Annotated in this window: 99 protein-coding genes, 1 riboswitch and 1 other annotated feature (2 of these 101 only partly in view); of the genes, 38 read left to right on the top strand and 61 right to left on the bottom strand. The window is 44.0% G+C overall.

Going from position 1 to position 115,343, the window contains the following annotated elements; translation table 11 throughout:
* From hisH to ACRQQK_RS07565, 6 genes are all read right to left on the bottom strand, one after another.
* On the bottom strand, window positions 1–206 hold the beginning of the coding sequence (gene hisH, locus ACRQQK_RS07590; RefSeq protein ID WP_457511105.1) for an imidazole glycerol phosphate synthase subunit HisH. The gene continues 406 nt to the left of window position 1, outside the view; only the first 206 of its 612 coding nucleotides appear in the window; the start codon lies at window positions 204–206; the stop codon falls past the left edge of the window.
* 17 nt (window positions 207–223) lie between these two features.
* The gene (gene hisB, locus ACRQQK_RS07585) at window positions 224–1,297 is read right to left on the bottom strand and encodes a bifunctional histidinol-phosphatase/imidazoleglycerol-phosphate dehydratase HisB (protein WP_457510687.1); all 1,074 of its coding nucleotides are present in this window, start codon (window positions 1,295–1,297) and stop codon (window positions 224–226) included.
* Window positions 1,298–1,310: 13 nt separating this feature from the next.
* A complete protein-coding gene (hisC, locus tag ACRQQK_RS07580; RefSeq protein ID WP_457510686.1) occupies window positions 1,311–2,351 on the bottom strand; it encodes a histidinol-phosphate transaminase in 1,041 nt (346 codons plus the stop codon).
* Window positions 2,352–2,356: 5 nt separating this feature from the next.
* Window positions 2,357–3,664, bottom strand: a complete 1,308-nt coding sequence (gene hisD / locus ACRQQK_RS07575; protein ID WP_457510685.1) for a histidinol dehydrogenase — start codon at window positions 3,662–3,664, stop codon at window positions 2,357–2,359.
* Window positions 3,665–3,669: 5 nt separating this feature from the next.
* Window positions 3,670–4,566 carry an ATP phosphoribosyltransferase gene (hisG, locus tag ACRQQK_RS07570; RefSeq protein ID WP_457510684.1) on the bottom strand — a complete coding sequence of 299 codons (897 nt, stop codon included), beginning with the start codon at window positions 4,564–4,566 and terminating at the stop codon, window positions 3,670–3,672.
* A gap of 55 nt (window positions 4,567–4,621) precedes the next feature.
* Window positions 4,622–4,757: a sequence feature (His leader region), on the bottom strand.
* 188 nt (window positions 4,758–4,945) lie between these two features.
* Window positions 4,946–6,547 (bottom strand): Na+/H+ antiporter NhaC family protein, encoded by a 1,602-nt coding sequence (locus ACRQQK_RS07565; RefSeq protein WP_457510683.1) that lies wholly within the window; start codon window positions 6,545–6,547, stop codon window positions 4,946–4,948.
* Between the two features lie 116 nt (window positions 6,548–6,663).
* Window positions 6,664–6,846: riboswitch (Lysine riboswitch) on the bottom strand.
* Window positions 6,847–7,247: 401 nt separating this feature from the next.
* Here ACRQQK_RS07565 and ACRQQK_RS07560 point away from each other — a divergent pair.
* Window positions 7,248–7,658, top strand: coding sequence for an H-NS family histone-like protein (locus ACRQQK_RS07560; protein ID WP_457510682.1), 411 nt, complete (start codon window positions 7,248–7,250; stop codon window positions 7,656–7,658).
* A gap of 99 nt (window positions 7,659–7,757) precedes the next feature.
* Here the strand turns inward: ACRQQK_RS07560 and ACRQQK_RS07555 are convergent, their stop codons facing one another.
* On the bottom strand, window positions 7,758–9,062 hold the full coding sequence (locus ACRQQK_RS07555) for an inosine/guanosine kinase (protein WP_457510681.1): 1,305 nt from the start codon (window positions 9,060–9,062) through the stop codon (window positions 7,758–7,760).
* Window positions 9,063–9,324: 262 nt separating this feature from the next.
* On the opposite strand from ACRQQK_RS07555, the gene mnmA reads away from it, so the two are divergent.
* The 3 genes from mnmA to purB all read left to right on the top strand — a co-directional run bounded on the left by mnmA (window position 9,325) and on the right by purB (window position 12,596).
* On the top strand, window positions 9,325–10,446 hold the full coding sequence (gene mnmA, locus ACRQQK_RS07550; RefSeq protein ID WP_457510680.1) for a tRNA 2-thiouridine(34) synthase MnmA: 1,122 nt from the start codon (window positions 9,325–9,327) through the stop codon (window positions 10,444–10,446).
* An 11-nt stretch (window positions 10,447–10,457) separates the two neighbouring features.
* Window positions 10,458–11,075: a high frequency lysogenization protein HflD gene (gene hflD / locus ACRQQK_RS07545; RefSeq protein ID WP_457510679.1), complete on the top strand. Its 618-nt coding sequence runs from the start codon at window positions 10,458–10,460 to the stop codon at window positions 11,073–11,075.
* A 150-nt stretch (window positions 11,076–11,225) separates the two neighbouring features.
* On the top strand, window positions 11,226–12,596 hold the full coding sequence (gene purB, locus ACRQQK_RS07540; RefSeq protein WP_457510678.1) for an adenylosuccinate lyase: 1,371 nt from the start codon (window positions 11,226–11,228) through the stop codon (window positions 12,594–12,596).
* A 59-nt stretch (window positions 12,597–12,655) separates the two neighbouring features.
* Here the strand turns inward: purB and ACRQQK_RS07535 are convergent, their stop codons facing one another.
* The 9 genes from ACRQQK_RS07535 to htpX all read right to left on the bottom strand — a co-directional run bounded on the left by ACRQQK_RS07535 (window position 12,656) and on the right by htpX (window position 19,720).
* On the bottom strand, window positions 12,656–13,186 hold the full coding sequence (locus tag ACRQQK_RS07535; protein ID WP_457511104.1) for a DUF3833 domain-containing protein: 531 nt from the start codon (window positions 13,184–13,186) through the stop codon (window positions 12,656–12,658).
* On the bottom strand, window positions 13,186–13,743 hold the full coding sequence (locus ACRQQK_RS07530) for a chalcone isomerase family protein (RefSeq protein ID WP_457510677.1): 558 nt from the start codon (window positions 13,741–13,743) through the stop codon (window positions 13,186–13,188). Before ACRQQK_RS07530 ends, ACRQQK_RS07535 begins: the two co-directional genes overlap by 1 nt.
* Window positions 13,688–14,218, bottom strand: a complete 531-nt coding sequence (locus ACRQQK_RS07525; protein ID WP_457510676.1) for a DUF2878 domain-containing protein — start codon at window positions 14,216–14,218, stop codon at window positions 13,688–13,690. Before ACRQQK_RS07525 ends, ACRQQK_RS07530 begins: the two co-directional genes overlap by 56 nt.
* A gap of 2 nt (window positions 14,219–14,220) precedes the next feature.
* Window positions 14,221–15,462 carry a class I SAM-dependent methyltransferase gene (locus ACRQQK_RS07520; RefSeq protein WP_457510675.1) on the bottom strand — a complete coding sequence of 414 codons (1,242 nt, stop codon included), beginning with the start codon at window positions 15,460–15,462 and terminating at the stop codon, window positions 14,221–14,223.
* Window positions 15,459–16,235 carry a DUF1365 domain-containing protein gene (locus tag ACRQQK_RS07515; RefSeq protein ID WP_457510674.1) on the bottom strand — a complete coding sequence of 259 codons (777 nt, stop codon included), beginning with the start codon at window positions 16,233–16,235 and terminating at the stop codon, window positions 15,459–15,461. The genes ACRQQK_RS07520 and ACRQQK_RS07515 overlap by 4 nt, the downstream gene beginning before the upstream one ends.
* Window positions 16,235–17,512, bottom strand: a complete 1,278-nt coding sequence (locus ACRQQK_RS07510) for an NAD(P)/FAD-dependent oxidoreductase (RefSeq protein WP_457510673.1) — start codon at window positions 17,510–17,512, stop codon at window positions 16,235–16,237. The genes ACRQQK_RS07515 and ACRQQK_RS07510 overlap by 1 nt, the downstream gene beginning before the upstream one ends.
* 12 nt (window positions 17,513–17,524) lie before the next feature.
* Entirely contained in the window at window positions 17,525–18,250 is a 726-nt protein-coding gene (locus ACRQQK_RS07505; protein WP_457510672.1) for an SDR family NAD(P)-dependent oxidoreductase, read from the bottom strand.
* Entirely contained in the window at window positions 18,247–18,666 is a 420-nt protein-coding gene (locus tag ACRQQK_RS07500) for a nuclear transport factor 2 family protein (RefSeq protein ID WP_457510671.1), read from the bottom strand. Before ACRQQK_RS07500 ends, ACRQQK_RS07505 begins: the two co-directional genes overlap by 4 nt.
* 187 nt (window positions 18,667–18,853) lie before the next feature.
* Window positions 18,854–19,720 carry a protease HtpX gene (htpX, locus tag ACRQQK_RS07495; RefSeq protein ID WP_457510670.1) on the bottom strand — a complete coding sequence of 289 codons (867 nt, stop codon included), beginning with the start codon at window positions 19,718–19,720 and terminating at the stop codon, window positions 18,854–18,856.
* Window positions 19,721–19,986: 266 nt separating this feature from the next.
* Between htpX and ACRQQK_RS07490 the strand changes: the two genes are divergently transcribed.
* Window positions 19,987–20,160 carry a hypothetical protein gene (locus ACRQQK_RS07490; RefSeq protein WP_457510669.1) on the top strand — a complete coding sequence of 58 codons (174 nt, stop codon included), beginning with the start codon at window positions 19,987–19,989 and terminating at the stop codon, window positions 20,158–20,160.
* Between the two features lie 92 nt (window positions 20,161–20,252).
* Here ACRQQK_RS07490 and bioD read toward each other — a convergent pair whose 3' ends face one another.
* From bioD to bioB, 4 genes are read right to left on the bottom strand one after another with little or no spacing between them, the layout of a single operon-like run.
* Window positions 20,253–20,945 carry a dethiobiotin synthase gene (bioD, locus tag ACRQQK_RS07485; RefSeq protein WP_457510668.1) on the bottom strand — a complete coding sequence of 231 codons (693 nt, stop codon included), beginning with the start codon at window positions 20,943–20,945 and terminating at the stop codon, window positions 20,253–20,255.
* Complete coding sequence (gene bioC, locus ACRQQK_RS07480; RefSeq protein WP_457510667.1) at window positions 20,942–21,745, bottom strand: malonyl-ACP O-methyltransferase BioC; 804 nt, start codon at window positions 21,743–21,745, stop codon at window positions 20,942–20,944. The genes bioD and bioC overlap by 4 nt, the downstream gene beginning before the upstream one ends.
* Window positions 21,742–22,896: an 8-amino-7-oxononanoate synthase gene (gene bioF, locus ACRQQK_RS07475; RefSeq protein ID WP_457510666.1), complete on the bottom strand. Its 1,155-nt coding sequence runs from the start codon at window positions 22,894–22,896 to the stop codon at window positions 21,742–21,744. The genes bioC and bioF overlap by 4 nt, the downstream gene beginning before the upstream one ends.
* Window positions 22,880–23,932 carry a biotin synthase BioB gene (bioB, locus tag ACRQQK_RS07470; RefSeq protein WP_457510665.1) on the bottom strand — a complete coding sequence of 351 codons (1,053 nt, stop codon included), beginning with the start codon at window positions 23,930–23,932 and terminating at the stop codon, window positions 22,880–22,882. The genes bioF and bioB overlap by 17 nt, the downstream gene beginning before the upstream one ends.
* Window positions 23,933–24,132: 200 nt before the next feature.
* Here bioB and bioA point away from each other — a divergent pair, with 200 nt between their 5' ends.
* From bioA to ACRQQK_RS07455, 3 genes are all read left to right on the top strand, one after another.
* Window positions 24,133–25,422 (top strand): adenosylmethionine--8-amino-7-oxononanoate transaminase, encoded by a 1,290-nt coding sequence (gene bioA / locus ACRQQK_RS07465; RefSeq protein ID WP_457510664.1) that lies wholly within the window; start codon window positions 24,133–24,135, stop codon window positions 25,420–25,422.
* Between the two features lie 285 nt (window positions 25,423–25,707).
* Window positions 25,708–26,856, top strand: a complete 1,149-nt coding sequence (locus ACRQQK_RS07460; protein ID WP_457510663.1) for an efflux RND transporter periplasmic adaptor subunit — start codon at window positions 25,708–25,710, stop codon at window positions 26,854–26,856.
* An 8-nt stretch (window positions 26,857–26,864) separates the two neighbouring features.
* Complete coding sequence (locus ACRQQK_RS07455) at window positions 26,865–30,002, top strand: efflux RND transporter permease subunit (protein WP_457510662.1); 3,138 nt, start codon at window positions 26,865–26,867, stop codon at window positions 30,000–30,002.
* Window positions 30,003–30,116: 114 nt separating this feature from the next.
* Here ACRQQK_RS07455 and nirD read toward each other — a convergent pair whose 3' ends face one another.
* The 14 genes from nirD to ACRQQK_RS07385 all read right to left on the bottom strand — a co-directional run bounded on the left by nirD (window position 30,117) and on the right by ACRQQK_RS07385 (window position 50,443).
* Window positions 30,117–30,458, bottom strand: a complete 342-nt coding sequence (gene nirD / locus ACRQQK_RS07450) for a nitrite reductase small subunit NirD (protein ID WP_457510661.1) — start codon at window positions 30,456–30,458, stop codon at window positions 30,117–30,119.
* 2 nt (window positions 30,459–30,460) lie between these two features.
* A complete protein-coding gene (nirB, locus tag ACRQQK_RS07445; RefSeq protein ID WP_457511103.1) occupies window positions 30,461–32,941 on the bottom strand; it encodes a nitrite reductase large subunit NirB in 2,481 nt (826 codons plus the stop codon).
* Between the two features lie 14 nt (window positions 32,942–32,955).
* Window positions 32,956–33,783: an ABC transporter ATP-binding protein gene (locus ACRQQK_RS07440; protein ID WP_457510660.1), complete on the bottom strand. Its 828-nt coding sequence runs from the start codon at window positions 33,781–33,783 to the stop codon at window positions 32,956–32,958.
* Between the two features lie 12 nt (window positions 33,784–33,795).
* Complete coding sequence (locus ACRQQK_RS07435) at window positions 33,796–34,764, bottom strand: ABC transporter permease (RefSeq protein ID WP_457510659.1); 969 nt, start codon at window positions 34,762–34,764, stop codon at window positions 33,796–33,798.
* Between the two features lie 99 nt (window positions 34,765–34,863).
* The gene (locus tag ACRQQK_RS07430) at window positions 34,864–36,246 is read right to left on the bottom strand and encodes a CmpA/NrtA family ABC transporter substrate-binding protein (RefSeq protein WP_457510658.1); all 1,383 of its coding nucleotides are present in this window, start codon (window positions 36,244–36,246) and stop codon (window positions 34,864–34,866) included.
* Between the two features lie 277 nt (window positions 36,247–36,523).
* Window positions 36,524–37,111, bottom strand: coding sequence for an ANTAR domain-containing response regulator (locus tag ACRQQK_RS07425; protein ID WP_457510657.1), 588 nt, complete (start codon window positions 37,109–37,111; stop codon window positions 36,524–36,526).
* 155 nt (window positions 37,112–37,266) lie between these two features.
* Window positions 37,267–38,220 (bottom strand): glycosyl transferase family protein, encoded by a 954-nt coding sequence (locus ACRQQK_RS07420; protein WP_457510656.1) that lies wholly within the window; start codon window positions 38,218–38,220, stop codon window positions 37,267–37,269.
* A gap of 27 nt (window positions 38,221–38,247) precedes the next feature.
* Window positions 38,248–39,120: a uroporphyrinogen-III C-methyltransferase gene (cobA, locus tag ACRQQK_RS07415; protein ID WP_457511102.1), complete on the bottom strand. Its 873-nt coding sequence runs from the start codon at window positions 39,118–39,120 to the stop codon at window positions 38,248–38,250.
* Between the two features lie 16 nt (window positions 39,121–39,136).
* Window positions 39,137–41,758 (bottom strand): molybdopterin-dependent oxidoreductase, encoded by a 2,622-nt coding sequence (locus tag ACRQQK_RS07410; RefSeq protein ID WP_457510655.1) that lies wholly within the window; start codon window positions 41,756–41,758, stop codon window positions 39,137–39,139.
* 276 nt (window positions 41,759–42,034) lie between these two features.
* Entirely contained in the window at window positions 42,035–46,054 is a 4,020-nt protein-coding gene (locus ACRQQK_RS07405) for a polysaccharide lyase family 8 super-sandwich domain-containing protein (RefSeq protein WP_457510654.1), read from the bottom strand.
* 260 nt (window positions 46,055–46,314) lie between these two features.
* Window positions 46,315–47,622, bottom strand: coding sequence for a serine--tRNA ligase (gene serS / locus ACRQQK_RS07400; RefSeq protein WP_457510653.1), 1,308 nt, complete (start codon window positions 47,620–47,622; stop codon window positions 46,315–46,317).
* A 102-nt stretch (window positions 47,623–47,724) separates the two neighbouring features.
* Entirely contained in the window at window positions 47,725–49,074 is a 1,350-nt protein-coding gene (locus ACRQQK_RS07395) for a replication-associated recombination protein A (protein ID WP_457510652.1), read from the bottom strand.
* Between the two features lie 24 nt (window positions 49,075–49,098).
* Window positions 49,099–49,695 carry an outer membrane lipoprotein chaperone LolA gene (gene lolA / locus ACRQQK_RS07390; RefSeq protein ID WP_102942701.1) on the bottom strand — a complete coding sequence of 199 codons (597 nt, stop codon included), beginning with the start codon at window positions 49,693–49,695 and terminating at the stop codon, window positions 49,099–49,101.
* Between the two features lie 127 nt (window positions 49,696–49,822).
* The gene (locus tag ACRQQK_RS07385; RefSeq protein ID WP_457510651.1) at window positions 49,823–50,443 is read right to left on the bottom strand and encodes an SEC-C metal-binding domain-containing protein; all 621 of its coding nucleotides are present in this window, start codon (window positions 50,441–50,443) and stop codon (window positions 49,823–49,825) included.
* Window positions 50,444–50,684: 241 nt separating this feature from the next.
* Between ACRQQK_RS07385 and dusC the strand changes: the two genes are divergently transcribed.
* Window positions 50,685–51,635: a tRNA dihydrouridine(16) synthase DusC gene (dusC, locus tag ACRQQK_RS07380; protein WP_102952940.1), complete on the top strand. Its 951-nt coding sequence runs from the start codon at window positions 50,685–50,687 to the stop codon at window positions 51,633–51,635.
* 9 nt (window positions 51,636–51,644) lie between these two features.
* On the opposite strand, the gene ACRQQK_RS07375 is transcribed toward dusC, so the two are convergent.
* The 6 genes from ACRQQK_RS07375 to yfbV all read right to left on the bottom strand — a co-directional run bounded on the left by ACRQQK_RS07375 (window position 51,645) and on the right by yfbV (window position 58,805).
* The gene (locus ACRQQK_RS07375; RefSeq protein WP_457510650.1) at window positions 51,645–53,108 is read right to left on the bottom strand and encodes a GGDEF domain-containing protein; all 1,464 of its coding nucleotides are present in this window, start codon (window positions 53,106–53,108) and stop codon (window positions 51,645–51,647) included.
* Between the two features lie 175 nt (window positions 53,109–53,283).
* Complete coding sequence (malZ, locus tag ACRQQK_RS07370) at window positions 53,284–55,149, bottom strand: maltodextrin glucosidase (protein ID WP_457510649.1); 1,866 nt, start codon at window positions 55,147–55,149, stop codon at window positions 53,284–53,286.
* A 134-nt stretch (window positions 55,150–55,283) separates the two neighbouring features.
* Window positions 55,284–56,078, bottom strand: a complete 795-nt coding sequence (locus tag ACRQQK_RS07365) for an ABC transporter ATP-binding protein (RefSeq protein WP_167410513.1) — start codon at window positions 56,076–56,078, stop codon at window positions 55,284–55,286.
* Window positions 56,075–57,019 carry an ABC transporter permease gene (locus ACRQQK_RS07360; protein WP_457510648.1) on the bottom strand — a complete coding sequence of 315 codons (945 nt, stop codon included), beginning with the start codon at window positions 57,017–57,019 and terminating at the stop codon, window positions 56,075–56,077. The genes ACRQQK_RS07365 and ACRQQK_RS07360 overlap by 4 nt, the downstream gene beginning before the upstream one ends.
* A 64-nt stretch (window positions 57,020–57,083) precedes the next feature.
* Window positions 57,084–58,049, bottom strand: coding sequence for an ABC transporter substrate-binding protein (locus tag ACRQQK_RS07355; RefSeq protein ID WP_457510647.1), 966 nt, complete (start codon window positions 58,047–58,049; stop codon window positions 57,084–57,086).
* Between the two features lie 303 nt (window positions 58,050–58,352).
* Entirely contained in the window at window positions 58,353–58,805 is a 453-nt protein-coding gene (gene yfbV, locus ACRQQK_RS07350; protein WP_102942693.1) for a terminus macrodomain insulation protein YfbV, read from the bottom strand.
* Between the two features lie 357 nt (window positions 58,806–59,162).
* Between yfbV and ACRQQK_RS07345 the strand changes: the two genes are divergently transcribed.
* The 3 genes from ACRQQK_RS07345 (at window position 59,163) to ACRQQK_RS07335 (ending at window position 63,917) form a co-directional block, all read left to right on the top strand.
* Window positions 59,163–60,359 carry an acetate kinase gene (locus ACRQQK_RS07345; protein ID WP_457510646.1) on the top strand — a complete coding sequence of 399 codons (1,197 nt, stop codon included), beginning with the start codon at window positions 59,163–59,165 and terminating at the stop codon, window positions 60,357–60,359.
* A 139-nt stretch (window positions 60,360–60,498) separates the two neighbouring features.
* Window positions 60,499–62,643: a phosphate acetyltransferase gene (gene pta / locus ACRQQK_RS07340; RefSeq protein WP_457510645.1), complete on the top strand. Its 2,145-nt coding sequence runs from the start codon at window positions 60,499–60,501 to the stop codon at window positions 62,641–62,643.
* Window positions 62,644–62,822: 179 nt separating this feature from the next.
* Window positions 62,823–63,917, top strand: coding sequence for an OmpP1/FadL family transporter (locus tag ACRQQK_RS07335; protein WP_457510644.1), 1,095 nt, complete (start codon window positions 62,823–62,825; stop codon window positions 63,915–63,917).
* 58 nt (window positions 63,918–63,975) lie between these two features.
* On the opposite strand, the gene ACRQQK_RS07330 is transcribed toward ACRQQK_RS07335, so the two are convergent.
* The 10 genes from ACRQQK_RS07330 to ACRQQK_RS07285 form a co-directional block, all read right to left on the bottom strand.
* Window positions 63,976–64,920 (bottom strand): glutathione S-transferase family protein, encoded by a 945-nt coding sequence (locus ACRQQK_RS07330; protein ID WP_457510643.1) that lies wholly within the window; start codon window positions 64,918–64,920, stop codon window positions 63,976–63,978.
* Window positions 64,921–65,003: 83 nt separating this feature from the next.
* Window positions 65,004–66,437, bottom strand: a complete 1,434-nt coding sequence (locus tag ACRQQK_RS07325) for an O-antigen ligase family protein (RefSeq protein ID WP_457510642.1) — start codon at window positions 66,435–66,437, stop codon at window positions 65,004–65,006.
* 122 nt (window positions 66,438–66,559) lie between these two features.
* Window positions 66,560–67,552 carry a murein tripeptide/oligopeptide ABC transporter ATP binding protein OppF gene (gene oppF, locus ACRQQK_RS07320; protein ID WP_042481828.1) on the bottom strand — a complete coding sequence of 331 codons (993 nt, stop codon included), beginning with the start codon at window positions 67,550–67,552 and terminating at the stop codon, window positions 66,560–66,562.
* The gene (oppD, locus tag ACRQQK_RS07315; RefSeq protein ID WP_042481824.1) at window positions 67,549–68,520 is read right to left on the bottom strand and encodes an ABC transporter ATP-binding protein; all 972 of its coding nucleotides are present in this window, start codon (window positions 68,518–68,520) and stop codon (window positions 67,549–67,551) included. Before oppD ends, oppF begins: the two co-directional genes overlap by 4 nt.
* A 17-nt stretch (window positions 68,521–68,537) precedes the next feature.
* Window positions 68,538–69,440 (bottom strand): oligopeptide ABC transporter permease OppC, encoded by a 903-nt coding sequence (gene oppC / locus ACRQQK_RS07310; protein ID WP_457510641.1) that lies wholly within the window; start codon window positions 69,438–69,440, stop codon window positions 68,538–68,540.
* A 12-nt stretch (window positions 69,441–69,452) separates the two neighbouring features.
* A complete protein-coding gene (gene oppB, locus ACRQQK_RS07305; RefSeq protein ID WP_457510640.1) occupies window positions 69,453–70,373 on the bottom strand; it encodes an oligopeptide ABC transporter permease OppB in 921 nt (306 codons plus the stop codon).
* Between the two features lie 115 nt (window positions 70,374–70,488).
* Window positions 70,489–72,120 carry an ABC transporter substrate-binding protein gene (locus ACRQQK_RS07300; protein WP_457510639.1) on the bottom strand — a complete coding sequence of 544 codons (1,632 nt, stop codon included), beginning with the start codon at window positions 72,118–72,120 and terminating at the stop codon, window positions 70,489–70,491.
* 528 nt (window positions 72,121–72,648) lie between these two features.
* Window positions 72,649–73,887 carry an NAD(P)/FAD-dependent oxidoreductase gene (locus ACRQQK_RS07295; protein WP_457510638.1) on the bottom strand — a complete coding sequence of 413 codons (1,239 nt, stop codon included), beginning with the start codon at window positions 73,885–73,887 and terminating at the stop codon, window positions 72,649–72,651.
* Window positions 73,888–73,912: 25 nt separating this feature from the next.
* Window positions 73,913–74,980 carry a methyltransferase gene (locus ACRQQK_RS07290; protein ID WP_457510637.1) on the bottom strand — a complete coding sequence of 356 codons (1,068 nt, stop codon included), beginning with the start codon at window positions 74,978–74,980 and terminating at the stop codon, window positions 73,913–73,915.
* Window positions 74,981–75,007: 27 nt separating this feature from the next.
* Window positions 75,008–75,397 carry a hypothetical protein gene (locus ACRQQK_RS07285; protein ID WP_457510636.1) on the bottom strand — a complete coding sequence of 130 codons (390 nt, stop codon included), beginning with the start codon at window positions 75,395–75,397 and terminating at the stop codon, window positions 75,008–75,010.
* A 78-nt stretch (window positions 75,398–75,475) separates the two neighbouring features.
* Between ACRQQK_RS07285 and ACRQQK_RS07280 the strand changes: the two genes are divergently transcribed.
* From ACRQQK_RS07280 to ACRQQK_RS07195, 18 genes are all read left to right on the top strand, one after another.
* Window positions 75,476–76,201, top strand: coding sequence for a beta-ketoacyl synthase chain length factor (locus tag ACRQQK_RS07280; protein ID WP_457510635.1), 726 nt, complete (start codon window positions 75,476–75,478; stop codon window positions 76,199–76,201).
* A complete protein-coding gene (locus ACRQQK_RS07275) occupies window positions 76,198–76,968 on the top strand; it encodes a lysophospholipid acyltransferase family protein (protein ID WP_457511101.1) in 771 nt (256 codons plus the stop codon). The genes ACRQQK_RS07280 and ACRQQK_RS07275 overlap by 4 nt, the downstream gene beginning before the upstream one ends.
* A gap of 10 nt (window positions 76,969–76,978) precedes the next feature.
* Window positions 76,979–77,239, top strand: a complete 261-nt coding sequence (locus tag ACRQQK_RS07270) for a phosphopantetheine-binding protein (RefSeq protein WP_457510634.1) — start codon at window positions 76,979–76,981, stop codon at window positions 77,237–77,239.
* A 16-nt stretch (window positions 77,240–77,255) separates the two neighbouring features.
* Window positions 77,256–77,513, top strand: coding sequence for an acyl carrier protein (locus ACRQQK_RS07265; RefSeq protein ID WP_042481800.1), 258 nt, complete (start codon window positions 77,256–77,258; stop codon window positions 77,511–77,513).
* Window positions 77,513–78,070, top strand: coding sequence for a hypothetical protein (locus tag ACRQQK_RS07260; RefSeq protein WP_457510633.1), 558 nt, complete (start codon window positions 77,513–77,515; stop codon window positions 78,068–78,070). Before ACRQQK_RS07265 ends, ACRQQK_RS07260 begins: the two co-directional genes overlap by 1 nt.
* Before the next feature lie 7 nt (window positions 78,071–78,077).
* Entirely contained in the window at window positions 78,078–79,442 is a 1,365-nt protein-coding gene (locus ACRQQK_RS07255; protein WP_457510632.1) for an AMP-binding protein, read from the top strand.
* 25 nt (window positions 79,443–79,467) lie between these two features.
* Window positions 79,468–79,836, top strand: a complete 369-nt coding sequence (locus ACRQQK_RS07250) for an ApeI family dehydratase (RefSeq protein ID WP_457510631.1) — start codon at window positions 79,468–79,470, stop codon at window positions 79,834–79,836.
* Entirely contained in the window at window positions 79,829–81,538 is a 1,710-nt protein-coding gene (locus ACRQQK_RS07245) for a glycosyltransferase family 2 protein (protein ID WP_457510630.1), read from the top strand. Before ACRQQK_RS07250 ends, ACRQQK_RS07245 begins: the two co-directional genes overlap by 8 nt.
* On the top strand, window positions 81,516–83,060 hold the full coding sequence (locus ACRQQK_RS07240; RefSeq protein ID WP_457510629.1) for an HAL/PAL/TAL family ammonia-lyase: 1,545 nt from the start codon (window positions 81,516–81,518) through the stop codon (window positions 83,058–83,060). Before ACRQQK_RS07245 ends, ACRQQK_RS07240 begins: the two co-directional genes overlap by 23 nt.
* 8 nt (window positions 83,061–83,068) lie before the next feature.
* Window positions 83,069–83,515, top strand: coding sequence for an acyl-CoA thioesterase (locus ACRQQK_RS07235; protein WP_102942675.1), 447 nt, complete (start codon window positions 83,069–83,071; stop codon window positions 83,513–83,515).
* A gap of 23 nt (window positions 83,516–83,538) precedes the next feature.
* Complete coding sequence (locus ACRQQK_RS07230; RefSeq protein WP_457510628.1) at window positions 83,539–84,138, top strand: outer membrane lipoprotein carrier protein LolA; 600 nt, start codon at window positions 83,539–83,541, stop codon at window positions 84,136–84,138.
* A complete protein-coding gene (locus ACRQQK_RS07225) occupies window positions 84,110–86,434 on the top strand; it encodes an MMPL family transporter (protein ID WP_457510627.1) in 2,325 nt (774 codons plus the stop codon). Before ACRQQK_RS07230 ends, ACRQQK_RS07225 begins: the two co-directional genes overlap by 29 nt.
* Window positions 86,431–87,045, top strand: a complete 615-nt coding sequence (locus tag ACRQQK_RS07220; protein ID WP_457510626.1) for a DUF3261 domain-containing protein — start codon at window positions 86,431–86,433, stop codon at window positions 87,043–87,045. The genes ACRQQK_RS07225 and ACRQQK_RS07220 overlap by 4 nt, the downstream gene beginning before the upstream one ends.
* A 10-nt stretch (window positions 87,046–87,055) precedes the next feature.
* Window positions 87,056–88,243 carry a beta-ketoacyl-[acyl-carrier-protein] synthase family protein gene (locus ACRQQK_RS07215; RefSeq protein WP_457510625.1) on the top strand — a complete coding sequence of 396 codons (1,188 nt, stop codon included), beginning with the start codon at window positions 87,056–87,058 and terminating at the stop codon, window positions 88,241–88,243.
* The gene (locus ACRQQK_RS07210) at window positions 88,236–88,700 is read left to right on the top strand and encodes a hotdog family protein (protein WP_457510624.1); all 465 of its coding nucleotides are present in this window, start codon (window positions 88,236–88,238) and stop codon (window positions 88,698–88,700) included. The genes ACRQQK_RS07215 and ACRQQK_RS07210 overlap by 8 nt, the downstream gene beginning before the upstream one ends.
* Complete coding sequence (locus tag ACRQQK_RS07205; RefSeq protein ID WP_102952921.1) at window positions 88,697–89,422, top strand: 3-ketoacyl-ACP reductase FabG2; 726 nt, start codon at window positions 88,697–88,699, stop codon at window positions 89,420–89,422. The genes ACRQQK_RS07210 and ACRQQK_RS07205 overlap by 4 nt, the downstream gene beginning before the upstream one ends.
* The gene (locus tag ACRQQK_RS07200) at window positions 89,419–90,648 is read left to right on the top strand and encodes a beta-ketoacyl-ACP synthase (RefSeq protein WP_457510623.1); all 1,230 of its coding nucleotides are present in this window, start codon (window positions 89,419–89,421) and stop codon (window positions 90,646–90,648) included. Before ACRQQK_RS07205 ends, ACRQQK_RS07200 begins: the two co-directional genes overlap by 4 nt.
* Before the next feature lie 201 nt (window positions 90,649–90,849).
* Window positions 90,850–91,770 carry an aminoimidazole riboside kinase gene (locus ACRQQK_RS07195; RefSeq protein ID WP_457510622.1) on the top strand — a complete coding sequence of 307 codons (921 nt, stop codon included), beginning with the start codon at window positions 90,850–90,852 and terminating at the stop codon, window positions 91,768–91,770.
* 95 nt (window positions 91,771–91,865) lie between these two features.
* Here ACRQQK_RS07195 and ACRQQK_RS07190 read toward each other — a convergent pair whose 3' ends face one another.
* A complete protein-coding gene (locus ACRQQK_RS07190; RefSeq protein WP_457510621.1) occupies window positions 91,866–93,506 on the bottom strand; it encodes a glycoside hydrolase family 32 protein in 1,641 nt (546 codons plus the stop codon).
* A gap of 180 nt (window positions 93,507–93,686) precedes the next feature.
* Window positions 93,687–94,673, bottom strand: a complete 987-nt coding sequence (locus ACRQQK_RS07185) for a LacI family DNA-binding transcriptional regulator (RefSeq protein WP_457510620.1) — start codon at window positions 94,671–94,673, stop codon at window positions 93,687–93,689.
* A gap of 332 nt (window positions 94,674–95,005) precedes the next feature.
* On the opposite strand from ACRQQK_RS07185, the gene ACRQQK_RS07180 reads away from it, so the two are divergent.
* Window positions 95,006–96,445, top strand: coding sequence for a sucrose-specific PTS transporter subunit IIBC (locus ACRQQK_RS07180; protein ID WP_457510619.1), 1,440 nt, complete (start codon window positions 95,006–95,008; stop codon window positions 96,443–96,445).
* A 78-nt stretch (window positions 96,446–96,523) separates the two neighbouring features.
* On the opposite strand, the gene ACRQQK_RS07175 is transcribed toward ACRQQK_RS07180, so the two are convergent.
* The 3 genes from ACRQQK_RS07175 to ACRQQK_RS07165 all read right to left on the bottom strand — a co-directional run bounded on the left by ACRQQK_RS07175 (window position 96,524) and on the right by ACRQQK_RS07165 (window position 98,920).
* Window positions 96,524–96,886 carry a DMT family protein gene (locus ACRQQK_RS07175; RefSeq protein ID WP_042482174.1) on the bottom strand — a complete coding sequence of 121 codons (363 nt, stop codon included), beginning with the start codon at window positions 96,884–96,886 and terminating at the stop codon, window positions 96,524–96,526.
* 94 nt (window positions 96,887–96,980) lie between these two features.
* Window positions 96,981–98,246 carry a sensor histidine kinase gene (locus ACRQQK_RS07170; protein ID WP_457510618.1) on the bottom strand — a complete coding sequence of 422 codons (1,266 nt, stop codon included), beginning with the start codon at window positions 98,244–98,246 and terminating at the stop codon, window positions 96,981–96,983.
* Entirely contained in the window at window positions 98,243–98,920 is a 678-nt protein-coding gene (locus tag ACRQQK_RS07165; protein ID WP_457510617.1) for a response regulator transcription factor, read from the bottom strand. Before ACRQQK_RS07165 ends, ACRQQK_RS07170 begins: the two co-directional genes overlap by 4 nt.
* Window positions 98,921–99,422: 502 nt before the next feature.
* Between ACRQQK_RS07165 and ACRQQK_RS07160 the strand changes: the two genes are divergently transcribed.
* The 3 genes from ACRQQK_RS07160 (at window position 99,423) to ACRQQK_RS07150 (ending at window position 102,927) form a co-directional block, all read left to right on the top strand.
* Window positions 99,423–100,118, top strand: a complete 696-nt coding sequence (locus ACRQQK_RS07160) for a pirin family protein (protein WP_457510616.1) — start codon at window positions 99,423–99,425, stop codon at window positions 100,116–100,118.
* Window positions 100,119–100,350: 232 nt separating this feature from the next.
* Window positions 100,351–101,787, top strand: a complete 1,437-nt coding sequence (locus tag ACRQQK_RS07155) for a 6-phospho-beta-glucosidase (protein ID WP_457510615.1) — start codon at window positions 100,351–100,353, stop codon at window positions 101,785–101,787.
* Between the two features lie 117 nt (window positions 101,788–101,904).
* The gene (locus tag ACRQQK_RS07150; RefSeq protein ID WP_457510614.1) at window positions 101,905–102,927 is read left to right on the top strand and encodes a LacI family DNA-binding transcriptional regulator; all 1,023 of its coding nucleotides are present in this window, start codon (window positions 101,905–101,907) and stop codon (window positions 102,925–102,927) included.
* Window positions 102,928–102,973: 46 nt separating this feature from the next.
* Here ACRQQK_RS07150 and ACRQQK_RS07145 read toward each other — a convergent pair whose 3' ends face one another.
* From ACRQQK_RS07145 to ACRQQK_RS07120, 6 genes are all read right to left on the bottom strand, one after another.
* The gene (locus ACRQQK_RS07145) at window positions 102,974–103,432 is read right to left on the bottom strand and encodes a CatB-related O-acetyltransferase (RefSeq protein WP_457510613.1); all 459 of its coding nucleotides are present in this window, start codon (window positions 103,430–103,432) and stop codon (window positions 102,974–102,976) included.
* Window positions 103,433–103,904: 472 nt separating this feature from the next.
* Window positions 103,905–105,083: a sugar transporter gene (locus ACRQQK_RS07140; RefSeq protein ID WP_457510612.1), complete on the bottom strand. Its 1,179-nt coding sequence runs from the start codon at window positions 105,081–105,083 to the stop codon at window positions 103,905–103,907.
* 202 nt (window positions 105,084–105,285) lie between these two features.
* Window positions 105,286–106,497: an anaerobic glycerol-3-phosphate dehydrogenase subunit GlpC gene (gene glpC / locus ACRQQK_RS07135; RefSeq protein ID WP_457510611.1), complete on the bottom strand. Its 1,212-nt coding sequence runs from the start codon at window positions 106,495–106,497 to the stop codon at window positions 105,286–105,288.
* Window positions 106,494–107,834: a glycerol-3-phosphate dehydrogenase subunit GlpB gene (gene glpB, locus ACRQQK_RS07130; protein WP_457510610.1), complete on the bottom strand. Its 1,341-nt coding sequence runs from the start codon at window positions 107,832–107,834 to the stop codon at window positions 106,494–106,496. The genes glpC and glpB overlap by 4 nt, the downstream gene beginning before the upstream one ends.
* Window positions 107,831–109,501 carry an anaerobic glycerol-3-phosphate dehydrogenase subunit A gene (glpA, locus tag ACRQQK_RS07125; RefSeq protein WP_457510609.1) on the bottom strand — a complete coding sequence of 557 codons (1,671 nt, stop codon included), beginning with the start codon at window positions 109,499–109,501 and terminating at the stop codon, window positions 107,831–107,833. Before glpA ends, glpB begins: the two co-directional genes overlap by 4 nt.
* Before the next feature lie 218 nt (window positions 109,502–109,719).
* Window positions 109,720–110,481 (bottom strand): DeoR/GlpR family transcriptional regulator, encoded by a 762-nt coding sequence (locus ACRQQK_RS07120; RefSeq protein WP_042481714.1) that lies wholly within the window; start codon window positions 110,479–110,481, stop codon window positions 109,720–109,722.
* 327 nt (window positions 110,482–110,808) lie between these two features.
* Between ACRQQK_RS07120 and ACRQQK_RS07115 the strand changes: the two genes are divergently transcribed.
* From ACRQQK_RS07115 to ahpF, 4 genes are all read left to right on the top strand, one after another.
* A complete protein-coding gene (locus ACRQQK_RS07115; RefSeq protein ID WP_457510608.1) occupies window positions 110,809–111,669 on the top strand; it encodes an MIP/aquaporin family protein in 861 nt (286 codons plus the stop codon).
* Between the two features lie 45 nt (window positions 111,670–111,714).
* Window positions 111,715–113,226: a glycerol kinase GlpK gene (gene glpK / locus ACRQQK_RS07110; RefSeq protein WP_457510607.1), complete on the top strand. Its 1,512-nt coding sequence runs from the start codon at window positions 111,715–111,717 to the stop codon at window positions 113,224–113,226.
* 257 nt (window positions 113,227–113,483) lie between these two features.
* A complete protein-coding gene (gene ahpC / locus ACRQQK_RS07105; protein WP_457510606.1) occupies window positions 113,484–114,041 on the top strand; it encodes an alkyl hydroperoxide reductase subunit C in 558 nt (185 codons plus the stop codon).
* A 201-nt stretch (window positions 114,042–114,242) separates the two neighbouring features.
* Window positions 114,243–115,343, top strand: the 5' portion of a protein-coding gene (ahpF, locus tag ACRQQK_RS07100; protein WP_457510605.1) for an alkyl hydroperoxide reductase subunit F. It continues 468 nt past the right edge of the window; only the first 1,101 of its 1,569 coding nucleotides appear in the window; it begins with the start codon at window positions 114,243–114,245; the stop codon falls past the right edge of the window.

Raw genomic sequence — 115,343 nt, 5'->3', positions numbered from 1 at the left:
GCAACTAGCTCGATAAGATTGCGTTCTTCTAGGTTCTTCATCGCTTCGCTGGCAGTTCCTACCCCCGGTAGGAACAGTTTATCGGCAGCAAGAACCACTGCTGGATCTTTTGAAATCGTGACTGGATAACCAAGACGTTCAATGGCGAATTTCACTGATGAAACGTTGGCACAACCAGTATCAATAATGACGACTTTTTGTTCCATTTCGGTTTCATTTCCCATTAGAGAACCCCTTTGCTGCTTGGCAATTCGTTTCCTTGTACTTGAATAGCTTGGCGTAGAGTACGACCAAACGCCTTAAACAAGCTTTCAATAATGTGGTGGTCATTCTCACCAGACGAAGACAAGTGCAGAGTGCACGCTAACGTGTCTGTCAGTGAGCGGAAGAAGTGATAGACCATCTCGGTTGATAAATCGCCCACTTCCGGACGGCTGAACTCAGCGTCAAATTTCAAATAAGGGCGACCTGACAGGTCTAATGCACATTGCGCCAAACATTCGTCCATTGGTAGAGTAAAACCAAAACGACCGATACCACGCTTATCACCTAAGGCTTCTTTAATCGCCTGACCAAGAGCCAAAGCGGTATCTTCAACCGTGTGGTGGTCGTCGATGTGCAGGTCTCCATTCACTTTAAGCTTTAATTGGAAACCACCGTGAGTGGCGATTTGATCCAGCATATGGTCAAAGAAACCTAGACCTGTTTCGATTTCATTACCACCCGTCTCGTCCAAATTCACCGCTACCTTAATATCGGTTTCTTTCGTCTTACGAACAACACTTGCAGTACGAGCTTTAACCGTCAGATCTTTAACGATTTGTAGCCAGTTCATAGTTTCAGGATTGTACTGAATACCACGAATAGCCATGTTCTCTGCCAGTTGCAGATCCGTGACTCGGTCACCGATCACAACCGATGATTTGAAATCGACTTTGCCGCCTTGAAGATACTCTTTCACCATCCCTAACTTAGGCTTACGACAAGAGCAGTTATCTTTTTCGAAGTGAGGACAAATCAACACATCATCAAACTTCACACCTTGAGAAGAGAAGATATCCATCATCATGTTGTGTGGGGCATCGAAGTCTTCTTGTGGGTAGCTGCTTGTGCCTAGACCATCTTGGTTGGTGACCATCACTAAACGATAACCAGCGTCTTGCAACGTGAGCAAGCTTGGAATAACAAATGGTTCCAGTTTAAGTTTGTCTAAACGGTCAACCTGAAAATCCACCGGAGGCTCAACAATTAAGGTGCCGTCACGGTCGATAAAGAGAATTTTCTGTTGGGTGCTCATTGTAGAATCCTTTCTATTGGTAGTAGTTACGAATAAACGCGACGGTCTTTTCGCACTCTTCTCTATTGCCTACGCTAATACGCACACAATCTTCAATTGGCGAGTTACGTAAGATAATGCCTGAATCCCATGCGGCTTTGAACAAAGCGTCACCATCTGGGAATTTAACCAGCAAATAGTTGCCCCAACCTTCAAACACTTGCACACCATTGATCATCGAAAGACCAACTTGCATGTAAGCTCGGTTGGCATTCAGATCCAGCACTTGGTATTTAGCACGAGCAAGACCAGCTTCTGATAGCGCTTGAGTCGCAATTTCAGCTACAGGGACTGGTACTGGATAAGGTGCGATGACTTTTAGCAGCACGTTAATCAACTCTTCATTGGCAAGAGTAAATCCACAACGAAGGCCAGCAAGAGCAAATGCTTTTGATAAGGTTCGTAGAATCGCCAAGTTTGGATACTGTGCTAGCAAATCGACCGTTGACGCTTCTGGACAGAAATCGATATAGGCTTCGTCCATTACAACAATAGCGCGGTCTTTGGTCATTTCTAGCAGAGCAACAATGTCCTCACGCTTAACCAAATTCCCCGTTGGGTTGTTAGGACTACAAACAAACACCAGCTTTACATTTTCCAGATTGGCTTCGATGTTGGCTAAATCTAACTGCCATTCTGCGGTTAGTGGTACCTTCTTGCGTTCAACGCCAATAGTTTCAGCACTGATTGCGTACATGCCATATGTCGGCGGGCAGAACAAAATCGCATCTTGGTTTGGCTCACAGAAAGCACGTACCAATAGTTCAATACCCTCATCAGCGCCACGAGAAGTTAGTACTTGCTCTGGTTTCACCCCTGCATATGCTGCATAAGCGTTGATTAGTTCAGGTGGCTGGCATTCGCTATAACGGTTTAAACGAGCGAAATTGGTTTTGTATTCATTGTTGAATGGCGATTCATTAGCGTTTAACCACACATCACCACTTCCGCCAATACGGCGAGCAGAGAGATAAGGTGTTAATTCCTGAACCTGTTTACGAGCGAGTTTTTCCATGATGATTACGCCTTCTGTCCCTTCTCAACAAGGAGTTTTTCTATACGAATCGTAACGGCACGTTTGTGCGCGTCTAAACCTTCAGCTTCGGCCATTTTTACGACAGTTGGTGCCAATGCTTTGAGACCATCGGCGCTTAGCTCTTGTACTGTCATACGTTTGCTAAAATCCGCTAAACCTAAGCTTGAATACGTTCGAGTATAACCGTAGGTTGGCAGCACGTGGTTAGTGCCTGAAGCATAATCACCCACTGATTCTGGCGACCAATCACCCAAGAAAATTGAACCTGCATTGTCCAGCAGTGGCACAAGCTCACGAGGATTCTTGGTTTGAACAATCAGATGCTCAGGACCGTAATAGTTAGAAATTGAAACCGCCTGAGTTAAAGACTCTGCAATTATGATTAAGCTTGATGCAAGGGCTTTCTCCGCAGTTGCGGCGCGAGATAGCGACTTAAGCTGTTTTTGAACCGCATCAGCCACTTGATCCGCAACGACTGGAGAAGGTGTTACCAATACAACTTGAGAATCAGGACCGTGTTCAGCTTGGCTTAACAGATCCGCGGCAATAAAATCAGCATCAGCCGTTTCATCAGCAATCACCAACACTTCCGAAGGACCAGCTGGCATATCTATCGCAGCACCACGGAAATCATTACTCACTTGACGTTTTGCTTCTGTTACATACGCATTGCCTGGGCCAAAAATCTTATCAACTTTTGCTACGCTTTCCGTACCATAAGCCATTGCTGCAATTGCTTGACCGCCGCCGACGTTATAAACCTCATCGATCTTACAAAGCTTAGCGACATAAAGAATTTCATCGGCAATCGGTGGAGGAGAACACAACACCACTTTACGGCAACCAGCAATTTGCGCAGGGACACCGAGCATTAATACTGTTGATGGTAGTGGCGCACTACCGCCTGGAATGTACAAGCCCACTTTGTTGATTGCACGAGTTACCTGTTCGCACACAACACCCGGCATAGTTTCTACTTTAATCGGTGCTGCTTTTTGTGCTTTGTGAAATTTAGAAATGTTGTTGTAAGCCAATTCCAACGCTTGCTTCATTTCATCATCAAGACGCTCACATGCCGCGTCAATTTCTTCAGCCGAAACACGAATTGAATCAGGCTTACACTTGTCGAATTTCTCAGTCAGTTCCAATAGAGCAGAGTCGCCTTCCGCTCGAACTTTGGCAATAACTTCCGCAACCGCAGCAGTGATATTCGCACCTTTAGCGATAGCTGGACGTTCCAATACTGAGTCTTGCTGAGTTTCACTCAGCGATTGCCAAACAATTGTTCTCATCGGGATTACTCCATCATCTTCTCAATTGGTAATACAAGAATAGAACTTGCACCAAGGGCTTTTAACTTTTCCATTGTTTCCCAGAACAAGTTCTCAGCACTGACGAGATGTACGGCTACGCGAGTTTTATCAGCAGAAAGTGGCAATACCGTTGGGTCTTCTGCACCAGGAAGTAGTGCCGTGATTTGAGGTAGTTTTTCGACTGGTGCGTGCAGCATGATGTATTTAGATTCTTTCGCTTGTTGGACACCGTTCATACGAGTCAGAAGGCGGTCAATCAACGCTGCTTTATCTGGAGCAAATTCACCAGTACGTTGAATCAGCTTCGCTTTTGATTGGAAAATCACTTCAACTTCTTTTAAGCCATTGGCTTCAAGGGTAGCGCCTGTTGAAACCAAATCAGCAATCGCATCAGCTAGCCCTGCACGTGGAGCTACTTCAACTGAGCCAGTTAACATGCAGGTACTAAAATCGATGTCTTGTTCTGCCATGTACGCTTTTAGAAGTTGAGGATAGGTAGTTGCAATACGTTTGCCTTTAAGATCTTGTGGGCCGTTGTATTCCACATCTTTGTCGATTGCGATTGAAAGGCGGCAACCACCGAAGTCCATACGACGTAGGTCAACGAATTCACTTGGCTGATTTAGAGCAATACGGTCATAACGGGTTTCTTCCAACACGTTCTCACCAACAAAGCCCAAGTCAACTACGCCATCCATAATCAAACCAGGGATATCGTCATCACGTACAAGAAGCAGGTCAATTGGCATATTTAACGAGTGAACTACTAAACGTTCACCCATAACATTAAATTTAACCCCACACTTCTTTAGTAGGCTCTGGCATTCGTTGCTTAAACGACCTTTCTTTTGAACTGCGATTCTTAGGCGTTGTGTTTGCATTACATTCTTCCTTCGTAATATATTGAAATCTTTAAAAATTTTATTAAACCAGATAGTAAAAAACCCTTGGAAGAGTTGTCTCCCAAGGGTCATAAATCTGATAATACTTTGATTTTAACCACCGGGAGAATCCTGTCTCCCGGGTATGCGTACATCTCCCGAAAGACTCTTAGGGATGATGGTGATGATGAATGTTCATTACAAAATTACGCATACTTAATTACACCGAATGTGTTCACTGGATTGCTTTCAACACTATCTAAGCTCGTCTCATTTTTCAACAAAAACTTTCACTTTTTGTCATCTTTTTCTGACTGCTACTTTTCGAGCACAAAAAAAGGAGGCTAAAGCCTCCTCTAATATGCAGAAATATAAAATATTAAGCTTCTTTGAGGGTAACCAACTTAGATTTTGCCAATGCGTTAAATACAAAGCACACTGCGATAAATGCCACTGTGGATGCCGCTAACGAAGCCAGTACCGATAGGGTCATACCAAGAACAATGAAACCAACGCATGATACACCTGCGACCGCTAGAGCATATGGAAGCTGAGTAGCCACGTGGTCAATATGATTACAGCGCGCGCCTGTAGAAGACAAAATAGTGGTGTCTGAAATTGGAGAGCAGTGGTCACCAAATACAGAACCCGCTAGTACCGCGCTCAGCATAGGTAGCATCAGAGCAATTTCAGTTGCACCTGCCATATCACCTGCGATTGGTAGCATGATACCGAACGTGCCCCAAGAAGTACCAGTAGAGAAAGCCATAATGCCTGATAGCAAGAATAATATTACTGGCAACCAATGTGGGTCGATATTACCTTGGGCTAAAGAAGAGAGGTACGCCCCCGTTTTCATGTCACCGATGACTGAACCAATTGTCCAAGCAAACACAAGGATTAAAATCGCACCAAACATAGATTTAGCACCAATCCAGAGCGTACGTGCAATTTCAGTGATCGAAATACCTTGTTTAACTACGGTGAACAGAGCAACCACTAAACCGACTAAACCACCGTAAATAAGTGATGTACCAACATCGGTATTTTCAAACGCACCAAGGACATTGAACGCTTTACCATCGGCTGCCAGTGCTTGTCCACCGGTATACAACATTGAACCAACGGTTGCGATAATCAGTAGTACGATTGGGAAAATAAGGTCTGAAACTTTACCCTTCTCACTTTCACGGATATCAAGTTCGTCATTTAGATCACGGGCTTGTTCGTCGTTTTCAGACGTATCTTCGTCAAAACCTTGGCCTTGAGAAGCATTAATTTCGTGTTGGCGCATCTGACCGATATCCATTTGGAACCAAACAACTGCGAACACCATTAATAGTGCGAATACCGCATAGAAGTTCATAGGAACCAAACGCAGATAAGCACCAAGCGCAGAATATTCAGTAATACCGTGTGACACTAAAATGCCGCCGATGATCGTCATGATGTATGCGCCCCAGCTTGAAGCAGGCATAACAACACACATTGGTGCAGCAGTAGAGTCTAGGATGTAAGCGAGTTTAGCGCGTGAAACATAAAAGCGGTCAGTAACGGGACGAGAAATTGAGCCAACCGCTAAACTATTGAAGTAGTCATCAACGAAAATGAAAACCCCTAAAAACGCAGCAAGCAATTTTGAACCACGTTTGCTTTTTACGCGAACTTGGGCCCACTCGGCGAATGCACGAGTGCCGCCAGAAAGCGTTAATAGTGCCGTCATCATACCCAACAGCAGCAAGAAGCCAACAATACTCATGTTCCAAGTATTCAGACCGCCGTCTTCAATAAATACGTTGGTTACTTTTGTGCCGACATAGCTAATCGCATTGCCGATAGAGTAATCAGCAAGTAATAACGCACCAAGGGCAATACCCATTCCTAAAGAAACAAGTACACGACGAGTAATAATAGCAAGACTCAACGCCACTAACGCAGGGACTAGTGACAAAGGAGACGAAGCAAAATCTAATAAATTCATGATCTTCAAAAACCAATAATATTTCGGTTAGAGATCTACTGCAGATAAACCACATCGAATAATTTCAATGCGATTAATGTTGAACTAAGCGAAAGGGAAGTGAACACTCCACCCAACCCTACAGTAGCGCTCCATAGTTTAACAACAATATAGACTATGGCAGTGTTGCCCCTATTCGATGACAACCCCAGCTAGCAGATTGATGACCTGACTAACTTCGGCGATATGGCCTTTCTCCGGTATTCATTGGCATCACCCCAATACTGGATACTTATCAATATCGCTCCTCTACGTCGAAGATAGAACAATTACCTGCGCAAACTTAATATTGCGTGATTATTGAGCATACTCCGCTTTAGGTGTGACGTATTGTACTTAACAAAACTGTCAATGCAACATACAATTTCATTTTTCATCACCTCTATTTATTCACAGCGTGAATGAATTATATTTCACAATCGAGCTCAAAGTGTTTTAGACCTAATTACATTAATTGCATAAAATTAGTCCGTACCTGACACTCTGAAATCCTAATATTTCCTTTCTTTTTTTAAGGCTAAGTTTTAACAGGCTAACTTTAATTACTGCTATTGTGGAAATTTCAGAATATTTACATTAATGTTGGCTTAATTATATTGTAAGAACTAATAAGTCGGTTTATTATTACCCCGTTAATTATTTAATTAAACAGGATTAAGAAATGTCGGAAATCACTAAAACTCTATTAAATATTCGTAGTCTTCGTGCATTTTCACGCGATCTAACTTTAGAGCAACTTGAAGAAGCGCTTGATAAATTAACGATCGTAGTTGAAGAGCGCAGAGAGTCTGAAGAAAAAGAACAAGCTGCTCTAGCTGAACAAGAAGCGAAATTAGCAGCAATTGCTGAGCAAATTGCTAATGACGGTATTGACGTTGAAGCATTAATTTCTGCTCTTGCTGGCGAAACAAAAACTAAATCAAAAGCAAAAGGCAAACGCGCACCTCGTCCAGCGAAATATAAATACATGGACAATGGCGTAGAGAAAACTTGGACAGGCCAAGGCCGTACACCTTCAGCAATTCAAAAAGCTTTAGATGAAGGCAAATCTCTAGAACAATTCGAAATTTAATTTTCTAGTTATCAAAAAAGGCTCCGAATTCGGAGCCTTTTTTATACGTATTATTTAGTGATATTGATAAATAATACGTTATTCAGGTAAAGGTTACCTTTATCTTTCCCAATACGCTTCTTCTAAGCTATCTTCACGCTCAGGAAGACCTCGAGATAAACGTGGAGAATGCTGGGCTAACACTTCATAACTTACACGGTTTGCATATTTACAAACTTGTGAGAAAGAAGAATAGGTTAAGAAGTTATGTTGGTGCTTACTTGAATTTGGCACATTACCTTTATGGTATTTATTCGCTGCCATGTCATGAAGTAATGCTGACAACGCTGCATCACCTGCCCCATTCGTATTCTTAATTTTCTCCGGGCCGCCCATATAAGGTGAAATATGAGAATAAATTCGAGTCGGATTTTCGCAGCTCAGTCTTGTTGCTGGGCGACTAAATTCGAAGCGATTAAACTCTGGAATAGCTCCCGGCAATAATGGTAAAGAAGTCTCTCTTTTACTTTCTTCTTCGGTATAACCCGCCATATATAAACCAACAGGCCCTGCGGTACATAAAACTAAATCAACCCAATCTAATGCTTTATCCGATGCCATTAATGGATCACTTTCACCGGTTAATGCTTCCGCTTCATCTTCATTCATTGCAACAACAGAAACATGATCACGCAAAAATTCCTGCCAATATTGAGGGTCATCCTGAATAACGAATTTTGTTCCTAGCGTTAATACAACTGGCACATCATATTTCTTAGCATATTCAATTGCGCGCATTGTCGCTTGTGGCATTGGGTCGCCTTCTTTACAACGAACTAAATATGCAGTGATCACTAACGCTGATGCATTTTTAAATATTTTTTCAGGAATACTGTCTGGGTGAAGCTTATTCATTTGGCCTTCGCTAATTGCAAAAGTACGCTCACCGTCTTCTGTAATTAAAGCGAAACAACGCCCGATAGCTCCATCAACACCTTGCAAATAATTGAGATCCATCCGGCTAGAGGTATTACATAAATAACGATAACCGTAGCTGCCAATTTTAATATCTTGGCTCATCACACCCAATAACGTTGAACGGTCATCGGCTAGCACAGAATAATTGTGCAAGGTATTGCCGATAGTTCCGCCCGCAAATTCATTTTTGATTAAACCATTTTGCTTTAATTCAGTGTATAAAGCTTCAGCGGTCTCATCATCAATGACTAAAGAGTGTCCTTTGCTCAGACCATAACGCTCAATGAGTTCGGAATCCACTTTCGCTTCAATATCAACCAACGTCTGATCAATACCGATAATATGTGTGCGAGATAATCTCTTATTATCTTGCGCTTGGATGACTAATGGATCACGAGCATCGACTGGAAAGTAATGCTTTGACTTACGTTGGCCAGGAAATTTCATAACGATAATTTAGGTGCGTGAGAAGAAAAGAGCCGGAATTTTACCCTGCGTCCAGTAAGGCAGCAACTCAACAAAGGATAGCAAACGTTTACGTGGATAAAGTTTTTTACACAAAAAATTTAGAGAACGATTACATGTCTCTTTAGGACATAAATGAAGATGAAATACACCAAATCAGAAGTGTGAACTCTGTCTCTGATCTGTCCTCAAAAAAGTCTTTCTGTTAGAATCTGCGTCCAAGTCAATCAAGTGGTATTAAGTCATGTCAGATAACCGCAACGCAAACAGCCAAAAGAAAGTCATTGTAGGCATGTCAGGTGGCGTTGATTCTTCCGTTTCAGCATATCTTCTTCAACAACAAGGCTATCAGGTAGAAGGCTTGTTTATGAAGAACTGGGAAGAAGACGATAACGAAGAATATTGTACGGCAGCGGAAGACCTTGCCGATGCACAGGCTGTCTGCGACAAACTTGGTATCTATTTACACACGATTAATTTCGCAGCGGAATACTGGGACAACGTGTTCGAATATTTCTTAGCGGAATACAAAGCGGGTCGCACACCAAACCCGGACATTCTTTGTAACAAAGAAATCAAGTTCAAAGCATTTTTAGAGTTTGCAGACGAAGTGTTAGATGCAGACTATATAGCTATGGGTCACTATGTTCGTCGTACCTTCGTAGGAGAGGGTGAAAAACCGCAAATGCTACGTGGTAAAGACAATAATAAAGACCAAAGCTACTTCTTATATACGCTGAGCCACGAACAGGTTGCACGCAGTTTGTTCCCGGTCGGTGAATTAGAAAAACCAGAGGTTCGCCGTATTGCTGAAGAGCAAGGTTTAATCACTGCGAAGAAAAAAGATTCAACCGGTATCTGTTTTATCGGTGAGCGCAAATTTACAGACTTCTTGTCTCGCTATTTGCCTGCTCAACCGGGTAAAATTGAAACTCCTGAAGGTAAAGTTATTGGCGAACATCAAGGCCTTATGTACCACACATTAGGGCAACGCAAAGGCCTGCACATTGGTGGTCAAAAAGGTGGTGGCGGTAACGAAGACCCATGGTACGTAGCAGAGAAAGATCTTAAACGTAACGTGCTTATCGCAGTACAAGGCGCAGACCATCCGTTACTGAAATCATACGGATTAATGGCTTCACAACTACATTGGGTTGATCGTACGCCAGTGAAAGAAGCGTTCCGCTGCTCAGTGAAGACACGTTACCGTCAAACTGACATTCCTTGTACCGTTATCCCTGTGGATGACAACAACATCAAGGTTATGTTTGATGACCCACAAGTCGCAGTAACCCCAGGACAGTCAGCTGTTTTCTACCAAGGCGATGTGTGCCTAGGTGGCGGCATTATTGAACAACGTATTTAAGGAGTATTTACGTGGCTAACACAATTTATGACCGAACTATCGCATTTGCTGGAATTTGCCAAGCTGTCGCTTTAGTGCAAAAAGTAGCGAAAGACGGTTACTGTGATTCAGACGCGTTTGAAACTTCATTGCGTGCAATTTTGGCAACGAATCCAAGTAATACTATTGGTGTTTTCGGTAGCGAAGCCGATTTGAAAGTTGGTCTTGAGTGTCTGGTCAATGGCATTGATAGCACCCCTACGGGCAGTGCCATTACTCGCTATATTATTAGCTTACTGGCTTTAGAGCGTAAACTAACCAGCCGCAGAGATGCGATGTCTCAACTGGGTGATCGCATTCAAATGATCGAACGTCAAGTTGAACATTTTGATTTGCTTGATGAACAGATGATCAGCAACTTAGCGAGTGTTTACCTCGATGTGATCAGCCCTATCGGCCCTCGTATTCAAGTCGCAGGTACTCCAGAGGTATTACAGCAAACCGCTAACCAACAAAAAGTGCGCGCACTACTATTATCCGGTATTCGTTGTGCAGTGCTTTGGCGTCAAGTGGGCGGCCGACGTCTTCACCTAGTCTTCGGACGTAAGAAGATGGTTGATCAAGCCAAGATATTACTGGCCAGAATGTAATCTTTAGCTCGCACCATGCGAGCTAATTTTTTTACTCATCGTTTTTGAGTAGCAGAAATCTCGCGCAATCGTTTGCGCAATATTCGTGACAATTGCCATTGATACTGGTATAAAGCACACGAAATTTAGAAACCAATTCAGGAGAAGATCATGGAACTGTCAGCATTGACTGCTGTTTCACCAGTAGACGGCCGTTACGGCAGTAAAACTATTGCACTACGCAGTATTTTTAGTGAATTTGGCTTACTTAAATACCGTACTATCGTTGAAATTCGCTGGTTACAGAAGCTTGCAGCAACAGCTGAGATTGCAGAAGTTCCTGCATTCAGTGAAGAAGCAAACAATTTCCTTGATAGCGTTGCAGCAAACTTCAGCGAAGCTGATGCACAACGTATCAAAGATATCGAACGCACAACTAACCACGACGTAAAAGCGGTGGAATATTTCTTAAAAGAAAAAGTTGCTGGCGTTCCTGAACTTCACGCAGTTAATGAATTCATTCACTTTGCCTGTACTTCTGAAGACATCAACAACACTTCTCACGCTCTGATGCTTAAAGAAGCTCGTGATACGGTTATTCTTCCTGAAATCCGTAACATCATTGATGCTATCCGTGGCTTAGCGGTTGAATACCGTGATATCCCTCTTCTATCTCGTACTCACGGTCAGCCTGCTTCTCCATCGACGATGGGTAAAGAGATGGCGAACGTTGCGTACCGTATGGAACGTCAATACAAGCAAATCGCGAACGTTGAAATCCTAGCGAAAATCAACGGTGCTGTAGGTAACTACAACGCACACCTTTCTGCTTATCCAACGCTTGATTGGCACAAATTCAGCGAAGAGTTCGTTACAGAATCTCTTGGCGTAACTTGGAACCCGTACACAACTCAAATCGAACCTCACGATTACATCGCAGAGCTATTTGATGCAGTGGCACGTTTCAACACGATTCTTATCGACTTCGACCGTGACGTTTGGGGCTACATCGCTCTGGGTCACTTCAAGCAAAGAACAATTGCTGGCGAAATCGGTTCTTCAACCATGCCGCACAAAGTTAACCCAATCGACTTCGAAAACTCAGAAGGTAACTTAGGTCTGGCAAACGCTGTGTTTACTCACCTTGCACAAAAGCTGCCTATCTCTCGTTGGCAACGTGACCTTACAGACTCAACTGTATTGCGCAACCTAGGCGTTGGCGTGGGTTACGCAATCATTGCCTACACGTCGACTCTGAAAGGTATCAGTAAGCTAGAAGTGAACCGCGAAGCTCTACTGGCGGAACTGGATAAGAACTGGGAAGTTTTAGCAGAGCCAGTACAAACAGTGATGCGCCGTTACGGCATTGAAAAGCCATACGAAAAGCTAAAAGAGCTCACTCGTGGTAAGCGTGTTGACGGTGAAGCAATGCGTAACTTCATTGATGGCCTAGAACTGCCAGAAGAAGAAAAAGCGCGTTTGAAAGAAATGACACCTGCAAGCTATATCGGTCAAGCGATTGAGCTAACTGACAAGCTATAAGCTGTAATTAGATTAAGAAAGGGAGGCTTTGCCTCCCTTTTTATTTGCCATTCGTTTATTTATTGACTCTTTTCGAAGAACAGCGTTACCTGCCCCACTTCAATACCAAACTTTTTAATTTTGGTGATGTTAAATACCCGAGTTTCATCTTGGCGGTAAAGCCAATCATCAAAAGTCACCTCAATTTCACCATCTTCCATTTTTAACAAGAAATCATACTTCCATTGAAGTGCATTGCCGACTTCCTGCCCGATAGCGTCACCAATAACATCGTCAGCTCGCCCAAGATAGAAGCCATTCGACGAACGCTGAATAGCCCAGACCCGTTGACTCTTCTCTCCATCGTCAAAAACAAAATCTTCGGTCAGTGTCAGAGTGTTACCGATAATATGCCCTTCAATATCCACTTCAAAGCGTCGAGTCTGCTTGTCGGTATAATCTTGCACCATTCCCCAAGCTTTCGTGTTGCCCTCGAAATAACCGAACAGGTCGAATTTCGGTTCGCTTTGATGATAATCCGATAACTCGGCGCTGCATGCTGTCAATAACAGCAATACTGACGCCACAAAACTCTTTTTAACCCAACTCATCATCGATTCATCCCTAATAGTTGTTGGCGCAAGGTTTGATATTCCGTTTTAGGTGATAACCAAATGGCTAAAAACGCATCATTCAGTGACTCATCGTCTATCGTTCCCACCACTTTCTGTTCACCAGCGTTGGAGATATAGACAAACTCACCCTCAGTGCCATCCGTAACATAAATCAGCTTTTCACCAGTTTTCACACTGGGGAAAATAGCGGTTAAAGTTGGCATCCAAGAGGCTATCTTCTCATCGCTGAAACCTTGTTTTTGCCATTGCTCCTCTGTTGCTTCGAGCAACTGAGTGCTACTGATATCCCTGAGATAGCGAATTTCCAACGCTACAGGATGCGGTGAAATATCACCCTCTAGTTTGTATTTGCCATCAGGCGAACGTAACTGAGATGAGTAAATATCCAGCCACAGCCAAGAAAGGGTCGCCTGACCGACAATCGGCCACTGTTGCCATTGGCGAACAACATCATTTGCATTTCCCGTTGCACTGACGTTAACGCTGACGAGAGCTAGCAGTGTCAGGATTCTTGTTCGAAACTGAGTAATCATTTACAAACACCCTCATGATTAACCACGCTACACCACCCCATTGCAGAGTTAAAACAGCAAGTGACCCAACAACGGAATATGAAAATTCAACCGCTGAAAATTTATATCCAGCCCAGTAACTCAAAGCACCACAGACGCCGACAAATAACATTACCAATCCTTTGGGGTATTTGCTTAAATGCGGTACCCATTGCCTTGCGTACCAGACAAACACCAGCCAGAGAACGGCTAGCCATACTGGTACGTGCGCACTTTTAAATACCAATAGGCCAAAAGCGCTATTGAAGGAATCTAAAACGATTCCTCCGACACCAAGCGCTAATATCCTGCCAATATCATCACGGTTTGAATACCAAGCGTAACCTAACGTCACCAGCCCAAGAGCCAGAGTCAGCCACTGAAAGCGCTCCTGTCCCAGAACAGCGAGAAACCAGATTATCTGGAACCAGAGTGATACGACAAATAAGCGTCCCACCGTTAGCCTCGTTGCAGCGTCATATGGATGGTGCTGATAGTTCGCGCATTAAAGCCACCTTCGCAATAACAGAAGTAGTAACGCCACATACGAATAAAGCGTTCGTCATAACCGAGCAGTGAAACTTGCTCCAGTGACTGTTCAAAACGTAGTCTCCAGTCTTTCAGCGTCTGCGCATAATCGAGCCCTAAATCAAAAATATCTCTGGTGATCAAATCACTGTGCTGAGTAGCCGTTTGAGTCAGTACCGTGACCGACGGTAAAAATCCGCCCGGAAAAATATATTTCTGAATAAAATCAACATTATTGCTGTAATAGTCGTAACGCTGATCGGCGATGGTGATCGCTTGTATTGCCATTAAACCTTTTGGCTTTAGTAACGACTGGCACTTCTTGATGTAAGACTTAAGATACTGCTTACCCACTGCTTCAATCATTTCGATAGAAACCAGCTTATCGTACTGACCTTCTAACAATCGGTAGTCTTGCTTGAGTAAGGTGACACGGTCACCCAAACCAGCTCGCTCAATTTGCTCTTTCGCATAACTGTATTGTTCTTCCGAGATGGTGGTGGTGGTGACATGGCAACCGTAAGTTTGAGCCATGTAAATCGCCATAGCGCCCCAACCTGTACCGATTTCAATCACATGATCACTCGGTTTCAGTTGTAACTGCTGGCAGAGGCGTTCCATCTTGTTAATTTGCGCTTGCTCTAATGTGTCATTTGGTGACGAGTACAACGCACTTGAGTAGAGCATTCGTTTATCGAGGAAGGTCTTGTAAAGTTCATTACCCAGATCATAATGCGCTTCGATGTTTTCTTTTGCCTGATCAACTGAGTTTCGTTTAAACCAATGACCAACCTTATACGCCCACTGCGTCAACCAACTGCTTCGTTGCTCGATTCTGTCTAACGCACTCATGTTTTTCGCCATGAGCTCCATTAAAGCCGTTAGATTTGGGCTATCCCACCAGTCATCCATATACGCTTCTGCGGCTGCAATGCTGCCACCTTTCAATAGTCGCGAATAAAAATCAGGATGCTTAACCCAGATCACTGCATTAGGTTCATCTTGATTTTTATGACCAAACTGCTGCTGATTAGACGCCTGATCAGAAAAAGACTCCACAATCGTTAAGCTGCCGACATCCAAGTACTGCAAACATTTAAATGCAACGTTGCGAGCGCTTTTCTGCCACGCAGATAAGCTGGTTGGCATATCCATAGAAGTCACATTTATCATTGCGTATTCTCCTTACTACGATTGTTTTCTTTTTTTTGTGTGTTCGGATGATCATGAATCGGCACACCTTTCATCCATAGTTTCAGCGCATGCCAGTAAATACCTAATGTCACTTTTATCGCCATAACCGGCGTTTTTACTAACAAAGCAAGCAAACCTTTGGTGGTAAATTCTTGGCCTTTCATAGCCAGAGTTGCGTCGAATGCTTTACCTTCGCGATGACATTCCAAATGCACCATTAAAGACTCAGTCAACGGCTTTAACTTCCACTGGTACTGCTGATCTATCGGATTAAACGGAGAAACGTGAAACGCTTTGTCATGTTGCCAGTTCTCTCCGTCAGCGCCCATGTCAGCTGGTATTGCGTAGTAGTGGCGTTCATTCCAAGGAGTGTTGCTGACTTCTGCCAGCAAATAACACCACTCACCATTTTCGTCATAGAGGTAATAGAAATTTACAGGACTGAAGTAGATACCTAAGTAGCGTAAGTGAATCACGGCAAGCACCTTGCCTTCTATTCGGTTGCCCGTGAGTTCAAATACTTTATCTTGTACCGCCTGTTTTAGTTCTCCCTCTCCAAGGTAGTCTTCACGGCGCAATCTTGCCCAGTGCCACCATTTTTCGCCAAGTCCCCAAACTTTTTTCGACAACGAAGTCCATTCATCCAAGTCAATGCAGGGCATAAACAAGGAATAGGTCAGCGCATGATTCTTAGGAGTGAAGCGTCTGTGCCTTACACTCCCAACAAGCAGTTGGCTGTTGAGGGCTGACATTACGCAGCCCCTTTCATCTTGGCTTCATTAACGCGCGCAATATTGGTCACCACATCCAACGCACTTCGCACGCCATCTTCATGGAAACCGTTGTGCCAGTATGCACCACAGAACCAAGTATGATTTTCTCCGCTGATTTCTGCTTTACGTTGCTGCGCGTTAATCGACTCTTCGGTAAACACTGGATGGTGATAAACAAAGCTGCGAAGAATCTTGTTCGGGTCGATGTGTTCACTGCTATTTAGCGACACACAGAAAGTCTCTGGAGCATCAATATGCTGCAAAATATTCATGTTATAGGTGAGTGAAGGTAAGTGAGAATCCTGCCCTTCATCCCCTCTCAACCAATAGTTCCATGACGCCCAAGCCGCTTTACGCTTAGGCAGTAAATTGGTGTCGGTATGCAAAATGACTTCATTTGCCTGATAACCGAGCTGAGACAGGATTTGCTGCTCGCTTTCTGTCGCGTCTTCCAGCATCGAAAGCGCCTGATCGCTGTGACAAGCAAAAACCACTTCATCGAACCACTCAGTTTTGCCAAGACTTGTCACTTCAACACCACCAGCAACACGTTTTACTTTGTCGACTGGTGAACTGGTTCGAATACTCTGCTTAAACCCTTGGGTAAGTGGCTCGATGTAAGAACGAGACCCGCCTTGAATAACGTTCCATTTAGGACGATTGCTGATATCAAGCAGCCCGTGATTTAAGAAAAAACGTAGGAAAAACGTGAGAGGAAACGCACGCATATCAGCCAGAGACGATGACCAAATAGCAGCGCCCATTGGAAGAATGTAGTTTTCACAGAAATAATGCGAAAAGCCGTGATGATTGAGAAACTGCCCAAGAGTTTGCAGATTGACTTCAGACTCCTTAGCTTCTTGTTTGGCTAACTTGTTAAAACGCAGAATTTCGGAAATAAACTGATAGAAACGAGGGTTCAGCCAATTACGTTTCTGAGCAAACAGAGTCATGATTGTATGACCATTGTATTCGAGACCATTCGCATCATTACGAACACTGAAACTCATTTCAGTCGGCGTTGTTTTCACACCTAATTCGGCCATTAAACTAATGAAGTTAGGATATGTCCGATCGTTATAAACAATAAAACCGGTATCTACCGCGTAAGTTTTTCCGCCAACTTCAACGTCAACCGTGGCTGTATGACCACCAATATAATCATTGGCTTCAAATACCGTAATGTCGTGCTGTTTATGCAGATAGTAACCGCAAGACAAACCAGAAATACCTGTACCAATAATTGCAATCTTCATCTTGTTTTCCTTTTAAGACCGAAACAGCAGACCAGTCACTGCGTGCTGCCATGAGTAAGGTAATGACCCCAGTATTCTTAGAATCCATGTAAAACGTTTAGGGAAATAAATGTTAGCTAACCCTTTATCTAAACCTTTCTGAATCGCTTCTGATGCTTGTTCAACACTGATGAGCATAGGCATAGAAAAAGTGTTTTTCGCGGTTAGCGGCGTATCCACGAATCCTGGGAAAATGGTAGACACTTCCACGCCTCGGTCGCGCCAATCCAAGCGCAATGAGCGTGCGATGTAGCCGACAGCAGCTTTGGATGCACCATAGGCTTCCGCTCTCGGCAACGCTAACTCACTGGCAATTGAACTCACCACCGCCACTCTGTGCCCTGAAACTAAATGAGGTTCTATCGCTTCAATAATATTAGTCAAACCGAACACATTGGTTTGAAACACTCGCTCAACCAGTTTCGAGTCCATTTCTCCATTATCGATATATTCACAATTACCCGCGTTAAGAAGCCAAAGGTCTGGAGTCAACGGTAAACTGCGCAGTGCATTGAATGTCTGCACTCGGTCCGTAATATCAAACTCGCAAGTCTCAATGTTTGGATATGCTTCATCAAGCTTAGCCAAAGATTCTTTATTTCTCCCACAAGCTATGACTTTCCAGCCTCGTTTGGCATAATCCAACGCCAATTGCTGTCCAATGCCAGATGTCGCCCCAGTAATCAGTACTGCACTCATTGGCCCAGCCTCCGCTTAATGCTTCTAATGACTCCACCAAGTAAAGGGATGTGCTCGTAAAGCATTTCGCCCAGATCAAAGTAATCTCGGTGGGATATAACCTTGCCATCGGCAAACTTAAGATGGCTCATACCATTAACATCAATTGGATTGCCGCCAGATAACTTGGGGTGCTGCAAATGCATGGTCCAAGTGATAAATCCGTCATTGTTAGACTGATGTTGTTCGGCAATTGAAAACTCACATCGCTCAACATTCTGATAAAGGTTAGCAAAATAGTTTTGCAGTGCTTCCAGCCCTTCTATCCGATGCGCCGCATCTTCAAATACCACCTGCTGGTGATAAACCTCTGGCAGCAAATGCAAATTGTCTTTACTGAGTTGCTGATAAAACTGGGCAATAACTTGGATATCCATATTCGCCAAACCTGTACAAATTTATTTTCCGTATAAGTTAAGTGTTAGGATAGCGCACAAAGAAAAGTTGTACAAAAATATATTTGTACAACTTTTTGTAAGAATTCTTTAGCAAGGATTTTTGAGAAGATCGTAAGGTACCAAAGTGAAGGCACAAAAAAGCCAGCTCGAAGGCTGGCTCTTAGGATTAAGAATTGCGCAATGCAGCAATACGTTTATCAAGCGGTGGATGGCTCATCAGTAGCTCAGTCATCGTACGCTTACCGTTGATACCGAACGCCATCATAGAACCTTCCAATTGAGGTTCGTAGCTCATCTTCAAACGCTCTAGTGCCGCAATCATCTTGTGCTTACCCACCAATTGAGCAGCGCCCGCATCAGCATGGAACTCACGATGACGGCTGTACCACATGGTAATGAAGCTTGCTAGGAAGCCTAAAACCAATTCAAGCACCATAGAGACACCGAAGTACACCATCATGTTGCTACCCTGACCCTCTTCATCACTGTTGCGAGAAGCAACAATGTTTGCAATGAAGCGCGACAAGAAGATCACGAATGTGTTCACAACACCTTGCATCAAAGTCATGGTAACCATATCGCCGTTTGCAATGTGGCTAACTTCATGAGCAAGCACAGCTTCGGCTTCATCACGCGTCATGTTATGTAGTAGACCTGTAGAAACCGCTACTAACGAATCATCACGTTTTGCGCCCGTTGCGAATGCGTTCATGTCTGGAGAGTCGTAAATAGCAACAGTAGGCATACCAATACCTGCTTGCTGCGACTGACGCTTCACCGTTTCCACTAGCCAGTGCTCCATTTCGTTACGTGGGTTTTCAATTACAACACCACCCACCGAGCTCAGAGCCATCCTCTTTGACATCAAAAGTGAAATAAATGAACCGCCGAAACCAAACACGGCTGCCATTACGAGCAAGCCAGACAAACTACCCGGTTGCATCCCTGTAGTGGCATAAACAATATTCAAAACCACACTTAGCACCATTACGACGGCTAGGTTGGTTGCCAGGAATAACAATACTCGCTTCATTAATTATCTCCGTTGAGGAAAGCTGACTATTAACCCAAAACCAGTAAGGTATCCCACTCAAAGGCTTCAGGAGTTTTCTAATACATAGTGTCTGCGATTTAAAAAACAAGGTTAAGTGTTAAATTGAAACATTTAATGTCAATTATGTGGCTACAATGTAAACAGATCCGATCTGTAGGAAGTTAGACTTTTGTCGTATTGAGGCACAGGTCGAAAGAGATTAAATTCCGAGCAGTGAGAGAGACATCATAACGAAGGATATCATCATGGCTGAAGCTCAAAGTTATAAAATGGCAATCGACCTACTCCGCTGCCATTTAGGCTTAACTGAAGAAGAAGCGAAGTTGCAACTGGGTATTGGTCAGGAACAATCTGTGCAGCAACATATCGCTGAAACTCAACAAGCATTCGCTATGCTTGGTTTGAACAAAGAAATGTAATTAAACAGATTCTAAAAAGGGCTGCATAATCTGCAGCCCTTTTTGTTTTGTCTGTCCCCAAGCTATCTCAGGATACTTGGTTTAGAACCCAGCTACGCGAGCTCTTTTTCCATCAAAGGTTCAAGATTGATGTATTTACCAAGTTCAGTACGTTTAGCGCTTGGAATATATGGGATTTCGCCAAGTTTTGGCGCACGAATACGAGATTCCAACACCTCAATAATTTCAGCGTAGTGCTCGGTGCCCGGGTTAATCCGGTTTGCTACCCACCCAACAATCGTCAAACCATCCGCTTCAATACTTTCAGCCGTAAGCAGAGCGTGACTTAAACAGCCAAGTTTCACACCCACCACTAGTACAACGGGTAGTTTCTCTTGTTTGACCCAAGACGATAAACAATCTGTGTCAGAGACTGGCACTCGCCAGCCACCTGCACCTTCAATCAATACGGTATCCGCTTTCGTTTTCAGGTAAGCGAGCTTGTCACTCAACACCTTGTAATCGATAGTCAGATTCTCGTGCCTAGCTGCAATGTGTGGCGATGCAGGCAATTCTAGCGCGTATGGATTGACGTCGTCATACGGCATTTCTTGTGTTGCTACTTTCATGAGATGAAGAGCGTCAGAGTTTCGTAAACCTTGCTCTGTTCTCTCACAACCCGCGGCTACTGGTTTATAGCCAATTGTTGTAAAGCCCTTACTGGCAATCGCTTGCAATATCGCTTTTGAAGCCACTGTTTTACCAACATCGGTGTCCGTACCCGCAATAAAAAATGCATTTATCATCGATAAATTACCCCTAAACAAACCTGATATGTTGCAGGTAAAGAACCTTGCTGACTTCGAAATCGCTCGTAGGCCTGCTCTACTTGAATCAGTGCCCGCCTTCCCGTCAACCCCTGAGATCTTGAATGGATATGATTCGCCCCGATGCCCTTTAGATCGCGCATCAGTTCAAAAGCGGTGTCATACCAAACAATCATCTCGGCCAAGTTTAAGTGATGCTTAGGAAGCTCGGCTTGCGCTAACGCAATTTTTACCTGATTGAAAGAAATGAACTCATTAACATGTTGATGAGAATCAATTTTCCGCCATGACTGCTTAAGCTCAGCCAAAGAGCCATCAAGCAAAGTAGAAAAGTAACCACGACCTAATGGTTTGAGTACACGTCGTATTTCCGCCAGAGGCGTAGATAAATCATCGCACCACTGAAGAGCCAGACTTGAAAAAACAATATCAAACTCGCCAGAAGGAAAAGGCAGTTCTTCCGCATCGGCATGAACATACGTGACCGAATCCTCACCACAACGCTCTCTCGCCTGCTCAAGCATGACCGGAGAGAGATCGGCGCACACTACATTCGCCCCTAGCTGTTTAAGTAGTTTTGAAAAGTAGCCAGTCCCACAGCCCAAATCGAGAACCCGAAGCCCTGATAAATCTGCGGGTAGTTGATTCAATAGACGATGACCAACATCGCGCTGAAATGCCGCGTGCTTATCATAGGTCGAGGCGGCTTTGCTAAAGGCGCTTGAAATAGCAGATTTATCTTTGCTTTCAATCTCTGAGCGTAAGGCAAGTTCACTCATTTGTTTGACTCCATACACTGAGATAAAGCGTTGGCTAACGCCGTGATATCTTCGATACTGTGATTGGCCGTCAGCGTGATACGCAATCGAGCTGAGCCTTCAGGAACCGTTGGCGGTCGAATAGCCGTCATCCAAAATCCCTTATCTTTCAGTTGTCGCGTAACGTTTAGTGCCTGTTGAGATTTACCCAAAATAAAAGGTTTGATTGGTGTAGATGTCGCGACATAGCCCCCAACTGACTGCAATAGTTCATCATAAACCTGAGACAGCTCATGAAGCTTTTCGCGTCGCCATTGCTGAGTTTGAATCATGCCAACGGCGTGAGTAATGGCATAAGCCTGTGCTGGAGGAATGGCCGTCGAATAGACATGATGTCGTGCGAACTGAGTTAGATAGTTCCCTACTTCTTCACTGCACAGAATAGCCGCACCAGAGAGTCCGAATGCTTTGCCGAACGTCACTACCAGTATCTCGGGTTGGATGCCCGCAGCATTACAACTGCCGGCGCCATCTTCGCCTAAAACGCCCACACCATGGGCATCATCGACCATCAACCAAGCATTGTTTCGTGTTAGTTGATGAAATTCCTTCAGTGGAGAGATGTCGCCATCCATACTAAAGACGCCTTCTGTCACCACCAACGCATTCTGATCACCAGAGAGCAGTTGAGATAAGTGCAGGACATCGTTGTGCTTAAAGCGCTTCATTGTTGCTTGGCAAAGCATCCCAGCTTCCATTAATGAAGCATGATTTAGCTTATCTTGTAGTAGCAGATCTTCTTTGTGCATCAGAGTAAAAAGCAACGCCTGATTAGCACTGAAGCCAGAACCAAACAATATTGCTCGATCAAAGCCAAGCCACTCACATAGCGAGCGTTCCAAACTGGCATGCGCCACAGAGAATCCAGTCACCAGAGGAGAAGCGCCGCTTCCTGCGCCATAAATATCCAGTCCAGTTTGCCACGCACTCGTCAACGCTTTATCACTGGCAAGACCCAGATAGTCGTTGCTGGAGAAGTTGATAAACTCAGTGTCACCACACTGAGTTGAGACCTGATTTCCGCCATCTAGTACCTGAAGCGAGCGAGTTAAACCTAGAGTTTCCCGTTCGAGCAACGCCTCTTGAACGCGAGCTCTAAACTGTTGCGTCATAGAACAAATCGTCGGCAGTTGGACGAGAGGCAACGCGTTCTACTACGCGATCAAGCAGCTCATTTTCAGCGATTTCATCCGGTTTCTGCGCTACTTGCTGGCTGTTAATTCCAAGCTTTTTAAACAACAACATATCGCTATCTTCTGCAGGGTTTGGTGTGGTTAATAACTTGCAACCGTAGAATATTGAGTTTGCGCCCGCCATAAAACAAAGAGCCTGCATCTGCTCGTTCATTTTTTCGCGCCCTGCCGATAAACGCACCGCAGACTTAGGCATCATGATACGAGCCACCGCGATCAAACGAATGAAGTCAAACGGTTCAACATCTTCAACATCTTCCAGCGGTGTACCTTGTACTTTCACCAGCATGTTAATAGGTACACTTTCTGGATGAACCGATAAGTTAGCCAGTTCAACCAGTAAACCCGCGCGGTCGTTTGTGCTTTCGCCCATACCAATAATGCCACCGGAGCAGATTTTCATGCCTGCTTCGCGTACGTGAGAGAGCGTGTCTAATCGGTCCTGATAGGTACGGGTTGTGATGATGTTTCCGTAATATTCCGGTGAGGTATCAAGGTTGTGGTTGTAATAATCCAAACCAGCTTCAGCCAGTTCACTCGCTTGTTCTGCATTGAGCATTCCCAGCGTCATACAGGTTTCTAAACCCATATTTTTCACACCTGAAATCATCTCTTTAAGGTATGGCATATCTCTGCTTTTCGGGTTTTTCCACGCGGCACCCATACAGAAACGTGTTGAACCTGAATTTTTCGCTTTCTGCGCGGCATCAAGCACTCGCTCAACTTCCATTAAGCGTTCTTTCTCCACATCGGTACGATAATGCGCGCTTTGAGGACAATATTTGCAGTCTTCAGGACAAGCGCCGGTTTTGATCGACAACAAGGTACTCACTTGAACATGGTTGTGAGGCTGGTACTGACGATGAACCAACTGAGCTTCGAAAAGCAGATCCATAAAAGGTTTTTCAAGCAGTGTTTTTACTTCAGACACTGTCCAGTTGTGACGAATATCCACGTGTAATCCTTTTTGATAATTTTTGTTGTGTGCCTTTCTCACTGAGGGCTCTTATCTCGCTTAACTCGCCGATCAAAAACCGAACGCTTCTAGGCATTTATGCTTGGTTAGTCTAACGACACGCGATAAACTGTCAACACAATAGATCCCACAAGGTTTACGTTAGATTATTTTTTAATCACATTAATTGCGAGTTTAGAATGGACTTAACCTTTGATCGCCAGCATATATGGCATCCTTACACTTCAACGCTGACACCTCTGACCTGCTACCCCGTGACACATGCAGAAGGTGTTCATCTCTATTTAGAGCAAGGAGATCAGCTGGTTGATGGCATGTCTTCCTGGTGGTCAGCGATACACGGTTACAACCACCCTCTGCTCAATCAGGCGGCGCATCTGCAGATCGATAAGATGTCTCATGTGATGTTTGGCGGGATAACCCACCAGCCAGCCATTGATGTGTGTAAGAAACTCCTTTCACTTGCTCCAAGTAATTTGCAGCAAGTATTTCTGGCAGATTCTGGATCTGTTGCTGTGGAAGTTAGCCTGAAAATGGCGCTACAGTATTGGCACGCCAAGGGCGAAAGCCGCTCAAAATTCCTCACACTACGTCACGGATATCATGGTGATACCTTTGCTGCGATGTCCGTAACTGACCCCGACAACTCTATGCACAGCCTTTATAAAGGCTTTCTTCCTGAGCACATCTTTGCAAACTCACCACAAGGCAACTTTTGGCAAGAGTGGGATGAGTCTGATATTGATGATTTTCGTCATAAGCTGACCCAACATCACCAGCAGATAGCCGCTGTGATTCTTGAACCAATCGTGCAAGGTGCAGGAGGGATGCGTATCTATCACCCAGAATTTTTGCGCCAAGTTCGACAGCTCTGCGATGAATTCAACCTGCTGTTGATATTGGATGAAATCGCGACAGGATTTGGTAGAACAGGGAAACTGTTTGCCTGTGAACACGCCGATGTAGAGCCAGACATTCTCTGTGTAGGCAAAGCATTGACCGGCGGCTATATGACTCTTTCTGCCACTCTGACCACGCAGAAAGTTGCCGATACGGTTTGTAGCGGTGAAGCCGGTTGCTTTATGCATGGCCCAACGTTTATGGGTAACCCACTCGCTTGCGCTGTAGCTTCAGCCAGTTTAGACATCATTGCCACTCAACAGTGGCAAAAACAGGTTAAACAGATTGAGGCTTATTTTGCCGAGGAACTGGTGCAGTTTGAGTCGTACTCAGAAGTGAAACAGGTTCGTTATCTAGGCGCTATTGGAGTTATTGAAACCCATCATCCTGTCCACATGGAAAATATTCAGGCTCTGTTTGTTGAGATGGGGGTGTGGATTCGTCCATTCGGCCGTTTGATTTACATTATGCCGCCATACATTAGCCAGCCTGAACACCTGAACAAGCTGCTTAATGCCATTAGAGCTGCGTTATTGGATCCAACCTGTTTTGCCCAAAATCAGAGTTAAACTTTCCAAATTGGCAAGTGCGGTTTTCCTGATGAATTTACAAAACTGAACATTATCGGACATTTTTAACCCCTCCTTTTATTTAATATTGCCCCAACGCGAATTGTAACTTTCTATTACAAACAAGATTCGCAAAAACAATAAAAACCAAAAGCTTCTGACTTAGCGTTGAACAACTCACCGCTAAGACGGAAGTTAACCACGTCGTCTATTCAAAACAGGCTCATCCAATGACAGCAAAATGCTGCGTTAAGAGATTAACCATCAAACCTACAGGTCCTAATAATGAGATTCGACAACAAGTATGTCCTAACTTCTACAGCTATTGTTTCCCTACTTCTTTTGGGCTGTAAGGACGTCACACAAAAACAGCAAGTTACCGCGCCAATCGTCGAAACCGTAACAATGCAGGCTTCGGAAATTACGCCTTACCACTCATTTATTGGCAGAACAGTCGCCGAGAACGACATAGATATTATGCCAAGAGTGAATGGAGAACTGACTGAAGTTCACTTTAAAGATGGCGATATGGTGGAGAAAGATCAGGTATTGTTTCAAATCGACCCTCGCCCCTATAAGGCTGCACTGGCATACGCAAAAGCATCAATACAAAAAGCACAGGCAGAACTCTCTCTTGCTAACCGCGAAGCAGACCGAGCGAAGAAGCTGATTAAAGATAAAAGCATCAGTGAACAACAGTACGATGATGCCATCGCTAAGCAGGCGACTGCCACAGCGTCAATGAAAGGTGCGGAAGCTTCGTTGCTTTCAGCGCAGCTAGACCTTGAATTTTCAACCATTCGAGCTCCTTTTTCTGGTCGTGTCGGATTTAGCAACTATCGTGTGGGTGACCGCATCACGACATTGCAGCTAAAACCTTTAGTTTCTCTAACACAAATTGATCCCATCCACTTTCGATTCAATATTGATGAAAAACTTTATCGACGCATACGCAACGTTGTCGATGCAGTAAGAGCTGAAGACGGAAAGCTCGATGTGGACTTGGCCCTAAATTTATCAGACGGCAGTGAATACCCAGCGGACGGTAAAATTTACGCCGTAGGCAACAAAATCGATCTTGATACTGGTTCAATTCAAGCCGAAGCCACCTTTGCCAATACCAAATACTCACTGATGCCGGGTGAGTACGGCAACTTAACCATTAGCCTCAAAGGCAAAACCATAGAAGGGTTACTCGTCCCTGCCGCATCAGTGCAGCAAGACCAGTCTGGTGACTACGTAATGGTGGTGAACAAAGACAGCGTCGTTGCTCGACGTGAGATCGACTTGGGGCAAACATACGGTACCAACAAAGCAGTGACAGCCGGATTGGCAGAAAACGACAAAGTGATTGTGAAAGGATTACAAAAAGTTCGTGTCGGCATGAAAGTGCAAGCCAACGATATCAGCGAACCAGCGAATAAGGCGAGTTAGGCACAATTATGTTAAGTAAATTTTTTATCTATCGACCTAAATTTGCATTGGTTATTTCGTTAGCGATGACGCTGATGGGGCTTATCGCACTAAAAGTATTGCCCATTTCGGAATATCCACAAATTTCACCTACTGTTATTACCGTCAGCACCATGTATCCCGGAGCAAGTGCTGATGTGGTAAAAAAAACCGTTGCTCAGCCGATTGAAGCGAAAGTCAACGGGGTTGAAGACATGATATATATGTCATCCGTTATCGGTAACGATGGATCGTATACCTTGCGGGTTTATTTCCGTGTTGGTGCTGATGGCGATATGGCACAAGTTCGTGTCAACAACCTTGTCTCTCAAGCGTCTTCCTCTCTACCGCAAGAAGTTAACCAAATAGGTGTCACTGTTCGTAAAAAGTCTTCCGATATGCTCGGTGTTATCACTTTACGATCACCAAAACAGACGCACGATAGTATCTACCTTTCAAACTATGCAGACCTGAATATCGTTGAACGCTTAAAACGCATTGAAGGGATGAGTGATATTGCCTTGTTGGGCAAAAAAGACTATTCCATGCGTGTTTGGCTACAACCGAATAAACTGGCGTCTCTAAAGCTCTCTGCATCGGATGTAATTAGTGCGATAAAAACGCAAAACGTACAAGTCGCAGCCGGTAAAATTGGTGGTATGCCGGCTCCAGACGAACAACAACATCAGTATGTTTTACAAGTTAAAGGGCGATTACAAACCACGGAAGAATTTGAAAACATCATCGTTAAAGCCAATGCGAATGGCTCACTAATTCGTCTAAAAGATGTGGCACGTATTGAAGTCGGCGCTCAGGGCTATGAAGCCGATGGCCGAATGAATAACCAACCAGCTGCGGTTCTTGCACTTTATCAACTACCTACCGCTAACGCATTGGCAGTAATGGAACGCATTAAAGAAGCGATGAAACAATATGAGAAATCATTTCCTGACGATCTCGTTTATGACATCGCCTACGACTCAACAGAGTACGTAGAAACATCAATTGACGAAGTTTATGAGACACTGATTATTGCCGTGTTGCTGGTGACATTGGTCGTATATGTGTTCCTGCAAAACTGGCGTGCAACCATTATCCCAACACTTGCGATTCCGGTTTCAATTATTGCGACCTTTGCCGTAATGGGCGTTATGGGTATGACCATCAATACCATTTCGTTATTTGGTCTGATTCTCGCCATCGGTATCGTGGTGGATGACGCCATCATCGTGGTCGAAAACGTCGAAAGGGTCATACATGAAGAACATTTAGACCCCATACCCGCCACCATCCAAGCGATGAAAGAAGTCACTGGGCCAGTACTGGCCACAACCTTGATCCTTCTTGCTGTATTTGTTCCGGTTGCCTTGCTCCCGGGAATTTCAGGAAAAATGTTCAACCAGTTCGCCGTAACCATTTGTGTATCCGTACTGATTTCGGCTGTAAACGCGCTAACATTAACACCAGCATTGTGCGCTTTGATGTTGAAGTCAGAGCATTCTACCCCTATCGCTCCGTTGCGTGCGTTTAACCGTGGTTTTGAAGCGATTACGTCCAAATATCGAGGGCTTGTAGGCTTTCTTGGTCAACGTATGTTTCTGAGCATAGCGATTTATAGTGCTTTAATTGCCACACTGGCCTTCAGCTTTATGCAAATCCCTTCTGCTTTCGTTCCTAACGAAGACAAGGGCGTATTTATGGTGGAAATGCGCTTACCTGACGCAGCCGCTTTGCAACGTACAGCACCATTGATGGAAAAATACGTGAATGAGTTACGCCAACTCGACGGTGTAGAAAACGTGGTTTCCGTAGCGGGCTTCTCGGTGATTAACATGGCTGCGATTCCCAACTCAGGTATGTTAATCATCAAATTGGATAACTGGAGCAAACGTAAAGACCCAGCGTTGCAACAACAAGCCCTGATGCAAAAAGTTAATCAGATGCTCAATTCCAACCCAGATGCAGCTTCGTTTGTATTCGCAACACCCGCAATTAAAGGCATGGGCGCCGTTGATGGTTTTAACTTGGTATTGCAAGACAACTTAGGTCGTTCTCCACAAGAATTGGCGAGCACAACAGCGGATTTCGTAGCAAAAATAAACCAGCTGCCAGAAGTAGCGAGAGCATTCTCAATCTTCCGTGCCAATATTCCGCAGCGTTTTATTGATGTCGACCGAGATAAAGCCATCTCATTGGGCGTGCCATTGAACGAAATATTCTCCACCTTACAGTCGCAACTGGGTGGTGCCTATATTTCCGATTTCAATAAATTTGGTCGTTCATATCAGGTAAAAGTTCAAGCAGAACAACAATATCGCGACAATATTGATGATATCGGAAATCTCTATGTGCGAAGTGCGACAGGAAATATGGTGCCATTGGGTACACTGATAAAAATCAAACCTATTTTCGGCCCAGATACACTCTCAAACTACAACATGTTCAGCGCAGCTACTGTCAATGGTGCGCCAGCCCCAGGCTTCAGTTCCGGCGATGTGGTGAAAGCGATTGAGAAGCTGGCTGCTGAAGAACTGCCAAGTGGCTATTCGTACGAATGGTCGGGTATGACCTATCAAGAAATGAAAGCTGGCAACATGGCACCAATTGCGTTTGCGCTCTCTTTGATCTTCACCTACCTATTCTTAGTTGCTCAGTATGAGAGTTGGACCATTCCGGCTGCGGTAATGATGGCGGTACCTGTGGCGGTATTGGGCGCGGTTGCAGCATTGATAATGGCAGGCCAAGCCTTCGACCTGTATGTACAAATTGGTGTGGTGATATTGATAGGTATGTCCGCCAAGGTAGCAATTTTGATCGTTGAATTCGCCAAAGTTCTGCGCGAAAACAAAGGGCTCTCAATTCTTGAGGCGGCGATGGAAGCAGCTCGAATCCGTTTCCGAGCAGTACAGATGACTGCGTTTGCTTTTATCTGGGGTGTATTCCCACTGGTGATCGCATCTGGTGCGGGTGCCGCATCACGCCATTCCCTCGGTTTCGCTGTGTTTGGGGGCATGATCTTGTCAACCTTTGTTGGCACACTACTCACCCCCGTGTTCTTCGTGATGATGCAGACACTGCGTGAGAAGTTTAAGAAAAAACCTGCCGTTATTGTTGACGACAAACATTAAATAATAAGGGCGTCTTACCTAAGTAAGACGCCCTTATCTTTTCTATATGCCACCTAAATTCGCGATTAAACGCTCTTAATTCAAGACTTTTAACCGTTCGCTAGTCACTGGTATTTAGGCCGCAGCAACGTTTGAATTTGCTAGATACACTTCCCCATCGTCTATGTAAACAGACCATGTTTTTAGCTGGAATTCTGGCTTCTCAACACATTCGCCCGTTTCGAGTTTAAAGTGTTGTTTATACAGCGGTGAGGCAACACAAATCTCACCTTTCACATCACCGACGATACCGCGACTGATCACATTCGCCTGACCAATCGGATCCCAGTTCTGAACTGCAAACACTTTCTGCTGGGTATGAGGAATCAAGAACAGTGCGACCTGCTCCCCCCAAATTAACGCTCCGCAACCTTGCAAAGGCATCAGTTCATCCAGTCTACAAATACGTTCCATCATAATTAAAGCTCCTGAACTACTGGGATACGCTGTTCGCGTATACGTTGATAAGGTAGCGCCATGCTTCCCTCTTGGTGGTTAATAAACGGGCGGAACTTACGCAGTTTCTCTTCCGATTCAACCGTGCTCTTCCATTCACACTGATAAGAATTAATGACATGTGACATTTGCTGCTCTAACTGTTCACACAACTCTAGAGAGTCTTCAATCACGACTTGTTTCAGATAGTCTAATCCGCCTTCTAAACTCTCCAGCCATACTGACGTACGTTGCAGTTTATCTGCGGTGCGTACATAGAACATGAGCACACGATCAATCAGTGCAATCAGCTGCTCTTTTGATAGATCGGATGCCAGTAAATCGGCGTGACGAGGGCGCATACCACCATTACCACAAACGTAAAGGTTCCAGCCGTTTTCAGTGGCAATCACACCAATGTCTTTGCTTTGTGCTTCAGCACATTCACGAGTACAACCCGATACGGCGAATTTGAGTTTGTGTGGTGAACGTAGACCCTTGTAACGGTTTTCTAGCTCAATCGCCAAGCCGACGGAATCGTCCACACCGTAGCGACACCATGTTGAACCGACGCAAGATTTCACCGTACGCAGAGACTTACCATAAGCATGCCCTGTTTCAAATCCAGCATTGATCAGCTCACGCCAGATTTCAGGTAACTGCTCCATTTGCGCGCCAAACAGATCAACCCTTTGACCACCGGTTATCTTGGTGTAAAGGTCATATTTCTTAGCGACTTCACCCAGTACAATCAGTTTATCCGGTGTAATTTCTCCACCCGGAACACGCGGCACAATGGAGTAAGAACCGTCTTTCTGCATGTTTGCCATGAAAGCATCATTGGTATCCTGCAAACGACTGAGTTGCGGTTCCATAATGTGCTCGTTCCATAGCGAAGCGAAAATTGATGCCGCTGTTGGTTTACATAAATCACACCCTAAACCGTGCCCGTGTTTATCCAGTAAGGTATCGAAATCTTTAATCTCTTCAACCTGACAGATATGGAACAGCTCTTGGCGTGAATATTCAAAGTGTTCGCAAACGTGGTTATTCACTTCCATACCCATAGCGACCAGCTCTGCATCGAGAACCGATTTCACCATGCTTGAACAACCACCACAGCCAGTACCCGCTTTGGTTGCTGCTTTGAGATCATTCAACTCTACCGCACCTGCATGAATGGCTTTAACCAGCGCACCTTTCGTCACGTTATGGCAAGAACAGATCATGGTGTCATCAGAGACTTCGCCACTGAGCGAAGAGGTATCAAACAGCAGATAAGCAGGATGTTCCGGCAATACCGTTTTGTTTAAATAAGCTTGCAGCAACGCATCGTAATCAGAGTTATCACCGACAAGAATGGCACCTAAAAGCTGAGTGCCACTTTGGTCAACCACCAGCTTTTTATAACTGCCGGTACAGGTGTCCTGCAAAACCAGCTCTTGAGCGCCTTCCGTTTGCATTTGCGCGTCACCGATAGATGCCACATCCACACCCAACAGTTTCAACTTGGTACTCATATCTGCACCAGTGAAATCGCCGCCCAGTCCCATAATTTGACCAGCAACCGCACGAGCCATTGCATACCCCGGTGCAACCAAGCCAAAGATGCGTTGTTGCCATAATGCACATTCACCAATGGCGTAGATGTTTGCATCGCTGGTCTGGCAACTATCATTAATCACAATACCGCCACGTTCACCGATTTCTAATCCACATTGGCGAGCCAATGCATCTTGCGGGCGGATACCTGCCGAAAAGACAATCACGTCCACTTCCAAAGGTTCTGCATCTTTAAACACCATACGGTGTTTTGCTGTTTCACCATCAATAATTTTTTCTGTCGCAGTGGATGTAAGAACGGTTAAGCCGAGCTTTTCGATTTTCTCTTTAAGAATCGTACCCGCACCATCATCCAACTGCACTGGCATTAAGCGGGGCGCGAATTCGATGACATGCGTTTCCACACCCAAAAGACGCAACGCGTTTGCGGCTTCTAAACCCAGCAAACCACCGCCAATGACCGCGCCCGTTTTTGCTTTATCACAAGCGTTACGAATCGAAGACAGATCATCCAAAGTTCGATAGACAAAAATGCCGTCACGCTCATGGCCCGGCACTGGCGGAACAAACGGGTACGAACCTGTTGCTAGCACAAGCGAGTCGTAACCCAGAACATCATCCCCGTCTAAAATAATGCTCTTTTGAACACGGTTAATCGCCGTCACTTCACTGCCTAATATCAGATTGATGCCGTGTTTTTGATACCACTCTTCACTGCTTAGCATTAAGTCTTCATGAGATTTACCTGAAAACAGAGAAGAGAGTTGTACACGGTCATAGGCGATAAATCGCTCTTCACCAATCACAGTAATACGTTTTTCTAAATGAGCTTGCTGCTCAACCAATTTCGCAACAAGGTGATGTCCAACCATTCCGTTGCCGACAATAACGATATGTTCCATCATGAGACTCTTCCTTAAGCCGTTTTTGCTATAGGAGCAGCAACCTTCTGAGCTGCTTCTGTTTTGGTTTGCTTTTCATACAAAAAGCGCAGTACCGATTGACGATATTTTTGATACGTCGGGTTGTCTGCCAACGCGACTCGGTCACGTGGTCTTGGTAGATCAATATCAAGCACTTCGCCCACAGTGGCAGCAGGGCCATTGGTCATCATGACGATTTTGTCTGATAACAATACGGCTTCATCCACATCGTGAGTAATCATGATGACGGTGTTATTCAGCTCTGCCTGAATCTTCATCGTTGCGTCTTGCAAACGTGCACGTGTCAACGCATCCAGTGCGCCAAACGGCTCATCCATCAACAACACTTTCGGTTGCAACGCCAGTGCACGAGCAATACCAACGCGCTGCTTCATACCACCTGAAATTTCATCCGGCTTTTTATCTGCTGCATGATCCATTTGAATCAAATTCAGGTAGTGTTCCACCTGCTCTTTAATCCAGCTTTTCGACTTACCTTTGGCGATCTGTTTCACCGCCAGTTCAACGTTTTGATACACGGTTAACCAAGGCAATAGAGAATGGTTCTGGAATACAACGGCACGCTCAGGTCCCGGTCCATCGACCTCTCGACCATCCAGAATCACACCGCCATCAGTTGGGTTATGCAGCCCTGCGACAAGGTTTAACACGGTTGACTTACCACAGCCTGAGTGACCGATAAGTGAAATGAACTCGCCTTTTTGAATTTGCAGATCGACGTTTTTCAGAGCCACAAATTCACCTTGTGGCGTCGGGAAACGCATGCCGAGTTGTGATAAATCTAAAAATGCTTTTGACATGAAATTTCTCCCCTAGCGAAGTTCTTGTTGTTTGTTCCAAGACAAGCGTTTTTGCAGTTTGAGCATGCCGCGATCCAGCAGCAGACCAATAAAGCCGATAACAAACACCGCAACCATAATTCTGCCCAGTGATGCTGAGCTACCGTTTTGGAATTCGTCCCAAACGAATTTCCCTAGCCCTGGGTTTTGCGCCAGCATTTCAGCCGCAATCAGAACCATCCACGCAATACCCAGTGATAAACGTAATCCGGTAAAAATCATTGGAATCGCAGAAGGCAAAACAATGGTACGAATGTGTGCCCACCAAGAGAGGCGCAATACTTTGCTTACGTTGAGCAGGTCTTTGTCTACGCTGGTCACACCCACCGCTGTATTGATAAGCGTTGGCCATAAGCTACAAAGCGCAACGGTAAAGAGTGAGTTGACGAACGATTTAGCAAACATTGGGTCATCACTGACATAAGTCGCACTTACCACCATGGTGACAATAGGTAACCAAGCCAGCGGTGATACGGGTTTGAGCAACTGAATAATCGGGTTAAACGCCTGATACATGCCTTGATTTAGCCCCAACACAATGCCAAGCGGAATGGCGATAACAGAAGCCAGCAAAAAGCCTGCGGAAACCGTGACTAAACTGGTACCAATTTGGTCAAAAAAGGTGGGTTTGCCTGTGTATGGACGAATCTTCACTTCTGCGTCTGGATTCTTAGCCAATTTGGCTTGATTGCGTTTTTCTTGTCTCTCAATAAATGCCACTTCTTTCTCTCGTTCCTTAAAGTGCTCATCAACCAAATTGCTGAACTGTGTAAAGGTTTGAACTGGGCCCGGCAAGGTACCGAGTGAGGTCTCAACCTGCTTAGCAGCCAAGTGCCAGAACATAAGAAAAAAGCAGATTCCAAGCATTGGCCACAAGACCATCTTGCTTTGGCTCACAACTTGAGTGCGGCTAGGAATCAGTGAAATAACATTGGTCGACATAGCAAACTCCTTGGCTATTTGTCTTTTAGGGTCTGTCGCCCTAGAACTTCCGTGTAAATCTGTTTGCTTGGAGACTCTCAGAGCCTCCAAGCGTGAGGCTTAAACTTTATCTTTGCCTTTTAAACCAATAGAGAACTTCTCCAGATAAGCATTCGGCTGACGGCCGTCATACACGATGTTGTCGATGAAGTGTTTCTGCGGAGCACGGAATCCATCCATCAGCTTGAAATCTGGGAAATCCTTCGCCGATAACGTGCCATCTTCAATCAAAGACTGAGCCGCTTGTTGATAGATGTCTGGGCGATACACTTCTTTGGCTATGTTCATGTACCAATCATCAGACTGCTGTTTTGGAATTTGTCCCCAACGACGCATCTGAGTGAGGTACCAAATCGCATCGCTGTAGTACGGATAAGTAGCGTTATGACGGAAGAAAACGTTGAAATCAGGTACATCGCGCTTATCTCCTTTTTCGTACTCAAATGTACCTGTCATAGAGTTGGCAATGACTTCTGCATCCGCACCCACGTACTGACTTTTCGCCAGCAATTTAACTGCTTCTTGTCGGTTAGCATTGTTGCCTTCATCTAACCAATACGCTGCACGAATCAGAGCACGCACCACTCGCAGATGGGTGTTTGGGTATTTATCTGCCCATGCTTTAGACACACCGAAAACTTTCTCTGGGTTGTTTTTCCAGATCTCGTAATCCGTTACGACAGGAACACCGATACCTTTGAACACTGCCTGCTGGTTCCATGGTTCACCAACGCAATAGCCCTGAATTGTGCCCGCTTCCATGGTAGAAGGCATTTGTGGAGGAGGAGTGACACTTAACAGCACATCGGCTTTTAGCTGACCGCTGTTATCACCTGTAATAGGCGCGTAGTAACCTGGGTTAATACCACCGGCAGCTAACCAATAACGCAGTTCGTAGTTATGAGTGGAGACAGGGAATACCATCCCCATGTTGAACGACTTACCTTCGTCACGATACTTAGAGATAACAGGCTTCAAAGCGTCCGCTTTAATCGGGTGAGCAATTTTCCCGTCACTTTCTTTAGCAAGGAATGGCTTCATTTGTTCCCAAGTGTTATTGGAGACAGTAATCGCATTACCGTTCAAATCCATGCTAAACGCGGTGACGACTTCTGCTTTTGTACCTATGCCAATAGTGGCACCAAGAGGCTGGCCAGCCAGCATATGTGCACCATCCAGTTCACCATCTATCACTCGGTCTAACAGAACTTTCCAGTTCGCTTGCGCTTCTAACGTGACGTATAAACCTTCGTCTTCAAAATAACCTTGCTCGTAGGCAACCGCGAGGGGTGCCATATCAGTCAGCTTAATAAATCCAAATTTAAGATCTTCAATTTCCGGCTCACCAATCTCTGCAGAAGCAGTGGCACTGAGCAGTGAAGCTGAAGTTGCAAGTGAAGCGCCGAGCACTAAAGTGCGCATCCATGGCTTGATATATTGCATCGCAATACTCCCTTTCCTTATAACGAACCCAAAAACAAAAAGGCGCTACTGCCCGAATGAGCAGTAGCGCCTTTGCTATTTCTTTCATCACCGCCGTTGATGATGTCCGAAGTTATACTTTAAATTTATCTACAAATAGTAATCCAATTTGTATGCCATCTTTTATATTTATTACTTTTCAACTACTTAACTAAAAAAATGTGGATTTATACTAATTACACTGCATTTCTAAGTGCAACCTGCACCAAATCAACAATTTTCTCCTACCCCCAAAGTATTAATTACCATTGATACTATCGAAGGTACGAATCACGTTCTTAGCAACTTGCGCCATAGATAAACTGGATTGCATCGCAGAACTTCTTAATACGCGATAAGCGTTTTCTTCATCGATAGCATGCATCCTCATCAGCAATCCTTTGGCTTTTTCAATCCACTTTCTCTCTTCCAATTTTGCCGTCAACAGCTGTATTTCTTGTTGTAACGCAACGCTTTGATCACGAACCTGAATTGAATAATCAATCCAAGGTTTGAGATCAAATGAAGAATCAAAAGGAAGAATAACGAAATCATTAGACTGAGGTAGTCTATTGATATCATTCGAATTTAGCTGTTTAAGAATAATAAGAAGCGGGATTTTTTTGCTCTTGCAAAACTCAACAATCAGACGTAACTCCGCCGTTGGCTGACGCCAGGAGACCACCACAATTGAGCTGCTTTCACGCCCAACCATCTTCTCTAACTGTACAAGCTGACAAGCTAATATATGATCGTAATGCAGCGCCAACTTGGCGCTGATATCTGCTTGATCACTAATACTGTCACTACATACAATGACTGGCTGAGATGCTGTTGAAGGTGACATAACCATTCCCTGTTTGATCGAACTCTTTAATCAATTGAGCAAGGAATGTACCAATCTATTTAATTGAAATTTAATACAGTAAAAACAAATAATTAGAATGGATTATTTAAAATAATTACCACTTTATAGGTATATCGAAATAAGCAAAACACAGATTAATGATTGAGTACGTGCGCTTTCCAGAACATATACGCGGTTTCATACGCCTTTTCTCTATCATGGGACTGCGCAAACAGCACAGCTGCCATGGTCGAAACCACGGTATTTGCCATCATCTGCAGGTCTTCTTGTGGCGTATTCATAGGGCAGTTCGCCACCGTTTCAATTTCTGAAACGTACTGTTCTGGCCAATAAAAAGACTCTACGCCTGAAGGCTGGCTCAGCCAAACCGTCTGGCTGACTTTAGGGTTGTATTCCGATTCCCCAGACACCCCTTTAAACGAGATAACCGCGTGTGACGTTTTACCAATGACATGTTCGACTTCTGCATGCAACTGTTGGAAACCGGGATGAAAACTACCGCGAATCCCGATTTTGCCTCCACCGGGATTGAGTGCTCGAACCACGGTATTAATGGGGGTTCTTAACCCATAGCGGTTTTTCCAACTGATCATTAACTCTGCTTGTGGCGCGAAAGCATTCAGAGGCAAATAAGCAATGCTCCCTGTCTGCAATAGCAGTTGTGCGTGTTCCGTGTTTGACGCCATAGGAATGCCGAGTGCAGTCAGATAGTCTTCAGCATGCTCACGTGAAGCGGGCTTATCGTTATAACCATGAAGCAGCACTTTAAAACCGTTATCGGCGAGGATTTTTGCCGCCAACAGATGCCAGGGTTTACCAGCGGTTGCACGTTTTCCCGCGTAGCATGGCCAGTCGATATCAGCGCCAAGATTAGGAACACGCGATTGGAATGCTTTTACAAAACCAGCGATTTCGTCATTGGTTTCATTTTGGACTCGAATCAGCATTAAAAGCATCGCCATTTGATCATCATCGCACTCGCCATTCAGGTACTCATCCATCACCTGAAATGCTTGATCAAATGTGAGCGGTTTTCGTCCTCGCTCCCCTCGTCCTACTGTTCGAATACACTCTTTTATTATGCTCATGACAACCTCATCGCTTACAAATAAAGCTTATAGATGCGCAGACTCCGCTTGAAAACGTGTCGCTTGTGCGGTTTGAATTAACTGTTCTCTAAGCTTGACCACATCGCCCATAATAATCAATGCTGGACTTAGTCCTTTTAGGTCATTTGCTGTTTGTGTGAGCTGATGAAGCTCAAAGGTAACAACCGTTTGATTGACTGAGCAGCCTTGTCCAACCACAGCAACAGGAGTGTCCGCCGATAGACCATGCTGAATTAATCCTTCTTGTATCGAACTCGCATTCTCCAGTCCCATATAAAAAACCAGCGTTTGACCGCTAGCGACCAGCCCCGCCCATGCAGGAAGAGCGCCAGTGACCACTTGACCTGTAATCAGTGTAACACTGCGAGAGACTTGTCTATGAGTCAAAGGGATCAGAGCGCTTGAAGAGCAACCGATAGCAGCAGTAATCCCCGGAATCACTTGATAAGCGATATTGTGCTTAACCAATTCCAGCGCTTCTTCCCCTCCACGGCCGAAAATGAACGGATCACCGCCCTTTAAACGTACAACTTGCAGCCCTTTCTGTGCAAATTCCACCAGCAAGCGGTTGGTTTCCTCCTGTTTAAGGCTTGGCAATCCACACCGTTTACCCACGTAGACCATTTCTGCATCAGGATTAACAAGGTCGAGTATCTCGCGTCCAACTAAGCGGTCATAAACTACAACATCGGCTGTTTGAATCACTTTTAGCGCTTTCACCGTTAATAAATCAGGGTCGTTTGGTCCTGCACCAACCAGATAGACAAAACCTTGTTTTCCATTCGAAGGACTGTGGCGCGACAAATTAGGTGTATCACAATAATGGCGCTCATGAACCGTGAAGCTTTCTCGTGTTTGAGCAGTCGTATTTGATCTCATTTTCATAGCAAATTCCTTATGCCTTGCTCACAGCAATCGTCTGATAGCTTTTAAGAATTTTGTTGACTTCCGGCAGGCATGAACCGCAATTCGAGCCACATTTCAGTTTGGATTGGAGCTGATTTAAAGATACACACCCGTCCTCTTCTATGGCAGTTTGAATCTGCTTATCAGTCACTCTAAAGCAGCTGCATACCAGCTGACTTTGCGCCTTTTCTCCCGCAATCGAGATAATAGAGTTCAAGCTTAGTGGCTTGCCGATTAAGGCTGTGATTGCCGTGTAATCTTGCTCCAGTGGATGCGGAGAAATGAGCAACACACCCGTAACCGTCATCTGCTGTTGATTGCCAGTTTGACGGCCTATCACCATCATCCAGCCTTGTGGCAGATCCCAACGGAAAACCTTTTCTCCTTGACCGACAGAAAACATCGATTTATCCAATTTAGTGAGGTTGGCAAAACGTGTAACAGCAGCATTGTCATCCAGTTGATAGCTACTGTAATCGCAGCTAGGTAAATCTCTCTCCTGCCCAACATAGATGCCATAGCTTTGCATCTGCACGGCAGCAATATGCACGTTTGAAGATTTGAATGCAGGCTGACCTGAAATTGGATCGACCACACTTGAAACCGTTCGGTTAACTTGAGACTGTCCACCATAACGTCCCGCCCAATGCATCGACATAAATAGCTGTTTACCGCTGAGCCCATCATCAAATTTCACCTTGGCAAAAATACACGAATCGGATTCATCCGAGATACCCCGTATCGCAGCGCTGTAACCTTCTTGTAGCCCTATCGTTTCTGCGCTGAGTTTGTTGACATAAATCGTTGGCTCAACTTCTCCCGCAGCGAGTTTTGCGATATGACCTGTCCGCGTCATGGTATGCCACTGATCACGCAATCTACCGGTGTTTAGCCACCAGCTATTCATCACCGTCGAAGGTGCAGTTACCGCAACAAATTGAGCTTTACCCGAAGGGGTCGAAAACACGCCATCACGGTAAGGCGCTTCTGTTTCTAACGGCCACTGCGTCGGTTGCCAGTTCGCATACTCTTCATCGCTTATAGAAGCGAATTTAGAGAGATCGAACAGATAATTTGAATTAGTGTTGATTGCGCTGAGACCCGCAAACTCACGAAAAACAACCGCTTCACTGTCAAACTCAAATCCAGATTCACAGTTCAACTTTGAGCACAGCTTTTTCCCTACTTGAGTCATCGCCCACCAATCAGGTTTTGCTTCTCCCGGTGCGGGTAGAAACGCGCGCTGACGAGACATACGACGCTCAGAGTTCGTCACCATCCCCTGTTTTTCGCCCCAACCTGCGGCTGGTAACACAAGGTCAGCGTACTCTGCCACATCGCTTTGTTCGGTAATGTCAGACACCACCACAAATTCACAACTTTTTAATGCTCGGCGAACTTGGTCGCTATTCGGTAACGAAACAACGGGGTTGGTTGCCATAATCCACAGCACCTTAATTTTCCCTGCTTCGACAGCTTCAAACAGCTCAACAGCCTTAAGGCCGGGTTTGGCGGCAATTGATGGTGATTGCCAATACTCTTTGACTAAACGTACCGATTCAGCATCAAAACCACGATGCACCGCGAGCTGGTTTGCTAGCCCACCGACTTCTCTACCACCCATCGCATTCGGTTGTCCGGTGAGAGAAAATGGGCCACAGCCTTCTTTACCAATTTTGCCACTGGCGAGATGAGCGTTAATGATGGCATTACCCTTATCAACACCAGATTCAGACTGGTTAATCCCCTGACAAAACAGAGTCAATGCTTTAGGTTTCTGGCTAAACCAGTGATAAAAAGTCATCACTTCATTGAGGGTTAAATTTAAAGCGCGAGCCACGTTTTCTAACCGGTATTGCTCACACTTCACTTCTTTTTCCAACTCAGAAAAGCCTTCTGTTGAAGCATCAATGAAACCTTCATCCAGCGCATTCTGGTCTATCAGGAAACGGAGCAAACCGTTGTACAGCAAGACGTCACCATCATTTTCGATTGCAAGGTGCAAGTCTGCCTGTTCAGCGGTGACGGTTCTTCTTGGGTCAATGACCACCAGTTTCAAATCAGGATTGTTTTCACGTGCTTGTTGAATACGCCTAAACAGTACTGGGTGAGTCCATGCGGTATTGGCACCAAGCAAAACAAGTAAATCAGCATGAGCAATGTCGTCATAATTCACCGGAACCACATCTTCTCCAAAAGCGCGCACATGTGCCGCCACAGCAGAGGACATACAAAGTCGTGAATTGGTATCTATATTTGCGCTACCGACATAGCCTTTCATTAGCTTATTCGCAACGTAGTAATCTTCAGTCAGTATTTGCCCTGAAACATACATAGCCACAGAGTCTGGACCGTGCTTTTGTATTGCTTGATAAATTCTTTGTGCTATCTCATCACTCGCATGATCCCAAGAAATCTCTTTTCCTTGCATCTTGGGATAAAGCAGACGGGATGGCATTGCTAAGCTCTCTTTTAACGCTGAACCTTTCACGCACAATGCTCCCTGATTGGCAGGATGCTGACTATCACCTACGACCGAATCTCGATTCGCAACAACACCACATCCGACACCACAATAGGGGCATGTCGTTTGAATTTTTTTTACTGCCATCATCACTTCCCTGCTCTTATGACAAATAAAAAGACGCCTTACTTCTCAGGGAAGTAAGGCGTCTTTGCCTATAACGGTTAACTTGGGCAAGTTAACTATAATCAGATTTGGTTTAATGTGTCATAGCAATACGGGTGCCAACAATAATATCAATAAAAATCAATGCTTTAACCAATTCAGACTCGCTAGTTACGCACTAACAGTGTGCAAGTCTGCGCCAAACCGTAACGAACATACTAACCCCAAAGAAGTATCCGCCGTATTGCTGCTTACAACTTATTCCAAAATTAATTGCGGGCCGTTATAGCCAAACTCTTTGGTCGCAAAACTGACATAGTCACCCATGTAATCTGGCGTTAAATCAGCGAGTTCAAACACTAGTTTATCCTTCTGATCTGGCTGAACAACGCGCATCAAGTCTGTCACATCTATATCAATCCATTTCCCTTCTACTTCCCTACCTAAATAAGTCGGTGGAGACTCTTTGACCATCGTCACTTGAGGGAATGTGCTATAGGTTGTCTCGAGCTCATTCCAATTGGTCGTATGAACTAATCGTGCGACTATTGAGCGCTTGACTGTTGCATCATTTCTAATGCCTCGAACAAATAACCGCAGAGTGGCCTTGCTTATATTCTGTAGTTCAACCAAAGAAAGATCATATCGAACTAAACTCCTGCGATGGTTCACATCAGTACCATTTTTAACCTGCATATACCCCAAATTTCCGTATTGGGTAGATAAGTGCCCACCGCCTTGGACAAATACATCTTCGACAGGCAGATGAGTCATATAGCCATTGAATGCTTGGGGATCATCAAGCGTATAAATACCCTGATTTGGTTCAAGTTCGAAAGAAACGCTGCTGCCCGTCTTATCTCCTCCCGGAGTCACAATACGGTAAGTTTTCACCACACCGTTATCTGAGATTGTAATGTTAATACCTCTATAAGCTTTAGCAGGAGTAGAAACGGTGACTTTCGTAGAAGAACCATTTCTATCCAGCACAATCACGGAAGGAGAATCTACTTTGATTTTATAAGCTGGAGATACTTCTAACTCACTAGCGACGAAGAACACGGCACTAATGATGTTATTACCCGTATCTTCAACAGCATGTATTCCCCTTGTGTTAGAGAGTACTTTGACTGGTATATTCTGTTGGTACTCAGACATTTTCTGCACATCAATGTTCGGCAACATAATATATTGAAACGACTTATCCTTAGGTTCCGAGCCATGCGGAATAGTTAAAGTAAAGACATCTTTGCTTATTGGAGTACCATCAGCAGCAGACGCTTGACGTCTTTCAACCGAAGCTAAACGATCTGAGTAATCCCAGAAAACATAACCTACACCATCATGATGTATCCAAGGGTAACTAGAGATATTGTGATTACCCATGACTAAGTTGTCTCTGTTGCTTAACGTTACCGGTCCTTTCAATGCTGTTTGGTTAATTGTTGTATATACAGGTTCTAAATGCGTTGAACTAATGCCAGACCCAAGTACAACAATCTGCTCACCAAAACTGAACCAAGATTTATTGGCATAAAGATAATCCCGAACGGTCGTTGAAGGGGTCCAAATATACTGTTGAGCTGGACCACTTCCAACGATACGGTACGCACTCATATTTATAGATGCAGTTGTCACACCAACTTTGCCGTTTGTAGCTCCGCCATAAAATTCCATATAACGCAAAGTATCTGAATCATATGTGGGTGCCAGAGGATATTGCGGCATAGTAACGCCTGGGATTTTCGTAAAATCAAGCACAGAATTAAGACTGTCCTGTTCCTTGCCAGATTGAATTAACGAAGTACTGCCAAGTCCTAACCAAAATTTTAAGTACGCTTCATCTTTGGTATCAGCTTCTGGTAAAGCGCGTATTGAGTCCATTTTAATGCCAAACATGAAGTTATCAGTCGCAGTCACCGTTGAATCAGCGAGCAAGAACTGTTTGAAACCATTCAATCCGGTAATTTGGTTGTCATACACCTGACCCTTGTAGGCTATCGCTTCGTCGTAACGAGTGGGGAAAAGAGATGCGACCATATCCATGCTAGAGGGTAATGTGTTGATGCTCGCCACAGGCTGATTCGTTTCAGTTTTCTGACTAATTTCGCCACTGGCTATATCTGAGCCCAACTGTTCAAAGCTCTGCATCCAACGTATACCGTCAAGCAGAATGCTCGCTAAAATTTGAGCGCTGTACTCGCTAAACTTCCAAGGAAGATCGCTTACGTTGTAAGCCCAACGCAAAATGGAATAAAAAGTCTCCTCACCTGTTTTTCCACTATTTAGCTGTTGGTTTAAAAACGAAGACCAATCCGGTGACTCACCACTCACGGCTGTATCTAGTATCATCTGAGCCAACTCTTCAAAACCAGCACTCACGAGAGATTCTTGCTGACTCAACAGCCCGTAATATATGCTGGTAACCGCTTCATCAACGCGATTTAAGCCTAGTTGTTGCTTGCTAGGTACATTAGCTAAGAGACTGACAACTTCCAGCTTTAAGTCTTCACGTAAACCATCACCCAATAAGAATGCAACCTGCGCCAATGAATGGAATTCTCCATACTCGCTCCACCATCCTGTCATAACTGGTTTCGTGATTAACCAGAAATTTAAAGCCTTGTTTGCAAGCAGCTTATATTCTTGGCTATTAGTTTTACGAAACGTAGCGGCAATGGTTTCCAGCCTTTTTAAATGCTGACTTGCTGGCCATCGATCGTTATTTGTTTGCTCATAGTCTATATCCAACCAACGACCATCCGCTTGCAAACCGTAAATAAGCTCCGATGTTAAAACGTCTAAACTCTTAGACTGGCCTTGAGCAACTCCTTCCTCCACTGCGACAAGATCTTCCAAGACTCTAGTGAGCAGTGTGTTTAAATCTGCAGAGGCATGAGTTTGAAGTGGTTGCTCTTGAGTATTATGGGGAGGAGGATTTTGTGTCGTCGCTTCAATGTCCGTACCAGTTGTTAATAACTCTGATGCTATCGGCGTCTCGTTTGGCAGGCTACTCCCTGTAGTTTCTGTCTCAGTAACAACGTCAGATGAAGTACCTTCACCCGTTCCTTGTTCGGATTTCAAAGGTTGGTCTACCGCTGGAGAATTGCTCTCTGGAAGCTGAACCGTGCCTTGAGTATCTGTGCCCGTTGTCACTACCGCTGAAGTTGATGTAGCCTCGCTTGCCAGGTTACTCCCTGTAGTTTCTGTTTCTGTCTCTGTCACAACACCAGATGAAGTACGTTCCAGAGTTTCCTGTTCGGAACCTAAGGGTTGGTCTGGCGATGGAGAATTACTCTCGGGAAGCTGAACCGCACCTTGAGTATCTGTGCCCGTTGTCACTACCTCTAATGTCTGCAGAGATTCGTTTGAAACCTGACTTTCTGTCGTTGATGTCTCACTCGCTACTTCCACAGTTGGAATTACCGCTTTTACTGGTATAGCCCCTTCAGACTGTTTTGAATCGCTAGTATCCGTTGGCGTCGGACTTTGAATGTTAGGCACTGATAATCCGGCCTCAACTGTTTGTGAGTTGTCACTTGGCTCACTGACATCAGGAGTTTCTTGTTCATCAACAACTACCGGTAGGAGGTTTTCAGAACTGACTAAGCCAATATCTGTTTCTAAATTATTAGTAGAACGCTCGTTAAAAGCAGCAACCGCCATTTCCAAATCTGGATGAGATTGAACAAGTTGTTGATGTGTTAATAGGGTTTCAGCTTCGGGCATTACGCTAACCAAGCTATGAGACAGGGCTTGAAGCTTTTGATTATCTTGCTTGTTGAGGAACTGTAGCAGCTCTTGCTCGCTCACCTCATCAATAATTGCAGCCACCGTCATTGTCGCTTGTGCAAAATCGAAACCTTCTGTTTTTTGCTTGGAGTAGACAAGATGTGAAACGGGCGAGATTCTTTGAACCCCAACAGGCGCTACCATCATGTAAGATTTGCTGACTTTCTCACCTGTCATTTTATTGATAGTGCGATCTTTTATTGCTGATGCAATTAAAGAATACGCTTGAGGTACTTTGTCTATCGTTGCTACATCTAACAACACGTTACCAGCCGAATCTGTGTATGAGTTAGGTTCTCCAGCATCTAATTGGTAGTTGTTATTTAAATCTAACCAAACAAGTGCATCTTGAAGAAGCTCATCGGCCACTTCGGCCTGATAAACAGTGGCTTCAGTTTTTGTATCCGCTCCAGAAGAATCTTCACCACCGCAGCCAACAATGGCTCCAATAGACATGGCGAGAATAGATAATCTAAGTGATTTCACAATAGCTCCTTATCAAAACACAACCAGTGCATTTTTTTGCACTAAGATCACATTCCAAGAAGGGTATTGAGTCGCCTAGTAAGCGTAAACTTATGAACTAATTTGCATCGGCGCAGTTCTAGTTATTTAAGTTTAATTTTTAAAAAACAGGAACCTATTCGCAAATATCCTAAAACCAGTCTCGATTTATAGGAATAAAAAAACACCGAACTGTTTCGAGATCGGTGTTTAGTAATAATTGCTTGATCAGCTAATCTGCATTAGCCGATATGAGTCGCGCCACCCATGTACTTCTGAAGCACTGTAGGAATTTCGATACGACCATCTGCAAGTTGGTTGTTCTCAAGAATGGCAACCATTGTACGGCCAACCGCTAGACCAGAACCGTTTAGTGTGTGTACAAGTTCTGGTTTCTTCTCGCCTTTACGACGGAAGCGCGCTTGCATACGACGAGCTTGGAAATCCCACATGTTTGAACATGAAGAAATCTCACGGTAAGTCTGTTGTGCTGGAACCCAAACTTCTAAATCGTAAGTTTTGCGAGAACCGAAGCCCATGTCCCCAGTACATAGCACGACTTTACGGTATGGAAGCTCAAGAAGCTGCAATACTTTCTCAGCGTGACCAGTCAATTCTTCTAGCGCTGCCATAGAATCTTCAGGCTTAGTGATTTGTACTAATTCAACTTTGTCGAACTGGTGCATACGAATCAAACCACGAGTATCACGACCATATGAACCGGCTTCAGAACGGAAACATGGTGTGTGAGCCGTCATCTTCAACGGAAGATCTGCTTCATCAGTGATGGTGTCACGCACTAGGTTTGTTACAGGTACTTCCGCTGTAGGAATCAATGAAAGCTTACGCGGCTCTTCATCGTTTACTTTTTCAGTTAGCGGCTCAGTGTGGAACAAGTCTTGACCGAACTTAGGAAGCTGACCAGTACCAAACAGGCTGTCCGCATTCACTAGGTAAGGAACGTACATTTCAGTGTAACCGTGCTGTTCTGTGTGCAGATCCAACATGAACTGCGCAATTGCACGATGTAAGCGCGCAAATTGGCCTTTCATTACGATGAAACGTGCGCCAGTGATTTTAGTTGCGCTCGCAAAATCTAAACCATCACCCATTTCGCCAAGGTCTACGTGATCTTTTAATTCAAAGTCGTAAGTCTTTGGCTCGCCCCAACGTGCAACTTCTACGTTGTCGTTTTCATCTTTACCATCTGGCACAGCATCATCTGGGATATTTGGTAGCGTTTGTGTAATCGCATCTAGCTGAGCTTGAACTTGGTCCAATTCAACTTTTTTAGCATCAAGGTCGTCACCCAATGTACCGATCTGCTTTTTGATCTCTTCAGCGCCTTCTTTGTCGCCTTTAGACATCAATTGACCGATTTGCTTAGAGATCGAGTTACGCGAGGATTGTAAATTTTCAACTTCTACTTGAATGGACTTACGTTGTTCTTCAAGTGTACGAATTGTATCGACGTCGAGTTTAAAACCGCGACGTGCCAGTTTTGCAGCTGTTTCATCCAGCTCTGTACGAAGTAATTTAGAATCCAGCATTGTTAATCCTATGCTTTTGAGTATCGAAAAGACGTAAGTGCTTGCTTTTTAAGCAAGCCATACGTATTGAATTTTTAACTTGTCAAAGATAACGAAAAGACACTATTTTTCATAGCGCTTTTGTGGGCTTTTTGCGTCTAAATCCGCCAGATAATCTAACTTTTCACCAATCTTCGTCTCTAAGCCTCGATTTGTTGGCTGATAATAGCGGGTTCCTGTCATTTCAGGCGGCAAATATTGTTCTCCGGCAGCGTACGCACCGGGTTCATCGTGAGCATAGCGATATTCAGCACCATAACCTAAATCTTTCATCAAACTGGTTGGTGCATTTCGCAGATGATGAGGCACTTCATATTCAGGCAAGTTATGAGCATCAGACAATGCTTGTTTCCATGCCGAATACACCGCATTGCTTTTTGGTGCGCAGGCTAAATAGACAATTGCTTGAGCTATGGCTCGCTCGCCCTCGGCAGGGCCTACGCGGGTGAAACAATCCCAAGCAGACAAAGCCACTTGCATTGCTCTAGGATCTGCATTACCGATATCTTCAGACGCAATCGCTAATAAACGTCGAGCAATATATAACGGGTCACAACCTGCAGAAATCATACGTGCAGCCCAATACAAGGCTCCATCGGGGTTTGAACCTCGGATAGACTTGTGAACCGCCGAGATCAAGTCGTACCAAATGTCACCTTTGTTATCAAAGCGAGAGACTTTCTCTCCTGCGACTTCAGCCAGAAGACTTAAAGTAATGAGCTTGTTCCCATCACTATCTTCTTCCGCCATATCATAAAGTAGCTCAAGGTAGTTGAGCGACATTCGCGCATCACCGTTCACCAACTCAGATAATCGCTCTAAAACGTTATCTTTAAATACGGCTTTGGTTTTACCTAAGCCCCGCTCAGTATCATTCACCGCTTGCTCTAGAGCCTGATGAATTTCTTCTTTACTTAAAGACGTCAGCTTATAAACACGCGCTCGCGATAACAGAGCGTTGTTAAGCTCAAACGAAGGGTTTTCGGTAGTCGCACCAATAAAGGTTACTGTGCCGTCTTCAATATGTGGCAGAAAAGCGTCCTGCTGCGATTTATTAAATCGGTGCACTTCGTCGACAAACAAGATGGTACGGCGGCCAGTCAGCTTATTCTCACGAGCTTTTTCAATCGCAAGACGTATCTCTTTAACACCAGAGGTTACCGCCGAAACTCTCTCCACTTCCGCATTAGCATAATTTGCCGCCACTTCAGCCAGCGTTGTTTTACCGGTACCAGGAGGCCCCCACAAAATCATTGAGTGAATTTGTCCTGCTTCCAGAGCCTTACGCAATGGCTTACCGACACCCAATATGTGTTGCTGACCAATATATTGGTCAACGGTTTGCGGACGCATACGTGCGGCAAGGGGACGAAAATCTTCGTCCCCTGAAAAATCTAAAGAGTAGTTACTCACTGTACCAATTACCTAGATCCATCGTTAGTTACGTTGGTCATCAACTTCAACGCCGTCAGGCACATCAAATGTGAATCGATTCATTGCCGGCTTTTGCTGTTTTACATCATTAAAACTGAACAGGCTTTTCTGACCATCTTGTTCTAAAACATTAAAACCTTTTACCACACCTTTTTCATCAATCGTGATTTGAAATTGCCCCTGATTTGATTCAGCAGCGGTTGGAGTCAAGGTAAACACATCATTGTCTTGTTCAACTTTGTAAGCATCCCAATCGCTGGTGCGGTTGCGAGTAAGCAATACAAATGGTGTCTGCTCCATCGCTTGTTCTTGGTTATAGATAGTGACCTGTTCGATAAATGGGCTGTAATACCAGAGCGACTCGCCATCAGAAACCAGCAAATTTTCATCAGGATCAAGCGTTTCCCAACGGAAAAGACTTGGACGTGCGATGTCCACTAAACCACTTCCATCCATAACGATTTCGCCATCTGGACTGATAACTTGTTGTTCAAACTTGGCGCTGAACCCATCCGTCAGCGCAAGACGCTCACTTAAATTCTCTTTAGGTGTCGCCAATACAGAGAAACTACAGAATAAAAGAGCTAACCATTTTTTCATTGCTATTCGGCTCCTAGCCAATTGAAGTAAGGAAGTTATATCTAAGATTCTTCCTTGTTATGTCAACCTTGTGTCGAAAAAGTTCGAAGCTCGCTACTTTTAGCGCAAGTACCACAATAAAAGAGGTTTAGTTTCCGCAACAGTGCTTAAACTTTTTACCACTTCCACATGGGCAAATTTCGTTACGGCCGATGTCTTTATATGGATTTACGTTCTGAGTTTTTGCGCCAATCATGGCTTCATCAGCGGCCAAAGCGACTTCGTGAATCATCAGATCCAATTGCTTCACCATATTTTCGAGTTTTGGTAGATCACTGAAACCTGCTTGTTTCATTTGCTCATGAGTCTGTTCTTCGTCAATCGCAAGCATCAGAGTGGTCAGCAGTGCTTGTAGCATGCGAATAGAACCATCTGACGTTGCCACTTCTTGCCATAACGGTTCAATAGCGGGCCATAAGGTCATAAAGCCTTCAGCAAAATCCGCCAACGCTTCGTCAAAACCCGAGTCTTGCTGCTCAAGCATCGAGAGCAAGCCATATTCGTTGAGCTTAAGCTCGTGATATTGAGCATTGATTTGATCGGTAATCAGAGTCTTTAAAGTTTCAGCTTGGTCGCCAAATACTGAACTTAACCATGTTTCAGGATCTAAAGGCTTCGTTGCTAAGTTTGCAGCCAGAATAACACCTTCGATAAAAGCAGGCGATTCACTGCGCTCCACTGAACTTAAATTCACAAATTGATAACTCATTTAAACTCTTCTAGCTTTTGATAATTTTGATTGTTTCCGCATTATAACCTGAACTTTCCAATAAGTTCTCGTGCGTATCACCCGAACTTTCTAAGGATTATCTTCATCAACTCACATTTAATTGCCTTACGCGCATCTCGCAGACTTAGCTAACAACGGTCTTACGCGGATTTCGTGACATTTCACCGTCATACCTCTACAATCTCGCCTCCATTTTAGACGGTAGTAATAAGATCTTAATATGCGAGTTGTTTTAGGCCCGATGGAGGGCGTATTAGATAGCCTGATGCGTGAAATGCTGACAGAAATCAATGACTATGATTTCTGCGTCACTGAGTTTGTGCGTGTTATCGACCAAACACTTCCAGATCATATGTTCTATCGTCTCTGTCCGGAACTAAAGCAAGGCTCAGCGACCAAATCTGGTGTGCCTGTTAAAGTTCAGTTACTTGGACAAGAACCGGTTTGGATGGCAGAAAACGCCGTCCGCGCAGCGAGTCTAGGCGCATACGGTATCGACCTTAACTTCGGATGCCCAGCGAAAACTGTCAATAAGAGCAAAGGTGGCGCTGCTCTGTTACAACAGCCAGAACTTATCTATCAAGTTGTCAAAGCATGTAGAGAGGCGGTTCCAGCGCACATCCCAGTTTCTGCCAAAATCCGTCTTGGATGGGAAAACCCTGATGACTGTTACGAGATCGTTGATGCAGTGTCCCAAGCCAAAGCCGATGAACTAACCATTCATGCTCGAACCAAAATGGGCGGCTATAAGGCAAGTGAAATCAAATGGGAATACATTGATAAAATCCGTCAGAAAACCTCTGTGCCACTTATAGCGAATGGCGAAGTATGGAGCTATCAAGATGGTCAGGATTGTATCAAAACAACAGGTGTGGATTCCCTGATGGTATGCCGCGGTGCGCTAAACATTCCCAACTTAGGCAATATGGTGAAACATAATCACGAGCCTATGTCTTGGAATGAGGTGGTGGAACTGTTGATTAAATACTCTGAATACGAAGTAAATGGTGATAAGGCCAAATACTATCCAAACCGAGTGAAACAGTGGTTTTCCTATCTGCGTCAGGCTTATCCTGACGCAGCAGATCTGTTCAGAGAAATTCGTGTCAAAAATGACGTTGATGCGATGGTTGATCACTTAAAGCGCTACAGAGACGCGCTTTACGCCTAACTCCACCAGTTAAAATACCAGTTTATCTTTACCCGTTGTTTTGGCTTGATATAGCTTCTCGTCTGCGATTTTGAACAGCTTGTCGAAATCGCAGCCTTTGTCACTTTGTATAATCTCTACACCACCCGAAACAGTAAACCCATTCTCAACCACTTGAGAAGACTGGCTAGTAATGGCCTCTTTGACACGCAGCATAATCTTTTTCAGAACATCGCTATCATCGCCCGTTAAATAAACCACGAACTCTTCCCCACCGAAGCGGGCTACCGCATCGGTATTACGGATACTTTTTTCTATTTGCTCACCGAGGTAGCAAATAACATCATCACCCACATCATGGCCATAGGTGTCATTGACCGATTTAAAATTGTCGATATCTAGAACGGCTATGGACAAATACTGTTGGTGATATTTTCCGCGCAGAAACTCTTCCATCCCCCTTCTGTTGAGAACGCCTGTCATAGGATCGTGCGATGCTAAATCAGCGTAATAGCTTTTTTCAACTCGGGTGCCGAGATGTAAAACGCCAATAACGGTCACTAAGTAGGAAAGCAAAACTACTGCCAAACTCATACTCATCTCATCCACAAACTGCGTGATTTCGGCACGCCAATCCCAGTGGTAGTAGAGATAATGATCCATGTTGGTGTAGCTGACTTCCAGCTTGTGCGGCAAATAGGCTGAACCATCTGTCGGCAGAGATTCTGTGCGAACTAACCTGATCTTCCCTGCCACAGGAGATAAATCACCGATAAGCTTATCGACACTGACATCAAGTACAACTACACCTTTAAATACCGCATTCTCAAATACTGGCATCGCCAATGTCATGTTATTTCTTTGCATCAGAACTTCGCTAAACGCACTCGGTCCTATGACAGAAATAACGTCCGGATTCTGTGATGCTTCTTGCCAGAAATTGCGTAGTCTGACGGTTTTTAGTTGTTCCTGCGTGATACCCTGAATGGCTTCTTTAGGTGAAGAGATAATAAAGCCATGTTCATCGAGGTAATGAACGCCAATAACATAATCATCGAGATCATGAAGAAATGAAATGATGGGAGCCAGAGTCACTTTCCTTAAGGCTAACTCAGTCACATCACTAGAAGCGTTACAATACTTTTCATCGCCTATCATCATGTAACTGATGTTAATTGGCGGAGACTTATGGGCTAGATTCTGAGTAATCATCAACGACTCTTTAGGTGAGAGTTGGCAAACACCATTGACCACTTCAATATTAAAATCTGTTGCCTCTGTTAATGTCGATTCATAGTAACTGCTAAAACCGTAATCCAGTGCGACTAGAATTTTCCCCGCTCTTTGCAGCATGGCATTCACATTTCGATATTCACTGGTAATCTGCTGATTCAAAACCATTAAATACGAGTAAGCCATCATCGACAAAATAGCGAAAACTAAAATCAGTGGTCCAAAAATAACGATTTTTTTGTAGTTTTTCTTCGGTTGCATATGCTTTCTTCGCACCAATACCAAGTAGGGAAATCTTTTCAATCGACAGATTAGTACACTTAACACTTTTTTTATATGCATATTGTGTCGTTATTCTAAGCCGCAGCAACTCTTTTAGGTGTATCTCAATAGTGCAGCAGCGGCTAAGCGACTGGATAAACGAAATTAAAGTAACCTACTCATTTTTATCATCAAACAATCCGGCGTTCGTGATTGAGCCCAAAAGATAGTCCTTGCTGCCAACTTCCACCAACAGGTTGCCTGAAACGACTTCCATTTCATTGCCGGATTTAGAACAAACGGCCTTGCCGCACTCAACTCCTAATTTCCAGATAGGAACTGAAATAGACTGAGGTATATCAGAGGCGTTTATCACAACCAAGATAGCCTCTTCGCCATGGACTCGGGCATAAGCAATACAACCATCTTGAACATACAAAATCTGCAAAGCACCTTGTTGTAATGCCAGATGATTTCTTCTCATTGCTACTAGCTCTTTGAATCGCTTTATTTGCATAGAGTTCTCAGTCTCTTCCCAAGGAAAACAACGACGATTATCAGGGTCTAAACCACCTTGCAGATTCACCTCAGTACCATAGTAAATACATGGTGTCCCAACCATGGTCATCAACAAAACTAAACCTATTTCAATCAATGCATCCTCACCATTGACCAAGGTTGCCCAACGCATAGTGTCGTGGCTGTCCAGCTGATTAAGCTGTGCCAATTGATTGAGCCAAGGTACTTTCGCCTGAGCTTCAACAATCCACTCAACAAATTCCTCTGCGCTAATAGAAATAGGATCATAAGCGATATCTTGCCCCGTTAGCCAAGCTCGAACTGGATGCGCAAAACCGTAATAGTTCATCGCTCCGTCTTCTTGGTCTCCCTGTAGCCATTGTGTCGCTTCAAAGAAGTGTTCGCCTAAAACATAAGCTTGCTCATTCTCTTGTTTCACCGAATCGCGAAACTGTTTTACATAGTAGGTATTGTTGATGGCTCCTGAACCCTCACCTAGCATATGAATCACATCAAAACGCCATCCATCAATCGAGTAAGGCGGGCGCAGCCAGTGTTTGATCACTGAATCCTTGCCCTGATAAATATAATTACGCACTTCTTCGTTTAAGAAGTTCAGCACGGGTAGATTCTCAACACCTTTCCAGCAAGCGTAGTGATTATTTTGGTCGAACAGGTAATAGTCGCGATAAGGTGATTGTTCAGAACAATACGCGCCATTCTCATATTGGTTGAAACGGTCAAACCAAGGATGTTCAGCAGAGGTATGATTGAATACGGCATCAAGCACAACCTTCATTCCACGCTGATGAATCTCAGCGCATAGCTGAGCAAACTCTTCATTGGTTCCCAGATGAGGATCAACATTAAAGTAATCCGTCGTGTCATATTTATGATTACTCAATGAGGTAAAAATAGGATTCAGATAGACAGTAGTGATACCAAGTTGCTCTAGGTAGTCTAACTTGCTTCTGACTCCCGCTAAATCGCCGCCGTAGAATTCCAAAGAACCATGTGAGTCATGGGAGCTGACGGGCTCGCCCCACTGTTTAGCAATCACTTTGCGTTTACCGCCGCGAACAGGGTATTCATTTGTCTTAACGCTGATATCAGGATTACCGTTGCAGAAACGATCAGGAAATATCTGATAGAAAATTTGCTCGTTCACCCACTCTGGAGGCTGATACAAAGCGTCATACTTAAAATGATACTCTCGTGGTGGGATACGGTTATGCACGCCTCTGGCATCAAGCCAATGTTGCGCACTGCCACTCAACATCTTAAACACATAGTGAGTAAGTGATTTATCCGGATTAACAGGGATGGTTGTGCTCCATTGGTTTAAGCGCCCTAACTTTCCACAAGGCTTCATTTCCACCAATGATTCTTCGTTGTCCGGCTCATGTCTGACATACACTTTCTGATACAACTCAGACTCTGTGTTTAGAATAAGTGTCAGTTGACCATCTTGATAAGATAAACCGTCGGATGTTTGGGCATGAAAAACGAAAGGTAAAGACATGCTGCTCCCCTAATATATGATTCCTGTTGCTTGTTAACTTACCTCTTTGTTTAAAAAGAAAAATCCTCCTTACACAGTTAGCGATTTGCGCATAGTGTAAGGAGGATCACGTTTAGTAGGATGAACTTGGGGGATTAATTCAGCAATAAGCTATCGTCAGACAGTTCTTCACCACGAACTTTAGAGAACATCTCAAGCAGATCAGGTACTTGCATATTGGCTCGTTGCTCACCGGATACATCCAGAACAATTTCACCTTGGTGCAACATTACCGTTCTGTCACCACACGCTAATGCGTCTTTCATTGAGTGAGTCACCATCATTACAGTCAAGTTAAACTCTTTAACGATTTTTTTGGTTAAATCGATAATGAAAGCGGCCATACGAGGGTCTAGAGCGGCAGTATGTTCATCAAGTAACAATAATTTACTGTCTGAAAGTGTTGCCATCACAAGACTCACTGCCTGACGCTGACCGCCAGAAAGCAAACCAATGTTATCTCCAAGACGGTCTTCTAAGCCTAAACCAAGAATACTAATTCGCTCTTGAAACAGTTTACGGCGATTGGTTGAAAGTGAATGTTTCCAGCCACGACGTTTACCACGCATATATGCAAGCGCCATGTTTTCTTCAATCGTTAACGCTCCGCAAGTACCTGCTAGCGGATCTTGGAATACACGAGCACAAAGGCTGGCACGTTGGTCAACACTGCGGCGAGTCACGTCAATATCATCGATATTAACTTTACCGCCTACCATAGGTGTTTCACCTGTTACCGCACCGAGCAGTGTTGATTTACCCGCACCATTTGAGCCGATAACGGTAAGAAATTGGTGTTCTGGCACTTTCAGATCCACACCTCTTAACGCTCGGTTCTCAAGGATAGTGCCAGGATTAAATGTAACTTGAATATCTTCTAAATGGATCATAATGCTTCTCCTGACGCCTTAACCTGCTTAGATACTTCTGATTTCTTAGCAGGCCCACTACCCTTTTTTGGCTTTCGATTCCTTTTCATTTTCGGCATGATTAATGCCAGAGCAACCAGCACTGCAGTAACCAAGTTCAAATCAGATGCTTGCAAACCAAACATTCCCGAACTTAGTGCAAATGCAACAGCTAAACGATAGAGAACCGAACCCACGATAACGGCAACGACAGCAACCCAAATTTTACGGCCAGGAATAAGTGTTTGCCCCAAAATAACAGCCGCCAAACCAACGACTATGGTACCGACACCAGAAGTCACGTCCGCAAAGCTGTTGGTTTGTGCAAATAAAGCACCAGCAAAACCCACAAAGCCGTTTGACAGTGCTAAACAAAAATAGGTGTAAAACGCTGTGCTAGCGCCTTGCGCAGCAACCATACGAGCATTTACGCCTGTGGCGCGAAGCCCCAAGCCGAAATCACTGTTGAGTAGACGAACAACAAACAGAGCAGAGATAAGCACCAACACCGCTACAACCAAAGGACGAATAAGCATTGGATCGCCCATCGATTCAAATGGTGTCAGGATTGTATCTTCACCTAGCAGAGCTAAGTTAGGACGTCCCATAATACGGATGTTAATTGAGAACGCAGCAATCATAGTTAGGATTGATGCTAATAGATGAAGAATTCCGCAACGAACGGTCAAAAACGCCGTCACCCATCCCGTTGCTGCGCCAGCAATTATAGCTAAGCCAGTCGCGATCCATGGGTCAATACCAGAAACAATCGCAGTTGCAGCTACAGCAGCACCCATAGGGAAACTACCATCAACGCTCAAATCTGGGAAATCAAGAACTCGGAAAGTCAGGTAAACACCCAGTGCCACCAGACCGTAGATAAGGCCAACCTCTAAGGCGCCAAAAAAGGCAAAAGCAGACATACAAACTCCCTTCTCTGCTTAATCAAGTTGGCGTACTACTACGCCAACTCTTTTAACAATGGTTCTATTTAACGCTTGTTGCGCGATCCATAACAGACTTAGGAATTTCCAGACCTAGCTTCTCAGCCGCAGTCTTGTTAATCACTAAATCAGAACCTTTAGCAACTTTAACATCCAAAGAACCAGGAGCAGCACCTTCTAGAATAGCGGCAACGTAATCCGCAGTTTGAACGCCGATTTGGTAGTAGTCGAAGCCAAGGCTAGCAACTGCACCACGCTCTACATAAGAAGTAGCCGCGCCAAAAACAGGTGTCTTAGCTTGATTTGCCGCAACGATCATACCTTCAATTGCGCTGGCAACCGTATTGTCAATCAGAGCGTAAATAACGTCTGATTTTGCAGAGATTGCTTGTGTCGCTGACTGCACATCTGCACTCTTCAGAGCAGTTGCTTCAACCAGAGTAATTCCGTGCTTTTTAGTGGATGCTTTTAGTAGCTCCATCAAGCTTACAGCGTTCGCTTCACCTGGGTTGTAAACCACACCAATTGATTTCACGTTTGGCATGATTTCTTTAATCAACTCTACGTGTTGTTCAACCGGAGAAAGATCAGAAAGACCAGTAACGTTCTTTCCTGGTTGTTCCATTGAAGAAACTAGTTTAGCGCCTACTGGATCAGTTACCGCAGTAAATACCACTGGAATGTTTTTAGTCGCAGACACTAGAGCTTGAGCAGTAGGTGTTGCAATACCAACCAATACATCTGGGTTTTCACCCACAAATTGACGCGCAATTTGCACTGCGATTGCTGGGTTACCTTGTGCTGTTTTGAAATCAAATTCTAGGTTTTTGCCCTCTTCATAGCCTTTTGCTTTCAGGCCATCAAGTAGACCTTGACGTGTTGCATCGAGTGCTGGGTGTTCTACGATCTGTGAAACCGCAACTTTAGCGGTTTTAGCCATAATGCTGTGGGAAGAAAGTAATGCAGCTCCGGCTAGAACGGCGGTAGCAATGACCTTGCTTGCTTTCATCTTAACTCCTTGATTTAAAGCATATAGTAATGTGATGTTGTGTAATGTTTTTTTGTTATTGTGCAATTAGCATGCACTTATGGACATTATTACCAGTAACTATGCGGAAAGGGAAGAAACATTTAACAGCGAAATAACAAAAAGAGAGGAAGAAACAGTATCTTGAGTTTAGTGACTAAAATAAGGCAAATAACGACTATTTTTTACTCAGCAGAATGCCTCTATAACGGCAGTGAGCTTGGCTTCATATCTGAGAACAAAAAGGCTCTAATGGATAGATTAGAGCCTTAACAATTCGTTTAATTAAAACCAGCGTTCTAAAGCGGTTTTATCAAGCTGGCGGAATGCGCGATTAAGTACCATTGCCAGTTCTTTGTATCGAGGCTTCGATTTTATCGGTTCAAGAGCCGAGCCTGTTTCAACAATTTTTGCGTGAATTTCACGATACCAACCTGCAAGTGCGGGCGGCAATTGTGTATTCGCTCTGTTACCTAACCACCACATACCTTGCAAGGGTAAGCTAATAGCAAACAACGCAACGACAACCGCTTGTGGCATAGCTTGAACGTTTTGGAAACTCATTTGAGTTAACACGCTAATAGCGGCAACAGCTGGCATGACTTTGATACCAAAACGCGTCGCTTTAATGATCCGCGATTCTGGAAAAAGCAAATTCAACTCTTTCCGCATAGGCCAAACTTGCATGTATTTCTGGCCGTCTTTCAAGCTGTGGATGATTCCGACACGATTACTCATACCACTTCCTCACTCTCAGTTATCGCCTCTTTGGGCGAATTCGCTAAAAAATAGTTGAATAGTTCAACGAATAACGTAAAAATTTGATAAAAGCTAATATAGTTTCAAATTTTTTTTGTTATATTACCCCATTATCGCTATCCTTTGCGGACTCTCAATCTCATTGTTGCCCTTATTTACAATTTAGGCAACTTTAAGACTAATCTGCAAGGAAAGCAGCAGACGATTTCAATGACGAAGTCACGTCTCTAGATAAGGAAGTTAAAGCTTTATTGATTAAGATTAGTACCAATTGCCTATGCATCTACTATTCTTGTCATTGATTTTGTCCTAACCGATTATTACAGGTAGTCACACATGTCTAAGCTAGTTTTAGTTTTAAACTGCGGTAGTTCTTCACTTAAATTCGCTGTTGTCGATGCACAAAACGGCGACGAGCATCTTTCTGGTCTTGCAGAATGTTTACACCTTCCAGAAGCACGTATCAAGTGGAAACTTGATGGTAAGCACGAAGCACAACTAGGCGAAGGCGCTGCGCACGATGAAGCTCTAACCTTTATCGTAGAAACTATTCTTGCTTCTAAGCCAGAACTTGCGGCACAACTAAAAGCGATCGGTCACCGTGTTGTACACGGCGGCGAGAAATTTACACATTCTATGTTGGTTGATGAAGCAACTATCAAGGGAATTGAAGAAGCAGCTATCTTTGCACCTCTGCACAACCCAGCCCACGTGATCGGTATTCGTGCAGCGCAAAAAGCGTTCCCGGAGCTTCAAAACGTTGTTGTATTCGACACTGCGTTCCACCAAACCATGCCAGCAGAAGCATACCTGTATGCACTGCCATATAACTTGTACACTGAGCACGGTATCCGTCGCTATGGCGCACACGGTACATCTCATCGTTTCATTGCTCGTGAAGCAGCTGAACGTCTGGGTAAACCAGCAAGCGAACTGAACATCATCAACTGCCACCTAGGCAACGGTGCTTCAGTTTGTGCTATCAAGAACGGCCAGTCTGTAGACACATCTATGGGTCTGACTCCACTTGAAGGTCTTGTAATGGGCACTCGTTGTGGTGACTTAGATCCTGCAGTAATGTTCTTCTTACACGATAAACTTGACATGAGCGTGGCAGAAATCAATACCATGTTCACAAAAGAATCTGGTTTACTTGGCCTAACTGGCGTGACATCTGATTGCCGCTTTGTTGAAGACAACTACGGTACTAAAGAAGAAGCGACTCGTGCGATGGATGTATTCTGTCACCGTCTAGCGAAATACGTAGCTGGTTACACTGCGAGCATGGACGGTCGTCTAGACGCAATCGTGTTCACTGGTGGTATCGGTGAGAATTCTGCACCAATCCGTGAAATGGTTCTTAACCGTCTAGCAATCTTTGGTATCGAAGTAGACAGCGATGCAAACCTAAAAGCACGTTTCGGTGGCGAAGGTGTTATCACTACTGCTAACAGCCGCGTACCAGCGATAGTTATCTCAACCAACGAAGAGTTGGTGATTGCTGAAGACACCGCAACTCTAGCAGGTCTTTAAGTTTCTAACTGGCTAACCTAACGGTTAGCCAGATTTCTATAGGGGCCTAGCTTTTATTCTCACTTGAATCATTAACTAGGCTTTATTTCAATCCAATCTATCTCTTAGATTGCATCCAATAGTTTGAGGTACCTTACAGATGTCCCGTACTATTATGCTTATCCCTATCAGTGCAGGCGTTGGTCTAACCAGCGTGAGCATGGGTATTTTACGCGCTATGGAGCGTAAAGGCGTAAACGTTTCTTTCTACAAGCCTATCGCTCAACCACGTAGTGGTGAAGATCAACCGGATCTGACTTCAACGATTATCGGCCGTAACAGCGATATCAAAATCGCTGAACCTCTACCTATGTCTACTGCTGAAACGTTTATCGGCTCAGAGAAAATGGACGAGCTGCTAGAGACGATCGTTGAGCGTTACAACCAAATCAATAAAGATTCAGAAGTGACGTTGATTGAAGGTTTGGTTCCAACTCGTAAACATCCATTCGCTAACCAAGTAAACGCTGAAATTGCAGCTACGCTTGGCGCAGAGATTGTTTTCGTTGCAACTCCTGGTACTAATAATCCAACCCAGCTGAAAGAGCGTATTGAAATCGCTTGTTCAAACTTTGGTGGTACTAAGAATAAGAACATTAAAGGTGTTATCATCAACAAGCTTAATGCTCCTGTTGATGAAGCTGGCCGTACTCGTCCAGACCTATCTGAAATGTTCGATGACGCAGATAGTGCGATTCAAACAAATCTTGAAGTGATGCAAATCTTCAATACTAGCCCTATCCGTGTCCTAGGTTGCGTACCATGGAACATTGAATTGATCGCAACTCGCGCAGTGGATATGGCTAAACACCTAAACGCTGAAATTATTAGTGCTGGTGAAATCAATACTCGCCGTATTAAGAGCATCACGTTCTGTGCACGTTCAATCCCTCATATGATTGAGCATTTCAAACCGGGTTCTTTACTAGTAACTTCAGCAGACCGCCCAGACGTTATCGTTGCAGCATCTCTAGCAGCAATGAACGGTGTTGAAATTGGTGCTGTACTGCTTACTGGTGGTTACGATATCCCTTCAGAAATCGTAGATCTATGTAAACCTGCATTTGACTCTGGTTTGCCAATTTTCAAAGCGCAAGGTAACACTTGGCAGACTTCTCTGAACCTACAAAGCTTCAGCCTAGAAGTACCTGCAGACGATAAAGAGCGTATCGAGTTCATCAGCGAACACGTAGCAAGCCACATTGATGGCCCTTGGATTGATTCTCTATCTGAAGGCACTCAAGGTATCCGTCGTCTGAGCCCACCAGCATTCCGTTACCAGCTAACAGAATTTGCTCGTCGCGCGGGTAAACGTATCGTTCTTCCTGAAGGTGACGAACCACGTACAGTGAAAGCTGCGGCTATCTGTGCTGAACGCGGTATCGCAACTTGTGTGCTTTTAGGTAACCCAGACGAAATCCGCCGCGTTGCTGCACAACAAGGTGTTGAGCTAGGCGCTGGAGTTGAAATCATTGATGCGGATTCTGTTCGTGAAAACTACGTAGCTCGTTTAGTTGAACTACGTGGCGCGAAAGGCATGACTGAAGTTGTTGCTCGTGAGAAATTGGAAGATTCTGTTTTCCTAGGCACAATGATGCTTGAAGCAAACGAAGTTGACGGCCTAGTGTCTGGTGCTGTTCACACAACTGCGAACACTATCGTTCCTCCGTTCCAAATTATTAAGACTGCACCAAATGCGTCAATCGTATCTTCAATCTTCTTCATGCTCCTGCCTGATCAAGTATTGGTATACGGTGACTGTGCAATCAACCCAGATCCAACGGCTGAACAGTTAGCGGAAATCGCTATCCAATCGGCTGACTCTGCGGCTGCGTTTGGTATCGACCCACGTGTTGCAATGATCTCGTACTCTACTGGTGAATCCGGTAAAGGTGCAGACGTTGATAAAGTACGTGAAGCAACTCGTATTGCTCAAGAGAAACGTCCAGATCTTATTATTGACGGCCCTCTACAATACGATGCAGCAATCATGGAAAACGTGGCCGCTTCTAAAGCGCCTAACTCTCCAGTTGCAGGTAAAGCGACAGTATTCGTATTCCCAGACTTAAATACGGGTAATACGACGTACAAAGCGGTACAACGTTCAGCAGACCTAGTATCAATCGGTCCGATGCTACAAGGTATGCGTAAGCCAGTTAACGACCTTTCTCGTGGTGCGTTAGTTGATGATATCGTGTACACAATTGCTCTTACCGCTATCCAAGCAGACCAAGAAGCAAAATAGTCTTCATTTAGGTCTACAGATATTGTTAGCAAAAGCCGCAACCTAAGTTGCGGCTTTTTTATTCTTAATAAAATTTAATCCCTTCCAACAAGCGTTTGTCGAAAATTCCTACATATCTACCAAACCACGCTTAATAGAATACTACAGCTACTAACTTTCAATTTTATAAGTCTAATAACATGAATCTACTAAAAAAATCCCTCGTCGCTAGCGCAGTTCTAGCGAGTACTTCTGTATACTCTGCTGGTGTATATTTGCACGAAATCGGCAACAATGATCTTGGTCTAGCCGCTGCGGGCAAGGCTGCACGCGCTCAAGATGCATCTGTTCTGGCTGCAAACCCAGCTGGCTTATCTAATGTTGAAGGTCAATCTTTTACCGGCGGTATGATGGCGCTTTATGGCGACACTGAATACCAAATGGATAATGGCGCCAGCGCAGGAAACATTGTTGGTTTTGTCCCCCTCGGCTCTGCATTCTACAGCCAGCAAATTAATGACAAGTTAACACTAGGCATCGGTGTTTACGGTAATTATGGAATGGGGCTAGAGTACGAAAACTTCCCAATCAAAACTGCGGTAACTCAAGCCCTCACCATTCAGCCAACCGCTTCTTACAAGATCAATGAACAATGGTCGGTTGGCGCTGGCTTAGGTATCCAATATGGTATGTTTGATGTAGAAGCTGGCGGCGCTCAGATTGACGATACTGACATTACCTACAACGCCAAACTTGGTGTCCTTTTCTCACCTAATGAAGATACACGTTTTGGCCTAGGTTACTCGTCAGAAACAGAACTCAAATTTGATGTCGATGTATTAGGTCAAACCGTTGATCCAGCTGTAATGCCACAAACACTGACTTTTAGTGCATTCCATCAGTTAAACGATAAGCTCGCTGTAATGGGTAACTTTGGTTGGGAAGACTGGAGTGAATACGAAACTTTCACTAAAACGCCAACTCAAGATACCTACCATATTGCTGTAGGTTCACGTTACCAAGTAAACAAGAAACTGATATGGAATTCAGGCTTGGCATTTGATAGCAGCCTATACAAGAATCAATCTTCAGGTGACTTTACCATCCCAACAGGTGATGCATGGCGTATTGGTACGGGTATGGAATACGATCTAGGTGAAGGTCGTACAATGGGCCTAGCCTTTGAAGTCGTATTACTTGAAGACTCCAAGACACAAGCAGGCCAGTTAAGTGGTGGTTTTGATGATTCTGCCTTATATTTCCTAACTGCTACCTACAGCTGGTCAGGTCAATAACACTTAGATAATAAAACTTAGCTAATAAAAAACGCATCGTAAAAGATGCGTTTTTTATTTATACCAAATCTCTGTTGTGTGGAGATTCTAAATCCAATTCAGGCCCAACTGGCACCACTTGCGTTGGATTAATGTTGGTATGACTGAAGTAGTAGTGTCGTTTAATATGGTAAAAGTCCGTAGTCTCTCTTACTCCCGGAACTTGGTATAGCTCTTTCAAATAACCATTCAAATTTGGATAATCTGCAATTCTCTTTTTGTTGCACTTAAAATGGCCAACATAAACCGAATCAAACCGAATAAGAGTGGTAAACAAGCGCCAGTCTGCCTCTGTGATGCTAGAGCCCGCCAGATATCGGTTATGAGCCAAATGTGCTTCCACTTTGTCTAATGCTTCAAACAAAGACTCATAGGCTTCTTCATAGGCTTCCTGAGTAGTTGCAAAGCCGCAGCGATAAACACCATTGTTAATGTTTGGATAGATATAATCATTCCATTCATCGATAACATTGCGCAGTGCATCAGGATAGTAATCGGCGTGATTATCTGTTAACTCATTAAATGCACGGTTAAACATGCGAATAATTTCAGACGATTCGTTACTTACGATGGTTTGAAGTTTCTTATCCCATAACACAGGTACAGTCACGCGGCCTGAATAGTCAGGCTTCGCTTGGGTATAGATTTGATGAAGTTTAGTGTGCCCAAATAAAGGTTCAGGAATGCCGAATTTCCAACCATCATGGAGCATGTCTGGGCAAACAATGGTGACATCGATAATATCTTGCAGTTGCTTAAGCTCGCGAAAAATCAATGTACGGTGAGCCCATGGACAAGCCAAAGAGACATACAAGTGATAACGACCAGCTTCGGGTGAAAACTTGGCGTCAGAACGATTGTCTATCCAATCGCGAAACCCTGCGTCTTCTCGAATGAATTTTCCATCGCTACTTTTTGTGTCGTACCAAACATCATGCCAGACACCTTCAACTAATTTCCCCATGACTCACCCCTTCACTAATACTTACTTCTGGGGGTCATTATAGTTGATAGAGCTGAATACTCACCCGAAGGGTTTTGGCTTAGTCATTCGAATTTTTTGAATAGATTGTTGTTCATATCAACTTGTGAGTTCCTCAAGCAATTATCACCCACCCACATGTTTACACCTACATTTTTGCGTTGAAGAACTTCGTTTTGATCCAAACCTTCGTAAAATGGTAGCCTTAGCAAAGCCAGATATATGCAAGAAAAAATAAAACAACTGGAAATGAAAATAATTAATAGATGATACCGTAGGCGAATTTTTGAATCTTCTGCTCTTAAATGTTTTCTGGTCGACCAAAACGCTGCTAATGACATCACAGCCATTAATTGGCTTAACGGCATAATAAATACTCCGGAGACTAGGCTATATGCAACTCCAATGAGAACATTAACTCCTAATACCTGACCTAATTGTGCTTTAGTAGAAAAAACATGCTTCAACAAGATCAAGCATAAACTAATGTAGGCCAAAGCGGGAATCACTCCCCATTCGTAGATAACCGTCAATAGTGAGTTATGGGGATGACCAAATTTATACCCTCCGCAAACAAAACTACCACCACCATTTCCTGCCAAAGAACTATTCGTAATGCTGTTAGTCCAGAGTTCTATTCGACCGGAAGAGCTAGTTCTAATTTCAGGAATAACCTCTCCTTGCCCCGAATATAAAAAAGGTATTAATTTAAAGAACACTATAGAAATAACAATACCGGAAAACATATTTATTAGTATTGTTTTTATCCACAAAACACGATTACTTTTATTCAAAATAGTAATTAAAACTATCCCTCCTGCTACTGCTAAAAACAAGCCTCTAGCATCTAAAGTAACAATAAGGGACAATGTCAAACTCAAAGCTATATTATAGAATATTGAAGAATTCTTTCTAATTTTCGCTCTAACTGATAAATAAAGAATTGGCAGAACAAACCAGATTTGAACTTGATTAAGAAACCTAGGATTCACAAAACTTAGAATCGTATGATAATTAACATATAAGCCTTGCGTCACTCGGAGATAAAACGCGACCGAGACACTAGCGAAAAGGCAAAAAGTGATTAGACAGGCCATTACGAAGTAAATGGATTTGCTTTTTTGGAATTCATTGAGAAAAAAGAAAATTAACCCAACAATACCTATAAAATATAAATCATATAGATAAGAATAAAACACATATGATGAATTAAATAAATCAACCACAAATAAGGTGATTATAAAAATTAACGAACATATTTTGATAGGGTACGGCAAAGAATTAACACTATTACATATATACTCACGAATACTAGAAGAAAGTATTACAACGATAAAAAATATAGCAACAGTAAACAAACTAAAGAAGCGCTTAATATCGTAGGTATATATAACCTGATCTCTAGGTATAAATATGTTAAAACACAACCAAATTAAAGAAACAAAGAAAAACACTAAAATAATACGCTGACAAATGGAACCTATTAACATGTTCTTCATATATCCTTCATACTTCTCCCCTAAGACTTAACTAAAAGTATTGTCTATATTATTGATATTGCAATAAATAAAAAAAGCGCGACTCAAAAAGAAGCCGCGCTTATGCCCGTCACAGGCTGAATTTACATCTCAACGTGTAAGCACGAAACAGCATGGGTATCAGAACCCTGAATTTGTGGCTTAGTTTGAGCACAGATCTCTGTCGCTTGAGGACAACGAGTTCTGAAAACACATCCCGATGGCGGGTTAATTGGTGAAGGTAGGTCGCCTTCAAGCATTTGAATTGTCTTAGCGCGCTCCAATTTTGGATCTGGAATTGGAACCGCTGACATCAATGCCTTGGTATATGGGTGCTTAGGATTAGCAAACAACGCTTCAGATTCACCTAGCTCTACTGCATTACCTAAATACATTACCAATACACGGTCAGAAATATGTTTTACTACTGACAAGTCGTGTGCGATGAATACTAGGCTTAACCCTAACTCACGTTGCAGTTCTTGCAGCAGGTTTACGACCTGAGCCTGAATTGATACGTCTAGCGCTGATACTGGTTCATCACAAATAATCATCTTTGGATTAAGAATCAAAGCACGAGCAATACCAATACGTTGACACTGACCACCAGAGAATTCGTGTGGATAGCGATTGATCACGTTTGGTAACAGACCCACTTTTGCCATCATCTCTTTAACACGGTCTTTCACTTCTTGCTTAGAAAGCTCTGGGTAGAAAGTCTGTAGCGGCTCAGCAATAATGTCCCCTACTGTCATACGCGGGTTCAAAGACGCAAGAGGGTCTTGGAAAATCATCTGAATATCTTTACGAGTCTCGCGACGTTTCACTTCTTGCATGCGAGTCAAATCTTGACCTAACCAGACCACTTCACCGTCAGTTGCCTGTACAAGACCGATAATTGCGCGAGCAAATGTCGATTTACCACAGCCTGATTCACCCACAACGCCTAGAGTTTCACCTTCATAAAGGCGAACGTTCACACCATCTACAGCTTTAAGCTTCGCAGGTTTTGACCAAGGCCATGCTGATTTAGAAGCGATGTCAAAGTGTACTTTTAGCTCTTTAACATCTAACAGTAATTTTTTATCTACACTCATTTCGTCCAAGTCTCCCAGTCAGAAAAACATGCGCGTTGACGATCATTGCCAAATGGCGTCAGGATCGGCGCTTCACGTTTACAGCGGTCCATTACGCGATGACAGCGGTCTTGATATGGACAACCCGGTGGCAGACGAAGTAAGTTTGGCGGATTACCCGGAATGGTCGGTAATACATCGCCTTCAGTATCCAAACGTGGGATTGCTTTCAACAAGCCTTCTGCATATGGGTGGCTAGGTTGATAGAAAATCTCATCAACCGTACCGTACTCCATTGTGCGACCAGCGTACATGACGAGTACTTTGTCGCAAGAACCCGCAACCACACCTAAATCGTGAGTGATCATGATGATTGCTGTGTTGAACTCAGATTTCAGTTCGTTAAGAAGATCCATGATCTGAGCCTGAACCGTTACGTCTAATGCAGTTGTCGGTTCATCAGCGATCAACAGTTTCGGACGACACAGCAGAGCCATTGCAATCATTACACGCTGACGCATACCACCAGAGAACTCATGCGGATACATTGTAATTCGTTTGCGAGCTTCCGGAATTTTTACCGCTTCCAACATGCGAACAGACTCTTCAAACGCTTCTGCTTTGCTCATGCCTTTGTGCAGCATTAACACTTCCATCAACTGGTCGCTAACCTTCATATAAGGGTTAAGCGATGTCATCGGGTCTTGGAAGATCATTGCAATTTGTTCAGCGCGAACTTTATTCAGCTCTTTTTCAGGCAGGTTTAGGATTTCCTTACCTTCAAACTTTGCGCTACCAGAAATGATACCGTTCTTAGCCAACAGGCCCATGATTGAGAATACTGTTTGGGATTTACCCGAACCAGATTCACCAACGATACCTAATGTCTCACCCTGATTCAGTGAGAAGTTCAAATCGTTTACTGCGGTAACAATACCATCTTGGGTAGTGAACTCTACGCGCAGGTCTTTGACATCTAATAAAGCCATTACTACTTCCTCAATTCTTATCTGTCTTTTGGATCCAGCGCGTCACGGAGACCGTCACCCACATAGTTAAAGCAGAACAGTGTGACCACCATGAATGCCGCAGGGAAGCCAAGCTGCCATACTGCAATTTCCATTGTGTTTGCACCTTCTTGCAATAGTGCTCCCCAGCTTGTCATAGGCTCTTGAACACCTAAACCAAGGAAAGATAAGAACGATTCCGTCAGAATCATGCTTGGAATGAGTAGCGTTGAGTAAACTGCAACAATACCTAATACGTTAGGAACGATATGACGAGTAATGATCTTCCAGTTACTCACACCACAAACGTGCGCCGCTTCGATGAACTCTTTGCTGCGTAGGCTCAACGTTTGGCCACGAACAATACGTGCCATATCAAGCCATGCAATAGCACCGATAGCTACGAAGATAAGAACAATATTACGCCCAAAGAAGGTTACCAATACAATAACCAAGAACATGAATGGTACTGCGTACAGAATTTCAAGGATACGCATCATGATACGGTCAACACGGCCGCCTATGAAGCCAGACGCCGCGCCGTAAAGTGTACCGATGAGTACCGCAACCAGAGCCCCCATCACACCAACCATCAGAGAAATTCGGCCGCCTACCAAAGTACGAACGTAGATATCACGCCCTAAACTGTCTGTACCAAACCAATGTTCTGCATTTGGTGCAACGTGCATTGCGTACCAGTCAGTATCGTCATAAGTAAAAGGAGCAATCATTGGCAAGAAAATAACCGCCAACGTCATAAGTATGAGAATAAATAAACTCACCATCGCTGCTTTATTGCGCATAAAGCGGATACGAGCGTCCTGCCACAGGCTGCGACCCTCGATTTCAAGATTTTCGGAAAACTTTTCAATCGCTTCCAGATTTTCTTTTTTCGTCAACATAGTAGTACTTCCTTAGTAACGAATTTTCGGGTCAATCGCTGCCAACAAGATATCTACAATTGCGTTGAACAGGATAAATAAGAAACCAATAAGAATGGTTACACCCATTACCAGAGAGTAGTCACGGTTAAATGCCGCGTTTACGAACAACTTACCAATACCCGGAAGACCAAAGATGGTTTCGATAACTACAGAACCAGTAATGATACCTACGAATGCAGGTCCCATATAAGAAACTACTGGTAATAACGCGGGTTTCAGCGCGTGCTTAACAACGATGTACGGATAGCTCAACCCTTTTGCTCGCGCAGTTCGAATGAAGTTACTGTTTAGAGTTTCAATCATTGAACCACGTGTAATACGTGCAAACGTTGCTACGTATAGTAGAGACATACCAAGAACTGGCAGGGCCATATACTTGAAGGACCCGTCTAACCAGCCCCCAGCAGGGAACCAACCTAAATTAATAGAGAAAATGTAAATCAATACCGGTGCGAGAACGAATGAAGGCATTACGACACCAATCATAGCGGTAGCCATAATTGAGTAGTCCAGCCAAGTATTTTGCCTTAATGCGGCAAGTGTCCCGACAGTTACACCCATAATTACTGTGAAAATAAAAGCAGCAAAACCTACTTTCGCTGACACAGGAAGGGCTGCAAAAATTAACTCGTTTACAGAGTAATCAAGGTACTTAAATGAAGGTCCAAAATCACCTTGTAAAACATTAGTTAGGTATGTGGTGTACTGCTCTAATACAGGCTTATCAAGCCCATATTTAGCTTCAATATTCGCCATTACTTCTGGCGGTAAAGCGCGCTCGCTCGAGAAAGGGTTTCCTGGTGCGAAACGCATGAGAAAAAACGAAACTGTAATCAACACCAACATAGTTGGGATTGCTTCCAGAATTCGTCTAATAATGAATTTAAACATAAACTCACTCTTCCAGTCTGTGACTATTTAAAACAAAAAAATACTGCATGTACCATCCGCGAACCTCAAGCACATGCAGAATATTACTTAATTATAATTTTATAGCTTTGCTAATTTATTCAGCTTTGATGTACAGATCTTTTGAGTAGATCTTTTCTTCTGCGTTGTTTGCAGGGAAACCACCTACTTTCGGAGAAAGCAGACGAGTCTTAACATACTGATAAATTGGAGCGATAGGCATGTCTTTCGCCATTAGAGCTTCCGCCTCTGCATAAAGTTTTTGACGTTCTTCTTCAGAAGTAGAAGTCAGTGCTTTATCTATGATTGCATCGTACTCTTTGTTACCCCAGTGTTGACCACCAGTAGTGTTGTTACTTGTCATCAAAGTTAGGAATGAAGACGCTTCGTTGTAGTCACCACACCAACCGGCACGAGCAACTTCGAAGTCACCTTGGTCTTTAGAAGATAGGTAAGTTTTCCACTCTTGGTTTTCTAGAGTGACATCTAGACCCAAAGTTTTCTTCCACATAGAACCAATCGCTACAGCAACCTTCTTGTGGTTTTCTGAAGTGTTGTATAGAAGAGTGAACTTAAGTGGGTTGTCTTTACCGTAACCAGCTTCAGCAAGTAGGCGAGCAGCTTCTTCGTTACGCTGTTTCTGAGTCATTTTGCCGTAAGCAGGCATTACTGGGTTGAAACCAGAAGTGATCTCAGGCGTTAGGAAGTATGCAGGTTTCTGACCTTGACCCATGATTGCATCGCTAACGATGTTACGGTCAATCGCATAAGAAATCGCTTTACGAACACGAACGTCGTCAAACGGTTTTTTCTTGGTGTTGAAAGAATAGTAGTAAGAACATAGGTTACCCACTACAGAAACCAATTCTGGGTGCTCTTTCTTAAGACGACGGAAATGCTCTACTGGCACCTCATAACTGATGTCGATCTCGCCTGCTAGGAAGCGGTTCATCTCAGCTACTTGGTTTTCAATCGGAAGGAAAGTGACTTTGTTGATAACAGTGTGTTCATTATCCCAGTATTGCTCGTTGCGTTTAAGCACTAAGCGCTCGTTCACAACCCAGTTGTCAACAACATAAGCACCATTACCAACGAAGTGGTCAGGTTTGGTCCATTGGTCACCGAACTTCTCAACCGTCGCCTGATTTACTGGTTTCATTGTTGTGTGACCAGTCATCATAACGAAATATGGAACTGCTGAGTCTAACTCAACAACAAGAGTGTTCGCGTCTTTAGCGTGTACGCCTAGCTCACTCTTGTCTTTTTTCCCTGCAATGATATCAGCTGCATTCTTCAGCTGTGTCATTTCCATATACCAAGAGTATGGAGAAGCAGTTGCAGGATCAACAGCGCGTTGCCAGCTGTATACGAAATCTTGCGCAGTTACAGGTTCGCCGTTAGACCACTTAGCGCCTTCACGAATATGGAAAGTGAACGTTTTGTTGTCTGATGTTTCCCAGCGGTCAGCGACACCAGGAATAACCTTACCGTCAGCATCTTGGTTTACCAAGCCTTCTAGCAGGTCACGAATAACGTGTGATTCTGGAACACCTTGAGATTTGTGCGGGTCGATAGTAGCGACTTCTGTACCGTTACCACGAACAATCTCTTGCACTGGAGCTAGCTTAGTACCTGCAGGCACGTTAGCAGCAAAAGCTGTAAGAGAAGTTGTTGCCACCGCGAGACCAGCACCTAGTAAGAGTGCCTGTGTGATTTTGTTCTTATACATCTGTATAAACTCCAAGTTTTAATATTGCATCCATGACTTCTTTGCATATCGGCTAGAACGGCTAACCAGAAAGATTCTGAAATAGACTATTTTTAGTCATTTCCATACAAAGAATGCGGCAAACATTATCAAGCATTGAAGCAATTTGCCATAAAATCAGAATAAAAAGAGATTATATTCTTATCAATAATGAATAATTAGATATAAAACCCAACTTAGACCGAACTTTCAGGACAACAATGGAAAGTAATCCTTTACATTAGATTTAAATCTCGATTTATCTAACTAAAACCGCATTCTCAGCATCTTGCACTAGAAAATAACAATAAATTTAACATTTTGTGCACATTTTTAGGGAGGTTGTGTGATTTTTATCTCATCCAACAAGAAGGATTTGTGAGCGATCTCACTCGCATGCACTAAGTTAGATCTCTATGCCCAATATAAGAGCATAAGAGACCGTAGGCTAAGTATTAAATAGTTATGCAGCTCTGAGACTGCAACAGCTTGCGCTCTTTTATTGAGTATTTAGGTACTGCGGATAAGCTCTGCCAAACTGGTTAAGCGGCGTTTCGAGTCTTTCACATAAGGATTATTGCTATCCCATGCGTAACCGGCCAATATTGAGCAGATCATCTGTTTGATTCTTGAATTCGGCTTCTCATAGTAGATAACATCTTGCAACGTGCCGTCATACCAACCTTCAACATAAGTTCTAAACGCATTTACACCAATCATCAGCGGTATTTCGTAGTCATTTTGCCAATCAACACTTTCGCCTTTTATTTGGCGAACAACACACTCAGCAGCCAATTGTGCTGATTTCATTGCAATCGTAACACCCGACGAAAATACCGGATCAAGAAACTCACCAGCATTCCCCAGCAGAGCATAGTGTTGAGTAGCCAGATGTTTAACGTTGGCGGAATACCCTTTCAGCTCACCTGCCGCATTTGGAAACTCTGCATTCTCAAGTAATAGAGCCAAATAGGGTTCTTCGCTAGCTAGTTGCTTTATCGCTTCGATTTTGTCTTCAGCATAACTTTCAAAAAACTCTGGTGTGGCAACCACACCAATAGAGCAAACACCATTAGAAAATGGAATGAGCCAATACCAAACGTCAGCATGTTTAGGATGAACCGAAATAAGAATTTTGTTTCTGTCATAGAGATGTTTATCTGCATCGATATGATCAACTGTGTGGGTAAAAATGGCTTTGCGCGCAGGCAGACAAGAAGGCTCTTCAAGACTTAATAGTTTTGGCAACACTCGGCCAAAACCACTAGCGTCTAACACGTAAGAGCTTTGAAGTTGATAACTATTTCCTAGTTCGTCCTCTACCGACAGTATTGAAATCGAGTCATTAAATTCTATACTTTTCACTTCATGCTGGTAGCGAATTTCAACGCCTTGGCTTTGAGCACTATCAGCGAGAACTTTATCGAAGCTTGCTCTTTGTACCTGAAAGGTAGTTCCCGGTCCCGGCGTGAATTTATTGCAAAAGTCGAATTCGGTATAGATACCATTTTTGCGAAAAGCAGCGCCATTTTTAAACTGGAATCCCGCTTCTTCAACCGCTTGCAGCATACCGGCACTCTCAACAACTTCCATACACGCAGGCAGCAAGCTCTCTCCGATGGAAAAACGAGGAAATTGCATTTTTTCAAGCACTAAAACATCGATACCTTGCTTGTTAAGCAAAGCTGCGGCCGTCGAACCTGACGGCCCCGCGCCAATAATAACGACTTGACGTTGCTGTATATCCATTACAATTATTCTCTGAATATTATTTTTACTTGGCTTTTAGTTCTAACAGCGTATGTCCCAAACCAATGTGGTCTGTACGCTCTACAACTTTTAAACCAGCCGCGTCAACGATCTCTAGGAAATCATCACTACGATAAAATCGGCTGTTACCATTTGCCAGACAGGTAAAATAAAGCGAGGTGGCGTTCAAGCTATAAGAAGCCGCATCATATTTCTGGGCGTCCCAGAACAGCTCCAAAATATACACTTTTGAATCTGGCTTTAGCTGCTGTTTTACTCTTTGCAGAATACTTAGAATTTCCATTGGTGAAAAGCAGTCTAAAAACTGGCTCATCCACCATACATCCGCGTGTTCTGGTAAGACTTGGCTCTTATCCAACATGTTGGCTGGATAACCCTTTACACGCTTCGAAAAACCATTTTCTTCGGCATTTTTCAATGCCATTTCTAGCTGCTGCGGCAAGTCAACGATCGTTACTTCAACATCTTTGTCATAGTGACAGCATTGCATTGCCCATTTACCCGTGTTACCACCGATATCGACCAGAGTTTTAGGCTTTGACGCAAATACATGTTCAAGAAGAATAGGAAATGATCGATCTGAGTAAAAGTGGTCAAACTGGAACCAGCTCTGTTTTGCTTTTTCTGGCAAACGAGAAAGACCTTGGTAAATGGTTTCCCATTCGCCCAATTCTTTGAGCCCTGCAGGCTTACCTTCCCTAATAGATTCGGTTAAATGCATCATTGCCGCATAACAAACATCCGCCGTGAAATCCATATTGGCGCGAGTCATTCCATCATGAAGAATGAAATGCCCGAGATTCGCCAATATATAATTTGGCTTTTCCCACATAACGATATGAGCACTAATCGCCATATCCAGAAGGACTTTTACACCATACTCAGAGACACCGGTTGCATTGGAAAGAGTTTCTGCACTCGCCCCTTGCGAACCCGCTTTATCCAATTCAGTTAAAATACCTAAATCACGTAATGTTCGTGCGGTATGAAAAATAATCGGCGCAAAAGATAGTTTTTGCGCCTCAGTTTTCGCTTCTAGAGCGTTATAAGGGTCTTGTTTTTGTACAAACACGAAAAAGCCTAATTATATTATTTGAAACTATTTTACTGACGCTCTAGCCAATTGTTTCTGAATATCAACGTTCAGATTATTAACCCAGCGATTGTAATTACGGTGAATATTACCGTCACCCGCTTTCAAATTCACAGAACCGACATAGATGATGGAATAATATTTTTCACTATAAGGAATACGAACTTCCGCGCTATGATCTCGAGACATAAGTTTGGCAGTTAATTCAGTTGGAGTGTTGTTTGAAATAATCCAACCTCTATTGGTTGCAGCAACAATAATGGCAGCTTTCACTTCGTCACTTTGAAGATTATAAGCAACAGGAGTATTCTCTACGTTCATGATTGGTTGAACTCGCCCACAGCCGGCTAAAAGAACAACTAATAGAATAGAAAACGTGTATTTTATTGCTTTCATTGCATTTCCTTGCTTTGATTGGGGAATATTAATAAACGAGCATAGTATTTAATGTGCTCAACAACAAATCAATACGTTATGTCAAATCAGTTGCATTTAATCTCATTTAATATCGATACTTGGTCAGCAAACAGTTTGGGAATCAGTGACCAGCCAGATTGGCAGCAGTGGTCCCAAACTCATCAATGGCCAGAAGATGAAACCATTCAATCTGGTTTAATTCCCCCAATGATGCGCCGCCGCATGAGTCCGTTAAGTAAACTAGCGGTGCAAACGGCTATCCATCTTCTGCAAGAAGAATCTATTGACTACTTGGTATTTTCAAGTCGTCATGGTGAATTGCATCGCAGTGCAGAAATAATTAAAAATATTGTTGCTGGTGAAGAAGCTTCTCCCATGAATTTTTCTCAATCGGTACACAACACCGCGGCCGGTTTATCAACCATTGCAACAAAACAAGCGATTTCAGTGACTTCTATAGCTGCTGGTGACAACACTTTTCACAGTGCACTAATCGAAGCTTGGATCTACCTCAAGCAATATCCCAACGCCAAGGTATTATTGGTCGATTTTGATGAACCCCTACCTGATGATTATTCTGAATACGAAGACAAACAGTTTAAGGGATATGCATTAGGTTTAATTTTATCCGCTGGCAATACGTGGCAAGTTGCACAATGTGAAAAAATGGGTACTATCAGCCCCCTACCTCAAGCACTTAGCTTTTTAACACACTATTTATGCAAACAACCTCACTGGATAATTGAAGGTGAAAGAACATCATGGGAATGGCAGCAAGCATGAATGCTGTAAATAAATATTGGCGAATTTTTGCGACTGGATTTTGTTTCGCCATTTTTGGTTTAGGCGGTTTAACCCTCAGTTTTATCATTATTCCTTTAATTAGGCTGACTACACCAAATACAATCCAGCGTGAATATCGAGTACAAAATGTCATTCGCATTACGTTTGATTTTTTTTGTCGCTTAATGAAGTTCACTAGAGCAATTGATTACCGAATCGATGGGGCAGAGATCTTAGCCAACGATAAGAACTGTCTCGTTGTCGCTAACCATCCAAGCTTGATTGATTATGTATTAGTCGCTTCACAACTTAAGCAGTGTGACTGCTTAGTAAAAGCGGCCATTTGGTCAAATCCATTTATGAAGCACATTGTCAAAGCGGCGGGTTATATTCCCAATGAGACGCCAGATGATCTGCTGGATTTATGCGACGAACGATTTGAACGAGGTAACGTTCTACTTGTATTCCCAGAAGGGACCCGCACAACTCCGGGGAAAGCATCGAAGCTTCAGCGCGGTGCAGCTCAAATAGCGATCCGCACACAAAGAGACTTACGTATAATACATATTTCCGTTTCTCCTAGCTTTCTCACAAAAGAAAAAAAATGGTATCAAGTTCCCGATACCAAGCCTTTTTTCCATGTAGAAGTTAAGGATAAAGTTGAGGTCATGCCCTTTATAGAGCAAACTAATAACCCAACTTCAGCAGCAAGAAGGCTTAATAGCTATCTTGCTGAAGCTATTTTTCCATCTATCAATAATAAATAAGTAGGTTCCCGTGGAAGTACTACACAACGAAATTAAGCAATTGATTATCGACTCATTAAACCTTGAAGACATCTCAATTGATGAAATTGAGACAGAGGCGCCATTATTCGGGGATGGGCTAGGACTAGACTCTATTGACGCTCTTGAGCTTGGCTTAGCAATTAAAAAGAAATATAACATCGTAATCGATGCTGATGATTCAAATACGCGCCAACATTTCGCATCTGTAGCTAACCTAGCAGCGTATATTTCATCTCAAACTAGCAACTAATTTGTAGAAAACGATTATGACAGATTTAAATAAGCAACAGGTTTTTGACCAAGTAAAAGATGCTCTGGTTGAACTTTTCGAAATAGATGAAGCAGACATTCAACCTGAAGCTCATCTCTATCAAGATCTTGATTTAGATAGTATTGATGCTGTTGACCTCGTGGTTCACCTGCAAAACGTGACTGGTAAAAAAATCAAGCCAGAAGAGTTTAAAATGGTACGTACTGTCGATGACGTGGTTGAATCAGTAGTAGAACTGCTTAAGGAAGCCTGATGCATCACTTGCTGACAGGTTTGTCTGCAATTGTTCTGCTCGCGTATCCATTTGCAATTTACTACGGCATAGATAAGTTCGGTCTAAGTATTTTAGGGGCAGTACTTGCTGTATTCTTTGTATTACGCATTTTCACAGCAAGTCGAACTAAACTCAAAGAATTCAAACAGTTAGCAATTATAAGTGGTCTTATCGGGATCACTTTAATTGTTTTGGGGATTCTGTTCCGTAGTAACGGCTGGCTGCTATTTTATCCTGTTGCCGTCAATGGTTGCATGTTGATGGTGTTCGCAAGCAGTTTAAAGCAACCGCAAACCATCATCGAAAGGCTCGCCAGATTACAAGAGCCAGACCTTCCACAGAGTGGTGTTGACTACACACGGAAAGTGACTCAAATCTGGTGTCTGTTTTTCCTATTTAACGGCATAACCGCATTATACACCTGTTTCTTACCCATAGAGATTTGGACCTTATATAACGGTCTGATTAGCTACCTTTTGATTGGTGCTCTGTTTGCTGTCGAATGGGTGGTACGTCAATTTGTTCGCAAGGATTAGCAATTCAATGACATCAAGCTGCACGGCATTTAGCTCACTTTCTCATTTGTTACTAGAAAAGCGCGAAAATTCATTAGTCGCGTTTGGCTCCGAGGGCGACATAACTTGGACTCAGTTTCTTGCCGATGTGAGTTATCACATCAATCTGCTCGTTGAGACGCCACAACAAAACATTGCACTGTGTGCTCGCGATAGCTATTTATTTACTGTTGGACTGTTTGCACTGTTCCATGCAGGGAAAACAGTCATTTTACCAGGCAACTATCAACCGGAAGCACTGGAAGAACTGAGTTCGCAATTTGACGTTTTATTGTGTGATGACGCGATCTCACCGTTACGCAACGCTGAGACTCAACTTATCACTACGAGCCACAGCAGGAATCCGTTCGTTTTTACTTCTCTAAATTCAGAAAGCATCCAACTTATTCTGTTTACTTCAGGTTCTAGTGGAACACCTAAAGCCATTCATAAAACTTTAAACCAGCTCAGTGTTGAAGTTGATATCCTGCATTCACTGTGGGGAGAGCAAACCTCTAACAGCCGAATCGAAAGTACAGTTTCTCATCAACATATCTATGGTTTGTTATTCAGAGTTCTGTGGCCATTATGTGCAGGTAATTCATTTGCCCGACACAGTTTAGAGTTTCCCGAACAAATCACTCATCATGCGAACCAGGATACCGTTTTAGTCAGTAGCCCTGCACTACTAAAACGCCTGACAGAAGAACACAAACCGACAAAACTGAGATACATTTTTTCATCGGGTGGACCGCTTCCTTTTGTCGCGGCAAACCATGCAGAAGAATTGTTTAACCATAGGCCAATAGAAGTTTTCGGCAGTACAGAAACTGGTGGTATTGCTTATCGTCAGCAAATGACAGAACAAACCCCGTGGTCGCTGTTTCCCAAAGTAGAAGCAGAGTTAAATCATGAGAATTGCTTGCGCTTACGTTCTGCACATATTGATCCAACTGGCTGGTACCAGACTGCAGATGAATGTGAGTTTGTATCTAAAAACCAGTTTGTTTTGAAAGGTCGCACCGATCGGATAATCAAAGTTGAAGAGAAGCGAGTGTCACTGGTAGAAGTCGAAAAACGCGTCGACCAGTTGGACTACGTTCAAGAGTGTGCGGTTATCCCAATTCAACAGGCAGAGCGATTGATTTTAGCCGCAGCAATAGTGCTGACGGAAAGCGGCGAAATAAAGCTTGCCGAGCTTGGTAAAGGCAAATTTTGGCTGCTACTACGCAATGAACTGAGACGTTGGCTTGAACCTATTGCTGTACCACGCAGTTTTAGAGTGGTAAAAGAGATCCCATTAAACAGTCAAGGTAAGCGCCAAGTCGCCGAACTTGAAAAATTATTCCAATAAAAACGAAGAAAACGCCGATTATATGATGGCTAAAAGAAAACCAACGTTACTGGCTTGCGAGCAATCAGAACACCACGTGCTACTGACATTTAAGGTAGACGAGGATATCGAAGATTTTAAGGGGCATTTCAATCACTTTCCCCTACTACCCGGAGTTACCCAAATTGATTGGGCGATTTTCTATGCTCGTCAATATTTGAACACACCCGCTCATTTCAAAGGCATGGAAGTGATTAAGTTCCAAGAACCGATTTTGCCCAATGCAGAAGTCACTTTGAGCTTAACGTGGGATGAGAGCAAACAAAAGCTGGCGTTCAGCTACCAATCTCAAAGGAATGGTGAAGCCGTGGTTCATTCGTCAGGCAAAATGAAACTGGGGGATGCCAGTGAATAAGCTTGATTACCGACCATGCTTTTTAATTCCTTGTTATAACCATGGGGGAACTGTCGCAGCTGTTATTGACTCTCTAGCTGACTTCGATTTTCCCGTGTTTCTTGTCGACGACGGTAGTAATAAAGAGACCAAGTTTGCCCTTTCTGAAGCAGCTAAACGCGATAATGTTTCACTGATTACTTTGCCTAAAAACCAAGGTAAAGGTGATGCGGTAATGGCGGGGATACGCCATGCACATTGGCTCGGGTACAGCCATGTGATTCAGATAGATGCTGACGGTCAACATGACATTAGTGCATTACCGAATCTTATCGATACCTCGAAGAGTCACCCTCATCACTTAATTTCGGGGCAACCCGTTTACGACGAAAGTGTTCCTAAAGCCCGACTATACGGTCGATATGTCACCCATGTCTGGGTTTGGATTGAAACACTCTCGCTGGAAATCAAAGACAGCATGTGTGGCTTCCGCGCTTATCCAGTACAAGCAGCGATTGATGTGATGAATCGCAACGACATCGGCAGTCGTATGGATTTCGATACCGAAATCTTTGTCCGTATGTTCTGGAATGGCGTGCAGTTCAAATTCGTCAATACCCGTGTAATTTATCCAGAAGACGGCATATCCCACTTCGACTCACTGTGGGATAACGTCAAAATTAGTTGGATGCATACGCGGCTATTTTTCGGCATGCTGCCACGCATTCCCAAGTTATTGATGCGTAAAAAAAACCACGGTACCGAAGCGCATTGGTCAAAACGCCAAGAACGCGGAACGGTACTGGGAATTAAAGTACTGATGGCCGTCTACAACTTGTTGGGAAGAAAGGTTTTTCGCGCCATATTAAAACTGGTCATGGGCTACTACCATCTCACCGGTAAGCAAGCAAAAACATCATCAGAGCAGTTTCTCACTCAGGTAAAAACCTTTGCCGAACAACAACAGTTGCCAGTGGCCAAAAACCTAACCAGCTATAACCATTTATTGTCGTTCGGTGAAACTATGCTCGACAAACTGGCGGCATGGCGAGGCGATTTCAATATCAATAACCTAACCATTCACGGTCAAGAGCAACTTAAAGCACTGGTTGAAGAAAAACGTGGCCTGCTTCTACTGGGCTCACATTTAGGCAATATTGAACTGTGCCGCGCGTTGAGCCGACGCCATACGCATTTAAAGATAAACGCTTTGGTGTTCACAGAGCATGCTGAACGCTTTAACGCTGTCATGAAAGCAATCAACCCAAAATCAGAACTGAATCTTATACAAGTGAGTAAACTCGGTCCTGATACAGCCATTATGCTGCAGCAAATGATAGAGCGTGGAGAATGGGTTGTTATCGTTGGCGACAGAACATCCACCAGCGTAGAAAGTCGCGTGGTGTGGGCGAACTTCCTCGGCAAACCAGCACCGTTTCCTCAAGGACCATTTATGCTGGCTTCGGTATTATCCGCTCCGGTTTATCTTATTTTTGGACTGCGCGACGACCAAAGTAGGCATCCGCATTTTGATGTCTACTTCGAGCATTTTAGTGACGGTATCAAACTGCCTCGAGCAACAAGGCAACATTCGTTGCAACAAGTGGTTCAGCAATATGCAGATCGCTTGCAACACTACACAATGAAAGCACCATTACAGTGGTACAACTTCTTCAACTTCTGGGAATTAAGCAAAAACCATGACGAAGACAAACGACAATAATATTTTATTCGGCGCGCAGCGTCTGACCATTGAGGACGTTGTTTCGATCGCACAAGGCGCTTCAGCTTCGATTAACTCTTCAGCCGAATTTACTGCTAAGATTGACCGAGGCGTAGCCTTTTTAGAACGCCTGCTCAAAGAAGAAGGTGTGATTTACGGTGTAACCACAGGTTATGGTGATTCTTGTACCGTCGCGATTCCGCCAAATTTGGTAGAAGAACTGCCTCTGCATCTAACCCGCTTTCATGGATGCGGTTTAGGCGAAGTACTTACTCACCAACAATCACGCGCAGTATTGGCAACACGTTTATGTTCACTCGCTCAGGGTGTATCTGGGGTGTCCCACGATGTGCTCAATCAAATTATCAACCTGATTAATCACGATATTGCACCGCGTATTCCACAAGAGGGGTCTGTCGGCGCAAGTGGTGATTTAACACCGCTTTCCTACGTTGCAGCAACCTTGATTGGCGAACGCGAAGTACTTTACAAAGGTGAAGTTCGTTCAACTCAAGAAGTGTTCGCAGAACTTGGCTTAACACCAATTAAACTTAAGCCGAAAGAAGGCTTAGCGTTAATGAACGGCACTTCAGTTATGACCGCCCTAGCCTGTTTGGCTTATCAGCGTGCTGAATATCTGGCTCAGTTGTGCACTAAAATTACGGCTCTGGTATCGATTGGTATGCAAGGTAACGACTTCCATTTTGATGAAGCTTTATTTGCGGTGAAACCTCACCCAGGTCAGCAACAAATTGCGGCTTGGTTAAGAGCAGATCTCCAAGCTGAGCGTCCACCTCGCAATAGTGACCGCTTACAAGACCGCTACTCATTGCGCTGTGCTCCGCATGTCATTGGTACAGTGCAAGATGCCCTTCCTTGGTTACGTCAGCTTATCGAAAATGAACTAAACAGCGCGAATGACAACCCAATAATTGATGGTGACAACGAGCGAGTACTGCACGGTGGTCACTTCTATGGTGGGCACATTGCAATGGCGATGGACACGCTCAAAACTTGTGTTGCAAACCTAGCTGACCTACTGGATCGTCAAATGGCACAGTTGATGGACTATAAGTTCAACAACGGTCTGCCATTTAACTTAACCGGCGCTGAGGGCGAACGTAAACCGATCAACCACGGTTTTAAAGCTGTGCAAATTGGCATTTCTGCTTGGACGGCAGAAGCATTGAAACACACTATGCCTGCAAGCGTATTCTCGCGCTCAACAGAGTGTCACAACCAAGACAAAGTCAGCATGGGTACAATCGCCGCTCGCGACTGCTTACGCGTATTGCAATTGACTGAACAAGTGGCGGCGGCTTCTCTGCTTGCCTCTATTCAAGCGATTGAGCTGCGCAAGCGCCATAATGAGATCGATGAACGTCATATGAGTGCCAGCGTGAATCAAATTGTTGCCAATGTTCAGCAGGACTTTAAGTTTGTGGTAGAAGATCGCCCGTTAGAAGCAGAGCTACGTTTGTGTATTGAACGCATCCAGTCGCAACACTGGAAGCTGTACTAGGAGTGACAATGGAGAACATTCATTTCCCATTAGAAACCGAAGTGACAGTGACCACTTCGTTTCAAGATGCCGATCCTATGGGTGTGATTTATCACGGTAACTACTTCCGCTACTTTGAAGAAGCGCGTCGTGTATTACTGGATAAAATTGCTTACGGTTACATTGCGATGAGTGAATCAGGCCACATGTGGCCTGTTATTGATACTCGAGTGAAATATGTCAAAGCGATTCCGTTTAACCATGAAATCCGCATCAGCGCCAAACTGACCGAATGGGAAAACCGTCTCCGCATTGATTACGTCATTTTTGATGCAAAAACAGGCCAAAGAATGTGTAAGGCACATACCACTCAAGTTGCGGTCAGCATCGCTGAACAAGAAATGTGTTTTGTCTCGCCAAAACTGTTTTTGGATAAAGTTGAACATTGGCATCAAACCGGAGAATGTTTGCAATGATTAGGGAGTTTAGAATAATCATTATGTCCGTTTTTTTGAGCGTGTTTGCTACGACTAGCGCGTTAGCTCAAGTAACGGATTTGGCCTCATTGCAAACCCAGTTACAGCAGCATCCTATAGTACGGGGAGACTTTACCCAAAGCCGTTCCCTTGCCATGTTTGAGCAGCCTTTGGTATCCAAAGGCTCGTTTCTGCTTGAAAAACAACACGGCTTACTTTGGCAGCAACACACTCCGTTTCCCGTCAACTTGGTGCTGACACAGGACAAACTACGCCAAACTTTCGCCAATCAGCCTGCGCAGATAATTAACGCCAAAGAAAACCCGATGGCGTTTTACTTCAGCAAAATCTTTTTGTCCGTATTCCATGGCGATACAGAACAACTTCAAAGTCAGTTTGATCTGCAATTTGCTCCGCAAAGTGAACACTGGCAGTTAGTGCTGATACCAAAAGAAGCGCCACTGAATGCAGTGTTCAAATCAATCGTTTTGCAAGGCAATCAAGATATTGATTCATTGGTTTTAGAAGAAGTAAGAGGCGACAAAACTGAAATCACCTTCACTAATCAAACACACCAACCTGAGAATTTAACGGATGCTGAACAAGCTCAGTTCCAGTTTTAATCATTCCAAGCTGGCGATAATCTGGCTTGTGTTGGTGATACTAAGCTGCGCCCTACTGCTGAAACAGTGGAGCTTTAGTTCATCAGTACCCATTGAAACGGACATCATGAAGCTGCTGCCTCAAAGCCGCCAAGATCCGTTGGCTCAAGTGGCATTTGATAGAGTCACCAGTAGTGTTAGTGACAAGGTGGTGTTTGTCCTTAAAGGCAACAATGAGCAACAACTGTTTGCCTCTGCTGAGAGTTTGCAAGATTCACTCTCAAGCCTAAGCGCTTTTTCCCAAGTTACCGGCAAAATTGATCAGCAAAAGCAAAACTCTTGGAGCCGTTACTACTTTTCCCATCGTTTTCAGTTTTTAACCGACGAACAGCGTTCTCGTCTTGAACTCGCTCCAGAACAGCAAGTTCAGAAAGTGATTCAAACCATTTATAACCCTTTTTCTGGCGTTACCGGTTCAGAACTGAGCAGTGACCCGTTTTTGCTGTTTCGTGATTACTTAAGTCACTTAAACCAGCTGACAACGCAATTTCAGATCCAGCAAGGTTTCCTCACGACGCAATTTCAAAACGATACTTATGTGTTGATAACAGCGACGTTGGCGGATTCACCTTACAGTATGTCTGCACAGCAAGTTGTACCCAAATTGAAGAGCCTGGAGCAGACGCTAAAAGCACAATTCGATGTGGATAGCGCACACACCGGCGTGTTGTTTTATGCCGACTTTGGCACTCAAAGTGCCAAATCAGAAATCAGTACCATTGGTTTGTTCTCGCTACTCGGCGTTGTCGTCATTGTCCTGTTTGTTTTTCGCAGTGCCGCACCGCTGTTATTAGCTTTGCTTTCCATCAGCGTTGGGCTTTTAGTTGCACTTGTTACTACCACCGCTATCTTTGGCAAAGTCCATCTGTTCAGTTTGGTATTTGGTGCCAGCTTGATTGGTGTTTCGATCGACTACGCGTTCCACTATCTGACTGACCGCCTTGCTGCACAAGACAAATGGAACAGCATCAAAGGGCTGCAACATATCTTCACTGCGATTACTCTTGGTTTGATTACCAGCTTAATTGGCTACTTAGGCTTATTAATTGCGCCCTTTCCCGGTTTGCAGCAACTGGCGCTATTCTCAGCCATCGGTTTAATTGCGGCCTACGCTACTGTTGTCGCTTGGTATCCCATCCTTGCACGCAAAGCGACAGCAAATCGGCCGTTACCCGGCGAAATGTTATGGCGTTGGTGGTTAGCACAATGGCAAAAACGCAGTGTCAGAACGTCTCTACCTCTGGCGTTACTGATTTTCAGCGCAGTTCAATTAACGCAAGTGAACTACGACGATGACATTCGACAGCTTCAAGCCATGCCTAAAGAACTAAAGCAGCAGGAAGATTTAATTAATCAAGTCTCTGGTGTGAAATCTTCACAGCAGATGTTGGTTGTGTGCGCAGAGAGCGATGAACAGCTCATGACAAAACTTGAACAGCTAGACAGCACTCTTGCTCAATGGAAGAGGCAGCAAACAATCAGCGGCTATCAAAGTCTCAGTCAGTATCTGCCATCAATTGCGAGACAAAAATCCGACTATCAACTGGTGAGCAACCTCTATCAGAATTATGGTTCCTCACTGTCTGAGTCTTTAAAGTTGTCAACTCAGCCAACGCTGACTGAGCCCATGATTCCGGTCAGTTTATCGGACTACCTCCATCAAAGCGTTTCGGAACCCATTCAGTTCCTTTATCTGAGTAAAATTGAAGATAGAGTCGCTACCGTTGTCATGCTTAGAGATGTTAGTAACGCAGAAGAAATCATCGCTTTTACCAGCCAACGAGCCGATATCAGTTATTTGGATAAAGCCGGAGAAATTTCAGCCTTGTTTGGAGAATACCGGACAAAAGTGATGGAGCTGTTAGCGGCAGCGTTGATAGGCATATCTTTGCTACTGGCTAAGCGTTATGGTGTTGCTCATACAATACGCATTGTCTTCCCATGTGTGGTTGCCTGCTTAGTCGGCATTGCGGTTACCACATTAACCGGTTCAACACTCAACTTATTTAACTTACTCGCGTTGGTACTTGTGGTCGGTATTGGCATCGACTACACACTGTTTTTTGCCGAACAATCGCAAAGTCGCAGCACCTTGTTAGCTATTACCTTGTCAGCGATGACCACACTGCTTTCCTTTGGTCTGCTGTCTCTAAGTGAAACCCACGCGATCCACAGTTTTGGCTTAACCACTCTAAGCGGTATTTTTGTCGCTTGGCTGCTTTCGCCATTAGCAATTAAGAGGCAAACAAATCAATGAAATGGTTAACCACACTCTTTGCTTGTTTATGGCTTAGTGGCTGTAGTTTGCAACCACATACCTCTTCAACACAAGTGGAAATCGGTCAGGATGTTTGGGTAGAACTTCCCTTACCCAGTGAGATGGAACAATCTTTTAGCGCGACACAATTGATATCTGCACAGTGGCAAGATGAACAAGGCAATACGCAAACTCAACAGTTACCAGTGCAGTTACAAATTGATTCGCAGCATATCGTGCTAGCGGGATTTTCTTCATGGGGAACTCGATTGCTGTCATTGGATTATGATGGTGAAAATATTTCCACCCAAGTGTTAAGCGGCCTAGAAAATACGCTTCCGAAACCGGAACAAGTGTTATTTAATCTAATGATCACCCTATGGCCTCGAAGTGCTTGGGAAGCACCTTTAAATAAGGTAAGGTGGTCAATCATTGATGACCCACATCAACGTATTATAAAGAACGAAGCTGGCGAACCCCTACTGATCATTAGCTATGCTGGAAAAACACCACTTGATGGTGATATTCAGTTTTTAAACAAGCCATTGAACTATGCGATCACGATCCAGACCTTAAGTCATCAAGCTAAATTAACAACCTCAGAACAGTAGAAAAACCTAGATGAATTCTTCAACTTCATTTCCAGTGTTTATTCATGATTGTGGTTTTCACTCTGCGCTAGGGAGTGAAGCGGTAGCTATTCATCAAGCGCTACAATCTGGGCAGTCAAAAGGCATGCTCATAGACAACGAGATTCTCAATACTCACACGTCCACCGTTATTGGGCGAGTCACTGAGGCGCTACCAAAAATTCCTCAGCCATTGTCAAAATATGCGACACGTAATAATCAGCTCGCTTTGTCTGCGCTTTTGCAGATCACATCCAGCGTTGAAGAAGCTATTGAGCAATACGGTGCAGATCGTATTGCCGTCATTGTCGGCACCAGTACCTCTGGTATTTCCGATGGTGAAGTCGCCTATGCGCAGAAAATCAACCAAGGTGCATTCCCAAAAGACTATCACTACACCAAACAAGAGCTGGGTGACAGTGTTCATTTCGTTGCGGATTACTTCAATATCACCGGACCTTGTTACGCTATTTCAACCGCTTGCTCTTCAAGTGGCCGCGTTTTTATCAGCGCAAAACGTCTGCTACAGGCAGGCATTGTTGATGCTGTATTGGTTGGTGGTGTCGATTCCATATGTAAACTAACACTGAATGGATTTAATGGCTTAGAAGCTCTGTCGAATCAACTTTGCCAACCATTTAGCGCAGACCGCTCAGGCATTAATATTGGTGAATCAGCAGCATTTATGTTGTTGAGCACAGAACCAAGTGATGTTGCATTATTGGGTGCAGGTGACAGCTCTGATGCACACCACATTTCTGCGCCTCATCCAGAAGGGAATGGAGCGGAACAAGCTATGCGAAAAGCGCTTGAGGATGCCAGTCTTACACCAGAAGATATCGGTTACATCAACGCCCATGGCACAGCAACCCCACTGAATGACAGTATGGAAAGCAAAGCCATCTATCGAGTATTTAGTGACAGTGTGCCTGTTAGCTCAACCAAGCCTTTAACTGGTCACACCCTTGGCGCTGCAAGTGCTACAGAAGCCGCTATTGCTTGGCACATTTTGCGTCATCAGTTACCGCTTCCTATGCAGCGCTGTGCAAACAAAGCAGACGACATTGAAATTGCACTGGTAGAAAGTGAACAATATCTGGGACGCAAAGCCATTCTCAGTAACTCTTTTGCTTTTGGTGGCAACAACATCAGCCTGATTTTTGGATATCCCCATGACTGAACTACCTGATATCGCAACATTGTTACCTCATGATAATCCAATGATTCTGGTTGATCGCGCTTTGTCTATCGGGGAGAAATCCATACACAGTCAAGTGGATATCGATAAGCATCTTATGTTCTTCAATTCAGAGAGCAATACTGTACCCGCTTATGTTGGTATTGAGTTTATGGCTCAGTCCATCGCTGCTTGGTCTGGCTATCAAGCCTTACAAAAAGGTCAAGAGCCACCCATCGGATTTTTATTAGGCAGTCGTCGCTACACCACAGAGTGTGACCAATTCACTCAGGGTCAGACACTGGATATCTTCGCTGAACAAGTGATGGAAGATAACGGAATGGCTGTTTTCTCTGGCCGTATAGAATACCAAGGGAATACAATTGCTCAGTGCCAACTGAACGTTTATGTTCCTACACAAGAAAAATTACAAGAAATGAAAATTAGGAGTCATGTATGACCCGACAAGTTCTCGTCACTGGTGCCAGTAAAGGAATAGGTAAGGCTATTGCTATTGCGCTAGGTAAGGATGGCTTCAACGTCGTCGTTCACTACATGGGAGACCAGAATGGTGCCCAAGCAACACTTGATACGATTGTCGAAAATGGCGGTTCAGGCCGATTGATCAGATTTGATATTAGTAATCGTGCAGAATGCAGAAGCCAAATTGAAGCCGATATTGAACAACACGGCGCTTACTACGGTGTTGTCAACAATGCGGGCATCACTCGTGATACTGCTTTCCCTGCAATGACAGAAGAAGAGTGGGACGGCGTTATCCATACCAACCTCGACAGCTTCTACAATGTGCTTCACCCTTGTGTGATGCCAATGGTTCAACTGCGTAAAGGTGGACGAATTGTCACTTTAGCGTCAGTGTCAGGCATTGCGGGTAACCGTGGCCAAACCAACTACAGTGCAGCAAAAGCCGGTGTGATTGGTGCAACGAAGTCACTGGCTTTAGAGCTGGCAAAACGCAAAATTACGGTGAACTGTGTTGCACCGGGTTTAATTGATACTGGCATGGTCGATGAGCATGTGAAAGAACATGCACTGCCGCTTGTTCCGTTGCGTCGTATGGGTGAACCAGAAGAAGTGGCAGGTCTGGTTAGTTATTTGATGTCAGATATTGCTGGATATGTCACTCGCCAAGTTATTTCTGTAAACGGAGGTCTCGTATGAATCGCAGAGTTGTTGTAACCGGTATGTCCGGTGTTACTGCGTTTGGTAACGACTGGAAGAGCATCGAACCTCGTTTACGCGCTTGTGAAAACGCCACCCAGTACATGCCTTCTTATGAGCAATATGACGGACTGAATACAAAACTGGCTGCTCCGGTCACTGATTTTGAATTACCGAAACACTATAAGCGAAAGCAAGTACGAGGTATGGGCCGCGTTTCCATGCTGGCAACCGTTGCTACAGAGAATGCGCTTATTCAAGCGGGCTTAATCGGTAACGAAGTACTCACTAACGGCCAAACAGGTATCGCTTACGGCTCTTCTACTGGCAGTACAGACGCTGTTGGTGCATTCGGCGTGATGCTGAATGAAAAAACCACCAGAGCGATTACTGCGACAACCTATGTACAGATGATGCCGCATACCACGGCAGTGAACGTAGGCCTGTTTTTTGGGCTGCGTGGACGCGTTATTCCAACCAGCAGTGCATGTACATCCGGAAGCCAGGCGATTGGTTATGCCTATGAAGCGATCAAACACGGATATCAGACGGTTATGGTTGCTGGCGGCGGCGAAGAGCTTTGCCCTACCGAATCAGCGGTATTCGATACCCTATTTGCAACCAGTCTGAAAAACGATGCTCCGAAAACGACACCTAGCCCATACGATAAAGATCGTGATGGTCTGGTGATTGGTGAAGGTGCGGGCACTCTGGTTTTAGAAGAGTACGAACACGCCAAAGCTCGCGGTGCGAAGATCTACGCGGAAATCGTTGGCTTCGCCAGCAATTGCGATGCGGCACACGTTACTCAGCCTCAAATGGAAACTATGCAGATTTGTATGGAGTTGGCGCTGAAAGACGCGAACCTCTCTGCTGATAAAATTGGTTATGTGTCTGCTCATGGCACAGCAACCGACCGCGGAGATATTGCAGAGAGCAACGCAACCGAAAAAGCGGTAGGCAGAGTGCCAATCAGTTCCCTAAAGAGCTACTTTGGTCATACTCTAGGTGCATGTGGTGCGGTGGAAGCTTGGCTGGGCTTAGAGATGATGCATACCGGCTGGTTTAACCCGACACTAAACCTCAATAATCTTGACCCTGAGTGTGGCGATCTTGATTACATCACTGGCTCTGGTCGTGAAATGCAAATCGACTACCTGATGAGCAACAACTTCGCTTTCGGTGGTATTAACACCTCAATTATCTTCAAAAGAGTTGCCGACTAAACGTCAGCCTTCTGTTTAAGCTTCAATAATGTGTTTTAAAGCCGTCCTTGTTTCATGCATAAGGACGGCTTTTTTGTCTCCACCGCTATACTTCAATAAAAATTGTTAACGGGATTGGATAATTAAATCATTTTCGGGAACGTTACCGAAAACTAATTTATACTAGCCGCATTTGAAGTTAAGATTTGATGGAGAGACACAATGAATACTGTGTGGGTAACTGGCGACGCTGTCGTTGATTTAATTCCTGACGGGGAAAACCATTATCTCAAATGCCCTGGCGGTGCTCCGGCAAACGTCGCAGTGGCGATAGCGCGTCTTGGCGGTCAAAGTGCGTTCTTTGGCAGAGTGGGAAATGACCCGCTGGGCAGATTTATGAACCAGACACTTTCACAAGAACAGGTAGACAGCCGTTATCTTATTTTGGATAACGACCAGCGAACGTCTACAGTAGTGGTCGACCTGGATGACAGTGGTGAGCGCAGCTTCACTTTCATGGTGAAACCGAGCGCTGACCAATTTCTGCAGACCAGTGATATTCCAAACTTCCATCAGGATGACTGGCTGCATGTGTGCTCAATTGCTCTCGCCAATGAACCTAGCCGCAGCAGCACGTTCGAAGCGATTGAGCGAATCAAAAAGGCTGGCGGAAGCTTTAGCTTTGACCCTAACCTTCGTCCAGAAGTCTGGCAGAAACCGCAAGAGATGGTTGCAACAGTGATGCGTGCAGTAGCGAAAGCTGATGTGGTTAAGTTTTCAGAAGAAGAACTCACTCTGCTTACAGAGACCGACTCTATCGAACAAGGTTTGAATGCCATTAAAGCGTTGGAGATCCCTCTGGTGATCATCACTCAAGGCGCTAAAGGCGCACTCGTCGTAACAAAGGAAAGCCAGACACTAGTCAGCGGTAAAGTAGTGAAACCTGTTGATACCACAGGTGCTGGTGATGCCTTTGTCGGTGGATTGTTGTACCAACTTTCTCAAACGCCAGACTGGCAAAAAGCAGAAAACATTGCTCTTGCTGTCGAATGTGCTCACGGCTGTGGTGCCTTAGCAACCACACAAAAAGGGGCAATGACGGCTTTACCAAATCAACAAGCGTTGAAAGCGTTCCTTGAGTAAGCATTTAAAAAAAAAGCGTTTTTAAATACAACAAAGCCACCTGTTCTAGGTGGCTTTCGTTTATAGAACTTTTGTTTCTCTTTATCTACTCTCAGTTAGGCAACTGGAGCAAACGTCGATTCTACGACCGATTTTAGAGGCGCGAACTCAGCGCTGACGTTGGCTCCTTCTAAAGTTATTTGTGTTGCTGACTCTGGTGTAAATACCCTGCCCGTCATCACATGTTCACCATGGTTGATAAACACTTCCAGCGATGAATTATCGGCCAGTATCTGCAAATGTACCGCTTTGTCAGTATCTAACGGCAGCTCGCGAATGACATCGCCTTCTCGAATTTGAGTTTGGCTTCGGTCGAAACGAAGTACACCTTTCTCTATATCAAGCTGCAACTTAACACCATAATTTTCGTCAGACATTAGTGTAAGAGCACTTCCCCAAGGCAGTTCGACGTTAAGCTCAAAGCTTTTGGTTTCTGCATCGAGAGGATGAATTCCCAGATCCAAACTTGATACTGATTCTCTGAGTTCCGCAAGCTCGCGAATTGGCGTTTGAACAATCTTTCCGTTCAACCATTTAAGCTCTCTTAATGCGGTTAGCTGGTGTATCCAGCCATTGTCACAACTTGGCTGGTTAACTTCATCGGGTAGCCCCATCCAACCGACCATAACTCTTCTTCCGTCTTCTGTTTCCATGCTTTGAGGAGCATAGAAATCAAAACCTGCATCCAGTTGCCAACCGTCAAGGAAATGTATTTTTCCTTTACTATCCTGTTCAACGTGATAAATGCGATTTTGATGCCCAATAGTATGATTCGGATTGTCGGATTTAATCCCTTGTGGCCCAAATACGAAAAACAGATCACCGCTTAGCTCAAACATATCTGGGCATTCCCACATGTAGCCAAAAGGTGCGAGTTCATCACCATATAGGGAATCAAAATCCCAGTTCATTAAGTCATTTGAATGATATACAGCCAAACGACCTTGCAAATCGGTAGTTTGCGCGCCTAGCAGCATGTGCCACTTGTTTTGGCGATAGAGTATTTTAGGGTCGCGGAAGTGTTCAGTAACACCAGCCGGTAAGGTGCGAATGACTGGCCCCAGTTTCTCAGCCGTATTGTCTTCGCTTAAACGAGCGACACATTGCATCGTTTGTCGTTGACGATCATGACCTAAGCGTGTGTTTCCAGTATAGAAAAGCAATAACTCCCCGTCATGGCTTACTGCATGACCCGAGAACACACCATGGCTATCAAACCAGTCTGAGGGTGTGAGAGCAATGGATTGCCAATTCCAGTTGACCAAATCGCGGCTTTTTAAAAGCACCCAATATTTGTCCTTATGCTCACAAGCATAGGGATACCACTGATAGAACAGATAGTATTCACCATTGTGGTAAACAAAACCGTTAGGATCATTTAACAGACCTTGTGGTGGGGAGATGTGCCATTGTGGGCGATAACTGCAGGTCGTAGGTTGCAGATGTTCTTTTGCTGATGCTATTTGCTTCTCGGCAATCAAACGACCTAAGGAAGCCAAATCCTCATCACTAACGGCGCTGCTTCTAGGCATAGATAACTGCCATTCGCCTAACACAGACTCTGCGTGCACAGAGTCTGGACAGGGCAATGCTTTTTGAGCATCTTTAACGGCAACCACCACCCGCCCTTCGGGAGCCAAAATACGTACGATGTTATCAACACCACCAGCGAGTTCGATAAGGAATTGTAGAGACATAGTCTTACCTAATTAAATTCTAGCGAAAACGAAAATAAAAGTTTTCTATAAACCATTTCGGGAACGTTCTCAAAATATAAAACAACCACTCAATTAGCAAGTATTTAAGCAAATAGATGAAGAAAGAGTCTGGTTAGTGTGAAGCTGGGCACAAAGCCCAGCCATTATTGAGGAAGGAATCTAGCAGGTTTCGCGGTCTATATTTTGGAAAGTGAGTACTACCTTGCTCATCTCCAGTCCCTTGCCTGCAATACGTTCTAACAGCATTTTTGCAGCATTTTCTCCCGCTTTATCAAAGGCATAATTAAAGGTTGATAAACTGGGTGTACTGACGGAAGAAAGCTCATCGTTACCAACACCGAGCACTTTAATTTGTTTGCCCACTTTAACACCTTGCTCTTGCAAAGCTCGGATAGCGCCAAGAGCGATCCTATCGGTAGCACAAAACAAACCGTCCATATCTGGAAATGCTTTCAGTTGTTGCTTCGCTAGTCGATATCCCGATTCAATGGAAAAATCACCGTGAGCATGGAACAACAGCGACAATTGATTAAAGCTTAATGACTGCCCCAAGCCTTGTGAACGCTGGATATCAACAGCAATGTCGTCGGCTTGCACGCCTATAAAGCCAATTCGTTTGCATCCCGCTGCCACTAAACGATTTCCCGCTTCAAAACCAACCCGAGTATCGTCATGAACCACACTTGGTATGTTATAAAGCGAACCGTCTTGACCGACGAGCACGACTGGCACATTAGAATTCTGAATCGCTTTAACCAATGATGCATCTAAATGTGTCGCGTAGAAAATAATTCCTTCGACACGTTTCTGGTTAAATATTTGAATGTACTCAAGTTCTTTTTCATGAACCTGATGAGTATTGGCTAACAAGACGTGCTTTCCCGCTTGTTCAAAAATGGCCGTTAAACCGTCAACGCCTTGTGCTGTGGCATGTGAGCTGACGCGCGGGACAATCACACCTACTAAATTCGTCTTCTGAGATTTTAAGTCTTTAGCGACCTGATTAACGACGTAACCGCACTCTTTAACAGCTTCTAACACCTTGATTTTTGTTGATTCTTTAACGCCATACTCGTTATTGATGACACGAGATACCGTAGATTTCGACACACCAGATAACCTAGCAACATCGTGTAAACTTGCCATAAAGCACCCTACTCAAATCACATTGGGATTGATTGCAATTTTATCTGCATTCTTCGATTTATATATCGTGATTCTACCCTTGTTTTTGTCATTTCTACCGATGCTTTTAGCGATCATGTTCACAATATTCATCGTTTGCTTTTGACCATGAGCTTTTTTTTAACAAGAATTAGTTTTGCAAACGTTCCCAAAATAACAATTAAGAACCAATTTTAATCTACCCTGTCAAGCGGGCTTGCAGAAAGACAGCAGACGAGCGAAAGCCAGTGATGAAACTGCAGCTCCAAACGAGACGGGTATATACTGACTATTAACATGAAACGGGGTGAGTTATGGACTATCCAGTCATAGCAAAACAGCTTCTAGACCATTTAGGTGGTAAAGCTAATATCCAAGCTCTAGCACATTGTGCTACACGCTTACGCTTAGCGTTAAAAGACGATACTCTTATTGACGAAGCTGCAATTGAGTCACTTGATGGCGTGAAAGGACAATTTAAAGTTGCTGGCCAATACCAGATTATTTTTGGTTCTGGCATCGTTAACCAAGTGTATGCTGAGATGGCGAAACTAACCGGTATGACAGAAATGTCGACCAGTGACGTTGCAAGTGCTGGCGCGGATAAACAGAACATTGTACAACGCGCAGTGAAAGGGCTTTCGGATATCTTTGTTCCGATTATCCCTGCTATCGTAGCTGGCGGTCTGTTGATGGGTCTATTCAACGTATTAACAGCTCAAGGTCTATTTATAGACGGGCAATCACTGATTGACGCAAACCCAGGTTTGGCTGATCTCGCTAGCATGATTAACACTTTTGCTAACGCCCCTTTTGTATACCTTCCGGTATTGCTAGCATTCTCAGCTTCTCGCAAATTTGGCGGTAACCCTTTCCTTGGCGCAGCCCTTGGTATGTTGATGGTTCACCCTGATCTTCTCAATGGTTGGGGATTCGGCAGCGCATCGGTATCGGGAACCATACCGACTTGGAACATTCTTGGCCTAGAAATTCAAAAAGTTGGTTACCAAGGTTCTGTTCTACCTGTACTGGTGTCAGCGTTTATCCTTGCCAAAGTTGAAAATGGTCTACGTAAGTTCATTCCATCAGTATTGGATAACCTTCTTACACCTATGCTGGCGATTTTCATTACAGGTTTCTTAACCTTTACATTGGTTGGCCCTATCACTCGTGATGTTGGTTTCATGCTTGGTGATGGCCTGAACTGGCTATACGATTCTGCAGGTTTTGTTGGTGGCGCACTATTTGGTTTTATCTATGCTCCATTCGTAATTACCGGTATGCACCACAGCTTTATTGCAATTGAAACTCAGCTTCTTGCAGATATTGCAGTAACTGGCGGTACGTTCATCTTCCCTATCGCAGCGATGTCTAACGTAGCACAAGGTGCGGCGGCTCTTGCAGTGGGTTTCAGCACTAAAGATATCAAGCTAAAAGGCATTGCTATTCCTTCGGGTATTACGGCACTGCTTGGTATTACTGAACCAGCAATGTTCGGTGTGAACTTGAAACTACGCTATCCGTTTATTGCAGCCATCACAGGTGCAGCAGTATCGAGCGCATTTATCACACTGTTCAACGTAAAAGCTCAAGCACTAGGTGCAGCAGGTTTACCGGGCATTATCTCAATCGCTCCAGACAAAATCAGCTACTACATTGTAGGCATGGCGATTTCATTTGCAGTGGCATTCGGTATGACCATCCTTCTGGGTTTGCGTGCTAAAGCAAAACAAAATACCCAAGCGTTAGCGTAATCCCCCTCAATTATTACGCTTTACATTGCCCACTACTTTTGTAGTGGGCATTTTTATTTGTCCCGACTGGCTAAATGACTATGAAAGCGCTGCGATAATTTGTGGACGGAAGATAAAGAACACTGCGCCTAACAGGCAAAGCCCTGCCCACACAAAATCCATTCTGAAGGGTTCTTTCATATAGATAAGCGCAAAAGGAACAAACACTGTTAGCGTGATCACTTCCTGCAATATTTTCAACTGCCCAAGGTTTAATACGGTGTAGCCAATGCGATTGGCCGGTACCTGAAAGAGATACTCAAACAGCGCAATTCCCCAGCTTAGCAGGGCTGCAATAATCCACGGCTTGTGACTCAATTCACGCAGATGGGCATACCAAGCAAAAGTCATGAAGACATTGCTGATAAGCAATAAACCAATAGTGATTAACATCGGAGGGATGGCGAACATTCAATAAAACTCCACGCAAATATAGCGACATTATTTGCGCGGAGTGTGCTACTAACAAACGCTTTTAGCAATAGGGAGCATACTGTTACTTGGTTGAAAAATTGATTCGAACGTCGCGGCCATCAGCGAACTCTTCAATCGTAAAATTCCATTGATAATGGCTTACGATTCTATTCGTTAGTTCAAGGCCTAAACCAAACCCAAGTTGGTCTTGAGTATCGCCACAACTTTCATCTCGGTTCATAATGATGACTTGTGAACCAGCCTGCTCTATCACCACTCTGCCACGCAAGGTATGCTGATATGCATTTCGAATAAGATTGCTGAGAACGATACGGCTCATGGTTGCGGGTAATTCAAATACACCGCCAGACACGCTAACCTCAACCTTTACTTCTTTGTCCCTAATCAGATAGTTCAAGTCTTGGCACAACTGTTTTATCAGTTCACCAAGGTTGACTTGCGTAAGTTGCAATTCATTATGTCGCCCTCTGTTAAGCCACAGCAAAGTATCACAGAGATCTGTCATGGTAACACCCGCTCTCAATATGCGTTCCAGCACTTCTTTTTGCTTTTCAATCGAATTGGGCTTATCGACCAGTTTCGCCATTAGCTCGGTATTACTACGAACTACGGCAATGGGCGTTCTCAGTTCATGGCTAGCATGAGCCAGAAACTTGTGTTCGCGGTGTAATGTTTCTTCAACCGAAGACAAGCTGTTTTTTACAATCATGGCCAACCGATTAAGCTCATTATATTGAAAGTCAGGCAGTGGACGATTAAGTTGACATGGTGTCAACGTTTTCGCCCACTTAGCTAAACGTTCTATAGGATTGGCAACCAGTTGACCGACAAAATACATACACACAGCGAAGAGTGTTAACGCTATCGCTGCGTAAATAAGGATCTGACATAAATGAGGGAGCTTATCTTTATTAAGACGGTCGCTAAGATCAGCCACCTCAAGCTCATCGATAATACGGGAGATATAAAGAACTTCATGCTCGCTTCGTTCGTATCTAAGCAAAAACAACGCTCTATTCGGCTCTGAATACCAATGATCTCTATAAATTCGCTTATTGAAATCCAAATGTTTGGTTGGCTGGGCAAACACTTGTCGGATTTCGGGAGTGACATCTTTCCATTGTCGAACAACTTGAAAACCGAGAATGTTTGTTTCCGATTCAACAGAAGTAAAACGACCGATTTCCTGCATGTTAATTCGCAGCCCGCTGTCTAACCCTTTCTCAAAGTAGCTAGCGGTTAGCGTAGAGAAACCAACAACCGTGATGGTTGCCATTCCCATAATGGTGCAGACGATGAATATTTTTAGACTACGACGAACTTTCATGGCGCTTCCTGAGAAGTGATAGCAAAGCCAAAACCCGGAATCGTTTGAATTAAAGGTGCCCAATCATTCTGGTCTACCTGCTTTCTCAGGTTGAAAATGTGCACTTTTAAACTGTTGCTGTCCGGTTGTTCATCACCCCAAACTGTATGAATGATTTTTTCTCTAGAGACACCAGACGGGTATTCTCTCATCAATATTTCAAGAATTTTCAAGGCAATAGGAGACAGTTTAAGAAGTGTTCCGGCTCTGGTTGCTTGGCGGTGGCTGAGATCGAGTTCCAGATCGGCAATCACCAATTTAGAAACTTGCCCGCTGCGACGTTTGGCCAGCACTTTCATACGAACCAACAGCTCTTCCATCGCAAACGGCTTCACCAGATAGTCATCGGCACCACGACTAAACCCTTGCAGCTTGTCGTCTAAGGTATCGCGAGCTGTCAGCATCAAAACAGGCGTTTCAACACCATTGTTGCGAATGCGTTCGCAGACCACCAAGCCTTCAACTTTAGGCAGGTTAAGGTCGAGAATAATAACGTCGTAGCGATTAGACATAATCAGGTTATAGCCAACCTGACCATCGGAAGCGTAGTCACAATCGATATCTTCCAATGACATATAGTCAATTAATGCCGTAGCAAGATCCAAATCATCTTCTACTAATAATGCCTTTAACATTTGCCGAACCTAACCTTCCTAACGCAACTTTACCGTTCGATGCCGAAACAAAAACGCCAAGGATACTATTTTAGCTATCCATCGTATAACGGTTCAGCGAATCTAATTCACAAATAACACTTTTAACAGCTAGTACACTAAATCATCCGAAGTTAAGGAGAGGTTAAAATACAAACGCCGGATGCTCTATCTATTTGTCGCATGGCGGTGACGGAAGCCGATCGTTCAGGCATAGGTCACCATAGAGAAACCCAATCCAAAAATTGAAGCAACAGTGGAACAAGCCGTCAACGCATTCATGAAGCTTTACGGCAAGTCATAACGCTTCCGCTCTTTCCTACTCAAACCATCACGTTGCCTTCATTCTAAATTTTCGAATAAGGGCAACAAATTCAGCGGCTGTGATCTCAGCGCCTAAAGCTCTAACATCTCTTTCATAGATTGGCATTGCTATTAATAACCCTGTCGTTAGTTAGCCAGCAAGCCAAGTGAGGAGAAAACTATGATTGAAATTAGAAAAGCATCTCAACGCGGCCGAGCGAACTTCGGCTGGTTAGACAGCAAACACACATTTTCTTTTGGTAGCTACTTTGATCCTAAGCACATGGGATTTTCAGAGCTTAGAGTGATTAACGATGACACTGTTGCTCCTAGTGCTGGCTTTGAAACACACAGCCATCGTGACATGGAGATCATCAGTTATGTTCTTCAAGGCACCATCGCGCACAAAGACAGCGAAGGGAATGTTGAAACGCTTCCTGCGGGTGAATTTCAATTGATGTCTGCCGGTCGCGGCATTGCCCACAGTGAATTTAATGCGTCTAGCACTGAAACCTTGAAGTTTTTGCAAATCTGGATTCAACCAAACACGTATGGTGGAAAACCGGGATACCAACAAAAAGATTTTGGCCAAGAAGTTGGATTAACGACCATTGCGACACCGACTGGTAAAAACGGCACATTGCAAATCAAACAGGATGCGAAGCTGCACCAACTCATTCTGGAACCTCATACTGAGGTTAGCTATGAAGTGGAGAAAGACCGCCGAGTTTATGTTCATCAGATCAATAGCGACCTGTTTGTTAACGATACTCAACTGACACCGGGAGACGGCGCAAAAATCGTTGCTGAGCAATATTTAAGCTTCTATAACAACAGCGATGTACGCACTACAGCGTTAGTGTTTGACCTTCCATAACGTTCTTATAGTTTTTCGTTCCTTCCCTTTTCGCCACGAGCACTTCACTCGTGGCTTTTTTGTTTTTCTCAATTTTTTATCAGTCTGTGCTCTCTGTCTGGGTGGATTCTAAATACTAGATTGACGAGAATTCACATTGTAACCGGTTTCATTTTGGTTTTTTCTGAATTAGAATGCCTTTAAATCACCTATTCTATTTAGGCTCATTCACTTTATTTGAGAAGGTATCACTATGTCACAACAAGGTTTTCCGAAGGATTTTCTCTGGGGCGGAGCAGTGGCAGCGCATCAGGTTGAAGGCGCTTGGAACAAAGATGGCAAAGGCCCTAGCGTGGTTGACGTTCTCACCAAAGGTGCACATGGTGTACCTCGCGTCATCACCGAAACTGTTGAAGCCGATAAATTTTACCCAAACCACGAAGCGGTTGATTTTTACGGTCACTTCAAAGGTGACGTGGCTCTGTTCGCAGAAATGGGCTTTAAATGTTTCCGCACATCGATCGCTTGGACACGCATCTTCCCAAACGGTGATGAAGAGACACCAAACGAAGCGGGGCTTCAGTACTACGATGATCTTTTTGATGAATTGTTGAAATACGGCATTGAACCTGTCATCACCCTTTCTCACTTCGAAATGCCGAACCATTTAGTAAAAGAGTACGGCAGTTGGAAGAACCGTCAGGTAATGGATTTGTTTGTAAAGTTCAGCTTAACCGTGATGGAACGTTACAAAAACAAAGTGAAATACTGGATCACCTTTAACGAAATCAATAACCAACGTAACTGGAAACTGCCTATCTGGGGTTACTGTAATTCTGGGATGATTTACAGCGACTATGAAAATCCAGAACAAATGCTGTATCAAGTGCTTCACCACCAGTTCCTTGCGAGTGCACTCGTGGTTAAACAAGGTCATGCTATTAACCCTGATTTCAAAATTGGTAGCATGATCCATATGATGCCACTCTACCCTGCTTCATGCCGACCTGAAGATATGCTGCTTACACAGGAAATGATGCGTGAGAAATACCAATTCAGTGATGTGCAGGTGCGTGGTTACTACCCAAGTTACCTACTCAAAGAATGGGAACGTAAAGGAATTACAGTCAACATTCAGCCAGGTGACGATGTAATTCTGCGTGAAGGTTGTGCAGATTATCTGGCGATCAGCTACTACATGACCAACATCGTTTCAGTAAAAATCGACGAAGCGACCAACACGCCTTCACTATTCGAAGGTAGCCGCCTAAATCCATATTTACCGGCGTCTGACTGGGAATGGCAAATTGACCCAGACGGTCTTCGCTACGCGCTGTCTGAGCTTTACGAGCGTTACCAAAAGCCAATCTTCATTGTAGAGAATGGACTTGGAGCATTAGATAAAATTGAACAAGACGGTTCAATCAACGATGACTACCGTATTGACTACCTTGGTTCACACATAAAAGCAGTGAAACAAGCGATCAGTTATGACGGCGTTGATGTCATGGGCTACACGCCTTGGGGCTGTATTGATTGTGTATCTTTCACCACTGGTGAATACAGAAAACGTTATGGTTTTATCTATGTAGATAAGCACGACGATGGCAGCGGTACAATGGCGCGTTCGAAGAAGAAAAGCTTCCACTGGTATAAGAAAGTTATCGAAACCAACGGCGAAGTTATCTAGCCGCAACACATCTGGTAAATAAGCCTTTCAAAATTCAATTGAAATTGGCTAAACTTGTCTCCCTCCCGGCATGCCTATCATGTTTAGGTATGTCGGGTCGGATAGATAAGGAAATGTATGGCAACCATAAATGATGTGTGCAAAGCCGCTGGCGTCTCAAAAGCGACGGTGTCACGAGTACTGAACAACAGCCCTCAGGTCAAAGAAGTCACCAGAAATGCGGTTCTTTCTGTAATGAAAGAGTTGGGATATCAACCCAATACACTTGCACAGGCTTTGGCAACCAATACTTCCAACTCTATCGGCCTCGTTCTTCCTGAATTTAGAAGCAGTTATTTTGGCAGCGTCCTCCATCATGCTGGGCAAGCAGCCCTTCAGGCAGGCAAAAAGCTGCTGGTTATTCGCAGCAAGAACAGCGCAGAAGGTGAACGCGAATCGGTTGAAACCATTGCTAACCAACGCTGTGATGCCATTCTGCTTTATAGTCGTCATCTGTCCGAACCTGAACTGGTTGAACTGCAACAAAAAATCGCCCAGCCACTAATTATATTAAACCGCCAACTCAAAGCGAAATCCCTATCAAGCTTTGGTTTAAAACAAACTCAATTAGCCACATTAGCGATGGAGCACCTCATCCAGTTAGGCCATAAAAACATCGCCTGTATTACTTCTCCGATTAATAGCGAAACCGGTCGGTTACGTTTAGAAGCGTACAAAAACCAGCTTAGTGTGGCTGGTATATCAGAAAAGAAAAACTGGATTGTGGAAGGCGACAACACCTTAGAAGGTGGTTATAAAGGCGCGCAAATCTTGCTGCAAACTGGCGAAAAATTCACTGCTATTTTTGCTTGTAACGATGATATGGCAATTGGTGCAATCCGTGCACTGCACGACCACGGTCTAAGAGTACCGCAAGATGTGTCTGTGATTGGTATCGACAACGAACCGGCTGCCGCCTATGCAATTCCAAGCCTTTCAACGGTATCACTGCCGATTATCCGATTAACCCAAGATGCCACAGCCCTTGCCTTAGCGCTGGCGAATAAGCAAGGCAACCTTACCAGCCATCAAGCCTACGACGGTGAATTAGTCGCGCGAGAATCCACGCAAACCATTGCGGGTTGCATCATAGACGAGTGATATTCCATCACTTGAAGAAAGCAAAGCCTCAGAACTCTCAATCCCTTTAAATACAGATAGGTTGAGGTTTGTATTGCTTTATTTCATTGCCTTTAATCATCTCCTCTAGAACCGGAACAAACGCTGTTATATCTAAATCGACTTCTAGATTTTTCTGTCCGATGAAATCTCTAAAATCATATTTCCACCATTCGAGTTCGAGAAGTTTCTGTCTGATACTTTCAGAAAACCTATACTTCAATATTTTTGCCGGAACGCCACCAACGACGGCATAAGGTGGAACGTCTTTAGTTACAACAGAATTCGCGGCGACCACAGCTCCATCACCAATAGTCAAACCTTTTTTAAACAAGACGTCATTACCGATCCAAACATCATTACCTATAGTGATCCCTTCAGGTTCCTCAAATGGTGAAAACCTATAAGTTGAGTGCTTTAAATATCTAGGATGACAATAACTAATATTGGATGTTGTGAATCGATCCAGAGGATGTCCAATAGACATAAGTCTGACATTCGAAGCAATGCTCGTGTACCTGCCTACTGTCGCATGCAGATCAAGAGCTGAGTTCGAATATGAGAACGACCCCATACTGCATAAGTTTCTTCCACTGCAGAACCTAGAGTAAGGTTCAATTTTAATCGTGTCGGAAGACAGATTAAATGCGGAGAAAAAGCTCTTTTTAGGCAAGATAATATGAGATTTTTTTAACTTACTTCTCAATATCGGTGACATGAAGATTTTTCGATTGCTCATTGCGATTAGTAAATGCCATTAATGATTAATAAAATTATATCAATCAATTATTTACAGTTTACCTTTCACACCCCCAATCCGTTTTATCCTACGCTATGTTCATAATTTTCCACATAACTGCATGTCAGAATTGAAGAATTTTGACTAGTTAGCAGCATTTTAATTCTAAACAAGAGGGACACCGACTAGAGGAGAACTAGCCGGTTTTCAAATCAAATAACTATCGAATTGAGGTATATCGCTTCATCAAGAACAAAATCCAGAGCAGTGATAGCAAGGCGAAAATCGCACTCACGTATCCGATGCCTTCAAGAGACATATAAAGAATCACTTTACCGCCGATCAGTGCACCTGCGCCGATACCTAAGTTAATGATGCCCGAGAACATAGACATGATCATATCTGATGCGTTGGCGTCGATATTGAGCACTTTTACCTGCATAACCAGACAGACAATCATCAATGCTGCACTCCAAACCACCAGCAATATACTGATAGACCACAAGTGCGGTACTGCGAAATATAGCATCGCGGTACAAACCATCACTGTCGCCGTACAGCCGACCAATATCGGTGTATTCGGGCGTTCTCCTAAATTGCCAAAAATCACACTACCTATAATTCCCGCAGAACCAAATAGCAGCAGAAGGAAGGTGGTAAAGTTTTCAGAGAGCAGCCCAATCGTCTTAAGGAAAGGTTCGATATAACTGTAAGCTGAGTAATGCGCGGTAAAAATCATGAAGATGAATAGGTATAAACCCATCAAGGCTGGATTCTTCAATAGCTCTGGCAGCTTCTTCATGGAACCGGTAAACAAGCTCGGCATTACCGGCAATAAGCGATAAAGGCTGAACATTATGACTAAAGCGGTTATACCGATAACACCAAAGGTGACGCGCCAACCAAGCCATTGACCTATTATTCGACCGAGTGGAACCCCCAATACCATTGCAAGTGAAGTTCCCGTTGCCAAAATACTGAGTGCAAAGGTCTTCTTACCCGGAGGAGCAACTCGTATTGCGATAGAGGCAGTGATGGACCAGAACACCGCATGAGCAAATGCAATACCAATGCGGCTGGCGATCAGAACTTCAAAGTTCCAAGCAAACACCGATAGACCGTGACTGACAATAAACAGCGCAAACAGCGCGAGCAGTAATTTTTTACGCTCAATTCGACTGGTGAGCATCATCATTGGTAATGACATCAATGCAACTATCCAAGCATAGATAGTCAACATCCAGCCAACAGAAGCTGTCGATATTGAAAAATCATTCGCGATATCAGAAAGCAGTCCAACTGGCACAAATTCAGTAGTGTTAAAAATGAAGCCGCTGAAACCTAAAGCAAAAACGCGTAAGTATTGTGAACGACGAGAATTGTCATTGGTTGCGGACATGGTTTGCGTCATATAACCGTGTAAAAGAAGATGAAAAAATGTGCGCATATTGTGATTTAATTCACAATTAAAGCAATATGTTTATACAACTTTTTTAATAGTAGCGAGAGGATTTTATGTTTTATTAACAGGCAAAATCCTCGATATCTACTTCCTCTTTTCCACGGCTATTTCTTTCAATTTTCTCGAAGGCTGCTTTTGTTTAAAGCAGCGCTTCCGCTATCAAACTCACTGGGTGAATACACTCTAGCTGAGTGTTTTCCTCAATTTGCCACTTACAGGTTTCGCAATCTGTAATGGCGTAATCAGCGTTTGAACGTCTAATCTTGCTAAACAGGTCATCCCCTATCTTCATAGAGACTTCGTAGTTTTCCTCTTTAAAACCATAAGTACCTGCCAGACCACAACATTCACTATCAAGCACAACCACTTCTAAACCTGGAATCATCTTTAGGACTTCAATGGTAAAAACAGCGCCTCCACTTCTTTCAAGGTGACAAGGAGTGTGATAGACAATTTTCTTATTGAGCGGTTTCATTTTTGGCAAGTTGCCACTCATAAACTCTTTCAACAGAAAGCGGCTCACATAGTGGATCTTGTTCACTACATTTTCGTTTTCAACGCCGAGCACATGAGGATATTCCTCCTGCAAGGTGAAAGAACAGGTTGATGAGGTGGACAATACGGCAATACTGTCTTGTTCAATGGCTTTGCCGACATGTTCAATATTAAACTCTGCGTTCTTTCTTGCTTTATCGTGGAAGCCGTTCGCGATCATCGCTACGCCACAGCATTTTTCTTTTTCCAGTAAACGCACACCTATGTTCATGGCGTTCATTACTCGGATAAAGTCTTTCCCCAGTTGAGGATGGTTATAGTTGACATAGCAGCCATGGTAATAGCTGATCGCTCTCGGGTAAATTGACTGTTCGGTGACGTTTTTCTTAAACCAATTTCTAAACGTGCCATGCGAATACTTAGGCAAAGATTTATGTTCATGCACGCCTATCGTCTTGTGCATGATCTTCTTCACCAAAGGCAATTGCGTCGCCGCATTCACGAGTGGTGCAAATGGCGTGGCGAGTGAGCCGAACAGATCGGTGTGGCTCAAGACAAAATCGCGCACCAGCTTAGGATTCATCGGACGCTTGCCGAACTTACCTCTTGCCACCGCGATAATATCGCCAATACGCACACCTGACGGGCATGCCGTTTCACAGCGTTTGCAGTTGGTGCAGTGTTTCAACATGTCATCATAAAATTCTGGGCTTTTGATGCGTAGTCGCTCACCGTCTGGTCCGCATTGTTTTGGTCCCGGAAAATCTGGGTTCGCCTTTGCTACCGGACAGTACACAGTACAAACGGTGCATTTAATGCATTGGTCAAAGGTGGTATCTCTGCTTGCCACTGTCATGCACTCACCTCCTTCATTAGTAATTCGCTTCGTAGACCCGCAACAATTTGCTCGACTACCCAAAAAGCGGTGCTGACTGCCACACCTCCACCACAACCATGGGTGATAGGATTGTAGCCACTTAAAATCGCGCCAACACAATGCAAATTATTCACCTTTTGTCCTTGGATAAACGGGGTAAAGTTCTTGTCAGTCACCACACCAAAGGACAAGAATGGATGCGGTTTGGAGCTAAAGAAATCATGCTGATGCCACTCATGTCTTTCACCAGTCACTTCCGTATCCAAATTAAAGATAGGCTCTTTGATTGAGTTCTGTTTGGCTATCAACCCCTTACTGAAGAAGCTACCGGAAGCAAGTATGTAGTGTTTCGCCGTCAGATTCATTTCACCCATTTTTTTGGTTTGGATAGACGCCAAATTGATACAGTCGCCTTGATCCTCAAACTGACCACCAAGCACTTCATCACCTTTGTGCAGCACACCGCCTTTTTTGATGAAGGTGTGCATCATGACATCCTCAATACGAATACCGAGCAGTGAGGGTGGCATGGTTGGTACTTCATGCAAATGGAGCCCCGTATAACGGCTGAGTTTATGCATCAGCTCTAGACCATCACCATTACCCATAATCGACGGCATCATCAGTAAATCTTCAGGTGTGGCGACTTTCAGCAATTGATTGGCAAACTCAGTGAACTGAGCTTCATCTCTTAAGATCCTCGAAATATCTATCGACCTTAGATCGTACGGATTACGATTCAGTTGCCCAAACGCCGTTAAACTGACTTTGGCTGTTTTGATGGTTATATCTTTAAATGCTGGGTGTTGCTGCAAATTGCCTAGTGCTATATGTGGCTGAAAATCTCTGAAGCCATCAACAGCAATCATCACAATACGTTTAAACTGCGCCAGATTTGAAAAATCCTGTTCTATTTTTTCAACATAGGGCTGAGAGAGCCAAGTCGATTTCAAGGTACCTAGCGTGGTAATTCGAAAATGGTTGTGTGACGAAGGCAAAGTGCTCATGGCAAGTCCATTTGCCGCAAGCATTTGTTGATACCAGTTCATGGCTGAACGAACATTTTTAGCGCCGACTTTCGCATAAGGGTGCTGTGGAAGCGCAGTTGGTAAAGCGTCAATTTCAGCCCAAGGGTCGTCAATTAACTTATGCGTTAACGGGGAATGTGAAAGCAAATCGATAGAGCCGGATGAAAAATGTAAAGCACTCTGCCCACTGCTCACTACCGCCGTTTTCAACCCATGTTCTAAACATTTAATGGCAGCCGAATAGCCTGCAACTCCACTACCAATCACTATGACATCGTAATTCATCATTGCTGTTCTTGCTCCTGCGTTGACGGTGTAATGGTAGGTTTGTCGATACTCTCTGGCTCAATGTCTCCACAGCCAAACAACCCTTCATAGATCCAGTAACTGAACTCCGCTTCTCGTAAGGCATCACCCCAAAATATCGGTTTAATTCCCTTCCAGCGCTCTTCCAAAAACTCTTTGAGCAGCAGTGCTGATTCATGGCCACCTATATCGCCATATTCTTGGAACAAACTCGCAGCACGATAAGCACACAGTTCTCCCTGACACGGCCCCATTCCCAAGCGAGTGCGTCGACGCAAATCCACGAGGTTTTTTACGTCCAGTTTTTTAATTGCGTACTCTATTTCACCTGCGGTGACCATTTCACATTCACAGACAATCGCCTGACTGCGAGGTTGTTCAGAGAGAAAAGCTTCTGCCCTTTCCCCATGACGGTAGATGGCTGATTCATATACAGGCTTAGCGATACTGGCACTTTTGCGAAGCGCTTTAGGAGATTCGACAGACCCAGGCAAGGGCTTGGTATGAGTAATACAAGGAGCAGTATTGCCAAGCTTACTCGCAACAAGATCCGTTGCCTGTTCCGCCATCAAGCGGTAAGTCATTAATTTTCCGCCAGTAATTGTCGTGAGACCTTTAAGACCATCGCGTTCCTGATGGTCGAGCAGGACAATTCCGCGACTAATATTTCTGCCAGAACTGTCGCCACTGAGCGAAACTAAAGGCCTAACGCCTGCATAAGCTCTTAGCACTCGGGTATTTTTCATGATCGGCGCCAACTTGATACCTTCTTCCAGTAGCAAATCCACTTCTGCAGCAGTCACATGCAGGTCGTCAATCATGTCGTAATCGATATGTTCTGAGGTGGTACCAATCAAAGAGATGGTATCGCCCGGCACTAAAATGTCTGCATCCGATGGTTTACGACAGCGGTTAATCACCAGATTATTGATTCGATAATCAAGGATCAGCAACGAGCCTTTTGCTGGGAACATTTTTATATCCAGCTCCGCGTATTCGCAGATGCCCTGCCCCCAAATACCCGCCGCGTTAATCACTTGCTGGGCAATCACTTCAAAAGGTTGGTTGGTTTGAGTATTGATACATTTCACGCCCAATACGGTGTCGCCTTCACGGATCAGAGAAACGACGCGCGAATGGTTAAACAAACGTGCGCCGTGCTCTTTGGCATCAAGTACGTTAGACGAACAAAGGCGAAATGGGTCGAGCGTGCCATCTGGCACTTTGACAGCACCAATCAATTCAGGGTTAGTATTCGGTTCTAAACGAAGCGCATCTTTTGGCGAAAGAGTTTCTACATCGATATCAGCGGCTATGCATTGCTCGATAAAGGTCTTTTGAAAGCCCAAATCATCTTCAGGCAAAGTGATGAACAAACCGCCAGTGTCTTCAATACAGTGTCGAGCGATTTTCTTCAGTATGCGGTTTTCTTGGATACATTCTTTTGCGGAATGTTGATCGGTGACGGCATAACGCGCACCAGAGTGTAATAAACCGTGATTTCGCCCTGTGGTACCTGACGCCAAATCGTCTTTTTCTAGCAAAATGCACTTTATGCCCCTCAGAGCACAATCACGCATAATCCCTGTACCTGTCGCACCACCACCAATGATGACAACGTCGGTTTCAAATCGAACTGTAGAATTCATTGTCGCCCCACCCTTAATTAACGCGTTTTTAGTGTGACATCAAAAAGATCAAATGTGCGAAAATTTAACTAAAAATGCTCGTTCGAGCACAAATTATGTTTATTTTAGCTATTCAATGGGGATAAATGATAAAAAAGAGAGTGGATTTCATAAGAACGACATAAAAAAGACCTAAAAAAACCAGTCAAAACGATGACTGGTTTTTAAAACGAACATTATCAAACAATATCGAGCTGAATCTCATGTTCGCGGATAATGGCACAAATGCTCTCTGGCGGCATTTGATCGGTAATTACCAGATCAACCTCTTCGATTCCACCCAGTTTTACCATCGCATTACGCCCAAACTTAGTATGGTCAACGCCTAAATAGACACTGCGACTGTTCTCGATAATGGCTTTTTTAACTCTAACTTCATGGTAATCAAAGTCTAAAAGTGAACCATCGAAATCAATGCCACTGATGCCCAAAATACCGAAGTCGAGACGAAACTGAGAAATAAAATCCATGGTCGCCTCGCCAGTCACACCGCCATCTCGGTTGCGAACTTCACCACCAGCCAGTATCACTTTGAAATCAGGCTTGGTCATAAGTAATGACGCAACATTAATATTGTTGGTCACAATGCGTAGGTTCTGATGGTTTTGCAACAACGCTCTTGCTACTGCTTCTGGCGTGGTACCAATATCGATAAACAAAGTTGCGCCATCTGGAATATGTTGAGCCAGCTTCAATGCAATGCGTTGTTTTTCTTCTTGATGAGAGACTTTGCGCGTTTGGTAAGAAGAGTTTTCGGAACTGGTGACTATGGTCGCGCCACCATGGTTTCGTTTGATTTGGTTTAGGTCGGCAAGCTCATTGAGATCTCTTCGAATGGTTTGAGGGCTAACATTGAATCGCTCAACAAGATCTTCGGTGCTGACATATCCCTGAGCTTTGACTAGCTCGATGATTTCTTGATGACGTTTAATGGCTTTCAAAGTAGATCCTGATTGATTGTTTCCAATAACTAGCAGTGTACTTCTTCATGTTCATATTTGAAATATATAGATAAATACACTGTTGAATAAGTCACTTAATCTTAGCTGTTCTGCCCAACATTGATCGTTATCGACACTTCGCCTTATTGAACTAATTTGATACAAAACTGTGCATTGCTTAACATTTGCGAACATAAAATGAACATTTAATTGTTCGTTTGCTCATTTTGAGAGCGCCATATAGTTTCATGCGAATCCTTTTGATTAACATAATGCCCACATTATCTGTATGGGATAATGCCAAATCAACGTCCAAGGAAATAAATTATGGCTAATAAAAAACAACATACTCTCATTGGTGAGTGTATTGCCGAGTTCATAGGTACGGGTTTGCTCATATTTTTTGGTGTCGGATGTGTAGCCGCACTCGTATTGACCAATGCTCAGTTTGGGCAATGGGAAATCTCTATCGTTTGGGGCCTTGCAGTTGCCATTGCTGTTTACTGCACTGCTGGTGTCTCAGGCGCACACATTAATCCTGCCGTGACCATAGCGCTTGCCGCTTTTCATGGCTTCGAAAAATCTAAAGTTATTCCTTACATCGCTTCTCAAGTTGCCGGAGCATTTTGTGCTGCTGCTCTTGTTTATGGTCTTTACAGCAATTTATTTACCGCATGGGAAGTGACAAACGGTATTGCTCGTAATACACCTGAAGCACTTACTACCGCTGGCATTTTTTCAACATACCCTAACGCTGCTTTATCTTTTTCTGGTGCATTTGCTGTAGAATTTGCCATTACAGCAGTACTGATGTTCGCAATTTTGGCGTTAGGTGATGAAAATAATGGTGCAGCACGCGGAGCGCTAAACCCACTTCTAATCGGTATCGTGGTTGCCACTATTGGTGGTTCGTTAGGTCCACTGACTGGTTTTGCTATGAATCCAGCTCGTGACTTTGGACCAAAATTATTTGCATACCTAGCAGGATGGGATTACGCATTAAGTGGCGCGAAAGATATTCCCTACTTTATCATTCCGATAGTTGCAACCGTTGCTGGCGCTTGTTTTGGTGGTTGGGCTTATCCTAAATTTATCGGTGCGTACGTACCGACTGTGGGCACAGGCTGTACCATTCCAAATCAGTGCGAAGAGTGTGAAATCGCAGATGACTCAAAAGCTCAGGTTTGAGCAATAAAAAGAATAAATCCAATAAAGTGAAAAGGATCCCTACCTATGAATAATAAATATATTGTTGCTCTTGACCAAGGCACGACGAGCTCACGAGCAGTAGTGCTCGATCATGACGCAAACATCGTGAGTGTTGCACAACGCGAGTTTACTCAAATCTACCCTGAATCGGGTTGGGTAGAACACGACCCTCTCGAAATTTACGCAACACAAAGCTCCACACTGGTTGAAGCTCTAGGCCAAAAAGGCATTCGCTCAGATCAAGTAGCTGCGATTGGTATTACTAACCAACGTGAAACCACCATTGTTTGGAACAAAGAAACGGGCGAGCCTGTTTACAATGCGATTGTTTGGCAATGCCGCCGAACAGCTGATATCTGTGCAGAGTTGAAGAAAATTGACGGCTTTGAAGAGTATATCCGCGAAAACACAGGTTTGCTGCTAGACCCATATTTCTCTGGCACAAAAGTGAAATGGGTGCTTGAGAACGTTGCTGGTGCACGCGAACTTGCACAGGAAGGCAAACTGCTGTTTGGTACGGTTGATACTTGGCTGGTATGGAAAATGACTCAAGGTCGTGTCCATGTCACTGACTATACCAATGCTTCTCGTACCCTACTGTTTAACATCAATACCCTTCAATGGGATGAAAAAATCCTTAAAGAACTGGATATTCCGCTATCAATGATGCCAGAAGTGAAAGCATCCTCTGAAGTCTATGGCGAAACTAACATCGGTGGTAAAGGCGGTACTCGTATTCCAATCGCAGGTATTGCTGGTGACCAACAAGCGGCGCTATTTGGTCAAATGTGTGTTAAACCGGGGCAAGCTAAGAACACCTATGGTACCGGCTGTTTCTTGTTAATGAACACTGGTAAAGAGAAAGTGACGTCGAAAAACGGCTTGTTAACAACGTTAGCTTGTGACCCAGAAGGTAAAGTCTCTTACGCGTTAGAAGGTTCAGTCTTTATTGGCGGCGCTGCTATTCAATGGCTTCGTGATGAAATGAAGCTCATCACTGATGCAAAAGATTCTGAATATTTTGCAACCAAAGTGGACTCTTCAAATGGTGTTTATGTGGTTCCAGCCTTTACAGGTCTTGGCGCTCCATACTGGGATGCATATGCTCGCGGTACTATCGTAGGTATGAGTCGCGGCACAGGTATCAACCACATCATTCGCGCAACATTGGAAAGTATTGCCTATCAAAGCCGTGACGTAATTGATGCAATGCAAGCGGATTCGGGTATCAAACTGGCAACACTGCGTGTTGATGGTGGCGCGGTAGCGAACAACTTCCTAATGCAGTTCCAATCAGACATTCTGAACACGGATGTGCAACGTCCTAAGGTTACAGAAGTAACAGCTCTCGGCGCGGCATACTTAGCTGGCCTTGCTGTCGGTTACTGGGGCTCTTTGGATGAAGTGGCGGATAAAGCTGAAATCGACCAAGTCTTTGAACCAGCACAAGATGAAGCAAAACGAGCTCAACGTTATAACGGCTGGAAACGAGCAGTTAGAGGCGTATTGGCTGTTTCTCACGTTGCAGACGAATAACACTTTTACAACGTCAGGTTGGCACTAGTTCAAAAAGTATAAAGGGACGCTTAGCGTCCCTTTTTGTTTCACCGAATAAAACCTGCAATACCCTACCGATAGCTTTTACTAACCAATACCTCTAACAACCAATAGCTTTTACCAATCAATTCAATAAGAAAAAGCAATTTTTCTTAATCACCTCTTCATGTGAATATACATCTCGAAGGCAAGAGACAGAGATTGCCAAACCAAAAAACTCTTAGGAAGGTAAAAACATGATTAACACTACTATCAAACCATTTAACGCAACGGCATTTAAAGACGGCAAATTCGTAGACATTTCTGAGAAAGACGTACTAGGCAAATGGGCTGTATTCTTCTTCTACCCAGCTGACTTCACATTCGTATGTCCAACTGAGCTAGGTGACCTAGCTGACCACTACGAAGAGCTTCAATCTCGTGGCGTAGAAGTGTTCTCAGTATCGACTGACACTCACTTCACTCACAAAGCATGGCACGATAGCTCAGACACAATCGGCAAAATCAACTACTACATGGTTGGCGACCAAACTGGCAACATCACTAACAACTTCGGTGTGATGCGTGAAGGTCAAGGTCTAGCAGACCGCGCTACTTTCGTAATAGACCCAGAAGGTGTTATCCAAGCAGTTGAAATCACAGCTGAAGGCATCGGCCGTGACGCAGAAGACCTACTACGTAAGATCAAAGCTGCACAATACGTTGCTTCTCACCCAGGTGAAGTATGTCCAGCTAAATGGAAAGAAGGCGAAGAAACGCTAGCTCCTTCTCTAGACCTAGTAGGCAAAATCTAATAAGCATAAAGCTTAAGACCTAATCCATTTGAAGCCGTTCGGCGGCTTCATATTGGAAGGTAGCTGAATTAGAGAGCTGGTCAGGCAATGTACCTAACGACCTACGGGCTTGACTGGCTCTCACCCTCAGCAAGATAAAAGAATTGAATTTATCCAGAGTGACCGCTCTCTTTAATAGAATTACGAATAGGTATAACAAAAATGTTAGATCAGGCGATTAAACAACAATTAAAACAATATCTTAGCAACCTTAAAGAAGAAGTTCAGTTAGTGGTCAGCCTAGATGAAAGCAAGGCATCTAGTGATATCCAATCACTAGCTAACGAAATTGCAGAGCTAAGCGATTTAGTGACTGTGACTCGCGATGATGCAGCAAGCGCTCGCCGTCCAGTAATGACAGTGACAAACCCTAAGAAAGGAACACAGCTACGCTTTGCTGGCCTTCCAATGGGACACGAATTTACCTCTCTAGTATTGGCACTACTTCACTCAGGTGGCCATCCAATTAAGCTAGAAGCAGAAACGATTGAACAAATCGCTAAACTGGACAAAAAGCTCGATGTAGAGATCTTTATTTCTCTATCTTGCCAAAACTGTCCAGACGTAGTGCAAGCGTTCAACATGATGTCGGCTATTAACCCAGACATTCGTACAACCATGATTGACGGAGCACTGTTCCAAGATGAAGTGAAATCTCGCGACATCATGGCGGTACCAAGCGTATTCGTAAATGGCAAACTGTTCGGTCAAGGCCGTATGTATCTAACTGAAATTCTGAACAAAATTGATGACGGCGCAGCAGACAAAGCAGCAGCAAGCCTAAACGAAAAAGAACCATACGATGTTCTTGTGATCGGTGGTGGCCCTGGTGGTAGTGCGGCTGCGGTATACGCTGCTCGTAAAGGCATTCGCACTGGCGTTGTAGCTAAACGCTTGGGCGGCCAAGTCATGGATACAATGGCAATCGAAAACTTTATTTCGGTTAAACATACTGAAGGTCCAAAACTTGCGCACGATTTAGGTGAACACCTAAAAGAATACGGTGTAGACATCATTACTGAGCAACAAGCAGACAGACTGATGGGAGCTCAATACACAGAAGATGGTTATATCCACGTCAACCTTGAAAGCGGTGCAACTCTTAAGAGTAAGAGTGTTATCTTAAGCCCAGGCGCACGCTGGAGAGAGATGAACGTTCCTGGTGAACAAGAATACCGTAACAAAGGCGTGGCTTACTGCCCACACTGTGATGGTCCACTATTCAAAGGCAAGAGAACAGCGATAATCGGTGGTGGTAACTCA

The organism is Vibrio sp. C8, assembly GCF_054051265.1.
The sequence above is the reverse complement of the archived record's forward strand: the minus strand, read 5'-3'. Positions and strand labels throughout refer to the sequence as shown.

Bases quoted from the DNA above. Each gene is read 5' to 3' on its own strand.
- glpB (WP_457510610.1), bottom strand. From the start codon at position 107,834: ATGATGAATTACGATGTCATAGTGATTGGTAGTGGAGTTGCAGGCTAT.
- ACRQQK_RS07335 (WP_457510644.1), top strand. From the start codon at position 62,823: ATGAATCTACTAAAAAAATCCCTCGTCGCTAGCGCAGTTCTAGCGAGT.
- ACRQQK_RS07145 (WP_457510613.1), bottom strand. From the start codon at position 103,432: ATGTCTATTGGACATCCTCTGGATCGATTCACAACATCCAATATTAGT.
- ACRQQK_RS07435 (WP_457510659.1), bottom strand. From the start codon at position 34,764: ATGTCGACCAATGTTATTTCACTGATTCCTAGCCGCACTCAAGTTGTG.
- ACRQQK_RS07205 (WP_102952921.1), top strand. From the start codon at position 88,697: ATGACCCGACAAGTTCTCGTCACTGGTGCCAGTAAAGGAATAGGTAAG.
- ACRQQK_RS07180 (WP_457510619.1), top strand. From the start codon at position 95,006: ATGGACTATCCAGTCATAGCAAAACAGCTTCTAGACCATTTAGGTGGT.
- ACRQQK_RS07375 (WP_457510650.1), bottom strand. From the start codon at position 53,108: ATGCAACCGAAGAAAAACTACAAAAAAATCGTTATTTTTGGACCACTG.
- ACRQQK_RS07215 (WP_457510625.1), top strand. From the start codon at position 87,056: ATGAATTCTTCAACTTCATTTCCAGTGTTTATTCATGATTGTGGTTTT.
- ACRQQK_RS07255 (WP_457510632.1), top strand. From the start codon at position 78,078: ATGACATCAAGCTGCACGGCATTTAGCTCACTTTCTCATTTGTTACTA.
- bioD (WP_457510668.1), bottom strand. From the start codon at position 20,945: ATGATAAATGCATTTTTTATTGCGGGTACGGACACCGATGTTGGTAAA.
- ACRQQK_RS07225 (WP_457510627.1), top strand. From the start codon at position 84,110: ATGCTGAACAAGCTCAGTTCCAGTTTTAATCATTCCAAGCTGGCGATA.
- ACRQQK_RS07425 (WP_457510657.1), bottom strand. From the start codon at position 37,111: ATGTCACCTTCAACAGCATCTCAGCCAGTCATTGTATGTAGTGACAGT.
- bioA (WP_457510664.1), top strand. From the start codon at position 24,133: ATGGACTTAACCTTTGATCGCCAGCATATATGGCATCCTTACACTTCA.
- yfbV (WP_102942693.1), bottom strand. From the start codon at position 58,805: ATGAGTAATCGTGTCGGAATCATCCACAGCTTGAAAGACGGCCAGAAA.
- hisC (WP_457510686.1), bottom strand. From the start codon at position 2,351: ATGGAAAAACTCGCTCGTAAACAGGTTCAGGAATTAACACCTTATCTC.
- hisD (WP_457510685.1), bottom strand. From the start codon at position 3,664: ATGAGAACAATTGTTTGGCAATCGCTGAGTGAAACTCAGCAAGACTCA.
- nirB (WP_457511103.1), bottom strand. From the start codon at position 32,941: ATGGAACATATCGTTATTGTCGGCAACGGAATGGTTGGACATCACCTT.
- ACRQQK_RS07515 (WP_457510674.1), bottom strand. From the start codon at position 16,235: ATGTCAGCCCTCAACAGCCAACTGCTTGTTGGGAGTGTAAGGCACAGA.
- ACRQQK_RS07440 (WP_457510660.1), bottom strand. From the start codon at position 33,783: ATGTCAAAAGCATTTTTAGATTTATCACAACTCGGCATGCGTTTCCCG.
- ACRQQK_RS07160 (WP_457510616.1), top strand. From the start codon at position 99,423: ATGATTGAAATTAGAAAAGCATCTCAACGCGGCCGAGCGAACTTCGGC.
- ACRQQK_RS07410 (WP_457510655.1), bottom strand. From the start codon at position 41,758: ATGGCAGTAAAAAAAATTCAAACGACATGCCCCTATTGTGGTGTCGGA.
- pta (WP_457510645.1), top strand. From the start codon at position 60,499: ATGTCCCGTACTATTATGCTTATCCCTATCAGTGCAGGCGTTGGTCTA.
- ACRQQK_RS07530 (WP_457510677.1), bottom strand. From the start codon at position 13,743: ATGATTACTCAGTTTCGAACAAGAATCCTGACACTGCTAGCTCTCGTC.
- ACRQQK_RS07365 (WP_167410513.1), bottom strand. From the start codon at position 56,078: ATGATCCATTTAGAAGATATTCAAGTTACATTTAATCCTGGCACTATC.
- ACRQQK_RS07510 (WP_457510673.1), bottom strand. From the start codon at position 17,512: ATGAAGATTGCAATTATTGGTACAGGTATTTCTGGTTTGTCTTGCGGT.
- ACRQQK_RS07420 (WP_457510656.1), bottom strand. From the start codon at position 38,220: ATGAGCATAATAAAAGAGTGTATTCGAACAGTAGGACGAGGGGAGCGA.
- ACRQQK_RS07300 (WP_457510639.1), bottom strand. From the start codon at position 72,120: ATGTATAAGAACAAAATCACACAGGCACTCTTACTAGGTGCTGGTCTC.
- ahpC (WP_457510606.1), top strand. From the start codon at position 113,484: ATGATTAACACTACTATCAAACCATTTAACGCAACGGCATTTAAAGAC.
- ACRQQK_RS07200 (WP_457510623.1), top strand. From the start codon at position 89,419: ATGAATCGCAGAGTTGTTGTAACCGGTATGTCCGGTGTTACTGCGTTT.
- bioF (WP_457510666.1), bottom strand. From the start codon at position 22,896: ATGACGCAACAGTTTAGAGCTCGCGTTCAAGAGGCGTTGCTCGAACGG.
- ACRQQK_RS07210 (WP_457510624.1), top strand. From the start codon at position 88,236: ATGACTGAACTACCTGATATCGCAACATTGTTACCTCATGATAATCCA.
- ACRQQK_RS07250 (WP_457510631.1), top strand. From the start codon at position 79,468: ATGGCTAAAAGAAAACCAACGTTACTGGCTTGCGAGCAATCAGAACAC.
- ACRQQK_RS07520 (WP_457510675.1), bottom strand. From the start codon at position 15,462: ATGATAAATGTGACTTCTATGGATATGCCAACCAGCTTATCTGCGTGG.
- dusC (WP_102952940.1), top strand. From the start codon at position 50,685: ATGCGAGTTGTTTTAGGCCCGATGGAGGGCGTATTAGATAGCCTGATG.
- ACRQQK_RS07235 (WP_102942675.1), top strand. From the start codon at position 83,069: ATGGAGAACATTCATTTCCCATTAGAAACCGAAGTGACAGTGACCACT.
- ACRQQK_RS07500 (WP_457510671.1), bottom strand. From the start codon at position 18,666: ATGGATATCCAAGTTATTGCCCAGTTTTATCAGCAACTCAGTAAAGAC.
- lolA (WP_102942701.1), bottom strand. From the start codon at position 49,695: ATGAAAAAATGGTTAGCTCTTTTATTCTGTAGTTTCTCTGTATTGGCG.
- ACRQQK_RS07165 (WP_457510617.1), bottom strand. From the start codon at position 98,920: ATGTTAAAGGCATTATTAGTAGAAGATGATTTGGATCTTGCTACGGCA.
- ACRQQK_RS07190 (WP_457510621.1), bottom strand. From the start codon at position 93,506: ATGTCTCTACAATTCCTTATCGAACTCGCTGGTGGTGTTGATAACATC.
- ACRQQK_RS07360 (WP_457510648.1), bottom strand. From the start codon at position 57,019: ATGTCTGCTTTTGCCTTTTTTGGCGCCTTAGAGGTTGGCCTTATCTAC.
- serS (WP_457510653.1), bottom strand. From the start codon at position 47,622: ATGCTGGATTCTAAATTACTTCGTACAGAGCTGGATGAAACAGCTGCA.
- oppF (WP_042481828.1), bottom strand. From the start codon at position 67,552: ATGAGTGTAGATAAAAAATTACTGTTAGATGTTAAAGAGCTAAAAGTA.
- ACRQQK_RS07505 (WP_457510672.1), bottom strand. From the start codon at position 18,250: ATGAGTGCAGTACTGATTACTGGGGCGACATCTGGCATTGGACAGCAA.
- nirD (WP_457510661.1), bottom strand. From the start codon at position 30,458: ATGATGGAACGTATTTGTAGACTGGATGAACTGATGCCTTTGCAAGGT.
- ACRQQK_RS07535 (WP_457511104.1), bottom strand. From the start codon at position 13,186: ATGAGTTGGGTTAAAAAGAGTTTTGTGGCGTCAGTATTGCTGTTATTG.
- ACRQQK_RS07150 (WP_457510614.1), top strand. From the start codon at position 101,905: ATGGCAACCATAAATGATGTGTGCAAAGCCGCTGGCGTCTCAAAAGCG.
- ACRQQK_RS07230 (WP_457510628.1), top strand. From the start codon at position 83,539: ATGTCCGTTTTTTTGAGCGTGTTTGCTACGACTAGCGCGTTAGCTCAA.
- ACRQQK_RS07155 (WP_457510615.1), top strand. From the start codon at position 100,351: ATGTCACAACAAGGTTTTCCGAAGGATTTTCTCTGGGGCGGAGCAGTG.
- ACRQQK_RS07220 (WP_457510626.1), top strand. From the start codon at position 86,431: ATGAAATGGTTAACCACACTCTTTGCTTGTTTATGGCTTAGTGGCTGT.
- ACRQQK_RS07275 (WP_457511101.1), top strand. From the start codon at position 76,198: ATGAATGCTGTAAATAAATATTGGCGAATTTTTGCGACTGGATTTTGT.
- ACRQQK_RS07280 (WP_457510635.1), top strand. From the start codon at position 75,476: ATGTCAAATCAGTTGCATTTAATCTCATTTAATATCGATACTTGGTCA.
- ACRQQK_RS07240 (WP_457510629.1), top strand. From the start codon at position 81,516: ATGACGAAGACAAACGACAATAATATTTTATTCGGCGCGCAGCGTCTG.
- ACRQQK_RS07265 (WP_042481800.1), top strand. From the start codon at position 77,256: ATGACAGATTTAAATAAGCAACAGGTTTTTGACCAAGTAAAAGATGCT.
- ACRQQK_RS07555 (WP_457510681.1), bottom strand. From the start codon at position 9,062: ATGAAATTTCCTGGCCAACGTAAGTCAAAGCATTACTTTCCAGTCGAT.
- glpC (WP_457510611.1), bottom strand. From the start codon at position 106,497: ATGACAGTGGCAAGCAGAGATACCACCTTTGACCAATGCATTAAATGC.
- hisG (WP_457510684.1), bottom strand. From the start codon at position 4,566: ATGCAAACACAACGCCTAAGAATCGCAGTTCAAAAGAAAGGTCGTTTA.
- ACRQQK_RS07115 (WP_457510608.1), top strand. From the start codon at position 110,809: ATGGCTAATAAAAAACAACATACTCTCATTGGTGAGTGTATTGCCGAG.
- purB (WP_457510678.1), top strand. From the start codon at position 11,226: ATGGAACTGTCAGCATTGACTGCTGTTTCACCAGTAGACGGCCGTTAC.
- oppC (WP_457510641.1), bottom strand. From the start codon at position 69,440: ATGTTGACGAAAAAAGAAAATCTGGAAGCGATTGAAAAGTTTTCCGAA.
- htpX (WP_457510670.1), bottom strand. From the start codon at position 19,720: ATGAAGCGAGTATTGTTATTCCTGGCAACCAACCTAGCCGTCGTAATG.
- ACRQQK_RS07355 (WP_457510647.1), bottom strand. From the start codon at position 58,049: ATGAAAGCAAGCAAGGTCATTGCTACCGCCGTTCTAGCCGGAGCTGCA.
- ACRQQK_RS07140 (WP_457510612.1), bottom strand. From the start codon at position 105,083: ATGTCCGCAACCAATGACAATTCTCGTCGTTCACAATACTTACGCGTT.
- ACRQQK_RS07170 (WP_457510618.1), bottom strand. From the start codon at position 98,246: ATGAAAGTTCGTCGTAGTCTAAAAATATTCATCGTCTGCACCATTATG.
- ACRQQK_RS07455 (WP_457510662.1), top strand. From the start codon at position 26,865: ATGTTAAGTAAATTTTTTATCTATCGACCTAAATTTGCATTGGTTATT.
- cobA (WP_457511102.1), bottom strand. From the start codon at position 39,120: ATGAGATCAAATACGACTGCTCAAACACGAGAAAGCTTCACGGTTCAT.
- ACRQQK_RS07330 (WP_457510643.1), bottom strand. From the start codon at position 64,920: ATGGGGAAATTAGTTGAAGGTGTCTGGCATGATGTTTGGTACGACACA.
- ACRQQK_RS07325 (WP_457510642.1), bottom strand. From the start codon at position 66,437: ATGAAGAACATGTTAATAGGTTCCATTTGTCAGCGTATTATTTTAGTG.
- ACRQQK_RS07560 (WP_457510682.1), top strand. From the start codon at position 7,248: ATGTCGGAAATCACTAAAACTCTATTAAATATTCGTAGTCTTCGTGCA.
- glpK (WP_457510607.1), top strand. From the start codon at position 111,715: ATGAATAATAAATATATTGTTGCTCTTGACCAAGGCACGACGAGCTCA.
- ACRQQK_RS07385 (WP_457510651.1), bottom strand. From the start codon at position 50,443: ATGAGTTATCAATTTGTGAATTTAAGTTCAGTGGAGCGCAGTGAATCG.
- ACRQQK_RS07460 (WP_457510663.1), top strand. From the start codon at position 25,708: ATGAGATTCGACAACAAGTATGTCCTAACTTCTACAGCTATTGTTTCC.
- ACRQQK_RS07490 (WP_457510669.1), top strand. From the start codon at position 19,987: ATGGCTGAAGCTCAAAGTTATAAAATGGCAATCGACCTACTCCGCTGC.
- hisB (WP_457510687.1), bottom strand. From the start codon at position 1,297: ATGAGCACCCAACAGAAAATTCTCTTTATCGACCGTGACGGCACCTTA.
- glpA (WP_457510609.1), bottom strand. From the start codon at position 109,501: ATGAATTCTACAGTTCGATTTGAAACCGACGTTGTCATCATTGGTGGT.
- ACRQQK_RS07430 (WP_457510658.1), bottom strand. From the start codon at position 36,246: ATGCAATATATCAAGCCATGGATGCGCACTTTAGTGCTCGGCGCTTCA.
- oppD (WP_042481824.1), bottom strand. From the start codon at position 68,520: ATGGCTTTATTAGATGTCAAAGACCTGCGCGTAGAGTTCACTACCCAA.
- ACRQQK_RS07195 (WP_457510622.1), top strand. From the start codon at position 90,850: ATGAATACTGTGTGGGTAACTGGCGACGCTGTCGTTGATTTAATTCCT.
- oppB (WP_457510640.1), bottom strand. From the start codon at position 70,373: ATGTTTAAATTCATTATTAGACGAATTCTGGAAGCAATCCCAACTATG.
- malZ (WP_457510649.1), bottom strand. From the start codon at position 55,149: ATGTCTTTACCTTTCGTTTTTCATGCCCAAACATCCGACGGTTTATCT.
- mnmA (WP_457510680.1), top strand. From the start codon at position 9,325: ATGTCAGATAACCGCAACGCAAACAGCCAAAAGAAAGTCATTGTAGGC.
- ACRQQK_RS07260 (WP_457510633.1), top strand. From the start codon at position 77,513: ATGCATCACTTGCTGACAGGTTTGTCTGCAATTGTTCTGCTCGCGTAT.
- ACRQQK_RS07285 (WP_457510636.1), bottom strand. From the start codon at position 75,397: ATGAAAGCAATAAAATACACGTTTTCTATTCTATTAGTTGTTCTTTTA.
- bioC (WP_457510667.1), bottom strand. From the start codon at position 21,745: ATGAGTGAACTTGCCTTACGCTCAGAGATTGAAAGCAAAGATAAATCT.
- ACRQQK_RS07345 (WP_457510646.1), top strand. From the start codon at position 59,163: ATGTCTAAGCTAGTTTTAGTTTTAAACTGCGGTAGTTCTTCACTTAAA.
- ACRQQK_RS07295 (WP_457510638.1), bottom strand. From the start codon at position 73,887: ATGGATATACAGCAACGTCAAGTCGTTATTATTGGCGCGGGGCCGTCA.
- ACRQQK_RS07185 (WP_457510620.1), bottom strand. From the start codon at position 94,673: ATGGCAAGTTTACACGATGTTGCTAGGTTATCTGGTGTGTCGAAATCT.
- ACRQQK_RS07565 (WP_457510683.1), bottom strand. From the start codon at position 6,547: ATGAATTTATTAGATTTTGCTTCGTCTCCTTTGTCACTAGTCCCTGCG.